Here is a 115,343-nt window from a genome sequence, read left to right on the forward strand (position 1 = left end):
TTTTGAATACATCGAGGTTGACTACAACCGTAACCGCCGTCATAGCGCCAATGGCAACATCAGCCCGGCAGCGTTTGAGGCCAGACAAGCCGCTTAATTTCGTGTCCGTTATTGCTGGGCAAGATCACTTAACCTACTAGAATCCGTCTTCATAAAAAAAGCCGGTAGTCACAGTCCAAAGCTGTTGCCAGCTTCTTCGCCGTTTCCTTTCCGATGGAACGCTTGCCGTTTTCCATCTCGCTCAGGTGCCTTCGCGGAATCCCTGTCTTCTCTGCGAGCTGGACCTGGGTCAATTCTTCCTTCAAGCGTGACCCGCGCAAAATCATGGAGGGAAGGCCCTGGTCCGGCCGCACGTCGCCCAGCACTTCCCGCCAAGGGCGACTTTCGTACTCCTCAATGCCTTCAAGCTTCTGCGCGTATTTCATGATCAGCTCCGCGTTAGACCGATGTACCTGAAAGGTAACGGTTACCATGTCCTCAATAGGGTGCTTTTTCATGCGTTCCAACATAAATAACCTCCACCGTTACCGCCCCCTTGTTCTCGACCCAAACTGCCACATAGGTTGGTTTCCCCTTCTTCAAGTGGCAATGATGACGGTCACCGGCCAGCTTTGAATAATTGGGCCAATTACCTCGAACCGGGCCAAGCAACTCTATCTCCATAAGAAGCCGTGCCAAGATGTCTACCACCCTGTTCGGCAATTTTAGAAGCTGCTTTTGGGCCCGTTTATCAATGGCTACTTTCCAGACCATAATGTACCTATTTTTAGTACACAGTCAAGAGGCGGAAGCACCAATGAGGAATTTTAAGGGTTCGAACTGATGTAGCACGATGGTGGAGCTTGGAAAGCCTGGCAGAGGTAGTCAGATTCCTGTCGCCAAAATTGCCTGCGTCTGCCTCCTCCTTGCCTGGAGATGGTATAAAAAGGAGTGATACAGATGATGGGATCGTCAGTTGAGGTTGATTCTAACGCTGGTGAGCCCGATGAGGTCTGATCCGGTGATATTGATGCTCGTCCCTTTGATGGTAACGAAACCTGAGCTATCCATGGTGATCGAGGACGCTCCACAAACAATCTCGACGCTGGCTCCAGCCTCAATCTTCAGGCTTTTGCCGACCACCACCGACGTGTCGTTGCCTATCGTCTCCACCTTGTCGTTTTTTACCAATATATTCCAGTCCCTTTCACTCCGCAGATAGAGCTCCTCACTCCCCTTCCTGTCATCAAAGCGTAGCTCATGGAAGTTGTCCTGGTCACCTTTGGGGTAGCTGCGTGTTTTGATGGTGCTGACAGAGTACTTGTTCTGCGGGTCGTAGAGAGGCAAGTTCTCGGCATTGTACAGGCTGCCGACGATGATCGGCCTGTCCGGATCGCCGTCGATGAAGGCCACCAGCACTTCGTCTCCCACCCTCGGAATGAACTGCATTCCCCATCCCGCGCCGCCCCACCCCTGCGCGTAGCGAAGCCAGCAGGAACTCCTCTCGTTCATTTCCCCCTGTCGGTCCCAGTGAAACTGCACCTTCACTCTGCCGAGGTCGTCGTGATAGATCTCCTCACCGGCAGGACCGGTTACCATCGCCGTCTGCATCCCCGCGATGACCGGCTTCGGAGTGATCCGTGACGGCTTGAAATGGGCATCCTCAGGTATGGCAATGAAGCCGTTCCAGTATTGCGCACAGCCTCCGACCGAGCCCTTCAGCGCTTGAGGCTGATCTCCGACGTGCTCCATGGCCGCGACTACGTATTTTCCGACGAGCTCTCCGGAAAATGATTCGAGGTCGAATCGGTGCCCGGCGGAGAGACGGGGGCAGTTGCTCTCGCCCTTTGCTCGTTTCTCTAGCGCGGCATGTTCTCCCAGGCGTGCCTTAGCCAACCTTTCCTCGCGCTTGTCGCTGACAAAGGCACCGATGTACTCGTACATTTCTGCTCTCGTTTCCCGGCGTGAGCATTTTACCGCCCCCGGACGATAGCTCGGATGCTCATAGCTGAAACTGCGCGTCGTTACGCAATCGGTCGCCAGCCGACAAGAGAGGTTGAACGCCGATACCGTCTCGGCGTCTTGCGCCATGCCATGTGAGCTCTTGATTTGAAGGACGGGTTCGCCGTGGATGTCGGGGCAAAAGAAACTGTCGTCGCAAATGGTCAGGACGTGTTTGTCCTCGTGGTGCTCGAAGAAATAGAGCAGTCCTTCCTCCTCCATCAGGCGCGAGATGAAATTCAGGTCGGTTTCGTTGTACTGCACGCAGTAGCTGCAATTCAGTTCACTGTCTACCAGGGCGAAACTGAACATGTCTGACGTGATGCAGCTTTCCTCAAGTATTGTCTTGATTATCGACTGCACGGTGGTGTTCTGGAAGATGCGGCAATCCTGCTCCAGCGACAGTCGCCAGATAGCCGGTAGCAACCGAATCCGATAAACGCAGCCATCGGGTGCCTGCTCCACCAATTTCAACTTCGAGACCATTCCGTGGAAATATCGATTGCCGCCATCGGCAGTGAGGTCTTTAGTGCGCACGGTCAGGACCGCCCCCATACCGGCGACTTTCTCGAAAGGGATGGCAGTCTCGCAAACGACCGTTACGTTGATCTGAAAAGGGGAGGAAATAGCTTCGATGGCCTCAAAGCTTGTCACGCGGAAGTCGAAGGGGGTGCCGTGGATTTTAAAGAAAAACACCGGCTTGTCAGCCGCGTCTGCAAACTCCATAAAGCCTCCTGTCGGTTCTGACAACTATGACCAGCGTTTGTGGTAGTGATACAGCCCTAGGCCGGCGGGCTCCTCCTTCCAGGTGCGGTGGGTGACCCGGTCGTCCCCCTGGAAGAAATCCTTGACGCGCTGAAGGATGCCGTGGCCCTGGCTTTGCGGGCGCGCTTTGCTTTGCGAAACACGGTGGGAGACCGCGTGCTGGCTTGGAGAGTTTCCGGGCTTGTGCGGTTTGCGGCCCGCATTCAGGGCGGTCTTCGTCCCTTTTGCCCTTTTTGCCGACAGGGATTTTCTCCTCGCGTCCATTTCGCCTTGGTAGGCGGCAATCTGCTTGGCGTGAATGCTGCGGGCCTCAGCCTCGGCCTTCAGCTCCTCCGCGGTTGGCGTCTCGTTGTCATAACGACCGAATTCCGCAGCTTCATGTTTGCGGCGGTTGTCGAGGCCGATGTCTCTTTTTGCATTCGAGCCGTACAGGATTTGATACTGGACTTCGGCTCGGTTTCCTACCCTTACGGCATTGACGAGGCCCGGGCCGATTAGACCGGGCGCGTTGAAATCAAGGGACAGGAGGGCAACCATCTCTTTGGTATTTTGTAGATCTCTGTATAGCTTAACTCCCAGCTTCGTTCGTAGGTCCGCGTCGTACTGGGGTAACACTTTCCAGAAAAGTTGTTTTGCCTGCTCTTTATCTATTGTTAAATCAAAGGGATCTTTTAGGCTGCTGCCGTTTAAGGCGTTTTTTATGGTGCCGTCATTTAGCATTTTGCAGAGGTTAGATAGCCTTTCTTTATCCTTTGTGGACAGAGTCGCCACAACCTCAGTCAAATCGGCTTCCAGACCCGAACGAATCCTATAGCTTTTGCCAACTCTTTCAAGCAGGGCGTACCCGACACCAATGGTCGGAACATTTTGGCTACAAACGTACACTCTATACCTTATATCCTCTCGGACTTTAATAAATTGAAAAAGTTCTTCCCTGAAAAGTGCCCTTTTTCTTGGATTCATTTTGCACCTACTCTACTTTAAAAAAATTTGTTGAAAGTATTAAATCCTTTTCGGTTGTTCCATTATAATAGCTGGCATGTAGTGATTCCTTGTCAGACAACTCCAACTTTATCATAACCAAGTCATAACCACCTGAGTATACAGAACATTTTTTATTACTTGCAGAAGTAAATACGTATTGGCCATCTTTGGCAGATGTCAATATAAACCTTGGCTTACAGGTTCCTACCAATAAAAAATTTGACATTACTGTCAAACTATACCTTCCACCTACATCTGGACTTAAGTTCTCCCAGATCCCTTTAATCTCGGCAAGACTAGTAGCGGGATGAGGTTTTGATAAAGCACCGATACGTTCCTGATAAGTGGATGCCATACACCTCACGTCACTGCAGGCGTTTCTCTTTCCTCTCACCCATGCTCTCTGCTCTTTTTTCAGGGCCTCCCGGTCAGGTGCGGCAATGAGGGCCTGGGCGTAGGCTAAGGCCAGGTCGTCGTCGAGCTTGGAAAGGGTGGCATTTGAGCAGATCATCTTCTCGGCCTTGCTTTTCGCGGATTTGCAATCAAAACTTGCTGCGAGCGCTGGACAGGAAAAAATCTCCGTTACCATGATGAGAACGAGAAGACGGGCCATGCCGATAGCCGTTACCTCGATGGTTCGGCGTGCGTGTTTTTCATGCATGTTGCCACTCCTCCTGTCTCTTGGCCGTTTGCCGTTTGCAACGGATACCGGGCCGCTGTCACTTCACTTGCGTTCTTACAACAAAATTAATAGCTACCAATACTACTGCCTGCAAAGGTGAAGTCAACAAGGGCATTCCACCTTGAGTGACAGAGAAACAGCGGGCAGGCCTGCCCCACTAGATGGGGGTTATTGGAGGGGTCAGAAAGGGCTTGAAAGGGATCGCTGCGTGAAGGGGGATGGAGACGGGCAAAAAAAAGGGGGGGATCGAAATCCCCCCCGAGGGTGACCTTCTGTATGAAGGGCTGTTAGTTGTACGCGCTCTCGGAGTGCTGGGGCGGTGAGGGGGACGTTGGTTAGTTGGTTGAGTTTCTAATGCGTACGCAGAGTAACTCAACGAAGTAACCAGCGTCCCCCTCTTCCCCTTGCAATACCAAGTCCCGAACACTTCCCTCTTTACGATTAGTTCAATTGCGTTTTAGGCTACCATTTCTTTTTTTGGTGAGCCAATACCATCCAAATAAAAAAAATGTCGTTACCACCAAGTTTCCGTATGAATAGAGCAAGCATCGTGTAAAAATTGCCACTGACCTCGAAGGTAAATCCTGTCTAAAGTTGATAATCCTGGTAGAACTGTCGTAATCAAGTGAATACCTTATTAGGACATCAATCGACTGTCCCTCCTTGAAAAGGGCATGAAGATCATCCTCATTTAACACCGTGTGGGGTGGATAATAGAGGCCACACTTGACGATTCGAGCAGGTTGGTTGTTCCGAACCTTACCAACCACTTCCCACATATCTGATTGTTTTGGTGCATTGTTCTTATGGTAATACATTCTTTCAACACGAAATTTGTCAGGGGCATACTCACTTGCATGTGACAATACCCTTAACCATGGAACAACCTGATTCATAGTCATTACAAAGGAATAAACAAATTGCATCCCAATGAGCATGAACATTATAGCTGCAACGATACCTTTGGTTTTACGGTTCATGATGACTACCTTTGATTCCTCGCCAACGACTGTGTGTGAGCGGTGGAGCGGCAGAGCTTACTCAAACTCCACCCACTTTGTACCGACCCGCGAAGACCGTCTCCACCCGGCCTGGTTGGCATCATTTCATTCAAATTCGGCGTCGGATTCACCAATGGAATCTCAGCCCAAACATCTTATCAATGATTAAGATTGTTCCCATAATCCAGGTAAACAGGGCAACCGTGATAGCAAAGTAATCTATTGGGTAAAAGACCTTGCTCTTGCTTTTACTGCTTAGGAATGATGCAAGTAACAATATGGTTGGTATAAAACACGTTAAAACTTTGTCCAATACATGGACTGGTAGCCCAAATATTTGACATTTGATAAACTCATAACCAAAAGCAATAACAATAACTACACTTACAATTCTTTTATATTTAAGGTTGTGTGTGTTCATGCGATTTAATGCCAAACTAGACCTTTTAAAGACATGCTCAGAATCAAGAAAAAGACATTGGGGCCAGCCATTGATATATTGACATCTCGGCGCGTGGCGAGAAAAGTTATCCTATTATCAATGCCTGGCCCTACTGATCTTGTGGCCCTACTGATCTTGCCCATTTCTGGTCCTTGGTAATCCTCGACAACGGCGCGGCGTGGGCGGAGCGCTTCGCTCCTTCTAACATTTGTTAACTCTTTCCGATCACGGAGACTTGGACCACGCGTGGACTTGGTCTTCGAATGTACGAGGTGTCAATACTGAAACCTCTGTTTCTCAAGTGATGCCCTGTTAGGTGGAAAGGACTATATAGGAAATTCATTATTGATGTCAAAGTTAAAGTTAATGAAGTCTATATGCGGGGAGGGAAAAAGGGACAGAGGGGAGGGCGGGGCAAACGCCCCATAATTAATACGGATGGGACGTCTAAACTGGTTGGAATTCAGGTGATGCGGTTACTCGACGTCGACGTTGCGGAGGCCTTCGGGGCGCCAGGCGGGGGAGATGATCTTGGCGGTGTTGCGCTGGCCTAAGAGGGTGCCGAAGGTGACGGAGCTTTCGCCGAAGCGGTCGTTGACGGCGTCCATGGCGCCTGCCAGGAGAGCCTTTCTGCGGTCTTCCCCGAAGAGGGGCAACTGCTCGGCCTGCTGGTCGAGATTGCTGATCCTCACGCCCAGAAGGCGGACCGGCTGGGTGAGTTCGAGGGTATCCAGCAGGGTTACGGCACCCCGGTAGATCTCTTCGGAGTTGTTGGTGTGGCTGGAGCGGCTGGCCTGGCGGGAGAAGGTGGTGAAGTCGGCGTAGCGGATGGTGAGGGTGATGGTCTTGCCGGCGACCTGGTAACGCCGGGCCCGCCGCCCAACCATCTCGGAGAGCTGCAGAAGGTACCGCAAAATTTCGTCGCGGTCGGTGATGTCCCGGTCGAGGGTGGTGCTGTGGCCGACGGTCTTCACCTCTTCGGCTTCTTCTTCGGGTACCACCGGGGAATGGTCGATCCCCAGCCCCATCTGGTGGAGCTTCTCTCCCACGACTCCGAACTTCCTCTTCAGGATCTCAACCGGAAATCTCCCGAGCTCGCCGCAGGTGCGGACGCCGAGCTTGGTGAGCTGCTGCTGGAGTTTCGGCCCGATGCCGCAGATGTCTTTCACCGGGACCCGCTCGAGGATACGGGATATTTCATTGGGGGGGATGACGGTGAGGCCGTCGGGCTTCTGCATGTCGGAGGCGAGCTTGGCCAGGAGCTTGTTGGGGGCGATGCCGACGGAGCAGGTGAGGCCGAATCCCTCCCTGATCTGCTCCTTGATGAGGTGGGCGATGCGCTCGGGGGAACCGAAGAGGGACAGGGAGCCGGTGACGTCGAGGAAGGCTTCGTCAATGGAGAAAACCTCGACCATCGGGGTGTACTCCCGCATGATCTTGATGATCTCGGTGGAGGTGTAGGTGTACTTCCGGTTGTTGCCGACTACGAAGATCAGCTCCGGGCACTTCTGGCGCGCTTCCCACGCGTTCATCCCGGTCTTCACGCCGAAAGCGCGGGCCTCGTAGGAGCAGGTGGTGATGACGGTGCGCTTGGCGGCCCCGGTCACGGCGATCGGCTTTCCTCTCAGCTCCGGGTTCGATTGCTGCTCCACGGAGGCGAAGAAGGCGTTCATGTCGATGTGGAGTATGATGCGCTGGGAGTCCACGCTCCGCTCCTTGGACGATGAAAATTGGCCGGCGGGGGAACCGCCCTAGATTCAAATCCCCCCTGTCCCCCCTTTGACAAGGGGGGGACCTTGGTGGGGGTGCTTCGCTGAACCTTGCGTCAGGGGAGGTTGGCCGACGTAGGCTGAAATCCCCCCTGTCTCCCCTTTGACAAGGGGGGGACCTTGGTGGGGCGGCTTCCTGAACCTTTGCGTCAGCCTGGGCCTGTGCTAGCCGGCGGCGACGCACTCCAGGGTCCAGTTCTGGTCGTGGGGGTCGTACATCAGCTCGAAGAGGTTCGCACCGTCGCTCACCGCGAAGTGGAGCCTCACGCCGGATCCGTCGGTGCTCCTCCAGACGTAGGAGAGCTCGGTCACCGCGTGCTTGTTACGGCGCCACTCGAACCAGACCGGCTTGACCCCGGCTCCCGGCGCGAAAATGGCCGCCACTCGCACCCTTTCGGCGATGCGCTGCATAAGCTACTCCATCTGCCGGTAGATGCCAACTACTTTCCCGACGATGGAGACCTCCCCCTCTCCCTCGTTGATGATGATCGGGTCGTAGTTGGGGTTCTCAGGCTGCAGCCTGATCCGGTGCGGTTCGCGGTAGAAACGCTTGAGGGTCGCTTCCCCGGCCACCATGGCCACCACGATGTCGCGGTTGCCGGCGGTCGGCTGGGGGCGCACCAGGGCCAGGTCCCCTTCCTGAATGCAGGCGTTGATCATCGAGTCCCCCTTTACCCTCAGGAAGAAGGTCCCCCCGGTCTGCATCTGGGAACGGTCGATGGCGAAGTGCCCCTCGATCTCCTCGATGGCGGGATGGAGCGCCCCCGCCCGCACCACCCCGACGATCGGGAGGCTCACCGCCTGGGCCTGGTTGGCCAGGGTGATCCCCCGCGTGCTCCCTTCCTGCCTGCGCAGGTACCCCTTCTTCTCCAGGGCCTCCAGGTGCTTCATCACCCCCAGGGTGCCGCTTACCCCCAGTTCCTTCCCGATCTCCCTCAGGCTCGGCGGATAGCCGTATTGGTTGATGTGGCCGGTGACGATGTCCAGTACCTGCTGTTGCCGTGCCGTAAGCTCTTCCATACCCCCTCCTGGTTATCTTATGACAACCATATCAGATGGTAACCAAAGGTTGTCAAGGGGGAATCTGCGCCGGAAGAGGGCACGGAAAGGTTATAGCCGGCGAAGTTGAGGATTCATTGTCATGTATTATATTTAATGGGTCTAATGTGTCTCCCGGCACCAGCTCATCCATATTCGACCGAGGTCAGCCCATGATCATTCCGCAATGGCTCACCATTCCCCGACTCCGGCGGCCGGTTGTTCCGGTCTCCCTTTTCCTGGCCTGCACGCTGGTGCTCCTTTCCGCCGGGCCACTCAGCGCCCAGCCGCCGGAAGAGCTCTCCGAGTACCACACCCCGCTGGCCGGGGAGGCGCGCGAGGTTCCCTTCATGGGGCACTGGGTTGCCATTCCTTCCCAGGACCGCCGCCGTCTCACCTGTCTCACCCTGGGTGGGACGGTGCTGGAGCCGCGGCAGGGAAGCCTCGGCGGACTGCCGATCGGTGCCCTTTTCCTCCGCCGGGCCGACGATACCTTCCGCACCCGCGACGTCATCAGCATCTTCGAGAACGAGCTGGAGTACGACCGCCGCTTCGGGACCTTGGAGCTGGTCACCCACTTCCAGAACTACACCCTCCCCGGCGACATCACCGAGATCGCTAACAACCGGGAGATGAAGGCTACCGCGGCCACCTACGGGTGGGCCGTCGGGGCGGCGGGGCCGGGGATCAGGATCCCGGTGGCGCCGGGCGGCATCGACAACAACCTGAAGTTCCAGCTCCTGGGCCGGATCGGCTATTTCTACGCCGAGCGAAGCCACGGAACTGGCCCCGACGTGGTTATCCCTCCCGACACCCTCCTCTACGGCGCGCGCCTGCGTGCCCGTTACGACGGGCTGACCAGGAACCTCCTCGAACTTCCCCACCGGGGGGTGGCGCTCGGCCTGGACGCCGACTACCTCCATCGCGACCGCTGGAGATCCCTGGAACCGGCCGGCGGGGAGCCTCACCACGATTTCCAGCAGTTGCGTGGATACCTGGTGGCGGCCGGCGGCCTGCCGGGGCTTTCCGAGAAAAACCGCCTGCTGGTGAACCTCAACGCAGGCGCCACCAGTTCCCGCGACGGCGACCGCTTCAATGCCTTCCTGGTCGAGGGGGGGCCGCTCCCCAGCGAGGAGGACGACCTGGTCCGCTCCCACTACGGCGGGATCATCTACGACCAGGTGCGGGCCACTGACTACGCCTCCGGCTCGCTCTCCTACCGCCGCGAGCTCGCCTTTTTCCTCTACCTGAGCCTGACCGGCTCCTACATCTGGGGGCAGCGCGCCACCGTTGAGGGCGCGGACGTCGTCACCTTCCGCCCGCAGACCGGCAAGGCCGCCACCATCAGCCTCGATTCCGCCTTCTTCTGGAACTCCGAAGTGTACTTGGCTTACGGCTGGGAGTCGGGCTTCATACGGGACGGAAGGTCCGGACACGGAGTGACGCTGCTCTGGAACAAGTCCTGGTAGCCGATGCCTCTCACTGGATGTAGTACACTTATCACTGGAACAGAGAGATAAAGGGGGTTACTATGCCAAGCCCGGCCCTGATAGAAGTCTTCTTCGATTACATCTGACCGTGGTGCTACTTCAGTACGGTCCGTACTGATCGACTCAGAGAGGAGCACGGCGTCCGGTTCAAGTGGACGGTCTTTCCGCTCCATCCCGATACCCCGGAGGAGGGGATGGAGCTCTCGGAGCTTTTTGCCGGCCGGGAGACCGATCTCGCTGCCATGCAGGAGCGCCTTGGCTCGGTTGCCCAAGAGGCAGGTCTTCCCTTGACCCCGCGTTCGCGCACCTACAACAGCCGTCACGCGCAGGAACTCGGGAAGTACGCCGAGCGGGTAGGATTACTGGAGCCTTACCAGAAGAGCGTGTACCGGGCCTACTTCGTGGAGGGGAGAAACATCGCGCTTTGGGATGAGCTCCTCCCGGTGGCGGCGCGGGCGGGCCTCGACCCGGAAGAGTGCCGCCGCATCCTGGAGGAGGGGCTCTGCGCCAAGGAGGTAGGGGACGACTGGCGGCGGGCCTCCGCCCTCGGTATCGGCGGCGTCCCCGCCTTTCTCTGTGGCGGCCGGCTCCTGGTGGGATTCCGTCCGTACCGGGATCTCGAGGCGCTGGTTTTGGGGCAGGATCAGAATTCTACCATGTAGTCGGCATTGTCCGGCCCGACCTGCTGCGGCAGGAGGTCCGGGAAGAGGGGAAGGATTACGGTGGAGGTGAAGTGGCCGCCATCCTGGTCGAGTTTGACCGGGATACCGGCTTTGATGGCATGCCAGATCCCGGTCAGCACCACCATCCTGGTACCGGGGTGGCGCTTGAGGTAGCGGGCGACGTTGAGTGCCATGCCGCTGTTGCGAAGCGCCTGGGCCTCGCAGAAGTAGGTGAAGGTGCTGGTGACCGCCCGGTGGGGGCCGATCGAGAGGAAGGTTTTTTTGAGAAAGGCGGTGTGGGGTGTGTTGAGGTCGCAACTGGCTCCTTCCGGCAGCCCCTTCCGCTCCTCGGCGGTGAGGGATGAGAAGCCGCGCTGGGCGACCTTCCGGACCAGCGGGGCGGGGATGTTGAGAGCTACCATGGGGATCCGCTTTTCCCGTGCGTACATGAAAATGCCGCGGTACAGTGTCCAATCCATCGGCCAGCCGGCGGTGAAGATCGTCCGGAAGGCGGCCTCGTCGATCTTTCCTTCCACCCAGTCGTCCAGGGCCTGCTGCCCCTCGGTCGAGACCATCTCGAGACCGATGGCGAGCGGGACATCGCGCTCCCACAGGGACCGGACCAGGTTCAGCTGCATCTGGTGATGACCGCGGTTATCGTGGGTCTCTCCGAAGAGGACCAGGTCGGAGCCGGCGGCGGCGTCGAGGAGGTCGCGGTAGGATACGAACATCCCGTCGCGCATCCGCACGATGTTTTCGTCCGCCTGCCCCGGGGTGGGGGCAAATTGAATCGACAGCAGCATCAGGAGCACCAGGATTGCCTTCCCCGTCACGGTCCACCTCCTTCCCGCGGTAGTCGGCGTCGACAAGGTAAAGGGTACAACCCAAAGGCCGCGGCCACAAGGAGGCGGCGGTGCCCGGCGCTGAAGACGGTGGGGAAGGGGAGGACCGGAGGGAGGCTCTTCCTAATCGGGGTGAGGGGAAATGAAGCACTCTCCCGTGAAGTAACAGTTTTAGAACTTAGCGGCTTGGTATCCGATGAAGGAGGACGATTCATGAGGGGCAAGGTATTCTCGGGCGGACGTGGCGGATGGATGATGGCGGTCCTTGGTGCGGTGTTACTCTGGTGCCTCCCGGCGGCCGCTGCGGTTGACGGCAATCAGCCGGTGCGGTGGCAGGAGGTGGGGGTGACGCTGAAACCGGAGGCGCATCTGCTGGCCGGCCGCACTACCATCGGCTTTGCCCCGGGAACCAGAAGCGCGACTTTGCGGCTGGCGAGGTCTGCCCGCATCGATGCGGTCGAGGTGGGAGGGAAGAAATCCCCCTACGAGTTCGCCAACGGCCTCCTCTCCGTCCCGCTTCCTGCGGGTAGCGGCGAGGTCACCGTCGGTATCTCCTACCACGCCACCTTCAACGACCGTGCCTCCACGAGCCCCGCCGCGGCCGAAGACCCCAGTTACGGGGTGAACGGCACCATCTCTCGGGAGGGGACCTTCCTGGGGGACGGCTCCTTCTGGTACCCGATACCCTCCGATGTCCCGGCCCGCCGCACCACCAGGATCGAGGCGCCGGCCGGGGTGGAAGGGCTCACCTACGGTAAAAGGATTTCCCGCGGGACGGTGGGGGAGGTGACCAGGAGCGAGTGGAAGGAGGCCAACCCGGTGGGGAGCCTCTCGCTGGTGGCTGGGTACTACAAGATAGAGGAACGGCGGGTGGACGGCATCGACCTCTACAGCTATCTCTATCCGGACAACGCCTCGCTTTCGTCCCGCTACCTGGACGCCGCCGCCCGCTACATCAAGTTCTACAGCGGTCTCTTCGGTCCGTTCCCGTTCGAGAAGTTCGCCGTGGTGGAGAATTTCTTCCCCACCGGCTACGGTTTCCCCTCCTTCACCCTGCTGGGCGGCTCGGTTATCCGGCTCCCCTTCATCATCGACACGAGCTTTCCCCACGAGATCGCCCATTCCTGGTGGGGAAACGGGGTAGGGGGCGATCCCTCCCAGGGTAACTGGTGCGAGGGGCTGGTCACCTACCTGGCCGATTACCTTCTCAAGGAGCGCAGATCGGCCGCCGAGGGGAGGGAGTACCGCCGTCAGCTCCTCATCGACTACGCCTCGCTGGTCTCCCCGGCCACCGATTTCCCCCTGACCTCCTTTGTAAGCCGCAGCGATCCCCAGTCGCGCGCGATCGGGTACGGCAAGGGGGCCATGCTCTTTCACATGATCCGGACCCGGATCGGCGACCGCGCCTTCTTCGACGGGCTTCGCCGGGTCGCGCGGGAGCGGATGTACCGTAGCGCCACCTGGAACGACCTGTTGTCCGCCTTCTCAGCGGCCTCCGGCGAGAACCTGGCGCCCTTCGCGAGCGAGTTCCTCACCCGTCCGGGGGGCCCCCGCCTCTCGCTCGCCCAGGTCGCCAAGAAGCGGGAAGGTAGCGGCTGGGTGGTCTCCGGCGTGATCCGCCAGGAGGAGCCGCTCTACCAGCTCCCGGTCCCGCTCCGGCTGGAGAGCGCCCAGGGGCCGCTCCGCCAGAGGATCACGCTGAAAGGGGAGGAGACCCCCTTCACTATCTACAGTGCCACCGCACCGGGCCGCCTGCTCCTCGACCCCGAGGCGGAGATCTTCAGGATCATGAGGAAAGGGGAGCTCCCTGCCACCGTCAACAGCGTCAAGGGTGCCTCATCGCTCGTCGGGGTGATCACCGGCGACTGCAAGGCGGGGAGGGAGCCCTTCATGAACCTGCTCGCCTCCCTCTCCCAGCGGGGCGCTTTGCTCGTCGGCGAGGACCGCCTCGACGCTTCCGACACCACCCACGACCTGATCTTCTGCGGCCTTCCCGCCGACCGTTCGCTCCTTCCGCCGCTGCCCGACGGGATCACGGCGACCGGCGAGGCGATCACCCTCGACGGGGAGCGTTTTGCGGGACCCGATGCGCTGCTGGTCGCCGTCATGCCCCGCCCGCAGGCGCCGGGACGGGTGGCCGCCCTCTACCTCCCGCTCTCCGCCCGCGCCGCCCTCGAGTACGGCGCCAAGATCACCCATTACGGCAAGTACGGCTACCTGGTCTTCGCCGGGGGGAGCAACCGGGCCAAGGGAACCCCCTCAAGCAGCGACCCTTCCGTGACCGTGGAGCTTGGAAAGTGAGATTTCCCGTGTACTCTTTCTCTTTGTAATGAATTTACAAGGAGCGGGTCTCTATGAATCAGGCCGTAAAACGCGTCGTCATCATCGGCGGGGGCTTTGCCGGGCTCAACGCCGCCAAGGCGCTCGGTAACAAGCACGGGGTCCAGGTGACCCTTCTCGATAGCCGCAACCATCACCTTTTCCAGCCTCTTCTGTACCAGGTGGCCCTGGCGGGGCTCAACCCTGGCGACATCGCCGCGCCGATCCGCAGCATTCTGGCGCCTTTCCAGAACATCACCGTCCTTTTGGCCGAGGCGACCGGCTTCGATCTCGCCGGCAAAAGGGTCCTCGTCAAGGAGCTCGATCCGGTCCCCTTTGATTACCTGATCGTCGCCAGCGGCTCGAACCACGTCTACTTCGGGCACGAGGAGTGGGAGCAGTCCGCGCCGGGGTTGAAGAGCATCGAGCAGGCCCGCGAGATCCGGCGCCGGACGCTTTTGGCCTACGAACAGGCGGAGATGACCGAAGATCCGGTGGAGCGGCAGCGTCTGCTCACCTTCGTCATCGTGGGCGGGGGGCCGACCGGTGTCGAGCTCGCCGGGGCCATCGCCGAGATGAGCCGTTTCACCCTGGCCAAGGACTTCCGCCGCATCGATCCCCGGCAGAGCCGGGTGGTGCTGATCGAGGGGGGGCCCCGCCTGCTCCCCGCCTTCTCCCACGACCTCTCCGCCAACGCCACCAATCAGCTCGAGAAGCTGGGGGTCAGGGTGCAGACGGAGTGCGTGGTGACCGGCCTGGACCGCCACGGCGTGGTGGCCTGCGGGGAGCGGATCCCGGCCGGGACGGTCATCTGGGCGGCCGGGGTCAAGGCCTCCCCGCTGGGGGCGCTCCTCGGCGTGCCGCTGGACCGGCAGGGGAGGGTCCTGATCGAGGAGGACCTGAGCGTCGAGGGGCACGACTACCTCTTCGTTTTGGGGGACCTCGCCCACTTCACCGGCCGGGACGGCAATCCTCTTCCGGGACTTGCGCCGGTGGCCCTCCAGCAGGGGAAGAAGGCCGCCCGCAACATCCTCCGGGACCTGGCCGGACAGCCGCGCAAGCCGTACCGCTACATCGACAAGGGGATGCTCGCCACCATCGGGAAGAACAAGGCGGTGGGGCAGTTCCGCAGCATCCATTTCACCGGCTTCATCGCCTGGCTCGCCTGGCTCTTCGTCCATATCTACTACCTGACCGGATTCGCCAACCGCCTCCAGGTGGTCTTCCACTGGGGATGGTCCTACATGACCTTCAAGCGCGGCGCCCGCCTGATCCTGGGCCAGGACTGGCGCATGTTCCTGCTGAGAGGGGGCGAGAAGCGGGAAGAGGCGCCGAAGTAAGCGAGGGGGAACTTCCGGCCGGGAAGGGACGCCGAAGTAAGCCTGGGGGGGCCTTCCCGCCGCCGGAGCCCCCCGCTTAACCCGTCGTACCTCTCCCTCCCGCCCACTGTCACAGACGGCCGCTTCCTTGACAGTGGGGTCGTCTGTAGTACCTTTATACTGTTCTTCCCCGACGCCCGCCGCGCCTGTCAAGTTCCTGCCGATGTTCCGAACGCCCTGTGCCGCCCGCTCATTCACACGTCCCATCACCTGTCACTCTCTCAAGGAGGAGTCGTGAAGTTATTCGTCCTTTGCACCTTCGTCCTTTGGCTGGTGGTCAGCCTCCTGGCCCTGTTCCACAAGAAGGGAGAATAGTTCCCTTCCCGCCTCTGCCACCGGTGGCGGCTCCTTTACCGTTGCCGCCGCGGCCCGCTCTGGTTCCACCTCGACGTTCCCCTCTCTCAGCCTTTCCTTCAGTGATTCCCCCCGTGGCCCATCCCCGTGCGCCGCTTTTTTTTTGCCTGCATAAAAAATGTGAAAAAATAAATTAAAATGTCTTAAGTCAGAGACGGCGGTGCCGATACCTAGTAAATGACACCGGCGGGACCCGTTGGCTAGTGGCCACTTCCCACCGGCGACCGCCGCCAAGCGTTTCGGTAAGAAAACCACCGGCAGAAGGCCGGGCCGCCTAGAAAAGGAGGATTCGCCATGAGTGTGAATGACATTTCCTTGACCGCCGGGATGAGGACCAACCTGCTCTACCTGCAGCAGACCAGCTCCCTGCTGAACCGCACCCAACAGAGGCTCTCGTCCGGCAAGAAGGTCAACAGCGCCCTCGACAACCCGACCAACTACTTCGCCGCGCAAAACGCCAACCAGCGGGCCAGCGACCTCTCCGACCGTAAAGATGGCCTCTCCGAAGCGGTGCAGACGGTTAACGCCGCGAGCGCAGGCATCTCCGCCATCACCGGCCTCATCGCGGCTGCCAAAGGTGTCGCCCAATCCGCCCTCTCCACCAGCGATACCAACGTCCAGTCCAAACTGGCCGCCCAGTACAACACCATCCGCACCCAGATCGACAACCTCTCCTCCGACTCCGGGTATCGCGGCCTCAACCTGCTGAGCTCGATCAACACGCTGACCGTCATCTTCAACGAGGGGGGCTCCTCCAAGCTCGACGTCATCGGCTTCCTCGCCAACTCCCAGGGGTTGAGCCTCGCCACCGCCAGCAATAACTGGCAGACCTCCTCGGACATCACCACCGACACCGCCCTGATGGATACCGCCATCTCGGTCTTGAGGACCAACACCCAGACCCTGGCCGCCAACCTGAACATCATCACCACCCGCCAAAGCTTCACCGACGCCATGACCAACACCCTGTTGACCGGCGCCGACAACCTCACCCTCGCCGACATGAACGAGGAGGGGGCCAACATGCTGATGCTGCAGACCCGGCAGTCGCTGGGCACCACCTCCCTCAGCATGTCCTCCCAGGCGGCCCAGGCCGTCCTGAGACTGTTCTAGCATCCGGGGCGGGATGGGGCCTCCATCCCGCCCTTTCCCTGGCTGGCGGCGACTCATTCTTCGAGGTCGGACGATATGAAGATGCGCCTTGCTCTCATGCTTTTGATCGACGCCCTGCTGGCGGTGGGGGCTCTGCTCTCCGCGATGGTTCTCTGTTTCGGCGGATCCGAGATCTGCCGGTACTGGAACCCGCGGCTCTTCGCCTGCACCACGGTGGTCTTCGTGGCGGCCGAGCTCTTCTCCTCCTACCTGATGGACGTCTACACGGTCGACCGTCGTTGCAAGAAGTGGGAGATCTTCATCAACTCCCTGCAGGCCGGGGTGACCGCGCTGCTCATTCTCTTCGTGATCGATTACCTCGCCCACTCGCTGGTGCTGATCGACATCGACCTGGCGCTGTGCGTATTCATCTTCTTCCTCTACCAGTTTCTGTGGCATGCCTTCTCCGCCTTCGCGGTCGGCTCCTCCCACCTCTCCCCGCGGGTGCTCATCCTGGGGACCGGCCCCCTCGCCAGGCAGCTCGGGAAGATGATCGAGGAGGGGGATACCCACTACACCCTGGCCGGGTACCTTCCCTGCGCCGAACAGGTGGAACGCGATGCCGAGCCGGTCCCGCCGGAGCTGCTTACGGCCGCCGGCGGCGGCCTTTTGAGCACCGCCCTCGAGGCGAAGGTAGGGGTGATCGTGGTCGCCATCTCCGAGCGGCGCGGCGTTCTTCCCCTGCAGGAGATGCTGCAGTGCAAGCTGGAGGGGATGCGGGTCATGGACGCCCCGGCGTTTTACGAGACGGTGACCGAGAAACTCCTCCTCGAGGAGATCACCCCGGGGTGGATCATCTTCTCGGCCGGCTTCCACAGGACGCGGCTCTTCCTCTTCCTCAAGCGGGTGAGCGACATGCTCCTTTCCCTGTCGGTGCTCGCGGTCATCGCCCCGCTCTTCCCGCTGGTGGCGCTGGCCATCAAGCTCGACTCCCCGGGGCCGGTCTTCTTCCGGCAGGTGCGGGTGGGAAGCGGCGAGAAGCTCTTCACCCTCTACAAGTTCCGCTCGATGCGGACCGACGCCGAGCGGGACGGGGCGGTCTGGGCCTCCGAGCACGACGACCGGGTGACCAGGGTGGGGCGGATCCTCAGGAAGTACCGGATCGACGAATTCCCCCAGCTCTTCAACGTCCTCAGGGGGGACATGAGCTTCATCGGCCCCCGCCCCGAGCGTCCCGAGTTCGTGCAGACCCTGAAGAGCCAGATCTACTACTACTCTAAGCGCCACATCCTCAAGCCGGGGCTGACCGGCTGGGCCCAGGTCCGCTACCCGTACGGGGCCACCGTGGAGGACGCCCTGGAGAAGCTCCGCTACGACCTTTATTACATCAAGAATCACTCTTTCCTTTTGGACTCCCAGATCATCTTCGAGACGGTCAAGGTGGTGGTTTTCGGGGTGGGGAGCCGGTAGGAGAGTCAGCCGTAGGAGGGGTTGCCATTGTTTGGGTATCGCTTGAAGCAACCGGTGGTAACCGTCACTGTCACAGCAGTTTTCCCGTAACTTGGGATACCGGTGAAATGAGGCTCCCGCCTTGAGAAATCTCAATAGTGTGATAATTTTTATTATAAATAATTAATTTAAAATAAGAGCAGAGGAACTCTCCCTCCCCGATACCGTCCGCTTTTGCCGGGAAAGGAGACGTTCCATTCAGAGCCCGAGGTGAACCATGAGCGTGAGAGTGATGCTAGTGGCCTTTCTGTTCCTGTTGCTGCCCGCCGTCCTGCCGGCCAGTGACTACCAGGTGGGGGAGGGGGACACACTGGAGATCTCGGTGTGGGGGATGAAGGACCTGAACTTCCCGGTCAAGGTGAGGCCGGACGGCAAGATCACCGTGCCGGGGCTTGGTGAGGTGATGGCGAGCGGGAAGAGCCCGAGCCAGCTGCAGGGCCTTCTCACCGAGAAGCTCAAGTCGCTTGTGAAAAATCCCATCGTTACGGTCACCGTGAAGGACATTACCAACAGCAAGGTCTACGTCTTCGGCTCCGGGGTCAAGGCCGCCGTCTACGACCTCTCCCGCCGCACCACGCTTTTGCAGCTTCTCTGCACGCTCCCCGAGGTGAAGCTCGCCGACCTCAAGAGCTCGTACCTTCTGCGCAACGGCAAGAAGGTGAAGGCGGATCTCTACCGGCTCTTCGTGGACGGCGACATCGAGCAGGACGTCCTTTTGCAGTCCGGGGACTCCCTCTTCATGCCGGTACTCCAGGAGCACAGTATCTACGTGGTGGGGGCGGTCAACACACCGAAGGCGCTCGAGTACCGGCCGGGGATGAAGGTGATGGAGGCCATCCTCGAGTCGGGTGGCTTCAGCAAGTTCGCCGACCAGAATGACGTGGTGGTCCGCAGGAAGGGTGGCGAGTTCCCGGTGAAGGCCAAGAAGATCTTCAACGACGGCGACCTCGGGCAGAACATCGATCTCAAGCCCGGGGACTACGTCATCGTCAAGGAATCCTTTTTCTGATACCCGCCCGGTTCCGGCCCGGCTAAAACCTCGAGCGACGCTTTGGAGGAGCCATGCAATCCTCCCAGATTGACTACCAACAGCACCTTAACCTGATCCGCCGCCACAAGGAACTCTTCGTGGCGTTGGCTCTCTTCATCATGACCGCCTTCTTCGCCCTCAGCTACCTCCTCCCGAGGAAGTACGAGTCGAGCAGCACGGTCTTCATCGAGAAAAACGTCATCAGCGAGCTGGTGAAGGGGCTGACCGTCATCCCCGCCCTCGAGGACACCATTAGCACGCTCACCTACGCCATCACGAGCCGCGCGCTGCTTTCCCGGGTGATCGACACGCTGGGGCTCGCCCAGGGGAGACGGGTGGACCGCGACGCCCTGATCAGGCGGCTGCAGGCCAACACCAAGGTCAAGGTGAAGGACAAGAACCTCTTCACCATCTCCTTCACCGACTCCGACCCGAGGCTCGCCCGCGACTACGTCAACACCCTGGTCCGCCTCTACATCGAGGAGAACGTCTCCTCGAAACGGGGAGAATCCTACGAGGCGACGACCTTTCTCTCCGACCAGATAAAGACCTTCCGGGAGCGGCTCGACAAGGCGGAGACGGCGGTCAACGCCTACAAGCGGGAGAAGGGTGAGGTGATCACCCTGGACGAAGGGAAACTCTTCCAGGAGATCGCCCTCGCCCGCGAGAAGGTCTACGACCTGGAGCTCAAGCGCCGCCAGCTGGAGGGGATGCGCCAGATCACCCGCAAGGCCGAGGACCCGCTGCAGGCGAGGCTCATCCTGCTGCAAAAGAGGCTCGACGAGCTGCTGGTCCAGTACACCGAGAGCTACCCCGAGGTGATCCAGGTGAGAAGCGAGCTGCAGACGGTGAAGGAGCAGCTCAAGGGGAAACGGACCCGGATGGTGGTGCCGCTCGACTCGGCCGAGCTCGGCAAGATCAACGCCGACATCGCCGCCATCAGGATCGGCGAGGAAGGGCTCAGGCGCTACATCGCCACCAACAGCGCGCTCTTGAAGGAGATCCCGACCGCCAAGGCGGGGCTCGAGAAGCTGGAGATGGAGGTGCAGAACCAGAAGAAGATCTACGACCAGCTCTTCGCCCGCCAGGGGCAGTCCGAGGTCTCCCGGGAGATGGAGGTCCAGGACAAGTCCACCACCTTCCGGGTGGTCGATCCCGCCATCCGGCCCATCAAGCCGGTGAGCCCCAACCGCCTGAAGATCATGCTGCTCGGGATCATCGGCGCGATCGGCGGGAGCTTTGCGCTCCTCTTCCTGAGGGAGCAGCTGGACGGTTCGGTGAAGGACGTCGAGTTCCTGAAGGAGCTCGGCTCGCCGGTTTTGGCCATCATCCCGCGCATGACCGACCCCGCCCTGGTCGATCGCCAGCGCCGCCGCTCCCGCGGCTTCTTCACCGTGGCCGGCTGTTACCTGCTGCTGCTCCTTCTCTTCCCGGCGCTCGAATTAATGGAGCTCCCCTACATGGACCGCCTGATCGATCACCTCACCGCGCCGCCGCCCGCCATGCGGGGCGCCATGCTCCGCCGATGACGCTTGTACCAGGAGGTCTGCCATGAGCAGGATCGAGATCGCGATGGAAAAGGCCGCGCGGCTTAGGGAAGGGAAGGGGGCAGCGCCCGAGGCGGTCATCCCCGGTCCCCCCCCCGAAGGCCCGGCGGAGCCTGGCATCCAGGCGGGAAAACTTACCCCCGGAAACCCTTTACTGGTGAACCTGCACGCTCCCTTCTCGGACACCGCGGAGGAGTACCGGAAGCTGAAGCTCGCGCTGGTGGAGATCTCCGCCACCGATAAGGCATTCCACAACATGGTGCTGGTCACGAGCTCGGTCCCCAGCGAAGGGAAGAGCCTCACCGCGGTCAACCTCGCCATGAGCCTCGCCCAGGAGCTCGACCACGGCGTGCTGCTGGTGGATGCCGACCTGAGAAAGCCCGCGCTGCACCGTTACCTGGAGATCGAGCAGGGGGTGGGGCTTTCGGACCTGCTGGTGGAGAAGGCCCAGCTGGGCGAGGCGGTGATCGATACCGGGATCGGCAAGCTCTCGGTGATCAGGGCCGGGAGCCATATCGACAACCCCGCCGAGCTCTTCTCGTCGGCCAAGATGAAGGCCCTGGTGGAGCAGCTCCGGAGGACCTTCCCGGACCGGTTCCTGATCTTCGACACCCCGCCGGTGCTCCCCTTCGCCGAGACCAGGTCGCTGTCGCGGCTGGTGGACGGGGTGCTCTTCGTGGTGATGGAGCGGCTCGTCTCCCAGGCCAACGTGCGCGAGGCGATGGAGGCCCTCAAGGGGGCCCACATCCTCGGGACGGTCTACAACGCAGCACTCCAGGCAAGCCACGACGAGCGGTACTCGCGCTACCACGGCTACTACAAGCGGGCCGGGCACGGGAAGGCCGCCACCGGGGCGTCCAGCTAATGTACACGGAATTCTTCCAACTCAAAAAGAAGCCGTTCGAGCTTTTGCCGGACCCGGAGTTCATCTACCTGAGCCGCCCGCACCGCCGGGCGCTCACCTACCTCGACTACGGGGTGCGACAGCGGGCCGGGTTCATCCTCCTCACCGGGGACGTCGGGTCGGGGAAGACCACCCTGATCCGGGAGTTGATCGGGAAGAACTACCAGCGGGTGGTGCTCGGCAAGCTCTTCAACACCCGGGTCAGCACCGAGCAGCTCCTCGCCATGATCAACGACGACTTCGGCCTCCCCGTGGCGGGCAAGGACAAGGTGGCCCTCATGCGCGACCTCAACGACTTCCTCCTCGAGCAGTTCGCCGCCGGGAGGCAGCCGATCCTGATCATCGACGAGGCCCAAAACCTCGGCGAGGAGCAGCTCGAGGAGGTCCGGCTCCTCTCCAACCTGGAGAATGCCCAGGCGAAGCTCTTGCAGATCGTCCTGGTCGGGCAGCCCGAGCTCAGGACGACCCTGGCGCTCCCCTCCCTGCTGCAGCTGCGGCAGCGGATCAGCATCAACTGCCATCTGCGCCCCCTCAACCGGGAGGAGCTCGCCGAGTACGTGGTACACCGGCTGACGGTGGCGGGGAACCCGGAGGCGATCGAGTTCCCCGAGCCTTCCCTGGACACCATCTTCCGCTACACCCGCGGGATCCCCCGGCTCATCAACATCTTCTGCGATTTCGTCATGCTGGCGGCCTTCGCCGAGGAGAGCCGGGTGGCCGGTCCCGAGATCCTCAAGGACGTGGTGGAGGACCTCGATTTCGAGAACCACTTCTGGAGCGTCAGCGAGCGGGGGGCCGATGAGCCGCTCGAACTGACCCCGCTGGAGCCGCTTCCGCTTGTGGGTGAGCAGCAACTGGCCGATCTCTCCCGGCGCCTGGAGACGATCGAGCGGGAAAACGGCGAGCAGCTGAACGTGCTTAGGGAGCTCTGCGACACCCTCTCCACCATGAAGGACGAGATGGACAGCCAGGTGGCGGGCTACCAGGCCACCGCGCGGGACCTCCGTTCGCGGATGGAGTCGGTCTCCGCCGAGCTCCGTTACCTGGAGCTTTGCCGCAGCGAGGTGCACGTCCCCGCGGGGGGGCTCGCGCGCCGGCTGATCGACGGCCTGACCGGCAGTAACGGGAAGAAGTGATGAAAGCCGTGGCGCGGTACATGCTGCCGGCCGTGTTCCTTCTCCTGTCGCGGACGGCGCTTTGGGGGGGCGAGCTCAGGTTCGTCCCCTCGCTGGGGGTGACCGAGGACATGACCGACAACGCCAACGAGTCCGCCACCAACAAGAAGAGCGAGTTTCTCACCGTGATCAGGCCGGGGGTGGGGATCAACTACCTCGCCCCCAATTCGACCCTCGACCTCGCCTACCGCCTCGATTACCGCAACTACCTGAACGGCACGAGCCGCGACGAGTTCACCCACACCATGGCGGTGGCCGGAACCATCGGGGTGATCGGCCAGTTCCTCAAGGTCGACGTGAGCGACACCTTCAGCCGGGTCTCCATCGACGTCGCCCGCGACACCACGGCCGAGAGCAGCAGCTACGCCCAGACCGACGAGAACATCGTCACCGTCTCCCCCTACCTCGACTGGCGCTTCGGCGAGAAGAGCGAGCTGAAGACCGGCGCCCGCTACAGCGACCTCCGCTACTGGAGCGCGGACGGCATCGACCGCCGGGAGGCGGGGGGCTTCGCCGAATACACCCGGCAGCTTACCCCCCCCCTCGGGCTCACCCTCCGTTACGACTACAACCGGACCAGGACCGAGAAGCTCGCCTTCCACGACTGGACCACGGGCGCCACCTGGTTCACGCCGGTGACCTACTACAACAACGACGTGTCGGCGGGGCTCAAGTACGAGTACAGCGACCGCTCCTTCCTCTACGGAACCGCCGGCTACAGCTGGCAGCACTTCTCCTACCGCCCGGGCATGCAGCATTACTTCTGGGATGCCGGCATCACCAAGCAGTCCGACAGCACCCTGGTGGCGCTGGAGAGCAAGTCCCGCTACGCCGAGGACCCGATCTCGGTCTCCATGCGGCAGATCACCCACAGTTTCCGCGTGGAGCGCCTGCTGGCCCGGGGAACGGCGGGGGGCTCGGTCTCCTACAGCAAGTACGAGGCGGCCGACACCGCGGGGTTCGGCACCGACGGGATCAGCATCTCGGCGGTGGGGGTACCCCCCGAGCAGCCGGGGTCGCTGGACCGCGAGGGGGTGACCATCCAGCTGACCGGGACCCGCGAGCTCTCCCCCCGGCTCACCTCGTCGCTCACGGTGACCGGGGACCGGATCAGCCGGCGGCTCGCGGCGGACTACCCGTACCACCTGTACGCCATCGCCACCCTGAACTACCTCCTGGGACCCCGGAGCACGGCCGACCTCTCCTACACCTACGCGGCCTACCGCAATCATCCCGGCTCCGGCGAGGGAGGGGTGGACGTGAACCGGGTGGTCGTTCAGTTCAAGCGGTTCTTCTGAGGCGGGCGGACCGCCACCCCTGACTCGGGCGGGGAAAGGAGCAGAGGATGAAGATTCTCATCACCGGCAACATGGGATACGTGGGGCCCAACGCGGTGCGGCAGCTGAGAAGCAGCTATCCCGGGGCCCACCTGGTCGGGGTCGACGCCGGCTTCTTCTCCGGCTGCCTCACCCCCCAGGACTTCCTCCCCGAGACGAGGCTCGACCAGCAGATCTTCGCCGACGTCCGCTGGCTCGCCCGGGAGGCGCTGGAGGGGGTGGATGCCGTCGTCCACCTGGCCGCCATCTCCAACGACCCGATCGGCAACCTCTACGAAAAGGTCACCATGGAGATCAACCACGAGGCCTCGGTCCGGCTCGCCTCCCTGGCTAAACAGGCCGGGGCCAAAGCCTTCGTCTTCGCCTCGAGCTGCAGCGTCTACGGCTCGGCCCAGGAGGCGGACCGCAACGAGGATTCCCCGCTCAACCCGTTGACCGCCTACGCCCGCTCCAAGGTGCAGACCGAGTACGACCTGAGGGCCCTGGCCGGGGAAGGGTTCACGGTCACCTGCCTGCGGTTCGCCACCGCCTGCGGGATCAGCGAACGGCTCCGGCTCGACCTGGTCCTCAACGATTTCGTGGCCGGTGCGGTGTCCGCAGGCGAGATCGGCATCCTGAGCGACGGGACCCCCTGGCGGCCGCTCATCGACGTGAAGGACATGGCCCGCGCACTCGACTGGGCGGTCGGGCGCGATCCCGCCTGCGGAGGGGAGTATCTCGTCGTCAACGCCGGGGGGGGGCACGGAAACTACCAGGTGAAGGAGATCGCCGAGGCGGTGGCCCGCATGGTCCCCGGTGTACGGGTCAACCTCAACCGCAACGCCCCCCCCGACCGGCGCTCCTACCGGGTCAACTTCGACCGCTTCGCGAAGCTTGCCCCCGACCACCGGCCGCTGCACACCCTGGACGACTCCATCGCCGGGCTCAGGAAGGGGCTGGAGACGCTCAATTTCCGGGACCGCGATTTCCGTTCCTCCTTCTTCATCAGGCTCGTGCAGCTGAGCCATCTGCGGGAGAAGGGGCTTTTGACCGAGGACCTGCGCTGGAGCCACCGCCCCATGGGGCAGAAGTGACCCGGCCATCAAGGAGAGGATTATGAACGAGCAGGCCACCTGCCGCTTCTGCGGCGCCCCCCTCACCGTCACCTTCGTCGACCTCGGGATGTCCCCCCTTTGCGAGAGCTACGTCCCCGCAGAGAAGATCAACAGCATGGAGCCGTTCTATCCGCTCCACGTCTACGTCTGCGGAAGCTGTTTCCTGGTCCAGCTCGAGCAGTACGTCGACTCCAGCGAAATCTTCACCGAGTACGCCTACTTCTCCTCCTATTCCAACGACTGGCTCAAGCACTCGGAGCGCTACGTCGCCATGGCGGTGGAGCGTTTCGGGCTGGGCCGCTCTTCCCAGGTCATCGAGCTCGCCAGTAACGACGGCTACCTCCTCCAGTATTTCGTCAAGCGCGGCATCCCGGTGCTCGGCATCGAGCCGGCGGTCAACGTCGCCCAGGTGGCGGTCGCCAAGGGGGTGCCGACCCGGGTGGAGTTCTTCGGGGTGAAGTCGGCGCGCCGGCTGGTGACCCAGGGGGCGACGGCCGACCTGGTGATCGGCAACAACGTGCTCGCCCAGGTCCCCGACGTGAACGACTTCGTGGAGGGGATCAAGCTCATCCTCAAGCCGGAGGGGACCGTCACCATAGAGTTCCCGCACCTGGCGAAGCTCATGGAGCAGAACCAGTTCGACACCATCTACCACGAGCACTTCTCCTACTTCTCGCTCCTCTCCGCCGAGGCGATCTTCGCCTCCCACGGGCTCACCATCTACGACGTGGAGGAGCTCCCCACCCACGGCGGGTCGCTCAGGATCTTCGCCCGCCACCGCGAGAGCGGGCGGCTGCTGGTGACCGGACGGGTGAAGGATCTCAGGCGCCGTGAGGATCTCTTGAGTCTTGGCCGCCTCGACGGCTATGAGGCCTTCGGAGAGCAGGTCAAGGAGACCAAGCGCAAGCTCCTCGAGTTCCTCATCGGCGCCAAGCGGCAGGGGAAGCGGATCGCCGGTTACGGCGCCCCCGGCAAGGGGAACACCCTGTTGAACTACTGCGGCATCCGGACCGACTTCATCGACTTCACCGTGGACCGAAACCCCTACAAGCAGGGCAAGTTCCTTCCCGGCACCCACATCCCGATCCTCCACCCGGACCGGATTCGGGAGGCCAAGCCGGACTACCTCTTCATCCTCCCGTGGAACTTCAAGGAGGAGATCATCGAGCAGGAGTCCTACATCAGACAGTGGGGGGGGAGCTTCCTTATCCCCATCCCGGAAGTGAGGGTGGTGCCGTGAAATTTCGTCCGGCCGGGATAGCGGGGGCCTTCCTCGTGGAGATCGAGCGTCAGGAGGACGAGCGGGGATTCTTCGCCAGGAGCTGGTGTGCCCGCGAGTTCGAGGAGCAGGGGCTCAATCCCCGGATGGTCCAGTGCAACATCTCCTTCAACGCCGCCCGCGGCACCCTCCGCGGCATGCACTACCAGATCGCCCCCTTCGAGGAGGTCAAGCTGGTGCGCTGCACGATGGGGTCGATCTACGACGTAATCGTCGATTTGAGGGAAGATTCCCCGACCTACCGGCGGCACTTCGGGGTGGAGCTCAACCCGCGCCGCCGGAACATGCTCTACGTTCCCGAGGGGGCCGCCCACGGCTTCCTCACCCTGGAGGACAACAGCGAGGTCTTCTACCAGATGTCCCAGTTCTACACCCCCGGCTCGGCCCGCGGCATCCGCTGGGACGATCCCCTCTTCGGGATCGAATGGCCGGGTGAGGTCCGGGTGGTCTGCGAAAGGGACCGGCGCTATCCGGGCTACGCCAGGAGCGCCCCATGAGCCGGCGCTACCTCGACATAGCGGTCGACCGCGGGGAGGCGGGGGAGTGGATGCACACCCTGGTGAAGGAGCTCTACCCGATCTGCCGCAGCATCACCGGCGACGGCTTTCGGCGTTCCCTGCAGATACTCGGGGAGCGGATCCCGCTTTCGGTGCGGGAGGTCGCTTCCGGGACCCCGGTCTTCGACTGGACGGTCCCCAGGGAGTGGAACGTCCGCGAGGCCTGGGTGAAGGACCCCGCCGGGCGGACGGTGGTGGACTTCCGCGACTCGAACCTCCACCTGGTGAGCTACAGCGTCCCGGTCCGCGGAAAGTTCTCCCTCCCGGCGCTCAGGGAGCATCTCCACACCCTTCCCGAGCATCCCGGCTGGATACCGTATCGGACCTCCTACTACCGGGAGGGGTGGGGGTTCTGCCTGCCGCACCGGACCCTCGAGTCGCTTACCGAGGGGGAGTACGAGGTGCTGATCGACTCCTCCCTGGAGAAGGGGGCGCTCACCTACGGCGAGCTGCTTTTGCCGGGCGAGCTGGAGGAGGAGGTACTCGTCTCCGCCCATCTCTGCCACCCGTCGCTGGCCAACGACAACCTCTCCGGGGTGAGCCTCGCCGCCAGGCTGGCCCGGGATGCGATGGAGAGCCGGTGCCGCTTCAGCTACCGGTTTCTCTTCATCCCGGGGACCATCGGCGCCATCGCCTGGCTGAGCCTCAACGAGGAGCGGGTGGCCAAGATCAGGCACGGGGTGGTGCTGAGCGGGGTGGGGGACGGCGGGAAGTTTTCTTACAAGCGGAGCCGGCGCGGCAATGCGGAGATCGACCGGGCCGCCTGCCACGCCTTGGCCGCCACCGGGGACCCCTTCGGCATCCTCGATTTCCATCCCTACGGCTACGACGAGCGGCAGTACTGCTCCCCCGCCTTCAACCTCCCGGTGGGACGGATCTCCCGGACGCCGTTCGGGGAGTACCCGCAGTACCACACCTCGGCCGACGACCTCTCCTTCGTGACCGCGGGGCAACTGGCGGACAGCCTGGAGAAGACGCTCGCCATCCTCAAGGTGGTGGAGAACAACGGCCGTTTCGTGAACCTCGCTCCCAAGGGGGAACCGCAGCTCGGCAGGCGGGGGATCTACTCGTCGCCCGAGCAAAACGAGGCCCTTCTCTGGGTGCTGAACCTCTCCGACGGCTGCCATACCCTGCTCGATATCGCCGAAAAGGCGCGGCTTCCCTTCGATCGGGTGAGCGGCGCGGCGGCCCTCCTGGCCGAGCACGGATTGCTCAGGGAAGAGAAGGAGCCGACATGCCCCAGCGACTCTGCGGCCAGACTGTCCTGGTAACCGGCGCCAGCGGTTTCATTGGCTCCCACCTCTGCCGCAGGCTCTGCGGGATGGGGGCGGCGGTGCATGCCGTTTCCCGTACCGGGGCAGGGGAGGCCGAGGGATGCGTCCGCTGGTGGCAGGGGGATCTGGCCGATCCGGGGACCGTACAGAAGCTCATGGCGGCGGTCCGGCCGGAGGTGATCTTCCATCTGGCCGGGTACCCGGTCGGGCGCCGGGAGGTCGAGCAGGTCTTCCCCTCCTTCCAGAGCAACCTCGCCAGCACGGTCAACGTCCTGGTCGCGGCCGCGCAGGTGGATTGCCGGCGGATACTGCTGGCGGGCTCACTCGAGGAGCCCAAGGGGGGCGGCGCCCCGGGCTCCCCCTACACGGCGGCCAAAGCGGCCTCCAGCGCTTACGGCCGGATGTTTCATCTCCTCTACGGCCTGCCGGTGGTCATCCCCCGCATCGGGATGGTCTACGGCCCCGGGCAGGAGGATTGCCGCAAACTGGTCCCCTACGTGATCCTCAACGCGCTGCGGGGAAAGTCCCCCCGTCTCACGAGCGGCACGAGAGAGGTGGACTGGATCTACATCGAGGACGTGGTGGATGCCCTGGCCGCCGCGGCCGGGGCCGAGGGGATCGACGGGGAGAGCTTCGACGTCGCCAGCGGGGAGACCGTGGCCATCAGGGGCGTGGTGGAGAGGATCATCACGCTGGCCCGCCCGGGCCTGGCCGCTGAATTCGGGGCCGTCGCCGACCGGCCGCTGGAGGCCCCGCACTGGGCCGACGCCGGCCGCACCGCTTCTTTGATCGGCTGGAGGGCCACCACCCCGCTCGAGGAGGGGCTTAGGCGGACGGTGGAGTGGTACGCGGGGGAGTATCCGCCGCCGAAGCGGGCGGGGAGGGTAGGGGGGTATTGACAGGCCTGGCCGCCGGTTGGGGGTAGGCCGAGGAGGAAGCCATGAAAGTCGTGCTCTTCTGCGGGGGCCTGGGGAGCCGGTTGAGGGACCATTCGGGGGATCTCCCCAAGCCGATGGTGAAGATCGGCTACCGTCCCATCCTCTGGCACCTGATGAAGTACTACGCCCACTTCGGCCACAAGGACTTCATCCTCTGCCTGGGCTACCGCGCCGACGCCATCAAGGAGTATTTCCTCAACTACAACGAGTACGTCTCCAACGACTTCACCATCCGTAACGGAGGTAAAGAGGTCTGCCTGGAGCAAAGCGACATCGCCGACTGGAACATCACCTGCGTCGACACCGGGCTCAAATCCAACATCGGCCAGCGCTTCAAGGCGGTGGAAAAGTACCTGGCCGGGGAGGAGTACTTCCTCGCCAACTACGCCGACGGTCTGTGCGATCTCCATCTCCCCGACCTGGTCGAGACCTTCAAGAAGAGCGGGAAGGTCGGCTGCTTTCTCTGCGTCAAACCGTCGCAGAGTTTCTCGGTGGTCTCCATCGGGGAAGGGCGGCGGGTGGAGAAGATCGAATACGTGCAGGACTCCGAGATGTACATAAACGGCGGGTTCTTCATCTTTCACCGCGACATCTTCCAGTACATAAACGACGGCGAGGAACTGGTGGTCGAGCCGTTCCAGCGCCTGATCGAGGAGCGGATGCTGATGGGGTACAAGTACGACCGGTTCTGGCACTGCATGGACACCTACAAGGAACAGCAGGAACTGAACGAGATGTACGAAAAGGGGGATGCTCCCTGGGAGATCTGGAATCCCCGTCACCACAAAGGAAGGCGCTGACATGCTCTCCTTGCGACTGAACCTGATCGAGGACCGTCCGCTGAGACTCCTCTTCCTGGGCGCCCACAGCGACGACATCGAGATCGGCTGCGGCGGGACGGTGCTGAAGCTTTTGGCCGGGAACCGCCACGCCGAGGTCCGCTGGGTGGTGCTCGGCTCCAGCGGCGAACGGGATGCCGAGGCCCTGGCGAGCGCCGAGGATTTCCTGCGGGGGGCGGGCAAGAGGACCGTGGTGGTCGAGCACTTCCGGGACGGCTTCTTTCCCTACCACGGGGGGGAGATCAAGGATTACTTCGAGCGGATGAAGGGGCGCTTCGCCCCCGACCTCATCTTCACCCATTACCGCAACGACCTCCACCAGGACCACCGGCTCGTTTCCGAGCTGACCTGGAACACCTTCCGGGACCACCTGGTCCTGGAGTACGAGATCCTCAAGTACGACGGCGACCTCGGCAACCCGAACCTCTTCGTAGCGCTCGACCGCGAGACGGCCGCCGAAAAGGTCTCCCTGCTCACCCGGCACTTCCGCTCCCAGTCGCGGCACCAGTGGTTTACCGAGGACTCCTTTCAGGGGTTGATGAGGATCCGGGGGGTGCAGAGTGCGGCGGGGGGCGGGTACGCCGAAGCCTTCTACTGCCGCAAGTGCGCCCTCGACTCCGGAGGACGGCCATGAACGACCTGAAGCAGAAAACCTTGCGGGGGGGGATCGCCAAGCTCCTCGGGCAGGTGGCCGACTTCCTGATCCGGATCGCCACCACCGCGGTGCTCGCGCGGCTGCTCGACCCGAAGGATTTCGGCCTGGTCGCCATGGTGACCGTGGTGACCGGGGTCTACGCCCGCTTCACCACCGCGGGGCTTTCCTCGGCCACCGTCCAGCACGACGAGGTCACCGAGGGACAGCTCTCCACCCTGTTCTGGGTCAACATGGCGGCCGGGATGGCGCTGGCCATCCTCTGCGTGGTCACCGCGCCGGCCCTGGCATCCTTTTACCGGGAACCCCGTCTCTACTGGATCACCGTCGCGCTGGCGGCGGGATTTTTGGCCAACGCGGCCGGGGTCCAGCACTCGGCACTCCTGCAGCGCGAGATGCGCTTCACCGCCCTGACCGTCTGCGAAACGGTGGCCCAGGCGGTAGCCCTGACCGCCGGCGTTGTCTGCGCCTGGCTGGGGGTGGGGTACTGGGCGCTGGTGGCCATGGCGGTGGTGGGGCCCGCCGTCGCTTCGGCCGGCAAATGGATCGCCACCGGGTGGGTGCCGGGGAGACCGCGGCGCGGCAGCGGGGTCCGCCCCATGCTCCGCTTCGGCGGCACCCTCACCGTCAACGGGCTGGTCTGCTACCTGGGGTACAACCTGGAGAAGGTTCTTTTGGGGCGCTTCTGGGGGGCGGCCAGCCTCGGGGTCTACGGGCGGGCCTTCAACCTGATCAACATCCCGACCGACAGCCTGAACAGTTCGGTGGGGGGGGTGGCCTTCGCGGCCCTGTCGCGGGTGCAGGGGGAGCCGGAGCGGCTCAGACGCTACTTCCTGAAGGGGTACACCCTGGTGATGTCGATGACCCTCCCGATCACCATCTGCTGCGCGCTCTTCGCCGAGGAGATCGTCCTCGTGCTCCTGGGGCCCAAGTGGCACGAGGCGGCGGTCATCTTCCGGCTGCTGGCCCCCACCGTGCTGGTGTACGGGATGATCAACCCGATGGCCTGGCTTCTTCTCTCGTCCGGGTTGCAGGCGCGGAGCCTGAAGATCGCCCTGGTCATCGCCCCCCTGATGATCACCGCCGACCTGCTCGGGCTTTCCTGGGGGCCGCGCGGGGTGGCCCTGGCGACCTCGGCCGCCATGACGCTCTGGCTCGTCCCCCACATCCTCTGGTGCATCCACGGCACCGTGATCTCGGTTGCCGACCTTTCCCACGCCATCGCCATGCCGCTTGTGTCCGGGATCGCCTCGGCGGGGGTGACCTTCGGGGTGAAGTACTGGGCGGGCGGCCTGCTGGCCCCGGTGCCGCGGCTATTGGCCGGCGGCGTGGTGATGCTCCTCTCCTACCTGGGGATGCTCCTGTTCGTCCTCGGGCAAAAGGAGCTCTACCTCGATCTGTACCGCGGGATACGGGGAGCCAGCGGCAAGGTGGCCCCCGATGCCGGCTGAGGAGCAGGAGTTCCCCATGGTAAGCGCCCTCGATAAAGCGATGCCGCTGGTTTCGGTCCTCACCCCCGTCTACAACGGTGAGCCCTACCTCTCCGAGTGCATCGAAAGCGTGCTGGCGCAGGATTACCGCAACTGGGAGTACGTGATCGTCAATAACCGCAGTACCGACACGTCTCTTGAGACCGCGCAGAGCTTCGCACGCCGCGATCCCCGCATCCGGGTAATCGACAACGAGCGGTTCGTCGACGTCATCCAGAACCACAACCGTGCCTTCGAGGCCGCTTCCCGGGAGAGCGTTTACTGCAAGGTGGTTTCCGCCGACGACTGGCTCTACCCGGAGTGTATCTCCCGGATGGTCGAGGTGGCCGAGCGGCACCCGCAGGCCGCCATAGTCGGCTCCTACGCCATCGCGGGTGACAAGGTGAATTACCTGGGGCTGCCGCTTAAGCGGGAATACTTCCCTGGCCGCGAGGTGGGGAGGCTGCGCCTTTTGGGAGCGGGGATCCTCGGCTGCCCGACCTCCGTTCTCTACCGGAGCTCGGTGGTGAGGAGCCAGCGTCCGTTTTTCGCGGTGGAGACCCCCAATGCCGACATCGACACCTGTTTCCGGGTGCTGACCCAGGCCGACTTCGGTTTCGTCCACCAGATCCTCTCCTTCATCAGGACGCATGACCGGTCGGTGAGCTCCAAGCTGATGAAGCTCGACTCCTTCCTGGTCGACAAGATCGAGTTCCTGGTCCGCTACGGCCCGTACTACCTCTCCAAGGAGGAGTGCGAGGTCCGGCTGGAGGCCATCATGGAGGAGTACTACCAGCATCTGGCCGACAGCACCATCTCGTGCTGGGATCCCGCCTTCAACCGCTACCACCGTTCCCGGATGGTGGCGATGGGGCTCGAGATCAGCAGCCGGAAGCTGGCCATGGCCATCGCGGCCAAGATCGTCAACGGCATCTTCAACCCGAAGCTGCTCGGTGAGAAGATCGTCCGCCGCTTCATCGCCAACAAACCACGCTGATTCCATTGGTAAGGCACCACCTAACCGGGGCGGCCATCTGCGGCGGGCCGGACCTCCCACTCGTTTTGTTTCCCGCGCCGGGAAAGTGGTCGGAGAGCGCCATGAGGTTGAGGGCAGGGGACTTGGTGGAAGTGAGGAGCAAGGAGGAGATCCTGGGGACCCTCGACGCCGGAGGTTGCCTGGAGGGGCTTCCTTTCATGCCACAGATGTTCCGGTACTGCGGCGAGCGGTTCCGGGTCTACAAGCGCGCGCACAAAACCTGCAACACGGTGACCGAAACCGGTGGGCGGCGGATGGCCAACGCGGTACACCTCGAGCTGCGCTGCGATGGCGAGGAGTACGGCGGCTGCCAGGCGGCTTGCCTCATCTTCTGGAAGGAGGCTTGGCTGAGGGCGCCGGACCCGCCGGACAGGACGGACAGGACGGACAGGACGGACAGGACGGACAGGACGGACAGGACGGACAGGACGGACAGGACGGACGGCCCGGACGGCCCGGACAGGTCAAGGCTGGCGGAGCAGGCGGTGCAGCGGGGGACGCGCTACCCGCAGGGGGACGGCGAGGCCCGCTACCGCTGCCAGGCCACCGAGCTCCCCAACTACACTACCTTCCTCTGGTGGTGGGACCCCCGGCAGTACCTCGAGGACTTCATCTCCGGCAACGCCTCGCTCAAAAGCATGGCCGGGGGCTTCGCCTACGCCGGGTTCTTCCTCGCCTGCCGCTTCGTGAAGCCGCTCAGTCCGCTTCTCCACCGGCTCTACGACCGCTACCAGCTGGCGGTGGGGGGGATCCCCTTTCCCCGTTACCGGGGAACCATCCCGGTGGGGGAACCGACCCCGGCCAGCGATCTCAACCTCCAGCCGGGGGAGCTGGTCCGGGTCAAGCCGTACCCGGAGATCCTCGCCACCCTCGACACTTCCAACCGTAACCGCGGCCTGTACTTCGACGCCGAGCTGGTCCCCTACTGCGGCGGGACCTACCGGGTCCGCACCCGGCTCACCACCTTCCTCGACGAGCGGACCGGCGCCGTCAGGACCCTCAAGACCCCGGCGGTCATCCTCGAGGGGGTCTGGTGCCGCTCCCGCTACAGCGATTGCCGCCTTTTTTGCCCGCGCAGCATCTACTCGTGGTGGCGGGAGGTCTGGCTCGAACGGCTCCCCGAGGGGACCGCAACGCCCGCTTCGGAGTTGCCGCAGGGAGGGGAATCTCCATGAAGGACCTCAAGGAACGCGCCATCAGGGGAGGGGTCGCCCGCCTGCTGAACCAGGGGATCTGCTTCGTCCTCAAGCTCTGCTCCATCTCGGTGATGGCGCGCCTGCTCGATCCGGGCGATTTCGGACTGGTCGCCATGGCCACCGTGGTCACCGGGATCTACGGGATCTTCACCACCGCGGGGCTCTCCTCGGCCACCGTCCAGCGCGAGAGCGTGACGCCGGAACAGGTCTCCACCCTCTTCTGGATCAACATCATGGTCGGCGTCTTCCTCTGCCTCCTCTCGCTCGTGACCGCCCCCGTCCTGGCCGGCTTCTATAACGAACCGCGCATACTCAAGGTGATGGCGGCACTCGGCACCGGCTTCCTCTTCAACGCGGCGGGAGTGCAGCATTCCGCCCTGCTGCAGCGGGAGATGAGATTCTACGCCCTGGCCGTCATTGAGGCCTTTTCGCTCGCCTGCAGCATCACCGTCGGCATCGGCATGGCCTGGTCCGGTTACGGCTACTGGGCCATCGTGGGGGCCACGCTCGCCAATCCGGCGGTCAGCACCCTCTGCAAGTGGAGGGCGACCGGCTGGATCCCGGGATGGCCCCGGCGAAACAGCGGCATCCGCTCGATGGTCTGCTTCGGGGGGACCCTCACCCTGAGCGGTTTCGTGAACTACCTCACCGCCAACGTCGAAAAGGTGCTCTTAGGCCGCTTCTGGGGGGCCGACGTCCTCGGCCTCTACACCCGCGCCTACTACCTCATCAACGTTCCGACCGACAACCTCAATTCCACCGTCTCGGGGGTCGCCTTCTCCGCCTTGGCCCGCCTGCAAAACGACCAGGAGCTGCTCAGGAACTACTTCCTCAAGGGATACCGGATCGTCCTCACCATGACCTTCCCGATCGCCGTTCTCTGCGCGGTCTTCGCGGAAGATCTCATCCTCGTCTTCCTGGGCCCCAAGTGGGGAGGGGCGGTCTCCATCTTCCGGCTGATGACCCCCGGCGTGCTGGTCGTCGGGATGCTCTCCCCCTGGGGATGGCTGCTGCAGTCGATAGGGAGGCAGCAACGGGTGCTGAAGATCGGGCTGGTGACCGGGCCGGTGGTGATCGCCGCCTACCTCGCGGGGCTTTCCCATGGACCGGGTGCGGTGGCGCTGGCCCAGTCGGTGGCCATGCTCCTTTTGCTCGTCCCGACCCTGGCCTGGTCGATCCACGGCACCATCTTCACCGCCGCCGATATCCTCCACGAGGTGCTCCCGCCGCTGGTTTCCGGCGGGGCCGCCGCGGTGGCGGGGATCGTCTGCCGGCTCCTTTTCGACTCGCTCCTTCCCCAGGTTCCCCGGCTGCTCCTGGGGGGGGGGCTCATGTTCGGGGTCTACCTCTGGGTGCTCCTCTTCGGTATGGGGCTCAAGAACTTCTACTTCGATCTCCTGACGTCGATGAGGGGCTCGCTCGGCAAGGCGGGAGTGGGCGGCTGACAAAAACCTTGGCACCGGGGGTGCTACTCATGAGCACGCTCTTCTGGCTCGCAGCCTGTTTCATCCTCTACACCTACGGCGGCTATCCGCTGCTGGTGGCCCTGCAGGCGCGCCTTTTCCCCCGGCCGGTAGACCGGCGGGAGCATCTCCCCACCGTCACCGTGATCGTGGCCGCTTCCAACGAGGAGGCGACCATCGCCGGGAGGCTGGAGAACCTCCTCGCCCAGGATTATCCCCCCGACCGCTACCGTATTGTCGTGGTCTCCGACGGCAGCACCGACCGCACCGAAGAGATCGCCCGCCGCTACACCGGCCGTTCGGTAGAGCTCGTTTCCGTCAAGGAGCGGGTAGGGAAGGCCGCCGCCCTCAACCTCGGCCTCGCCCAGGCCGCCAGCGAGGTGGTGGTCTTCGCCGACGCCCGCCAGCGCTTTATCCCGGACACCGTGCGGCAGCTGACCGCCAATTTCGCCGACCCGGAGGTGGGGTGCGTGAGCGGCGAGCTGGTGCTGGTCGATCGCGGCGAATCGCAGGTGGAGATGGCCCTCTACTGGCGCTTCGAGAAGCTGATCCGCCGCTGGGAGAGCATGAGCGGGTCGGTGGTGGGCGCCACCGGCGCCATCTACGCCATCCGGCGCGACCTCTACCGGCCGCTTCCCCCGGGGACCCTGCTGGACGACGTCCTCGTCCCCTTGAATGTCGCCGCGGCCGGTTACCGGGTGATCTTCGATCCGCACCCCAAGGCCTTCGACCAGCTTTCCCTCGCCATCGAGCAGGAGTGGGTGCGCAAGGTGCGGACCCTGGCCGGGAGCCTCCAGCTGCTCGGCTTTTATCCACCCCTCTGCACCCCGTGGGGCTCCCCGCTTTGGTGGCGCTTTCTCTCCCACAAGGTCTTCCGCGTCCTGATCCCCTTTGCCCTGGTGGCGATGCTCGCCGGGAGCTGGCTTGCCAAGGGGACCTTCTATCACGCCGCCTTCTGGTTCCAGTTCCTCGGCTACCTCTTGGCGCTGGGCGGCTACCTGGTCCCCCCCCTGCGTGCCCTGCGGCCGGTGAGGCTCGCCCTCTTCTTCATGACGCTCAATCTCGCGGCGGTGGCCGCCTGCTGGATCTGGGCCTCCGGGCGGTGTGAAACCTCCTGGCGTCCCGCCTACGACAAGGAGGAGCCCTGACCCATGGACGACGCGACCGCCATCACCTTCCTCTACCAGCCGAGCATGGCGCTCGAGTACCTGCTGCTGGTGCTGCTGCTGGCATCCTTGGTCAAGCCGCGGCTTTTAACCGTGCTGGCCACCTTCATTGTCCTTTTGCGTCCCAACGAGAGGATGGAGCTCTCCATCCCCTTCGTCCAGATCCTGGTCCCGCTCCTTTTGGTCTCCGTCCTCATGAACTACTCGCGCTTCGCCGGGCACGCCCGCTTCAAGCCGGTGGCGGCCCCCCTGATCCTCTTCCTCCTCCTCATCGCCCTGGAGACCCTGCTCTTCCATCCGGAGGACCTGGGAGCCATCCTCCTCTTCCTCTCGGTGGGAGCCCTCCTCATGTGCGCGGTGATCCTCTTCATGGGGGACGACGACGGGGTCCAGGCTCTCGGCTACACGGTGGCCGCCGCGGCCTTCCTGATCTGCCTGGAGCCGGTCTACTACCACTACACGGAGCCGGCGGGAAGCGAGCTCTGGACTCTTTTCCACCTCCCGAGGAGCGGCCGCCTGCAGGCGTGGGGGATGTGGCAAAACTCCAACGAGACCGCTTACATCGCCTGCCTCGGGGTAGCCAACGTGCTGCTGGTGACCGCCAAGTTCGGCCGCCGGTGGCACTACCTGGCCGCCGCCGGGCTGATCCCCTTCTTCACCCTGGTGGTCTACCTCACCGCCTCGCGCGCCGGGCTCGCTTCGCTCATCCTGATCTTTCTCCCTTCCCTCGTGCTGATGCGCGGGGGGGCCGCCAAGGGGGTGGTCGTCGTCGCCATCCTCTGCGGCCTGACCGTCGCCCATTCCCTCACTCCCGAGCGGACCGACGCAGAGGGGTCGGCCGAGGAGCGGGGAGAGCTGAGGGAGAAGGGGAAGGAGGTGTTCAAGGAGTACCCGTTCAGGGGGGTGGGTTTCCAGCGGGCGCGGGACGTGGTGGGAAGGCCGCTGCACAACAGCTACCTGCAGGCCTTCGCCGAAACCGGGCTCATGGGGGGCTGCCTCTTCCTCGCCTTCCTCTACCGGCTGGGGAAGGCGGCCCTGGAGGCGGCCCGGCCGGGCAGGGGGGAGGCCGGCAGGAGGCACCTGGTCTTTCTCTTCGGCTTCTACTGCAGCACCCTTTTCTATCTCTTCTGGGGAAACCAGCTGTTGTCCGAGCTCTTTTTTCTCGTGATGGCGCTGGTGGTCAACTCGATCGGCAACGCGGCGGTCCTGGGGGATGAGAAATTCCCCGGGCAACAGACCAGTAAGGTGGCGGTGAACAGATGCTGACTCCCGAGATCTCAGTAATCATCCCTCTCTACAACAAGGAGAGGTACGTGCAGAGGGCGGTCAACTCCGTGCTGGAGCAGAGCCTTGCCCCCCTCGAGGTGGTGGTGGTCGACGACGGCTCCACCGACGGCAGCGCTGAAGCGGTGGCCGCCCTGGGCCCGGACCAGCGGCTGCGGCTGGTCTCCCAGCGCAACCAGGGGGTCTCCGCCGCCCGCAACCGGGGGGTGGCCGAGGCCCGCGGCCGCTTCGTCGCCTTTCTCGACGCCGACGACCAGTGGCAGCCGGAATTCCTGGAGACTCTCCAGTGGTTGAGGGAGCTTTTCCCGGAGGGGTGCTTCTTTGCCACCGGCTTCGAGGTGATCTACAGCGACGGCAGCCGCCGGGCGCGGTGATGGTCGAGAAGGAGCTGCTGACCCGGGTCGGGATGTTCCCGGTGGGGCAGCGGCGGGGAGAGGATCTCGATACCTGGGTGCGGCTTTTATGCGAGGTCCCGCTCGTCTACTGCAGCAAGCCGGGAGCGGTTGTCTGGGATGCCCTCCCCGCGAGCGCCTGCGTGGCCTGCAACGACATCTACGTCGACGGCAACCACGTACTGGAGATACTCGAGACGATGGCGGCAGGGGAGGGATGCCCCGCCGACGAGCGCGAGATTATCCACGACTACCTGGCCTGGTACCTGGCGGGGCCGGTGGAGCGGCTCCTCGCCGCCCGGCAGGGGGCCTGGGCCAGGCGCTACATCGTTCCGGCCCTGCGTTCCCGGCGGTTCCGGCTGCGCTTTCTCGGGATGTATCTGAAGTCGCTGCTCGTAAAGTGGGCGCCGTGAAGAGGAGCAGTGAAGAGGATGCGGTGAAGAGGATGCGGTGAAGAGGATGCGGTGAAAAGGATGCGGTGAAAAGGATGCCGGGGCGGGAGCTCCCGCCGGGAGTTGTGGGGGGCGCAGGGGTAACGGGAGTCGGCCATGGACGACACAGCGAGTGGAAAGCGGTTAAAGCTCTGCCACGTGGTGGCGACCCTGGAGACCGGCGGCATGGAGAACGGGGTGGTCAACCTCTGCAACCGGCACGACCGCACCCTCTTTCAGCCGATGGTCTGCTGCCTGAAGCAGCCGGGTGCCATGGTCCGCCGCCTGGCTCCCGACGTGAAGGTCTTCTGCCTGAATATCCCCGAGGGGAAGGCGCCGCTCGCTCCCCTGGCGGTGGCCCGCCTCTTTCGCCGGGAGCGGCCGGACATCGCCCACACCCACGGGTGGGGAGGGGGGGCCTGGGCCGGCGTGGTCGGCGCCCGGCTGGCCGGCTGCCGGCTGGTGATCAACGGCGAGCACGGCACCCTCTTCACCGGCTGGCGGCAGGTCCTGTTGCAGAAGGTGGTGGCGCTTCTTTGCGACCGGACCTTCTCGGTCTCGCAGGCCCTCACCGGAAAACTCGCCTCCGCGCTCACCCTCAATCCCCACCGGGTGACCGTCATCACCAACGGCGTCGACCTCGACCGTTTCCATCCCCGTCCCCGGGAGCTCGAGGGGGGGAGCGATCCCCTGGTGCTCTGCTCGGTCGGCACCCTGAAAGAACACAAGAACCAGATCCTGACCCTCAAGGCGGTACGGGAGCTGGTCCGCTCGGTCCCCGGGGTCGAGGTGCAGTTTCTGCTGGTGGGGGACGGGCCGGACCGGGAGATGCTGGGGGACTACGTGGAGCGGGAGGGGCTCTCCAGCCAGGTCCGCTTTCTCGGCAGGAGGGAGGACATCCCCGAAATCCTGGGACGCTGCGACGTCCTGGTCTCCAGCAGCCGCTCCGAGGCCTTCTCCAACGTGGTGCTGGAAGCGATGGCGAGCGGGGCCGCGGTGGTCTCCACCCGGTCGAACGGCACCGAGCAGATCGTGGAGGAGGGGGAGACGGGGTTCGTCATCGAGGTGGACGACCTCCCGGCCCTGGCCGCCAGGCTCCGTTTCCTGGCCGGGAACCGCGAGGCAACCCGGCGGCTGGGCGAGAACGGCCGTGCCCTGGTGGCCCGCAAGTACAGCATCGAACGGATGGTCGGCGACTACGAGCGGGAGTACCTGAGGCTTTACTTAGGCAGCACCGGGACGGCCGCCGCGGCCGGGACAAGGGGGGAGTGATGGGCCTCTTCGACATGCTGAGCACGGGGGTCATAACCCCTCTCTATTTCAGGCTCCGCCACCCTGCCATGTCCAAGCGGCTGGACGAGCTGGAGGCCTCACAGTACCTCCCCCCCGACAAGTTGCGCCTGATCCAGTTCGCGACCCTCAAGAGGCTGCTGATCCACTGCGACGACATGGTCCCCTTCTACCGGGAGCGGTTTCGCCAGTGCCGCTTCGATCCCCGGCAGTTCCGGGAGCTGGAGGAGTTGCGGACCATCCCCTGGCTCACCAAGCAGGAGGTGCAAAAGGAGAGGCACCGGATGGTGGCTTCCAACATGGCCCAGGCCGACCTGGTGGCCGACGCCTCGGGGGGATCGACGGGAGAGCCGACCTCCTTTTTCAAGGACCGGAGGCGGAACGAGCTCCGCCGGGCCGACCGCTACCGCCACGACATGTGGTGCGGGTGGCGCCCGGGCGAGCTCTACGTGACCCTCTGGGGGGGGCAGCGGGAGTTCGACCTCCAGCCTTCCCTGAGAAGCCGCCTCTCGGACCGCTTCCTCCACCGGACCTTCGGGTTCAACGCCTTCGACATCTCCGAGGAGAAGGTGCTCGCCTGCCTCGAGGAGCTCCGGACGCTCCGCCCGGCCATGATCGTCGCCTATGCAAACGTCGCCTACCTCTTCGCGACGGTCATCTCCCGCCACGGCCTCGACCTCGCCGGGCTCGGCCTCAAGGGGGTGATCTCGTCGGCGGAGACCCTCACCCCGGAGAAGAAGGGGGCAATCGAGGAGGCCTTTTGCTGCCCGGTCCTCAACCGCTACGGCTCGCGGGAAGTCGGGCTGGTGGCGAGCGAGTGCGGGGCCCGGGAGGGGCTGCACGTCAATGCCGAAAACGTGCTGGTGGAGCTGCTCAGGGCGGACGGCAGGGAGGCGGAACCGGGGGAGCCGGGGGAACTGATGGTGACCGATCTCTGGAACTACGGAATGCCGTTCATCCGCTACCGGATGGGAGACGTCGGGGTGAGGGAGGATCACCCCTGCTCATGCGGCCGCGGGCTGCCGCTCTTACGCGAAGTGACCGGGCGGGTCAGCGACTTCATCGTCGACTGCCGCGGGGGGCTCGTCCATGGCGAGTTCTTCACCCACCTTTTCTACGGGCTCCCCGGCGTGGATCAGTTCCAGCTGGTGCAGGAAACGAGAAGGCTGGTGGTACTGAACATCCGGCCCTCCGCAGGCTTCCAGGATTCCCTCCTTGCCCCCGTCATCGGCAAGATCAGGCTCTGTCTCGGCCCCCAGGTCCGGGTGGAGACCCGCCTGGTGCACGGCTCCCTCGTAGAGCAGTCGGGAAAGTTCCGCTTCACCGTCTCGAAGCTTTGCGGCGACCGCTACCGCTCCTTCGGGCCTCTGGAAGAGGAGCCGTGATGACGGCCGCATTCCCCACCCCCCACCGGCGCCCCACCGCCCCCACCTTGGAAAGGACCATCTAAATGTGCGGCATATTCGGCATCACCTACCGTGAACACGAGAGGCCGGTCCGGGAAGAGAGCGTGGTGGCGGCCACCGATCTCATGACCCATAGCTGCAGGAGGCGCTCGGGAACCTCGAGCTGGAGGGGGAGGTGCGGAGATGGGTGAACCCGGGACAGGTGCACGAGCTGTTGCACTCCTGCGACGTGGACGGCACCAGCAGGGTGATCATGACCCTGCTGGTGCTCAAGGCCTGGAAGGAACGCTACCTGGGGCGGTCATGAGAAAAGCGCTCATCGTATCCTACAATTTCCCCCCGGTGGGGGGCGCCGGGGTGCAGCGGCCGGTGAAGTTCGTCAAGTACCTGAGGGAGTTCGGGTGGGAGCCGGTGGTCCTCTCGGTCGCCAACCCTTCGGTCCCGGTGCTCGACCTCTCCCTTTTGCGGGACATCCCGGATGGGGTGCGGGTCTACCGGGCAGCGACCCTGGAGCCGGGGTACGCCTTGAAGAGCCGGATCGTGCAGGGGGAGGGGGGGGTGGCGGCCAGGGCGGCCCGCCTGGCGAAACGGTGGGTGGCGGCCCTGCTTTTGCCCGACCTGCAGGTCCTCTGGTGGCCCGCCCTTTGCCTTAAGCTTTGGGAGATTCTGCGCACCGAGCGCCCGGAGGTGCTGCTGGTCTCGGCCCCCCCCTTCTCCTCTTTCGTGCCGGTGGCGGCCCTGGGGTACCTGGCCCGGGTGCCGGTGATCCTCGATTACCGGGACGAGTGGTGCTTCACCCGGCAAAACTGGGAGAACAGCGTGAAGAGCCGCTGGGCGGTGAAACTCGACCGTCTGCTGGAGGGATGGGTCCTGTCCCGCTGCCGCGCCTTCGTCACCGCCAACGAAAGCTACCGGGAGGCGATCGCCTCGAGCTACCCCGCGATCGGGCCGCAGAAGGGGCGGACCATCACCAATGGTTTCGACGAGGATGACCTGGCGGCGGTGGCCCCCTCCACGGTCCCGCAGCGAGGGGGGATCAGGATCGTGTACGCCGGTACCGTCTGGCGGGCCACCTCGCTGGCGACCTTTTTGAAGGGGCTGGAGATCCGGCAGTTGAAGGGGGCCGGCGCCTCCGGTCCCCCGCTCTCGCTCGACATCTTCGGGAGGGTTGTGGAGGAGGAGAGCCGCTGCCTCGCCGAGAGCCCCTGCCGCGGCATGATCTCGGTGCTGGGGTACCGCGAGCACGGGGAGCTGATCGGCGAGCTCATGGACGCCGACGTACTGCTCCTCACCCTGGCCGATCTCCCGGGGGCCGAGCGGATCATCACCGGGAAGGCTTTCGAGTACATGGCGACCGGCAGGCACATCCTTGCCGTGGTGCCGGAAGGGGAGACCGGGCGGCTGCTGCGGGAAAATTACCGTAACCTCACCCTGGTCACCACCGGGAGCGCGGCGGAGGTGGCGGATGCCCTGGAGCGGATCGCCTCCTCGCTGGAGGAGCTGCGCAAGCGGGGGAGCGAGGACGTATCCCGCTTCTCCCGCAGGAAACTGACGGCCGCCCTCGCCGAGCTTTTCGACGAGGTGGCGGCAGGGGAGGGGCCATGACCGTGACGATGGGAAATCCGGAACCCCGGTGGATCAAGAAGCCGCTCTTGGCGGCCTTTTTTTTGCTGCTCTCCCTGCTGTTAGCCGGGGAAACAGCCGCCTCGCCCCGCACCTATTTCGTGGATCCGGCCGCGCCTGACGATGGGGGAAACGGCAGCACCCAAAGGCCCAAGAAGTTCATCACCTCCGGCGTGGAGCTCCTCTCCTCAGGCGATACGCTGGTCTTGAAGGACGGGATCTATCGCGGGGGACGAAACTGCGTCGGTGACCAGGGGACCCCGAGGCTCTATCCGCCCTCCGGGAACGCCGGGAAGTACACCACCATCAGGGCCGAGCACGTGGGGGGAGCCATCGTCGACGGCGGGTATGCCCAGCCCCCCTTCGCCTCGGCGGATAGGAACGGCTCCGGGATCCACTACCTCCACCTGGACGGGATCCACTTCCGCCACGGCCGGGGGGGCGTCTTCAGCCTCAAGGGCTCCCACAACAAGGTGACCAACTGCGGTTTCGAGGACGGGATGCCGGCCGGCGCCAGCGATGAGACCCCGATCGCCTTCATCGCGGGGGGCTCCTCGTATTCGCTCGTGGAAGACTGCTGGGTCTGGGGGAAGGGGCGCTACGGCTTCTACACCTCCTCGCCCAACGGCGGGACCCACCACATCGTCTTCAGGAGGGTGGTGGTCCGGCTGGACGGCTCTCCCCCCTGGGTCACCGCGGGGCTTCGCTTCTACAACGCCCACGATAACGTCATGCAGAACTGCGTGGTGCTGGACTCGCTGGTCAACCGGGAGGCAGCCGAACCGACCGCCTTCGCGCAGGGGGGCGGGAGCTCGCGGGGGGACGCCGACAACAGCTGGCTGGGGGTAATCGCCCTCAACAACCCGCAGATGTGGGGGTACAACGCCAACGACGTCCTGAAGACCGAGACGGTGGCCGACAGCATCTTCTGGGGGAATCACGACGGCGTCTTCATGACCATCCAGAAGGTGAAGAATGCCGCCTCCTCGGTGAAGCTCTCCCGGCTCACCATCGGCGCCAACAGCGGGTACGCCCTTCGCCACAACGCCGAGTATCCGTACCGGGCGGAGCTCTCCGATTCGCTGGTGGTGGCGGGGGAGGGGGGGACGGCCTTCCGGGAGCCGAGCTCGGTTGCCAATACCGTGGTGCAGCTCTCGGCCGGCGCCCGGCTGGGGAGCGCACCCCCGGGGGCCCGGGAGTGGGAGGGGGCACTTTCGGAGGCGGGGCTTCGCTACCTGCCGCGGGTGGAGCCGGGCTCCCGGTTCGCGAAGGAGGGGGTGGGGGCCAGCGTGCTCTACCGGATCGGGAGGGAGGGGACCCTGTATGGCGAGCCGGGATGGGACGAGGTGACGGCGATCCCGCTGTGGCCCTTCGTCAACGAGCGGCTCTGGGCCCGCAAGATGCGGGAGTACGCCGGGAACGGTCCGATCGGCAAGCGGGGATTCGCTCTCTTGCCCGGGGAGACCCCGCTTTCCGACTACGTCTGGGGGTACCTCGGGGAGCCCGCGCCCCCCTTCGGCCTGGAGGGGACCGCGGGGGCGGGGGAGGTCCGGCTGCAGTGGCTTGCCAAGGAAGAGGCCGCCGGTTACCGGATACGGGTGGGGAGGGCACCCGGGCAGTACCAGCTGCCGGTGCGGAGCGTGAAGGGGGGGACGGGCGGCACGGTGCGGGCGGCGGTGGGGGGGCTCACCCCCGGAACCGGCTACTACTTCGCGGTGAGCGCCGTCGACCACCGCGGCCGCGAGAGCGGAACGGCGTACCCCATAGGTCCCCTGCGGCCTATGGGACCTATCCCCTAGGACCTCCGGGTCTCATAGGGCCAATGGGACCTATGCGCCGAAAAGGTGACGGCCGTCACACCCATATCGTTGGTAATGCGGTAAGGTCCTCTGCAACGTAACCGAATCGAAGGGATTCAGGGAAGGTACACGCAAAGAGACAGGAAAAGCCACGCTACTGCCGAAATAATCGGTACCAGATAGACGATAATACTAAACCATCCGCGAGGATGGGACGGAAAGCCCATAGGGTCTCACCGAGACAGCCGGGTCGCCGAAATATCAACCACGATACCAGGCGACCCGGCTCTTTTTTTGCCCCGACCGTATCCCGCCTTTTTTCCAGCCAGCCGTACTCAGTTTTTTCAAGGCTTCAACCATTCACCGCCCAAGCCTTGCCACGCAACGAGGCCAGCCGGCCAGCTCTCTGCCTGTTCGTCGACGCAGGAAAGGGATCAGCCCGGCAAATCCACCTTCGTTGCCAAATCGAAAGGAGATTTATGTTAAAGACGAGCATCAGGTCACTTCTAAAGGTTCTCCTCGTACTCGCCGCATTGTCACCGGTTTCATCGTTCGCAGCAACCTACTACGTGGACGGCGCCGCCTCCACCGACTCCGGCAACGGCTCCGCCACCAGCCCGAAGAAGTACATCACCTCGGGGATCCTGCTCATGTCCTCCGGCGACACCCTCATCATCCGTGACGGGGTCTACACCGGCTCGAAGAACATGATCGGCGACTTCAGCTCCCCCCAGGCCTACCTCCCCTCCGGGAGCGCCGGCAACTTCACCACCATCAAGGCGGACCACGTCGGCCAGGCCATCATCGACGGCCAGTTCAACACCGTCCCCTACAGCCAGGGGCAGGGGCCGACCGTGGAGAACTACCTCCACATCGACGGCATCCACTTCCGCCACGGCGACGCCAGCGTCTTCTCGATCGCCGGTTCCCACAACTGGGTCTCCAACTGCGGCTTCGAGGACGGCCAGGCCTACACCGACAACAGCGAGACCCCGATCGCCTACATCGCGGGGGACTCGACCTACAACCTGATCGAGGACTGCTGGATCTGGGGTAAGGGGCGCTACGGCTTCTACACCTCCGACCCGCACTCCTCCGGGAGCTACAACAACATCTTCAGAAGGCTCGTGGTGCGGCTCGACGCTTCCCCGACCAACTGGATGTCGGCGGGTCTCAGGTTCTACAGCGCCCACTCCGACGCCATGCAGAACTGCATCGTGATCGACTCGCTGGTCGGCTCCAACTCCGGCGACGGCGGCATCTGCGGCGAGTGCTGGTCCTATGCGCAGGGGGGCGGGAGCTCCGACGGCGAGTGGGGGCACATCTTCAACGGCAACATCGCCCTCAACAATCCGCAGCGCCCGGCCTTCACCAACGAGGCGGGCAACTCCAACAGCCCCGAGAGCTGGAGCAACAGCGTCTGGTGGGACACCCAGTACGGAATGCTGGTCTACAGCGGCCTCGCCACGGTCAACACCTGGAACTTCTCCAACATGCTGATGGGGGGGAATGCGAGCTCCCAGACGTTCGGCGACGCCCTCCACTACGGCGGCAGCCGCAACGAGGTGGTGAACCTTTCCAACAGCATCATCGCCAACAGCTCCGGTGCCGCCTACGGCCCTGCCGGTGTCTACCTGAGCCGCAAGATCTCCAACACCGACGTCTACAACGACGCCAGCACCGCCTGCAACAGCGCCGACGGCTGCACCAGCTCCGGCCAGACCACCAACAACCCGTTTACCTCGGTGGTGAAGTACCTCCCCCGCACGGAGAGCGGCACCCAGGGGCCGAACATCATGTACCAGATCGGCGGCACCGGGACCTTCTACGGCGACACCGGGTGGAACAGCACCTCGACGACCCAGCTCTGGCCGTACCCCAACGAGCCGGTGTGGGCCGCCAAGATGAAGGCGTACAACATCAACACCGTCTCCGGTAACCGCGGCTTCGCCGCCCTGTCCGGCTCCACCGCCACCCCGCTCACCGACTACATCTGGGGCTACTTGGGGAACCCGAAACCGAACATCTACGGCGCCGCCACCACCGGCGACACCACCGCCCCGTCGGTCTCCTTCACTTCCCCCTCGAACGGCGGCTCGGTGACCGGCGTGGTGCAGCTCACCGCCTCGGCTTCCGACAACGTCGGGGTGACCAAGGTCGAGTTCTACGTGAACGGCGCCCTGCAAGCGACCGACACCTCCACCCCCTACGTCTACAACTGGGACACCTCGGCGCTTTCCGCCGGGAGCTACACCCTGACCGCCAAGGCCTATGACGCGGCCAACAACGCCGGCCAGTCCTCCATCAGCGTCAATGTCGTGAAGGACACCACCGCGCCCTCCGCCACCATCAGCGCGCCCGCCAGCGGTGCCACGGTGAGCGGCACCGCCACCATCACCGCCTCGGCCACCGACAACATCGGGGTGACCAAGATCGAGATCTACGAAAACGGCGTCCTGAAAACCGCCGGGAGCGTCTCGCCGCTCACCTACAGCTGGAACACCACCGCCGAGGCCAACGGTACCGCAACCCTGACCGCCAAGGCCTACGACGCGGCCGGCAACGCCGGGACCTCGTCCAGTGTCTCGGTCACCATCAACAACGGCTCCACCGCCACCGCCGACACCACCGCGCCGTCCGTCTCCATCACCTCGCCCGCCTCGGGCTCCACGGTGAGCGGGACCGCCTCGGTGACCGCTTCGGCAAGCGACAACGTCGGGGTCACCAAGGTCGAGTTCTACCTCGACGGGGCGCTGAAGTCGACCTCCACCGCGGCCCCCTACAGCTACAGCTGGGGGAGCACCGCGACCCCCAACGGAAGCCATACCCTGAGCGCCAAGGCGTACGACGCGGCAGGGAACGCCGGCTCCTCCTCCGGCGTCACCGTGAACGTCAGCAACGGCACCTCGACCGGCACCACCGGCACCACCGGCACCACCGCGCCGATCGCCTTCGTCCAGTCCGCCTACTCCTGCCCGCAGTCGGCGACCTCGACGGTGACGGTGACCCTGCCGAAAACCCAGACCGCCGGCGACCTCAACATCATCGTGGTGGGGAGAAACGACAGCACCACCGGGGTCAACTCGGTCACCGACACTCTCGGTAACACCTATACCATGGCCGATGCCATGACCGGCACCGGGGTGCGGCAGTCGATCTACTACGCACCCAACATCAAGGGTGGCACCAACCAGGTGAAGATCAGCTTCAACGCCTCGGCGAGTTACCCGGATATCAGGGTCCTCGAGTACTCCGGCGTGAAGGCGATGGACAAGGTGGTGAGTAACACCGGCAGCGGCACCACCTGCAGCAGCGGCTCGGCGGCCACCACCGCCGCCAATGAGCTCCTCTTCGCCGCCAACACGGTCTCCACCGGGACCAGCGCGGCCGGGAGCGGCTACACCTCGCGGGTCATCACCAGCCCGGATAGCGACATCGCCCAGGACCGCACGGTGACCGCGACCGGCACCTACAGCGCCAGCGCTCCGCTCACCTCCTCCGGCAACTGGGTCATGCAGATGGTCACCTTCAAGTAAGGGACGCGGCCGTCCCGGTGTCGGAAGTAACCACCGGGTGACAACATTCCGACAGTTGGCCCGGACTTTCCGGGCAGGGGCACGAGGGAAATTTTCTCGTGCCCCTTTTTTTATTGTAGTCATTACGGGATGTTATCCGTAGACTGGTGCCAATGGGTATTTTCTAACGTCGCCGGTCCGGTTTTTGCTAACGTATCTCCTAAATATAAATCGAGGCCACTCAACCGACCGCTGGTTTCCAATGCCTGAAGTCCAAGCCGTCATTTGGCAGGGGGAGGACCTTTCATGCTTGTTCAGGTTCACTGGACCAATAATCGTTACGACTACGTCAAGGATTTCATGCTCGACAGCCTGATCGAGGCGGGCGTAGTTTCGCGTTTTTTAAGGAGTTCCGGATGGGTAGTGGTGGGGGTGGATCCGGTCCGGACGGCGGGCGACCCTTCCAGGTACAAGGGGTTGGAGCGCAGGTCGTTGAACAAGCCGCGCTTTACGGAGTACGAATGAGCGGTGTCGGTAACCTTTACATCGCGTTTTCATGATGTCGGACTCATTTACAGCCGGCCTGACCGTTACCAGAACTGCCAGCTGCCGGTGGTGACCACGTACAGGGCCAGCGCCAGGTTGGTGGTGGCGTGGGCCAGCACGCAAAGCGCCAGGCTGCGGGTACGGTAGAGCAGCGCGTTGTAGACCGCCCCGGCCACCATCCCGGCCACCACCTGGTGGTGCTCCAGTCCGAAGAGCACCACCGTCCCCAGAAACGACTGCCAGTTGAAGCGGCCGGCCGGAACCGACTCGAAGTCCGGGTCGACCAGGAAACGGATCAGGAACGACCTCCAGAAGATCTCCTCCATGAGCGGCACCACCAGCACGGCACCCGCCGCCCGCGACAGGATCAGCACGAACCTCACCACCCCGTCGGGGAGCGCAGCCGGATCGAAGGCGCCCGCCGAGCCCATCCCGACCCTCCCATCCAGAAGCACCCACGCCACGAAGAGCGCCAGGCCGATACCCACCACAGCCGCCGTTCTCCCCAACCGCCGCAGCTCATCCAGACGAAGCTCGTGATACTCGGGAAGAAACCAGAGGAGCAGGGCGCCGGCCGGGATGGCCCGTAGCGGGTAGAGGTAGTATCCCCCTCCAGCCGGGAACCCGCTCCCTCCCCAGTGCGAAGCGAACCGCACCCCCTCCTCGACCGCGATGCCCGCCATGAAGAGGGCGAAAGGGAGCACGCGCGTCGTCATGGCGCGGCGGGAAACGGCAGTGGTTGCGGGTTCGCTCATCGAGGACTCCCGTAGGATGAGATTTTTTGCCATCCGGAACGGCCAAGACGCCGGGCCGCCTCGCGAAGGCGAGGCGGTGTCGGCGTCTTTTACAGGGGGGGGGAAGCGGCGGCGGCCGGACGCGAAAGGGGCGGCATCGTCCGGTGCCGCCCCTTTCGGGTAAGTTGACCTAGGCCTAGCTAGGCGTTTTTACGACGCTTGCAGTAGATGGCGACCCCGAGGAAGCCGGCACCCAAGAGGACCAGGGAGCCCGGTTCGGGTACCGGTGCCGGGACGTCGAAGTTCAGGACCGGGGTGAGGGTGCCGCAGGGGGGGAGGTAGTTGCCGACCACCACCACCGGATTGCTGAGGTCCTGCCCCACGTAGATCTTCGAGGCGGTGGCGGTGTCGCCCGCGGTGCCGCTGAAGAGGTCCCCGCCGAGGCTCAGGCTGATCAGGTCGCCGGGAACCCCGCCGACGGTGAAGTCGATCCCGTCCCAGCCTGTTCCCTCGACCGCCTTGAAGGTGATGTAGTCGCTGCCGTTGAAGGGCATGGAGTAGGCGACGTCACCGGCCGGCATCCCGAAGAAGGTGTAGGTCTCGAAGTCGACGGTGTTGGAGCTGGCCGGCAGCGAGAGCCTCAAGGTACCGAAGAAGTTCTCGTTACCCGTGCTCCCGCCGGTCCACCGGAGCGACCAGCTGCGGCGGTCGGGGTCGTTGCTCCAGAGGTAGTATCCGGCCTCGCTGGCGGTCGGGTTGTTGCCGACACCGAAGTTGGCGTAGGTGTCACCGCTATAGACAGGTGTCGCCATTGCGGCGGGTGCCATTGCGGCAATGAAGATCGCCGCACAGATCAGAGTTAAGAGCTTCTTCATGTCCTCCTCCTTTTTTCTCATTCGATGGAATCGCCGCTTGTCGCACTCTCCTGGTGCAACTGGAGTGCCAGTTTGTAAGTTGCCAATAATAAACGTATTCCTATCTGACGGGGGAGACGATTCTGTAAAGGATGCCGACAGATCGGGTGCCGGGAGGGGTGAGACGGCGCGGAAGGTGGGGGCGGCGGGGTGGCGGCCCCCCTTTTCCGCCCTACGAGCAGCTTCCCGGCGGGACGAAGAAGGCTAAGTGAGGGAATACACTCGGTGAATGAGGAGCGATAACTAATTGATTAGAAAAAATTTTTTAAAATAGCTTCGATTGGGCGGTGCCGGGGGGTACACCAGATTTTTTCTGAGTTCCGCTCTACGCCAGCTATATCGCCGACTTATAAGGTCTTTGGCCGGTGAAAACATTAAATCTGTAAAATTTTTCTTGACGGTGTCGACTTTTCTGTTAAACATTTCGACAACGACTTTTAATGGTTATGGATTCACCAACGTGCTCATTGGGGGATCCTGGAGGGGAGTTATGAGACTGCCCGTCATAGCGCTTTGGGTGCTTTTGACCTGCGCCGCCTGCAGCAGCAACACCAAGGAGAGCCTCTACACCGAGGGGGTCAAGCAGCTTAACGCCTCCAATCCCTCCGGCGCGGTGGTCTACTTCAAAAGCGCGCTGGAGAAAGACGGCAACTTCAACGACGCCCGCTATCAACTGGCCCGGGCCTACCTCGCCCTCGGCAAGTACGAACAGGCCGAGAAGGAGTTCTCCAAGGTCCTCACCCAGAACCCTTCCCGCGAGGAGGCGATCCTCGAGCTCGCCCGCGTGCTGAACCTGGAAGGGAAGGGGAGCGAGGGGGCCAAGCTTGCCGAGGGGTACCTGGCCAAGCACCCGGACCATCCCGAGGCGCTGGAGATCCTCGGGACCTCCTACCTGGTCTTGAGCCGCTATCAGGAGGCCGAAGGTTTCCTCTCTCGCGCCATCGCGGCCGGGCAGGGGAGCGCCCGGATCGCTCTCGCCTCGCTGAAGCTCGCCACCGGCCAGCCGGCCCGGGCCAAGGCCCTGCTGGAAGAGGTGGTGCAGGCGGAACCGAGGAACCTCAAGGCGCTTTACCTCCTCGCCTCGGTGGAAAGCGGCAGCGGAAGCCTCGACCGCGCGGCCGCCGTCTACACCCGCATCCTCGGGGTGGAGCCCGCCGAAACCACCGCCCGCTACAAGCTCGGGCTGATCCAGATCGAGAAGGGTGACCTCGCCCGGGCCGAGGCCTCCGCCGACCAGATGATCGCCAAGTATCCCCGCCGCGGCGACGGCCACCGCCTCAAAGGGCTGGTGAACTACCAGCGCCACCGCTACGACGACGCCATCACCTCGCTGCAGGCCTCCCTCAAGTACGGCCCCACCCTCGAGGCCTACCATTTCCTCGGTCTTTGTTTCTACAACCAGGGGCAGTTCGAGATGGCCCTGAGCCAGTTCCGCAAGATCCTCGACGCGGTTCCCGAATCCCGCCAGGCCCGCCTGATCACCGCCCAGATACTTATCCGGCAGAAACGCCTCGACGACGCGGTGGTGGAAGTCCAGCGGGTACTGCGGCGCGACAACAAGGATGCCCTGGCCCACGAACTCTTGGGGACCGCCTACATGACGCAGGGTCACTTCGAGGACGGGCTCGCCGAGCTCAACCGCGCCACCGCCCTCGACGCCAAGATGGCCTCCGCCCACCTGAAGAAGGGGTTCTACTACTTCAGCCGCGGCAAGGAGAGCCTCGGGGAGAGCGAACTCGCGAGCGCGGTGAGCGCCACCCCCGACCGTCTCGGGAATAGGCTCCTGTTGGCCTCCCACTACCAGCGCCGGGGGAAAAGCGCCAAGGCGCTCGCGGTCCTCAGGGAAGGGCTGACCGGCGGCCGGGAGGACGCTGCCATCGACAACGCCATGGCCGCTCTCCAGTTCGCGACCGGCAACAAGCAGGGCGGGCTGAACGCGCTCGATGCCGCCAAGAAGGCCGATCCCTCCTTCAGCGCCACCTACCACAACCTGGCGGCCTACTACGCCGCCTCCGGCGACTATCCCCGCGCCATTGCCGAATTGGGTTCCCTGCTCCTGCGCAGCCCCTCCGACGTGCGGGGGATGCTGGCCCTGGCCGCCCTCTACGACCTGGCCGGCCGCGAGGCCGAGGCGGCCGCCCAGTACCGGCTGGCCGCCCAGACCGGCAAGACCGAGGCCCTGCTCGCCGAGGTCGGCTACCTGCGGAAGAAGGGGAAACGCGACGAGGCCCTGAAGGTGCTCGACGAGGTCATCCGCACCGATCCCAAGGGACCGGCCCTGGAGGCCAAGGGGAGACTTTTGACCGAAGCCCTCCGCTACAAGGAGGCGCTCAAGGTCTTCGACCAGCTGGAAGGGGTGAACCGGGACGCGGGAGTTTCGCTGAAGATCGCCACCTACCTCGCCATGGGGGAGGGGGGTAAGGCGGTCGAGGAGGCCCGCGGGGTTGTCGACCACGAGCCCGGTTCCGCCCGCGGCTACCTCCTGCTCGCCTCCGTCTACCGTCACCAGAAGGACCTTGCCTCCGCCCTGCGGGAGGCGATGAACGGGGTGCGGGCCGAGCCGAGGAGTGTCGAGGCCAAGCTCGTCCAGGGGGGGCTCCACGAGGCCCGCGGGGAGTTCGACAAGGCGCTCGCCTGTTACCAGGGCGCCCTGAGCCTCGCACCCGACCACATCGCCGCGCAGTTCGCCCGGGCGGCCCTGCTCGACCGCACCGGCCGGAAGAAGGAGGCGGCGGGGCTCTACCGGAGCACCCTGCAGAGCGACGCGAGCTTCGTCCCCGCCCTCAACAATCTCGCCTGCCTCCTGGCCGACGGCTACGGGAGCCCGCAGGAGGCGTTACGGCTGGCGGTAGCTGCCTACCGCCTCGACCCGGGTAATCCGCAGGTGATGGACACCACCGGTTATGCACTGTTGAAAAACGGGCGCCGTGCCGATGCGGTGAGGCTGCTGGAGCGGGCGGCCTCTCTCTCCACCGAGCAGTCGGTGCAGTACCACCTGGCGCTGGCCTATCAGGCCAACGGTGACCGCGCCAGGGCCCAGCAGGCGGTAAAAAAGGCCCTCTCGCTCGGCGCGGGGCCGGATGTCAACGCAGTTCGCATGCTCCTTGCCGAGCTCAGGTAAGGGCAGAGGGAATCACCATGGTTTGGCGCCTTATCATGTTGCCAATGTTGGACGCGCTGGTTGCGGTCTTCTCCCTCTTTTCCGCCTACGCCATCAGACTGGGAAGCGACGCCTTCCAGGGACCGCTGGAAGGGCAGACCCTCAGGGTCGCCGCCATTTTCGTCATCGTCTCGCTCTTCTCCTCCTACCTCATGGAGGTCTACTCGCTGGAGGGGAAGGCCAGCAAACGGGAGCTCCTGGTCACCTGCCTGCAGGCGGGGGGAGCCGGTTTCTTCTTCCTTTCCGTGGTCTACTACCTGGACCCCGACGTCATGCTGGGAAGGGGGGTGCTCTTTCTCTCCATCGGCTTCTTCGTGCTGCTCCAGTTCGTGTGCCACGCGCTGACCGGGCGGGTCGGGTACGAGGATCCCTTCGTCCAGCGGGTGCTGGTCTTGGGGACCGGGGAGCTGGCGAGGGGGATCGGGGAGCTGGTCGGCACCCGGGCCATGAGCTTCGCCCTGGCCGGTTTTCTCCCCTGCGCCGAGAACGAGGGCTCCATCCCGCCGGCGGTCTCCCCCGTGGTCCAGATGGAGGGGGACCTCCTGGCGACCATGCACAAGCACCGCGCACGCATCCTCGTGGTGGCGCTTTCCGAGCGGCGGGGGGCGCTTCCGTTGCAGGGGATGATGCAGTGCAAGCTAAACGGTATCGAGGTGCTCGACGCCCCGGCCTTCTACGAGCTTGCCCAAGGGAAGCTGATGCTCGAACAGATCACCCCGAGCTGGATCATCTTCTCGCACGGGTTCCGCCGCACCGCGCTGGTGAACGCCTACAAGCGCTGCATCGACATAGCGCTCTCGCTCACCGGGCTTCTTCTGACCGCCCCCCTGCTCCCCCTGATCGCCCTGGTGATCAAGCTCGACACCCCGGGGCCGGTGCTCTTCCGGCAGGTCCGGGTGGGGGCCGGGGAGAAGCCGTTCACCCTGTACAAGTTCCGCACCATGGGGACCGACGCCGAGAAGAACGGGGCGGTCTGGGCCTCCAAGAACGACACCCGGGTCACCAAGGTGGGGCGCTTTTTACGGAACTCGCGGATCGACGAGATCCCGCAGCTTTTCAACGTGTTGAAGGGGGAGATGAGCTTCATCGGCCCCCGTCCCGAGCGCCCGGAGTTCGTGGAGACGCTCAAGAAGGACATCTACTACTATTCGAAGCGTCACACCATCAAGCCGGGGCTGACCGGCTGGGCCCAGGTGCGCTATCCCTACGGGGCCACCACCGAGGACGCCGTGGAGAAGCTGCGCTACGACCTGTACTACATCAAGAACCTTTCGCTGTTTCTCGACGGGCTGATCATCTTCGAGACGGTGAAAGTCGTGCTGTTCGGGCGGGGGGGACGATGAGGAGGGTGAAAACGATGAGATGGGGATTGATGGTGAGCCTTTTGCTGCTCTGCCTGACGGCCTTGCCGGCCGCCGCGTCGGATTACGTGATCGGGGAGGGGGACAGCCTGGAGATCGCGGTGTGGGGGGTGAAGGAGCTGAACTTCCCGGTCAAGGTGCGTCCCGACGGGAAGATCACCGTGCCGGGGCTTGGGGAGGTGGTGGCGAGCGGCTCCACGCCGAGTAAGCTCCAGGCCTACCTGGCCGAGCGGCTGCGGGAGCTCGTCAAGAACCCCATCGTCACGGTGACCGTCAAGGAGATCACCAACTCCAAGGTCTACGTCTTCGGCTCCGGGGTGAAGCCCGCCGTCTACAGCCTGGCCCAGCGGACCTCGGTGCTGCAGCTGCTCTGCACGCTCCCCGACGTCAAGGTGGCCGACCTCAAGAGGGCCTACCTGTTGAGAAGCGGCAAGAAGGTCAAGATCGACCTTTACCGCCTCTTCATCGAGGGGGACATCGACCAGGACCGCCTCCTGGAGTCCAACGACTCGCTGTTCATGCCGCTATTGACCGACCGGAGCGTCTACGTGCTGGGGGCGGTCAACACCCCCAAGGCGATCGAGTTCCGTGAAGGGATGAAGGTCATGGAGGCGATCCTCGAGTCGGGAGGCTTCACCCGCTTCGCCGATCAAAACGACGTGACGGTCCACCGCAAGGACGGCGGGAACCAGGTCGCCATCGAGGTGAAGGCCAAGACGCTCTCCAAGGACGGCGACCTCACCCAGAACATCGACCTGAAGCCGGGCGACTACGTGGTGGTCAAGGAGAGCTTCTTCTAGCCGGTCCGAAGGGGCGGGGCGGAGATAGCGGTCCCGGCGAGAGCCGGCCCCGTGGAAAGGAGCCGGGCGTGCCGGTGCCGCGAGACGGCCTGCTCCCCGACAGGGAAATACGGAAAGTGAGAGGTGGGTATGGATTCTTCGCAGATCGATCTGAAGAGATGTATCAACCTGGTCAAGCGCAAAAAGGAGCTTTTCCTGGTGCTGACCCTCTTCCTCATGACGGCCGCCTTCGCGGTGAGCTATCTGTTGCCGAGGAAGTACGAGTCGACCAGCACGGTCTTCATCGAGAAGAACGTCATCAGCGAGCTGGTCAAGGGGCTGACCGTCACCCCCTCCATGGAGGACACCATCAACGTCCTCTCCTACGCCATCACCAGCCGCTCGCTGCTCGCCAAGGTGGTCGACCGGATGGACCTGAGCGTCGGCAAGAGCGACAAGGAGACCGAGGGGCTCATCAAGAAGCTGCAGGCGAACACCAGGGTGAAGGTCAAGGACCGTAACCTCTTCATCATCTCCTTCACCGACTCCAACCCCAGGCTCGCCCGCGATTACGTCAACACGCTGGTGCGGCTCTACATCGAGGAGAACATCTCCTCGAAAAGGGGGGAGTCCTACGACGCCACCAAGTTCCTCTCCGAGCAGATCGCCACCTTCAACGAGAAGCTGGAAAAGGCCGAGGGCGAGGTCAATACCTACAAGCGGGAGAAGGGGGGGATGATCGCCATCGACGAAGGGAAGCTCTTCGAGGAGATCAACCAGGCCCAGCAAAAGCTCTACGACCTGCAGTTGAGGCGCCGCCAGCTGGAGGGGATGCGCCAGGTGACCCGCCAGAGCGCCGACCCTCTCCATATGCAGCTCATCCAGCTCCAGAAAAGGCTCGAGGAGCTCCGGATCCACTACACCGACAGCTATCCCGAGGTGATCACCGTCAAGGGGGACATCGACACCCTCAAGGAGCAGATGCGCGGCCGTAAGCCCAACGAGATGCGTCCCCTCGATCCCCAGGAGCTCGCCAAGATCGAGTCCGAGATCAGCGCCCTGAAGATCACCGAGCAGGGGCTGCAGCGCTACATCGCCACCAACCGGCAGGTGCTGCAGACGATCCCCACCGCCAAGGCCGGACTCGAAAAGCTCGAGCTCGAGCAGAAGAGCCAGAAGACCCTCTACGACCAGCTGGTGGCCCGCCACGGGCAGTCCGAGGTCTCCAAGCAGATGGAGGTCCAGGACAAGTCCACCACCTTCCGGGTGGTCGACCCCGCCGTCCTCCCCAACAAGCCGTCGAGCCCCAACCGGCTGAAGATCATGCTGATGGGGTTCGTGGGCTCGCTCTCGGCCAGTTTCGCGCTCCTTCTCCTCCTCGACCGTCTCGACGGCTCGATGAAGGATGTGGCGGGCGCCAAGAAGGTGGGGCTCCCGCTTTTGGCGGTCATCCCGCTCATGGAGGAGCCGGCCGTGGTGACGCGCCGTCGCCGTGGCTTCCTGCGGGTCGCCACCCTGGCCACCGCCTACTTCCTGTTGCTGCTCTGTTTCCCGGCCATGGAGTTTCTCGAACTTCCCTACATGGACCGGGTTCTCGACCGCCTCCCCGCCATGATGCCCCGGGAGGCGGGGAAACCGGCCGTACACTGAGCCCGTCCATTCCGGCCCGGGTGGGGCGTTCCGCCCGGAGCCAGGATTCAAGTGAGGTCCTATGAGCAGAATCGACATCGCAATGGAAAAGGCTGCCTTTTTGAGGCAGGGTCTGCAACCCGAGCCCGCGGCCCCCGCGCCGCACGAGGAGCGCCGCCCGGCACCTCCGCCGCAGGCGCCCCCGCTCTTCCCGGTCCCCGACCGCAGGCTGGCACCCCGGAACCCCTTCCTGGTGGCCCTGAAAGATCCGCAATCCCCGGTGGCCGAGGAGTACCGGAAGCTCAAGTCGACCCTGGTGAAGATGACCAAGGGGGAGCAGTTCAGGAACACCCTGGCGGTCACGAGCTCGCTCCCCAACGAGGGAAAGAGCCTCACGGCGCTCAACCTGGCCATCAGCCTGGCCCAGGAGATCGACCACACCGTCCTTTTGATCGACGCCGACCTGCGCCGCCCCTCGGTACACCGCTACCTCGAGATCGAAAACGGTCCGGGGCTGGGGGACGTGCTTTTGGGCGAGGCGGAGATCGGCGATACCATCGTCCCGACCGGGATCGGCAAGCTCTCCATCATGAGAGCGGGTAAAAAGGCCGACAACCCGGGCGAGCTCTTCTCGTCCCAGCGGATGAAGGAGGTGGTGGCCGAGATGAAGCACCGCTACGGCGAGCGCTACCTGATCTTCGACACCCCGCCGGTGCTCCCCTTTGCCGAGACCCGTTCGCTCGCCCGCCTGATGGACGGCATCCTCTTCGTCGTCATGGAGAGACTCGCGGCCGAGTCGAGCATCAAAGAGGCGCTCGCCTCGTTGAAGGGGTGCCCGGTGATGGGGGTGGTCTACAACGCGGCAGCCATGTGGTCGCTCGACGAGCCGTACTCCTACTACCGGAAGTACAAGCCCGCCCCCGCTGCGCGCGTGAAGAAGTAGAGCCGAGACCGGCCGGGAGATCCCATGTACGAGTCTTTTTTCAATCTGAAGAAGAAGCCGTTCGAGCTGGTGCCCGACCCGGATTTCATCTATCTGAGCCGCTCCCACAAGAAGGCGCTCACCTATCTCGATTACGGGATCAGGGAGCGGGCCGGTTTCATCCTGTTGACCGGCGAGGTGGGGGCCGGCAAGACCACCATCATCCGCGACCTTTTGAACAAGAAGTATGACCGGCTGGTGACCGCCAAGGTCTTCAACACCCGGGCCGATTCCATCCAGCTTTTGGCCATGATCAACGACGACTTCGGGCTTCCGACCGCCGGCAAGGACCGCATCGCCCTGCTCCGGGATCTGAACGACTTTCTCCTTGAGCAGTACGCGGCCGGCAAGCAGCCCTTCCTCATCATCGACGAGGCGCAGAACCTGGGGGCCGATCTCCTCGAGGAGATCCGCATGCTCTCCAACCTGGAAAGCGCCCACAGTAAGCTCTTGCAGATCATGCTGGTCGGGCAGCCGGAGCTGCGCGAGACCCTTTCCGGGCCGGGGCTCATGCAGCTCAGGCAGCGGATCAGCATCAACTGCCACCTGCGTGCCCTCACCCCGGAGGAGACCGCGGAGTACGTGGTGCACCGGATGGAGGTGGCCGGTAACGCCGAGGCGCTCCACTTCCACAAGGGGGTCATCGAGATCATCCACTACTACAGCCGGGGGATCCCGCGCCTGATCAACATCATCTGCGACTTCATCATGCTCTCCGCCTTCGCCGAGGAGGTGCGGGAGGCCTCGGTGGAGATGGTGCGGGAGATCATCGGCGACCTCGACTTCGAAAACCACTACTGGAACGGGATAATTACCACCCCCATCCCGGCCGCGGCGGCACCGGCGGGAGCTCCGCCGGCTACCGGCCCTGCCGGTGCTGCGGGAAGCGGTGCCGGGACCCTTCCCCCCGGTGCAGGCGGCAGCGACCTTGCTTCCCGCCTTGCCTCCGTGGAGGCCGAAGTGTCGCGGGTTCCGAGCGTCCTCAACGAGCTCAACGAACTGATGGGGCGGCTGAGGGCCGAGTCCATCATCCGTACCCCCCAGCCGCCGGGGGAGCGCAAGGAAGCCGCATTGCCGGTCCCGCTGAAAGGAGGGGGAGAGGTGCACGCGAAGGTGGAGAAGGCCGTTTCCCGCGAAGCGGCGACGGTTACCCCGGCCCCGGCCACCGGCGGCCTGATGCGGCGTCTGTTCGGGGGCGCCGGCTCTCCATGGAAGTGAACGGGCGGACGCGGCATAGCGGGACCGCGGGTCTCGCCCTGCTCCTTTTCTGGGGAGCCCTGGCAGCCGCCGGGCCGGCTGCGGCCGGCGAGCTGGAGTTCAGGCCGTCGCTCACGGTTGGCGAGGAGTACAACGACAACATCTTCGAGACCGCCGATGGCCGCCAGACCGAGTACACCACCCGCGTCCGCCCCGGTGCCCTGGTGCGGTACCACGCCCCCTGGCTGGTCTGGGATTCGTCCTACACCTTCGACTACCGGCACTACGCGAGGAAGACCCATGGCGACGAGCAGTACCACTACGTGGACCTCAAGGGGAACCTCCAGCTGCTGGAGAACTTCTTCTTCGTCGATGTGGCCGACTCGCTCAAAAGGACCACGGTGGACGTGTCGCGGGACGTGGCCCAGGAGAGCCTCCTCTCTCCCCAGACCACCCAGAACGTGGCCTCGGTTTCCCCCTACCTCCTCTGGAGGCCGACCCAGCACGGGACGCTGAAGACCGGCTACCGGTTCGCGGACACCCGCTACTGGGAAGGGGTAGGGAACTGGCAGCGCGAGCACGGCGCGGTGGCCGGATGGGAGGAGCAGGTGAGCGAGAACACCACGCTCAATCTCGATTACAGCTACTCCCGGAGCAAGACCGATCTCGGGAGCTACCAGACCCACAACGCCATGGGTGGCTTCCGGTACGCCTACGCGGCCAACTGCTTCGTCTTCGGACGGGTGGGGAACTCCTGGCAGCGCTTCGATGGGGGGATCAAGGCGAGTAACCTCCTCTGGGGAGGGGGGATCACCCACGACTTCGGAAAGGTGTTCGTGACCCTGGACACCATGGTGCAAAAGGCGGACGACCCGCTCTCCATCTCGACCAGGCAGGTGACCTACTCCGGGCGGATCGAGCGGCGCTTCCAGCGGGGGAGCATGGGGATCGGCGGCGGATACTCCGAGTACTACATCACCCAGACCGATTCGCTGGAGAAGCGGCGGGTGAACGGGACCTGGAACGCCAGCTACGAGGTGGCCAAGAGCCTCTCCATCTCGGCCGGGGCGGGGCTCGACCACTTCTACCAGGGGACGAGCGGCGACAGCTACCCGTACCGGATAACCGGCAGCGGCGGCTTCACCTGGGGGTTCTTCAATCCCGAGACGTCGCTCTCCGCCACCTACAGCTTCCAAAGCGACCGGACGAGCCTCCAGCACTTCTCCTCCGAGCGGCGCACCAACCGGGTGCTGATGGAGATCCGGGCGGTGTTCTAACGGCGGTTGCAGGGGCGGGGCCACCGGCGGCTAAAATCCCCCCTGTCCCCCCTTCGCAAAGGGGGGGACCCGGGGCCGGCGGCGGTGGATGGGGCAACGGGGCGGGCGCGGGGCTCCCCCCCCTTCAAGGGGATGGGCGGGGTGAGGATGGGGGTAGCAGGCATACGATAAAACTGCCGGAGTAAGGGCCGGCCTGAGACGAGGGATACATGAAAGAGATGATCGACGAACTGGTGAAGTCCCGGGAGCTGCTCCTCATCATCACCTGGAAGGACATCAAGATCCGCTACAAGCAGTCCATCATGGGGTTCATGTGGGCCGTTTTGATGCCGATGCTGATCGTGGCCGCCGGGGTGGTGGTCAAGGTCGCCATCTCCTTCGTCTCAGGAAAACCGCTGCAACTCGCCGACGTCGCCTCCATCTCGGTGAAGGCGCTCCCCTGGTCCTTCTTCATCTCGGCCATCCGCTTCGCCACCAACAGCCTGACCGGCAACTCCAACCTGATCACCAAGATCTACTTCCCCCGCGAAGTCTTCCCGCTGGCCGCCGTGCTCGCCAACCTGCTCGACTTCGCGGTCGCCTCGGCCGCTCTCACCGTGGTGCTGGCCTTCTCCGGCATCGGGGTGAGCCTGCAGCTTCTCTGGCTCCCCTTCCTCGTGCTCATGCTCCTGATGTTCACCGCGGGCACGAGCCTCTTTCTCGCCTGCTCGAACCTCTTCTTCCGGGACGTGAAGTACCTGGTCGAGGTCTTTCTCACCTTCGCCATCTTCTTCACCCCGGTCTTCTACGACGTCTCCACCTTCGGAAAATGGGCGCCCATCCTGCTCATCAACCCGGTGGGGGTTTTCCTGGAGGCGATCAACGCGGTGGTGGTGCTGCACCATGGCCCCGATCTCGCCTGGCTCGGCTACGCCTGCGGCTGCAGCGTGGTGAGCTTTTTCGTTGGCTGGACCATATTCCACCGGCTCGAGTTCCTCTTCGCCGAGAAGATCTAGCCGGTTCCGCTACGAGGTTTTAGACATGTCAGATATCGCTCTCGAATTCGACGGAGTCTGGAAGAAGTTCAAACAGGGGGAAGGGCACGATTCCCTCAGGGACCTGATCCCCGCCCTCTGCAAGAAGGCGCTCGGGGGAAACCGCGACGAGCTGGACAAGAAGGAGTTCTGGGCGCTGCACGACGTCTCCTTCCAGGTCAAGCGGGGCGAGGCGCTCGGGATCATCGGCCCCAACGGCTCCGGCAAGAGCACGTCGCTGAAGATCCTGAGCGGCATCCTGCGCCCCAACAAGGGGAAGATGCAGGTGAACGGCCGGATGAGCGCTCTGATCGAAGTGGGCGCCGGCTTCCACCCGGACCTGACCGGCCGCGAGAACATCTACTTGAACGGTGCCATCCTCGGGATGAAGCGCGACGAGATCAGCCGCCGCCTGGAGGAGATCATCGACTTCTCCGGGATCTCCCAGTTCATCGACACCCCGGTCAAGCGCTACTCCTCGGGGATGTACGCCAGGCTCGGGTTCGCCATCGCCGCCCACGTCGATCCGGAGATCCTCCTGGTGGACGAGGTCTTGAGCGTCGGCGACTACACCTTCCAGGCCAAGTGCATCAAGAAGATGGAGGAGATCCTCGCCAACGGGACCACGGTGATCTTCATCTCCCACAACATGGAGGCGGTCGCCTCGCTCTGCAACAAGGGGCTCCTCCTCGTCCATGGCAAGGTCCGCTCGGAGGGGGACCCGGCCCTGGTGATCAACGACTACTACATGGTGGGAGGGGCCTGGTCGCCCCAGTCGGTAACGAGCGGCAAGCTGGAGATCACCAGCAAGAGGATCACCTCCGCCGAGGGGGACGCGACCAGCATCGAGCAGGGGGACGAGGTGCTGGTGGAACTGGGAGTGGTCGCCCGCGAGGACTGCGAGGTGGCTCCCGGGCTCTTCCTGACCAGCGGCGGCAAGGTCGTCTTCGATACCACCTACGGCGCGATGCACGGCGAGGTGCTCCGGCTGGCCAAGGGGGAGCGGGTGGATATCGGCTGGCGGTTCGCGGCCAACCTCCCGAAGGGGGTCTTCTCGCTGGGGCTCCACCTGGAGGAGAGCGTCAACCACTTCCACTACTACAACGCCTCCGAGCTGGTCTTCAACGTCCGGCAGTCCAAGAAGTACGTGGGGGACTTCTTTCTCGACCACGCTCTCGACGTCCACCCGCACTTCGCGTGATGGAGCGGATCTGCCTCATCACCGAGACCGGCGGCTACGGCGGCTCCGAGATCCATACCTCCACCCTGGTCCGCTTCCTCAACGCGCGGGGGATCGCCGTGGAGCTCATCTCCTGCCGTAACGACGTCTACGACGATCTCCTCCCCGCGGACGGGATGGCCACCCTGACCAAGACTTCGCTCTCCACCGGGTGCTGCGAGGCGGACGAACTGAGGAGATGGCGGGGACTTCTGGAGGGGGTGGGGTGCCGGACGGTGCTCCTCGTGAAGGGGTGGTGGAAGATGGGGAGCCTCCCTTTCCTGAGGGAGCTACGGCAGAGCTTCGAACGGGTGGTCTTCGTCGAGCACGCCCTTCCCGAGCCGATGCCTCCCCGCTCTTCCCGGCGGTTTCTCGGGGTGATTCCCGGCCTTGGGCTCTGGTGGTACCGGATGCGGCGGCAGCGCGGGCTCCGTTACCGGTACCCCGACCTGGTGGTGGCGGTGAGCGGTGCGGTGGCCGGGCAGCTCACCGGCAACGGGTACTGTCCCCCGGAAAAGGTGCGGGTGGTCACCAACGGGATCGACTGCCGGCGCTACCGGCACGACGCGGTTCAGCGGAAGCTCCTCAGGGAGCGCTACGGGGTAGGGGAGGGGCAGACCCTCTTCGGGATGGTGACCCGCTTCGACGAGATGAAGGGGGTCGACCTGGCCATCGAGGCCTTCCACCGGGTCTCACGCGAGACCGACGCCCTGCTTCTCCTGGTCGGCTCGGGGAAGCTCGAAGAAAGCCTGAAGGAAATGGTGCGGGAGCTCGGCCTTTCCGGACGGGTGATCTTCGCGGGGCAGCAGCGGGAGGTCTGGCCCTTCTACAGCGCCTTCGACATTTTTGTCATGCCGAGCATCAACGAGGCGATCGGGTTGTCCCTTCTGGAAGCGATGGCGGCCGAGTGTCTCCCGGTGGTCAGCTCGGCGGGAGAGATGCCGTCGGTGGTGGAGGGGATCGGGCAGGTGGTGGAGGTGGAGGCGCTCAGGGAGGAGCTGCCGGCCGCCATGATCGAGGCCTCCCGCCTGGATGCGGCGGTAAAGGAGGAACGGCGGCGGCTCGCCAAGGAGCGGGTCTTCGAGCGCTACAACATGGAGCACTCCTACGCCGCCTTCGCCTCGCTGATCGCCTCGCTCTGACCATCCTCACCCCAACCGCTCCCGGGTCCCCCCCCTTAGAAAAAGGGGGGACGGGGGGGATTTATGGCTCACCGCAGTGAAAATCCCCCTAAATCCCCCTTTTTCAGAGGGGGACTTTGAAGCCTCCCGGAAAGGTGAGGATGGGGGAATTGAGATGACGTATTTGAAGAGGAGGGGAACATGGATATCAGCGTGATCATCTGCACCTATAACCGGTGCGACAGCCTCAGGGTCACCCTCTGCTCGCTCTTCGCCCTCCACCTAAGCGACGGCATCTCCGCCGAAGTCATCGTCATCGACAACAACTCCAAGGACGACACCAAAAAAGTGGCCGACGAGTTCGCCGTCGATTCCCCCCTCCCGTTCCGCTACTTCCTCGAGTCCCGCCAGGGGCTCTCCTTCGCCCGTAACCGCGGGATCGAGGAGGCGAGAGGCGAGGTGCTGGCCTTCATCGACGACGACGTCATCGTGGACCGCAACTGGCTCAAAGCCCTCTGCGCCGCCTACCGCGACCGTTCCGTCGCCTGCGTGGGAGGAAAGATCCACCCCCGCTGGGAGATCCCCTGCCCGAGCTGGCTAAAGCGCGAGCTCCACAACTACCTGGCCCTGCTCGACCTCGGCCAGGAGCGGATCCGCATGACCGAGCCGGGGCTTTGGGGGGCCAATCTCTCTTTCCGCGCTGATGTCTTCAAGAAGTACGGGCTCTTCGCCACCGGCCTGGGGCGCACCGCCGGGAAGCTCTACGGGATGGAGGAGGTCAACCTGGTGAAGAGGCTGATCGACGCGGGGGAAGGGGTTTACTACGTCCCCGAGGTCTTTTTAAGGCACTGCATCGGCGCGAACCGGATGCAGAAGGCCTACTTCCGCAAGTGGGAGTTCGACGCGGGCGAACTGGAAGGGCTTTTGCTCGGCGACTACCCGCACCGTAACCTCTTCGGCGTCCCGCTTTTCGAGGTGAAAGAGACGTTCAGGATATTCAAGCGCTGGCTGGCCGCCAAGCTCTCCCGGAGCGAACAGAGCTTCTACGAGGAGCTCTCCCTGGTGAAGAAGGCCGGTTTCATGAGCGGCAGGTTGAAGGTCTACCGCTCACCCAAGACCGAAGGAGGGATGGCGTAAGCCATCGACGGGATTCCCATGAAGACGCTGATCATGACCGCCCATTACCCGCTTCCGGAGTGCACCGGCTCCGACATGCGGACCATGAACTTCGCCCGCTACTTCAAGCGGCACGGGGTGGTCGACATCCTCTGCAAAAAGAGCGATCGCTGCCCGGCGAGCCCTGGGGGGAGCGGCTTCTTCCGGCGCGGGTTCTACATCGACTTCACGGGAAACGAGCGGAGAAGCTTCGCGGGCCGGGTGGCCGACAAGCTCGTCCATCTCAAATCCTGGGCCACCGCCCACTACACCGCCGACAGCGAGCGGGAGATCCGCAGCATCGTGGAGGAAGGGGAGTACGACGTGGTGCTCTGCCGCTACCTCACCCAGGCGTATCCCCTCCTGCGGCTCTCCCGGCGGCTGCGCGGCACCGTCATCCTGGACGTGGACGACATCGTGCTCGATAGCGTCTACGACGCGGAGACCAGCCACCTGACCGGGCTGGCGAGGATCGGCGTCTGGTTCGACCGCTTCACCATGGCCCGCTTCTACGCCCGCTGCATGCACTTTGGCCGGACCCTCTTCTGTTCGGAGGGGGACCGCTCCAAGCTCGCCCGCGGGCGCTCGGCTGCCCACGCCCACGTGGTCCCCAACGTCTGCCCCGAGCCCGCCGTGCCGAACGATTACCGGCAGGACGGCTTCGACCGGCTGGACCGGCTCCTTTTCGTCGGCTCCTTGAGCTACGCACCCAACGCCCAGGGGGCCGCCTGGTTCATCGAGGAGATCCTCCCGGTGCTGACCGGCGAGTTCCCTCACCTTGCCCTGGTGGTGGCCGGCCGCAACCCGCAGCGGGAGCTCATCGAGCTGATCGAGCGGACCCCGCAAGCCGAGCTGCACGCCGATGTCCCCGACCTGACCCCGCTCTATGAAAGCTGCGGGGCGGCGGTGGTCCCGCTCCGGGCGGGAGGGGGGACCCGGATCAAGATCCTGGAGGCCGGCTTTATGAAAAGACCGGTCTTTTCAACCGCCGTCGGCGCCTACGGCCTCGGTCTCACCGAAGGGGAGGATGTCATGCATTTCGAAGATGCAGCCGGTTTCCTCAAGCAGTACCAACACGTGGCGAGCGACCGCAAGCTCTACGGACGGCTCGCGGAGGGGCTTTCCGCCAAGGCCGAGGAGTACGGCGTGGAGAGCTTTTGCCGGAGCATGGACCGGATACTGGCCGGGATCAGCGGGGTGGGGGCCGGCGACTCGTTCCCGGTCCACTGCCACCGGGTCCCGGAAGTGGGAGGTAAACTGCCGTGAATGAACTGGTCTCGGTCATCATTCCCCTCTACAACCGGGAGAAGTATATCGAACACGCGCTGAGGTCGATTGCCGGCCAGAGCTGGCGGGACCTCGAGGTGATCGTGGTAGACGACGGCTCGACCGACTCCTCGGCCGCGCAGGCGAAGCTCCACCTGGAGCGCTACGGGCTGACCGGGAAGGTGATCACCATCTCCAACTCCGGTCCCGATGCCGCCCGCGACATCGGCGTCCGCCATGCCTGCGGGAACTACCTCGCCTTTCTCGACAGCGACGACATCTACCTCCCCACCTTCATCGGCGAGGCGGTGGAGGCGATGCGGACCCAGGAGACGGAATGGGCCTTCAGCGACTTCTACGTCACCGATTCCCAGCTCAAGGTCCTCTTCCGGAAATCGGAGCGTCTCAAGAGGCTCCGCCTGGTGGCCCGCACTACCAGCACCCTCTACGTCTCGCTCATGAGGGAGCGCCTGTTCAGCTACCTGCTCGAGGAGCAGCCCATCCCGGTCAGCGGCCTCGTCATGCGCCGCTCGCTCTACGACCGGGTCGGCGGCTTCCACCGTTTCATCAAGGAGCGGATCCTTTCCCTGGAGTGGGAATTCATGCTCCGCGCCGCGCGCACCTCGCCCATCGCCTACCTCGAGCGCCCCCTGGTGATGATCCGCAAGCACGACGGGAACATCAGCGGACAGGTGGCGAGGCAGGATGCGGGGGAGGTGGCGGTTCTCAAGACCGTGCTCGACCAGTACCGGCTCGACCCGGGCGAGCGGAGGCTGGTGCAGGCCGAGATCGGCAAGAGGAGCTGGCACGTCGGCTACCACTATTTCCTGCAGAGGAAGAACCGGCTCTCCCGTTCCTGGTTCATCGACTCGTTCCGGCACAAGGTGAGCGCCAAGGCCCTGCTCTTCGCCATGGCCACCACGCTCCCCGCGAGCTTCAACCAGCCGTTGCGCAATCTGAAGAAGACCCTCTCTCTTTCATGAGGGGTACTTTACCGGCGAGGTGAATGATGAACGCCCTGTGGATTGCCGAATACTATCCCCCCAGCACCGGGGGGGTGCAGATCTATCTCCGGAACACGGTGCGGCACATGTCCCGCATCCACTCGGTGGTCTTCACCAAGGAACTGGCCGGCCATCCGCTGGAGGATCAGCAGGCGGCGGCCGATGAGTCGCTGCTTCTCCGCGTTCCCCACTGGCCGGAGAAGGACGACGTCCACATCGCGTACCGCCAGCCGGGAAAGCTCTTCCGCCTCTACCGCGACATCCGGCGGGTGCTCCGTGAAGAGACCATCTCGCTGGTGGTGGTCGGCAAGGTTTCCTTTCCGCTGCTCTTCGTGGCCACCCTCCTGAAGCTCACCACCCGGGTCCCGGTCGCCTTCCTCTTCCACGGCGAGGAGATCCCCGCCATCGCGCTCCGCTCCAACCCCATCCGGCGGGTGCTTTTCAAAATGGCCGATTTCTACATCTGCAACTCTAACTACACCCGCGAAGCCCTGAGCGCCTTCTGCCGCCACTCCCGCCCCTCCTTCATCTCCTGCCCGGGGGTGGAGGAGCGCTTCTTCGAACCGGCCGACACCGCGCCGCTCGCCAAGCGGTTCGGAACCGAGGGGAGGCGGGTCATCTACACGGTCGGAAGGCTCGACCCCCGCAAGGGGCACGACCGGGTGATCGAGGCGCTCCCGGCCCTGATCGACCGGATCCCGAACCTCCTCTACCTGGTGGGGGGGACGGGGCGCAACCTGGAGCCACTCAAGCGGCGGGTGAAGGAGCTCGGGCTGGAAGGGTACGTCCGCTTCTGCGGCTTCATCCCCGACGAGGAGATCGTCGCCTTCCACCAGTTGGGGGAGGTCTTCGTGATGCCCAACCGGACCCTGGCCGACGGCGACACCGAAGGGTTCGGGATCGTCTTTCTGGAGGCGGGTGCCTGCGGCAGGCCGGTGATCGGCGGGAACTGCGGAGGGGTACCGGACGCGGTCAGCGACTGCGAGACCGGCTTCCTGGTCGATCCCTACCGCAGCGGAGAGCTGACCGAACGGATCCTCTACCTCCTCGAGCATCGCGCCGAGGCGGTTGGGATGGGGGAGGCGGGGCGCCGCCGGGCCTGGCAGGAGTTTCGCTGGCCCCACCTGGCCGGCCGGCTGGAGGGAGTCTTGCTGGAGGCGGCGGGACGCTAGGAGGATGCGCATGGATACCATCGGCATGCTTTTGATGATCCTCTTCTGGGGCGCCATGCTCCTGGTCGTCTACACCTACGCGGGGTATCCCATCCTGCTGCGGGTGTTAAGCCGCCTTTTCCCGCGCCCGGTGAAGGAGGGGGAGCTCGCCCCGGTGCTGTCGGTGGTGATCGCCGCCTGCAACGAGGAGAAGAACATCGCCGCGAGGCTCGACAACCTCCTCGCCCAGGAGTACCCGGCCGACCGCTTCCTGGTCGTGGTGGTATCCGACGGCTCCACCGACCGGACCAACGAGATCGTCTCCTCCTACGCTCCGCGTGTGCTCCTCCTTCCGCTTACCGAGCGGGTGGGTAAGGCGGCGGCCTTAAACTTCGGGGTGGCCGCGGCCACCGGTGAGCTGGTGGTCTTCGCCGATGCCCGCCAAAGCTTCGCCCCCGACGCCCTGGCCCGGCTTGCCGAGAGTTTTTCCGACCCGGCGGTCGGCTGCGCGAGCGGCGAGCTGATGCTGATCGATCCCCAAAGCGGGGCGGCGGTGGCCGAGATGGGGCTCTACTGGCGCTACGAGAAGGCGATCCGGAAGATGGAGAGCGCCAGCGGGTCGGTGGTGGGAGCCACCGGCGCCATCTACGCCATCCGCCGGGAGCTCTACCGCCCGCTTCCCCAGGGGACCATCCTCGACGACGTTTTCACCCCCATGTCGGTGTCGCTTCAGGGGTACCGGGTGGTCTTCGCCGCGGGGGCCCGCGCCTACGACCGGCTGTCGGAGAACCTCGACCAGGAGTGGGCCAGAAAGGTGCGCACCCTGGCGGGGAACCTGCAACTGTTGGAGCTCTCGCCGTCGCTGGCCGTACCGGGGAAGTCCCCGCTTTGGTGGCGCTTCCTCTCCCATAAGATCTTCCGGCTGCTCGTCCCGTTCGCGCTTTTGGCCATGCTGGGCATCTCGCTTCTCCTCGCCGCGAGGGGAGGGCTCTACCTGGCCCTGTTCGCCGCCCAGCTCCTCTTTTATCTCGCCGCGGTGGCCGGTTACCTGGTCCCCGCCGCCCGAGGGATGCGGCTCGTCAAGCTGGCAACCTTCTTCTCGGTGATGAACTGCGCGGCGCTGATGGGGTGCTGGGTCTGGGCCTCGGGACGCTGCTCCACCGCCTGGCGCCCCGCCTACGCCAAGTGAAGATGAGGTAACCATGAAAGGTATCCCGATATTCATGTACCACGCCCTCGAGGACGCCGGGCACCCGGCCGGTTCCCTCGATCCCGGCGAACAGCGCTACGTGCTGGAAGTGGAGCGCTTCGCCGCCCAGCTCGCCTTCCTGAAAAGCGAGGGGTTCCAAAGCTTTCTCGCCTCCGATCTCGAGAGCCTCACCCGCGTTCCCGAGCGTGCGGTGGTGCTCACCTTCGACGACGGCCACGCCTCGAACCTGACGCTGACCCTCCCGCTCTTGGAGAAGTACGGCTTCCGGGCCGAATTTTTCGTCACCACCGACTGGATCGGGGCGCCGCGCTTCCTGTCGCGGGACGGGATCAGGAGCCTCCAGGCGGCCGGGATGGGGATCGGCTCCCACGGGGCGAGCCACGCCTTCCTCTCCCAGCTAAAGCCCGCCGACCTGGAGCGGGAGCTGCGCGATTCCCGCGAGATCCTTGGGGACATCACCGGCGCCTCCATCGCCTCGCTCTCGGCACCCGGTGGCCGGATCGGTCCCGAAGTGGCCGCTGCCGCGGTTTCCCTCGGCTACCGCACCCTCTTCACCTCGCTCCCCGGCCTCTGGTCCACCGGGGGCTCCCTGCACGAGCTGCCGCGGCTCGCCCTGCGGAACAACCTCGACCAGGCGACCTTCGAGCGGCTGGCGCTCGCCGAGGAGGGGGCGCTCAGGCAGGTAAGCAGGAAGGAAGGGCTTTTGGCTAGCGCCCGCAAGCTTCTGGGGGAGCGGGGATACCGGCTGGTGAGAAGCGTCCTTCTGGGAGGGTGCCTCCATGGCTGACACACCGCTCTTCATCGTGCCGTACCTCTACCAGTCCAACGTCCTTTTGGAGCTGGTCCTTTTGGGGGCGATCGTGGTGGCGCTCTTCCGGCCGCGCCTGCTGGTCTCCCTCACCGCCGCCATGGTGCTGATCCGCCCCAACGAGCGGATGGAGCTCTCCATCCCGCTCATGGAGGTGCTCCCCCCGGCCCTGCTCCTTCTTTTGATCATGCACGCGGGGAAGGTGAGGGAGCTCGCCTCCCGGGCCGAGATCAAATACCTTCACCTTTTCGTGGGGCTCACCCTGGCCGAGACGGTGATCCTCCATCCCGCCACCACCAAGGACGTTCTCCTCTACCTCGCGGTCGGCTTCCTCCTCTATCTCGCCATCCTCCTCTTCATGGCCGACGACGACGGCATCCGCCTGCTGAGCCGCACCGTGCTCGTCTGCGCACTTTTGATCTGCCTGGAGCCGGTCTACTACCACTTCGCCCTGGAGCCTTCCGAAATCAACTGGCAGATCTTCCATCTTCCCAAGAGCGGACGGCTCCAGGCCTGGGGGATGTGGGCGAACCCCAACGAGACCGCCTTCGTCGCCTGCCTGGGGGCGGCCAACGCCTCGCTGCTCGCCTCCAAGTACCCCAATCCGCTGCACCGGCTGGCCGCCCTGGGGACGCTCCCCTTCTTCGCCCTGGTAGTCTTTCTCACCGCCTCCCGGGCCGGGCTTGCCTCGCTCCTTCTCATCTACCTCCCGGTGGCGATTCTCTCCCGCCGGTCCATGGTCCGTTTCGGGGCGGTGGCCGTCGTGCTGCTGGCGCTCGTCACCGCGCATCTCTTCACCCCGGAGCGTACCGACGAGCAGGCTTCCACCGACGACCGCAGCGACCTCCGCTACCGGGGCGAGCAGGTGGTCAAGGCGTTCCCGCTCGCCGGGGTCGGCTTCCTGCAGGCGCGCAACGAGGTCGGCAGCAAGCCGCTCCATAACAGCTACCTGCAGGCCTTCGCCGAGACCGGCCTCCCGGGCGGCTTCCTGCTGACCGCCTTCCTCGGGGGGCTTTTGAAACGGCTCTACGGGGCGGTCCGCACCGGCCGCGAAAAGGACAGCCATCACCACCTGGTCTACGTCCTCGGCTTCTTCGTGAGCAGCCTCTTCTACCTCTTCTGGGGGAACCAGCTCCTCACCATCATGTTCTTTTTGCTGGTGGCCCAGACGGTGATCGCCCTGCGCAACGCCGAGGCCCCGGCGGCGGTGGCGGTCGAGGAGGAGGATCCCTGGCCCGCCTTCGACGGGGACCAGGTGGTGGTCCGCCCCGCCGAGCCATCCGAGGGGGAGGTGTCATCTCGATGAGGGATCTCCATCTCGGCAACTGGCTGGGAGGTTACGGCCGCTGGCTCCTCGACGGAAGGGAACGCCGCCCGGCGGAGGGGACCACCCACGTGATCTTCCTCTTCGTGGACCACTTCGAGCCGGCCGGCAAGGAGCCGCGCCTGGCCCGCTGGCTGGAGCTCTACCCGAAGCTTGCCGGCTCCCACCGCGACGCCGACGGCTGCCCTCCCAGGCACAGCTGGTTCTACCCGCTGGACCTCTTCCGGGACGGCGAGCTTGCCGCCATGCGGCGGCTGGTGGATGCCGGGCTGGGGGAGGTGGAGTTCCACTGGCACCACTGCCACGACAGCGAGGCGACCTTCCGCGAGAAGCTTTGGGACGGGCTGGCCGGTTTCCAGCGCCACGGCTACCTCTTGCCGCGCGGCAACGGGAAGGCGGGGTGCTTCGGCTTCATCCACGGCAACTGGTCGCTCAACAACTCCCGCGGGGCCGAATTCTGCGGGGTGGACGGGGAGATCGCCATCCTCAAGGAGGCGGGGTGCTACGGCGACTTCACCTTCCCGGCCCTCCACTCCGCGAGCCAGCCCGCCGAGGTCAACGCCATCTACTACGCCGGGATGCAGCCGGGGTGGGAGGGATACGCCCGGGGGCGCCGCTCGGCAGTCGGGAGGCCGGAGGGGGAGGACGAGTTCCTGATCTTCACCGGCCCCCTGCTGGTCAACTGGCGGGACTGGCGCTTCGGCTGGCACCCGATGATCGAGAACGGGGAGATCGGGAAAAGCCGCTCCCACGGCGATCCCACCCGCATCGATGCCTGGGTGCGGGGAGGGATGCGGGTCGCCGGGCGGCCGGAGTGGCTCTTCGTGAAGGTCTTTTGCCACGGCGGCCAGGACTGGGAGTCCGTGCTCTCTCCCGAGACCGGCCGGATGTTCGACTACCTGGAAAGCCGCTACAACGACGGGGTGAATTTCCGCCTGCACTACGTCACCGCCCGCGAGGCGTTCAACCTGGTGCGGGCGGCCGAGGCGGGGTGCGCAGGTGATCCGGACCGCTACCGGGACTTCGCGATTCCCCCCGGTGAGATGAGGCCTGCCGGTTCGGCGGCCGTTGCGATGGCCGGCGCCGCGGCGCCGTGAGGAGGGATCCATGACGGGCAAGCGACTGAAGGTGTGCCACGTGGTCTCCCGGCTGGAGGTGGGAGGGATGGAGAACGGGGTGGTCAACCTCTGCAACGGACACGACCGCTCCCGGATCGAGCCGATGATCTGCTGCCTGAAGGGGACCGGTCCCATGGAGGGGCGCCTGGCTGGCGACGTGCGGGTGGAGTGCCTGGGATTTCCCGAGGGGCGGGACCTGACCCGCGTCCTCACCGTGGCCGGTTTCTTCAGACGGATGCGCCCGGACGTGGTCCACACCCACGGCTGGGGAGGAGGCGCTTGGGACGGGGTGGTCGGGGCCCGGCTGGCGGGCTGCCCGGTGATCATCAACGGCGAGCATGGGCTGATCTTCTCCCGCCCTCACCAGGTGCTGGCCCAGCGGATGCTGGCCCGGCTCGCCACCAGTTTCTTCTCGGTGTCCCAGGGGCTGAAGGAACGGGTGGTCCGCACCCTCGGGATCTCCGCCGAGCACATCCGGGTCATCACCAACGGGGTCGACCTCGACCGTTTCGCCCCGGGGATGGGGGGGAAGGGGTTCGGCTCGGCCGGCAAGCGGGTGATCTGCTCGGTCGGGACCCTCAAGAAGGAGAAGAACCAGCTGATGCTTTTGAAGGCGGTCAGCGAACTGGTCCGCTCCGGCTTCAGGACGGAATTCGAGCTCTGGCTGGTGGGGGACGGCCCGGACCGGGGCGAGCTGGAGGCCTTCGTGGAAAAGGAGAAACTCTCCGGCCGCGTCCGCTTCCTTGGCCGCCGCGAGGACATTCCCGCCCTTCTGGCGGAGAGCTCGGTGCTGGTCTCCACCAGCAAGGCGGAGCACGAGGGGCTCTCCAACGTGATCCTGGAGGCGATGGCGAGCGCGCTTCCGGTGATCGCCACCCGCTCGGTGGGGACCGGCGAGGTGGTGGTGGAGGGGAAGACCGGCTACCTGGTCCCCGAGGACGATGTCTTTGCCCTTTGCAACCGGTTGAAGGCGCTGCTGCAGGATGCGTCTCTCTCCCGGCGGATGGGGGACGCGGGGCGGGCCCTGGTGACCGAGCGGTATTCCATCGCCGCCATGATCGCGAGTTACGAGGAAGAGTACCAACGGCTGTACCGCCGGGTGACCGGATACGAGATCGGCTGGCCGGCGTGGAGGGGAGGGAAAGAAGATGAGGTACATGAAACAGCTTGATGCCATTCGTACTTTCGGTGTCTTCAGCGTCTTTTATGTTCATTTCGTCAGTACGCACCTGCCGAAGCCAACCATCTTCGGCCATGACATCTACCTCGGCTCCACCGCCCTCGATGCCTTCTTCGTCATGAGCGGCTACCTGATAACCGGGCTGCTGCTCAAGGGGAGGAAGGATTACGAGGCCGGCATCGTCTCCCGCGGGACGGCCTTCAAAGAGTTCTATGTGCGGCGGAGCCTCCGGATCTTCCCGATCTTCTACCTGACCCTGGCGATCGGCTACCTGCTGGATATTCCGCCGGTCAGGGACTCCATCGGGTGGCACGCGAGCTACCTCTCCAACCTCTACCTCTCCGATCACGGTTGGGAGCTCGGTTCGGTGACTCATTTCTGGTCGCTGGCGGTGGAGGAGCAGTTCTACCTGCTTTGGCCGCTGGTGATCCTGCTGACCCCCAAGCGGTGGCTTCCCGCGGTGCTGGTGGCGGCCATGGGGGTGGCCCCGTTGTATCGCCTGTACTGCATGGAGAGCGGCACCAACGAGATCCTCCCCTTCGTGCATGCTTTGGGGAACATCGACCTGCTGGCCATGGGGGGAGTGCTCGCCTACCTGAAGATGTACCGGAAGTCCCGTCCCGAGGCGATCGCCAAGGTGATGAGCTTCTGCCTGTGGGTGGGGGGATCCCTCTTCTTACTGGACGCGGTGCTGATGACCTTCGAGATGGCCGGGCGTTTCGCCATCTTCAGCCGCACGCTGGAAGGGATGTGCTTTTGCTGGGCGTTCAACAAGGCCACCGACGGGTTCACCGGACGCCTGGGGGCCTTCCTGGAGTGGAAGCCGTTCCTGTTCCTCGGCAAGATCAGCTACGGCCTCTATCTCTACCACAACTTCGTCCCGTACGTCGCGAAGCCCTACCTCCTGGAACCGTTGCACCTGGAGTTCCTGGTTTCCAACCTGATCGGGAAGTTCGTCACCTACTCCACCATCACCGTTGCGGTGGCGGTCGCCTCCTGGTACCTGGTCGAGATCCCCATCGGGCGTTTCCGGGATTCGCTGCGCTTCGGAGAGCGAAGGGAGCGAAGGGAACGGGTGCCGGCGGGGGCGGTGCCGGAGGCCAAGTGACCGGCTGTTATGCAATTTTCGGGAGGGAGCATGTCCCTGTATGACCGGATAAACAAGAAGATCCTCTTCCCCGCCTACCTCGGGATCACCCGCAACGTGGATCTCGGGCGGCTCGCGGAGCTCAAGAAGAGCCAGTACCTCCCGCCGGAGGAGATCCGCGCGATCCAGTTCGCGAGCATGAAAAGGCTCCTCGCCCACTGCTACCGCAACGTCCCCTTCTACCGCGAGCGCTTCGACGAGGCGGGCTTCCACCCGGACGACTTCCGCGGGGAGGACGATCTGCAACGGATACCGACCCTCGCCAAGAAGGATCTCCAGCAGGAGCGGGAGCGGCTGATCGCCGTCAACATCCCCCGTAGCGAGCTGATCGCCGACGCCTCGGGGGGATCGACCGGGAAGCCGACGAGCTTCTTCAAGGACCGGCAGCGCAACCGGCTGCGGAGCGCCGACAAGATGCGCCACGACATGTGGTGCGGATGGGAACCGGGGGAGAGCTACGCGACCCTGTGGGGAGCCCAGCGGGAGTTCGACCTTCAGCCCCCCCTGAAAGCGCGCCTGGTCGAGCGCTACCTCTACCGCGCTTTCGGCTTCAACGCCTTCGACATCTCCGAGGAGAAGGTCCTCCGCTGCCTGGAGAGCCTCGAAAAGGTCCGCCCCTCCATGGTGGTCGCCTACGCGAACGTGGCCTACCTCTTCGCCCGCATCGTGAAAAACCGCGGCCTCGACCTCGCCCCCCTCAAGATCAAAGGGCTCGTCTCCTCGGCCGAGACCCTCACCCCGGAGAAACGCGCCGCCATCGAGGAGGCCTTCGCCACCAAGGTCTTCAACCGCTACGGCTCCCGCGAGGTCGGGCTGGTGGCGAGCGAGTGCCGGGCCGGGGAGGGGATGCACGTCAACGCGGAGAACGTGGTGGTGGAGATCCTCAAGGACGGCCGCCCGGCGAAACCGGGGGAGTCCGGCGAGATCGTGGTGACCGACCTCTGGAACTACGGGATGCCCTTCGTCCGCTACCGGATGGGGGACGTCGGGGTGGCCGCCGGCCGGCTCTGCTCCTGTGGCCGCGGGCTTCCCTTGATCGACGGTGTCACCGGGCGCACGAGCGACTTTTTAATCGACGAGCGGGGGGCACTCGTCCACGGCGAGTATTTCACCCACCTCTTCTACGGGCTCCCCGGCATCGAGCAGTTCCAGCTGATCCAGGAGAGCCGCGACCTGGTCACCCTGAACGTCCGTCCCGGCCCGGGCTATCTCCCCGCCGTGCTCGACCCGGTGCTCGAGAAGATCCGCCTCTGCCTGGGAGGGTCGGTCCGGGTGCAGGTCAACCAGGTGCAAAAGTCGCTCGTGGAGGCCTCCGGCAAGTTCCGCTTCACCATCTCCCGGCTCTCGAACGATCATTTCGGCGCCGCCACTTCCCTTTCCACGGAGCGTCCATGAAAGTTGCCTCCATCTGCCACATGTTTCCCAACCGGGTACAGCCGCACGTCGGGGTCTTCGTCAAGGAGCGCCTGAAGCACGTGGCGGAGAAGACCGATCTCACCATGATCGCCCCGGTCCCCTCCTTCCCTTTCATGGAACGGCTCGAGAAGTACCGCGGGCTTAAGGGGCTGGAGGAGGCCGAGATGCTCGAAGGTCTCCTGGTCCACCATCCGCGCTACTTCGTGATTCCCCGCTACCTGAAGTGGATGGACGCCCGCTTCTACGGCTATTCGATGGCCTCCTACATCGAGCGTCTCACCCGCAGCCACGACTTCGACATCTTCGACTTCCACTGGGTCTACCCGGACGGGATCGGCGGGCTGGCGTGGGCCAGGCGGCTCGGGAAGAAGACGGTGGTGACCGTGCGGGGGAACGAGGCGATCTACTTCTTCGACGACTGCCCCATGCGCCGGATCGTGCAGAAGCACCTCAAGGAGTTCGATCACGTTATCTCGGTTTCCAACGACCTGAAGAACAAGGTGGTGGACGAGTACGGGGTGGATCCCTCCCGGGTGACGGTGATCTCCAACGGCATCGACTGCGGCAAGTTCCATCCGCTGGACCGGGAGGGTGCCCGCCGCGCCTGCGGGGTGGGGAGCGGCGAGCATGCCGTCTTGACCGTCTCCCGGCTTTCCGGCGAAAAGGGGCTCGACCATCTTCTCAAGGCCATTGCCCGCCTGGACGATGCGAGCCTCACCCTCACCATCGCAGGCGACGGTCCGCTGCGCCCCATGCTGACCGCCCTTGCCGAGCGGCTCGGCATCGCCGGCCGGGTCCGTTTTCTCGGGAACCTCGACCACGCGGGGCTTTGCAGCTGGTACAACGCGGCCGACATCTTCTGCCTCCCCTCGCTTTGGGAGGGGTGCCCGAACGTGGTGATCGAGGCGCTCGCCTGCGGGACGCCGGTGGTGGCGAGCCGGGTAGGGGGGATCCCCGACCTGGTGCCGGAGCCGGAGTGCGGGGTGCTGGTGACCCCGGGGGACGAGGTCGCGCTGGCGGCCGGGCTCGAGGAGGCCTTGAGAACACGGTGGAACCGGAGCGCCATCTCCCGGCATGGCTCTTCCAACTCATGGAGCGAGGTGGCCGACCGGGTCATCGGCGTCTTCGAAAGGGTGGTGAGCTGATGTGCGGGATATTCGGAATCGTTCATGCCGACCGTGACCGGCCGGTGGAGGAGAGGCAGGTCGCCGTCTGCACCGACCTCATGAGGCACCGCGGCCCCGACGACGCCGGCTACTGGACCGAACCGGGGGTGGGGCTCGGCCACCGGCGGCTCTCCATCATCGACCTCTCGCCCCTTGGCCACCAGCCGATGTTCAACGAGGACCAGTCGATCGCGCTCGTCTACAACGGGGAGATCTACAACTACCGCGAGCTCTACCAGGAGCTCGTGGAGCTCGGGCACCGCTTCAGGAGCAAGTCCGACACCGAGGTGATCATCCACGCCTACGAGCAGTGGGGGACCGGCTGTCTCGGGCGCTTCAACGGGATGTTCGCCTTCGCCCTCTGGGACCGCCCCCGGCGGCTTCTGTGGGGGGCGCGGGACCGGCTGGGGATCAAGCCGTTCTACTACTACCATGACGGCGAGAGCCTGGTCTTCGCCTCCGAGGTGAAGCCGATCCTCGCCACCGGGAAGGTCCGTTCCGAACTTAACGAGCGGGTGCTGGACGCCTACTTCAGCCTCGGCTACGTTCCCGGCCCGGAGACCATGTTCCGGGGGATCCGCAAGCTCACCCCCGGCCACTTCCTGACCTACCGGGACGGCAGGCTTGAGGAGACCGAGTACTGGGATTTCGCCCAGGTGGAGCCCTTGTCGCTACCGGAGGGGGAGTACCAGGGGCGGATCGAGGAGCTCTTCAGGGACAGCGTGTCGCTGAGGCTGAGAAGCGACGTCCCGCTCGGGGTCTTCCTGAGCGGCGGGCTCGATTCGAGCGCGGTGGTGGCCACCATGAGCGAGCTGTTGGCCGGCCCGGTCAACACCTTCACGGTCGGCTACGACCAGACCAAGAGTTTCTCCGAGGAGCCGTACGCCGCCCAGGTCGCCGAGCGCTTCGGCACCAAGCACCACGTCTTCCGGCTGGAGCCGGACGATTTCCTGGGAAGCCTCCGGACACTCGTCGAGTTCGCCGAGGAGCCGATCGTGGAGCCCGCCGCCATCGCCCTCTACCGGATCTCGCAGATGGCGCGGGAGAAGGCCACCGTGCTTCTCTCCGGGGAGGGGAGCGACGAGATCCTGGCCGGCTACTACCTCTACGACCTGATGCTGAAGATCGAGCGGCTGCAGCGGGTGGTCCCCCCGGTCCTCCTCAAGGGGGCCCGCTGGGCGGCGCGGCTGGACGGCCGTCTCAAGCCCGCCAAGTACGGCGATTGGCTGAACCTCGGGCTTGAGGAGCGCTACCACGGCACCTCCAGCTATCTCACCGGGAGCATGAAGGAGCGCCTCTACGCCCCCGGCTTCCAATCCCGCCGGGGCGGCTACCTCGAGGAGACCTTCGCCCGCCACTTCGCCAAGGTGGCCCATCTGCCCGATCCCCTCTCCCGGATGCTCTACGTGGACGCCAAGACCTGGCTCGCCGACGACCTTCTCGTCAAGGCGGACAAGATGACCATGGCGGCCTCCATCGAGCTCAGGGTCCCCTTCCTCGATTACCGGATGGTGGAGCTCGCCACCTCCTTCCCCTCCCGGCTGAAGCTTGCGGGGGGGTGCGGGAAGAAGGTCCTCAAGTCGATGATGCGGCCAAAGCTCCCCGCGGAGATCGTGGACCGCAAGAAGATGGGGTTCCCGGTCCCGGTCGGCCAGTGGTTCGGCAACGAACTCGCGGGGGCGCTCGCCTCCATGCGGATTCCCGAGGAGATGAGCCCGTGGCTCGATCCTGCCCGGGTGGAGTCCGCACTCGCGGGGCGGGAGGGGACCGACGGTGCCCGGCTGGTGATGTCGCTTTTGGTCTTCAAGGCCTGGAAGGAGAAGTACCTATCATGAGAAAAGCGCTGATCGTCTCCTACAATTTCCCCCCGGTCGGCGGCGCCGGCGTCCAGCGTCCGGTAAAGTTCGTCAAGTACCTGCGGGAGACCGGCTGGGAGCCGATGGTCCTCTCGGTGGAGAATCCCTCGGTCCCGGTCCTCGACCATTCCCTTTTGGCCGACATCCCCGAAGGGGTCAAGGTCTTCCGGGCCCGCACCCTCGAACCTTCCTACGCCGCCAAGAGCCGGGTCTCGCAAGCCTCCGGCGGCGTAAAAAAACTCCTCGCCCGGCTGGCCAAGAAGGTAGTGGGGCAGTTCCTGCTCCCCGACCTGCAGGTCCTCTGGTGGCCGGGGCTCACCCGGGAGCTGATCCGCATCCTCTGGCGGGAGAAGCCGGAGCTCGTCTTCGTCTCGGCTCCCCCCTTCTCCTCCTTCATCCCGGTGGTGCTGGTGGCGAGGCTCTTCGGGATCCCGTCGGTGCTCGATTACCGCGACGAGTGGTCCTTTTCGCGGCAGACCTGGGAGAACAGCGTGAAGGGGGGACTGGCCACCACGGTGGACCGGTTCCTGGAGTGGCTGGCGGTCTCCTGCTGCCGCAAGCTGGTGGCGGCCAACACGAGCTACGTCGACGCCATCGAGCAAAGTTTCCCCAAGGCGGCCATGGGGAAGGGGGCGGTGATCACCAACGGCTACGACGAGGAGGACCTGGCTGATCTCGTCCCCACGGTGCGGGAGGACGGGCGGATCAGGATTACCTACGCGGGGACCGTCTGGAAGGCCACCTCGCTTGCCACCTTCCTCTGCGGCCTGGAGATGTTCCTGGAGGGGGACCCGAGCGGCAGGCTTGCGGACCGGCTCTCGGTGGAGATCTTCGGCCGGGTGGTCGACGACGAGATGGCCTCCGTGGAAAGGTTGGCAGAGCGCTATCCGGGGGTGATCACCCTGCACGGCTACGCAGAGCACCGCACCATCATGAGCGAATTGGCCGCCTCCGACCTCCTCCTACTCACCCTGAGTAACCTCCCCGGGGCCGAGAAGATCATCACCGGCAAGGCCTTCGAGTACATGGCGGCCGGCCGCCACATCCTGGCCATCGTCCCCCCGGGGGAGACCGCCGAGCTTTTGCGGGGCAACTACCGGAACCTCACCCTCATCGAGTCCGGCCGAAGCGAAGAGGTGCTCCAGGCGCTACGTGATCTCACCGAGTCGGCCGGAAAGCTCAGGGAGGCGGAACCGGAAGACGTATCGCGTTTCACCAGGAGGAACCTGACCGCGGAACTGGCCAAGGTGTTCGACGAAGTAGCCGGGAGGCATCCGTTGCTGATGCTTCCCCGCCGGGAAGGGTGCCGCCAAACGGAGTAGGGGAGAAATTGCAATGGCCATGGCATGGGGATGGAGACGGGGAAGCAAAGGCGAGGCGCGGTGGCACCGCAAGAGGCAGGGGGAGGCCCGGTGGCGTACCAGGGGGCAGGGGGAGACGTTGGCGGTCACCTGGCTGGTGGGATTCTTCGTCCTTTTGCTCGCCGCCTGCGGTGGGCTCGGCAAGTCCAGCGCCGACCTGGGAGGTGGCACCACCACCCAGAGCAGCCCCCCTCCTTCGACCCCCTTCGCCACCTTCTACGTCGATCCCCAGGCGGCCGACGATTCCGGCAACGGCTCCGCGGAGCGTCCCAAGAAGTACCTGAGCTCCGGGCTCTCCCTCCTCTCTCCGGGCGACACCCTCATCCTCCGGGACGGGGTCTACACCGGCGACGCCAACATGATCTCCGAGTATGCAGGCGTCTTCGTCCTCCCCCCGAGCGGTACCCCCGGCAATTTCACCACCATCAAGGCGGAGCACGTGGGGCAGGCGATCGTCGACGCCCAGTACCGCTACCTGGCGGTCTCCAACATGAACACCGCCGGGCGCAGGCGTGACTGGGTCCACTTCGACGGCATCCATTTCCGTAACGGCGGCAACGGCCTTTTCATCTGGTACGGCGACCACGCCTGGATCTCCAACTGCGGCTTCCAGGACGGCATGCCGGGGAGCGCCGACTGGGAGGTCCCCATCGCCGCCCTGGCCGGGGGCTCCTCCTACGGGCTGGTGGAGGACTGCTGGGTCTGGGGAAAGGGGCGCTACGGCTTTTACACCAAGCCCGAGGATTACCGCGGAAACCCCGTAGGGACCAACCACGTGATCTTCCGCCGCATCGTGGTCCGGCTCGACAACACCCCGCGGGCCTACATGACGGCGGGGTTGAGGTTCTACGGCTCCGACACCAACGTCATGCAGAACAACATCGTCATCGACGGCAACTGGAATCCCGCCTCGGGAGAGTTCCATGGGCTGGCCACCGGCGGGGGGAGCTCCGCCTCCGACCGCGACGACGCCTTCTACGGCAACATCGTGCTCAACAATCCCCTGATCGACTGCTACTGGTCCGAGAAGGGGACCGGGACCCACACCTTCAGCAACAACGTCTGCTGGGACAACAACATCGGTCCGGCCATGTCGCAGGACTTCGTCCCCCCCTTCGCGGTCGCCACGAGCTTCAACACGGTGGGGATGAACCGCTACCTCGACGTCCGCCAGAACTACGGCTTCAGCCTGAGCCACACCCACGACCTCTTCTTCACGAGAAGCGGCGCCACCACCTTCTATGACGGCAACGGCACCGAGACCTTCGCCTCCCCGGTCTGGGTCTTCCTCTCCAGCGGAGCGGCCCGCGGGCGGGGCGGGAGCTACACGGCGCAGGCGGCCGGCGCCAACCTCTCCGGCCAGGGGCTCAAGTACCTCCCCCGCGTGGAAAACGGCTCCCCGCTGGCCGCGGCGGGGGTGGGGGCCACCATCGTGTACCAGCTGGGAGGGACCGGCTCCTTCTACGGCGACCCCAACTGGAACGCCACCACGGCCGTCCCGCTCTGGCCGTTTGCCAACGAGCGGCTTTGGGGGGCGAAGATGGCCTCCTACACCGCGAGCGGCCCGGGAGGGAACCGGGGATTCGCGGCGCTCGCGGCGGCTTCGGCCACCCCGCTCACCGATTACATCTGGGGGTATCTCGGCAATCCCAAGCCCGACATCTACGCCGGCCGGTGATTTGAATCACACTTTTCCGCCTTTGGAGCCCGGTCGCCCGGCCGGGCTTACCCTCCCGCCTCCCTTTGCTGTTCAAACGGTGATCATTGTTCAGTTTCCGAACTTTGGCCGTATCTCTCCGAAATAATCCTCTCCTTTCAATCGCTTACCGAATGGGCTCCGCGCGTCTCCCCCCCCGTGTGCACCCGCTGCGCAAGATTCCACCCCCCGCCTCTTTTTTTGTTCATTGCCAATTTTCAATGATACCGGTGCCTTGCCTGCCCCGAGGATGTCCGGACCCGGGCGGCACGTCCTTTGCCAGTGGATAAAGTGTGCAAGCGGGAACGAGAGAAACAGAGGCACTGACAACCTGGTTCCCGGTGATTTGAAACACTGTGCGCAATGACAAAAGGGACCAAGATACGAACCATGGAAGCAAACGTCTCCGGCAGCACTGGCAGCAACGAGTAGACCCCCCAGCCTCCTACTGAATCCACCAAAAACCAGACCGGGTTTTACCGCCCATCGCAGCATTGAATGCGAACACTCTTTTTGCGCGCTCCGAACGGGATAGAGAAGTTCCCGACAAACAAAGAGTTTTTAAAAACGCACCCAGACAAAGGTCTCTACCAAACACAGAAGGGCGGGCAACGAGATGCGCCGCCCAGGCACTCAACGGAGGATAGAAATGCGTAAGACCATCGCGAAAGGCATCATGAAAACCATGCTGACCCTTGCCCTGCTGGTCCCCACCTCGGCTCTGGCCGCCACCTACTACGTCGACCCCAACGCCGCCAGCGACTCGGGGAACGGCTCGGCCACCAGCCCCAAGAAGTACGTCAGCTCCGGCATCTCCCTCATGGGTTCCGGCGACACCCTGATCCTCAAGGACGGCGTCTACACCGGCGACGCCAACATGATCTCCGAATACTCCAGCATCTTCGTCCTCCCCCCGAGCGGCTCCGCAGGCAACTTCACCACCATCAAGGCCGAGCACGTAGGCCAGGCGATCATCGACTCCCAGTACAAGTACCTGGCGGTCTCCAATATCAACACCGCGAGCAGAAAGCGCGACTACGTCCACTTCGACGGCATCCACTTCCGTAACGGCGGCAACGGCCTCTTCATCTGGTACGGCGACCATGCCTGGATCTCCAACTGCGGCTTCCAGGATGGCATGCCCGCCAACGTGACCTGGGAAGTCCCCATCGCGGCCATCGCCGGCGGCTCCTCCTACGGTCTCGTGGAAGACTGCTGGGTCTGGGGTTACGGCCGTTACGGCTTCTACACCAAACCCGAAGACTACAACGGCAACCCGGTCGGCACCAACCACATGATCTTCCGCCGCATCGTGGTCCGCATGGACAACACCCCGGCCCAGTACATGACCGCCGGCCTCCGCTTCTACGGCTCCGACACCAACGTCATGCAGAACAACATCATCATCGACGGCAATTGGAACTCCTCCTCCGGCGAATTCCACGGCATGGCGACCGGCGGCGGCAGCTCGGCCAGCGATAAAAACGACTCCTTCATCAGCAACATCGTGCTCAACAACCCGCTGATCGACTGCTACTGGTCCGAGAAGGGGACCGGCACCCACACCGTCACCAACAACGTCTGCTGGGACAACGACATGGGTCTCCACATGTCCCAGGATTTCTCCAGCCCCTTCACGGTCAACTCCAGCTACAACACCATCGGCGCCAACAGCTACCTCGACGTCCGCCAGAACTACGGCTTCGCCCTCAACCACACCCACGATCTCTTCTACACCGTGAACGGCGCCGACACCTTCTTCGACGGTAACGGCACCGAGACCTGGAGCTCGCCGGTCTCCGTCTACCTTGCCTCCGGCGCCGCCGCCGGCCGTGCCGGTAGCTACAGCACCTTCTCCGCCGGTGCCAACCTCTACACCCAGGGGCTCAAGTACCTCCCCCGCATCGAAAGCGGTTCCACCCTGGCCTCGGCCGGCGTAGGCGCCACCATCATGTACCAACTGGGCGGCACCGGCGTCTTCTACGGCGACGCCAACTGGAACTCGGTCTCCTCGACCCCGCTCTGGCCGTACGCCAACGAGCAGATGTGGGCCGCCAAGCTGGCTTCCTACAACGCCACCGGCCCTGGCGGCAACCGTGGCTTCGCAGCCCTGGCCACCTCCTCCGCCACCCCGCTGACCGACTACATCTGGGGCTACCTCGGCAACGCCAAACCCGACATCTACGGCACCGGCGCCCCCGTTGCCGACACCACCGCTCCTACCGCTTCCATCAGCTCCCCGGCCGCCGGCGCCACCGTCTCCGGTACCGTCTCGATCGGCGCTTCCGCCTCCGACAACGTTGGCGTGACCAAAGTGGAACTCTACGTGGACGGCGCTCTTGCCGCCAGCGACACCGCCTCCCCGTACAGCTTCAGCTGGGCCAGTTCCGCGGTTGCCAACGGCTCCCACACCCTGCTCGTGAAAGCGTACGACGCCGCCGGTAACGTCGGCCAGGGCTCCATCTCCGTCAACGTGCAGAACATCAGCGACACCACCGCTCCGGTGGTCTCCATCTCCTCCCCGGCTACCGGCTCCACCGTATCCGGCTCCGCGACCGTGGCCGCCTCCGCCTCCGACAACGTCGGCGTGACCAAGGTCGAGTTCTACCTTAACGGCGCCCTGGCCGCCGCGGTGAACACCGCCCCGTACAGCTTCAACTGGAGCACCACCTCCTACGCCAACGGCAGCTTCACCGTGAGCGCCAAGGCCTACGACGCCGCCGGCAACGTCGGCTCCACCTCGGGTGTGACCGTGACCGTGGCCAACGTGGTGGCCGATACCACCGCTCCGGCGATCGGGTACTTCGTGATGCCCTCCACCGCCAGCTCGCTGACCGTCCCCGTGACCTCCTTCAGTGCGACCGACAACGTGGCCGTCACCGGCTACCTGATCACCGAAAGCTCGACCAAGCCTTCCGCTTCCGCCTCCGGCTGGAGCGCTGCCGCCCCGGCGAGCTTCACCTTCTCCGCCGCCGGTACCCGTAACGCCTACGGCTGGGCCAAGGACGCCGCCGGTAACGTCTCCGCCTCCAAGGTAGACTCCGTGATGATCACCCTGCCGGTGGCCAACGCCACGACCTCCATCGCCGTCGACAAGACCGTGTACCGCGATTCTTCCAGCACCAGCCGCTCCATCGCATCCCCGACCCTGACCACCTCCGGCTCCGGCCGTCTGCTGGTCGCCTTCATCACCGGTTCGGCTCCTTCCTCCGGCTCCAACAGCTACGTGAGCTCCGTGACCAACAGCGGCACCTCCCTCAAGTGGACCAAAGCGGTGGCCACCGCCGTGCAGCGCGGCACCTCCGAGATCTGGTACGCCTGGGCCTCCTCCAAGTTCTCCGGGACCGTGACCGCCAACCTCAACCAGTCCGTCTCCTCGCGCTCCATCACCGTGATGGCCTTCACCGGGACCGCTACCGGCTCGGCCGCCATCGGCGCAGTCAGCGGCGGGAACTCCGCCTCCGGCGCCCCCAACGCCTCGCTGACCACCACCAAGGCCAACTCGCTGGTGGTCGGTACCGGCAACGACTGGAGCGGCGCGGTCGCCAGGACGGTCGGTTCCGGCCAGAAGATGGTGCATCAGTTCCTCTCCCCGACCTCCGACACCTACTGGGTGCAGATGGGTAGCGCGGTAGCCTCCACCGGGACCGGTACCGCCATCAACGACACCGCTCCGGCCGCCGACATGTACAACCTGAGCATCGTCGAGATCCGTACTCCCTAAACCTCCAGCCGGCAGCATCGCCCACCCCCAACGGGGCGCAGGAATCATCCTGCGCCCCGTTTCTTTTGTCCGGCCGGTCTTTTCTCCCTTCGGAGACAGCCAGCCGCTAAAAGCGGTAGGACATCGACAGGTAGAGGTTGCGGCCGTTTTCCGGTACCTTGATCCCGCTCTGGAAGGGATCGCGCGCGTAGGAGAGGTGGCTGTAATACTGCCTGTCGAAGAGGTTCTGCACCCCGGCCACCAGCGACCAGCCGCCGTAGGCGATCCCCCCTTTGAGGTCGGTGGTCGCCCAGCCGGCGGTCACCGTCTCCTGCAGGCCGCTGTCGACCCTGTCCTGCTCTCTGGCCAGATTCTCCGCCGCCTCGAAAAACCAGACGCCGTTGTCGTAGCGGGCCGAGATCGTTCCCGCGAGAGGCGGGATTTCCGAAAGCGGCCGGTCTCCGCTCAGGTTCTCCCCCTCGACAAACGACATCGATCCTCTCAGGAAGAGGTCGCCGAACAGCACGAGCTCGCTGCTCAGCTCGGCGCCCCACATGCTGGCGTGGACGTTACGGTAGCTCTTTTCAAAGGTCCCCGGAACCTGCTCCAGGTTGATGTAGTCCTGCAGATCGCTGTAGAACATGGAGAGGTTGACGTAGAACGTATCGGTGTGGAATCTGGCACCCACATCGGCCTGATGGTTGACGGTCGCCTGCAGATCCTTGCTTCCGTGCCAGTAGGTCGCGGTTGCCGAGGGGGTCGCCACCGGCACGTCGAGGTACAGTTCCTGCTGATCGGGCGTCCGGTTGCCCCGGGCGGCCCCGGTGAAGAGGGTCACCCAGCTGGCGGGGCGGTAGGTGAGCTGGAGGTTGGCGCTGACACCGTCGAACCGGCGGCTGTCGCCCGCCTGGGCGAGGGGGTTGCTCTTATCGGTCTCGATCCAGGTGAGATCTTCGCGCAGGCCGCCGCTCAGGGTGACCTGCGGAGCAAGCGGCAGGCGGTACTCGCCGAACATCCCGAGGTTGTCGACCGAAACATCGGGGATCATGGCCGTGTCACGGTAGGCAAAGTAGCCGGCCCGGCGGTTCACGGCGTTCCAGTTGCGGTTGTAGTAGTCGATTCCCGTTTTCAGGGTTCCCCCGCCCAAGGCGAGCGTAGCGCCGAGCTTCCCTCCGTACACCTGCGTGGTGGCGTCGGTCTGCATGGAGTAGGGGCGCGGCGTGGTGAGGGAGCTTGCCCGCAGGCGGTCGTCCATCAGGTGCCGGACGTCGTCCCAGTACCCCTGCACCCGCAACTCGCGCACGACTTGCGAGATATCGGCGATGCGGTAGGTCCAGTTCAGCCGGTTGGTCCGGTCGTAATCGGCATCCATCTTCAGGTACGGGTAGAGCACGTGATCGGCGTCCTGGTGGCTGAAACCTATCTAGCTGCGGGAATGGGCGGTGAGATTAACGCCGAAGCGAGCCCAGCCGGTGTTGATCTCGTAGGCCTTGGAGTCGATCTCGCTGCTGCGGTAACGGTTCATGCTGGTTGCCGGATAGATCTCGGTGAGGCGCTTGCCGTCCCCCGACTCCGGCACATCGGAATACTTGAAGGCGTAACCGGCCAGGAGGTCGTACCGTTCGCCGCCGTGGGAAGCGGTAGCCGAGGTATTGACGTTGTTCCAGCTGCCGTACCCGAAATTCCCCTCCCCATGCCATCCCTTGCCCGGCTTCTTGGTCTCGATCTCGACAGTGCCGGCCAGACCGCCGGGATTGGAGAGATCGTAAGGTCCCTTCACGATCCGGACTTCCTCCGCTTCGGCCAGGTCGAGGTGGAAGGAGGGAGGATCCATCCGGGAAGGGCAGGCACCGTGCAACCGGACGCCGTCCACCAGGACGTTGATGTTGTCCTTCTGAAAGCCGCGCAAAACGACGTCGTTGGCAATGGCTCCCTTCCTGACATAACTCATCCCTTCCGCCTGCTTGAGGGCCTCGCCCACATCGCGCGCCGGGCTTTCGCGCAGTTCGCGGACGGTGACCTTTTCCTCGTTGACCGCCTCCCGGTTCTCCTGTACGACAATCTCGTCCAAAAGTTGGGACTCCGCTTGCACGTTACCCGCGAGCAGCAGCACGGCCGCCGCGGAAACCATCGGTATGTTCACTTTTCTCATCTAGGTATCTCCGTAAGTAGTAGGTAGTGCATTTCAAGGGTTAACGGGAAATCCGGAAGGTGACCGGCAGCACGATCTGCGCACGTACCGGCGGCTTGGGAAAGGGGGCCGCGTTCCGGACCGCCTCCAGGGCGCTTTTGTCCAGCACCGGAAAGCCCGACGTCTCCAGCACCGCGATGGCCACCACGGCGCCCTCTTCAGTGACCATAAAGGCAACCACCGTCCGCCCGCTCCAGTTCATGCGGCGGGCAACCGGCGGGTAGACCACACCGTTGGCCACCAGGTCCCTGATGTAGCCGAAATGTTGTTTAAGATAGCGCTGACGCGCCTGTTCGGGTGCGGGTAAGCTCTCCACCTGCATTGCCCTCGGCTTCGCCGGTAGGTGGTCCCCGGCGGGGTTGGGCAAAGCAGGCAACAGCGCAAGTGCCGGCCGGGCCGAAGCCCCCTTTGCCGCCCCCGGTAGCGCCGCCTCAACAGGGGAGGGCGGCACCGGGGCCGGAGAGGACGGGACCGGCAGCGGCACGGCGGCCCGCGGCGCGTCCGCTACCTTGCCTTCCTTTACTGTTTGCGAAGGAGGAGGGAGCGGACGCTTCACTGCCAGCGGCACACCTTTGGCCGCGGCCAAAGGGCGCCCGGCTGCGAGATGGACCGGGGCCGCACTCTCCATCAACAGCACCGTTTCGATGGGCGGGCGAGGATGAAGCGGCACCGGGCCTGGCAGCGTGGCGGCTGCGAGCACGTGCAACAGGAGAGACAGACCGACCCATACGGTTATCTGCGAGGTGCGCATAAACCTCCCTGGGCCAGGGCGCACGAGTGCGCCTTCCGGAACGAGCGGCCGCCATAGGCGCGGCGGATCGTTCCCGACGAGTGTCACCGGATATGGTCGTGCTGAAGTTTAGGACTGTTTGGGGGGCGGGTCGGGGGGTTGAAGCCGGCGCGATACCAAGGCCGGGGGCGGGATGGGGCGCCGCAGTGCAATGACGGGAACGGCGGACGGACAGCTATGACGGGAAATCAGGACGGTATCGGTGTCGGAGCCGCCAAGGGCATCGTCATCGTCGTCGTCGCAGGGGCAACCGCAGGAGAGGACGACGACTTTCTCTTCAGGGACTTTCTCCCGGCAGCAGGCGGGTTTGTCTTGGCCGCGACCGTGAAGGCGTGCCTCCAGCTGCCTTTTCCGGCTGCAGCAACAGGTCCCCGCCGATCTGCTCTCCGGCGAGCAGCCGCAAACGTCGCAATCCCCGGAGCAGGCAGCCGCCACCGGACGCAGAGGTGCGTTCTCCTTTGCGAAGGAAGCGATCGGCGACACCATCATCAGCAGGTGAATGACAATCAACAACCAGGATATGGTACTGTGAGTGCGGCCGTTGGGCATAGGGACGGATCGTTTGGACATGGACAAAGGACAAAACCGCAGCCAGTAAACGCTTAAGAGAATGAAATTCTAATAGACAGTCCGGGTTACGTCAAACATTTCAACCCTCTAACACACCGTCGTCAGTGCCGATGTCACGTAGGGGTCCGGCTTATTCATCCGGGCCCGGCGGGGCCAAGGCATCGAGTGAACCGGGGCGGCCGGGGCTTTGTTAAAGGTGTTTCGCGCAACCTTTGACAAGAGGTAGAGACCTTTATATATTCACCCCTGCTTTTCCAGGTTGCCAACATCGGAATGTCCTATGCCATACGTGACTGTACAGAGAGACGGGCAGGCTGAGATCATAGTCAAGAAGTCCCGGTTCATAGTGAATGCCGCCCCGGTTAGGTCCGAACTCGAGGCCATGGGCTTTGTCGAGCGGATAAGGGCCGAGCACCGGGACGCCAACCACAACTGCTTCGCCTTCAAAGCCGGAGGGAGCCAGAGGATGTCGGACGACGGCGAGCCAAGCGGCACGGCCGGGCGCCCCATCCTGGACGTGCTCGAGAAGCAGGGACTCTCCGATACCGTCATCGTGGTCACCCGGTACTTCGGCGGGATTCTGCTGGGGGCGGCGGGGCTGGTACGCGCCTACAGCCAGAGCGCCGCGGCAGGGGTGGAGGCGGCGGGCGTCGCCACCGCCGTGGCCGCCGTCGATCTCCGCGTCACGCTGGAGTACCCCCTGGTCGGCAAGGTGCAGTACCTCCTCACCCGGGCCGGTGCCCTTACCCTCGACAGTCACTTCGGCGAGAAGGTGTCCATCGCCTGCCGGGTCCTTGCCGGTGCGGCCGAAGCGCTGGAAAACGAACTGGCCGAGGCCTCCGCCGGACGGATCGATGTGAAGCGCGTGGCGGAGGTCCTGGTGGGAAACGACCTGCAGCCGATCCACGGCGATGCAGTCGGGGGCGGTCATGAGGGGCTTGGGCGATGAAGCAGAAACGGCAAACGGGATTGCGCCTGATCCGGGGAGGACGGCACGGCATCCGGCTGGGTCTTCTGGAGGTGATGGTATCGCCGCCGGAGCTCCCTCCTTTTACCCCTGAGGCCACCGTGGTGGAGGAGGATACCTGGCTCGTCCTCAGTGCCGAACCGGCCGTGAAACCGGTCGCCGAGAGCGTGGTGCGGATCATGACCGAGCTGATCGATGCGAGGGCTGTCCCGCCGGGGAGCGTGCTGGTGAAAAAGGGGGATCCCGTCCAGGTTCAGGCGGTGGTCTACGATCTCGGCGAGGAGCCGTTGTGCCGTCCCGAATGGGTGAGCCTGGCACTGAAGGGAATCTTCGCCGTTGCCGAGGAGCGGCCGTGGACCGCCATGGCCATGCCCCCTCTCGGGGTGCGTTTCGGGCGTCTTCCCCTTTCCCGTTTCGTGGAACTGTTGGCGGAGGCAGTACGGGATACGCCCCTTTCCACGCTGCGAAGGATTTGGCTGACCGTGGAAGAAGACGATTGCCCGGCAGCAAGGCGCGAGCTATTGGCCCTGGCGGGGCCCGGTGACGAGGAAGAGAGATAAGCCCGACGAAAAATTATTGACGGGAAGGATCGACGAAAAGAACGGAGGGAGAAGAGATATGAAAGCAAAAGTACTGATGGTCAGCGCTTTGGTGGTGCTCATGGCCGGTTGCAGTTCATCGAGCCAGCCGCACGCGCCGGAAACGTCGCAGGGGAGGCCGGAAACTAAAACATTGGAAGGTGCATCGGCTGTAGGCTATGACGGAAAGGCTATCCGCAACAGCGTAGACAACACTCTCAACAAAAACGATCAGCACAATGAGGATCTGGATAAGGAAGTCAAATCAGGCGCAGACGGACAGCCGAAACAATAACGGTCTGACGGCAACGGTACCGGTCCCCCATTACCGGCCGGAATTAGTGTCGCAGTGCGGTCGACCATTCCATCGAGTCGAAATCGGATGCCAGAGGAGCGTACCTTCTGGCCGCCAAAGGGGGGCTGTTACGCAGCCTGTGACAGTGGCTGCACTTGACGCACTTTGAGCGCTAGTTCCTTTTCCGCTGTCTTCAGGTCATAGCTGATCTGTAGATTCATCCAGTAGGTAGGCGACTGATTGAGGGCTTTCCCGAAGAGCAGCGCCAACTCTGCGGTGACAGGACGGGTGCCTTTGACAACATAGGAGACTCGCATGGGTGAAACCCCAATTGCTTTAGCAAACGCGCTTTGCGAGATATGAAGTTCGTCAAGAATTTCTTTCAGGAACACGCCAGGATGGATAGGCGGAAGGCCGTTTGCACTCACCATAAATTTTCCTCTTTCAGTGATAGTCGGTGATTTCGACTTCTGATGCTTCGCCGTTCGTAAAGAAGAAACAAATGCGCCACTGATCGTTGATCCTGATACTCCACTGGCCTGCCCGTTTGCCGGAAAGGGCTTCCAGGCGGTTCGACGGTGGCATCTGCAAATCGGTGACCTCACGGGCGCTATCCAGTTGCGTTAGCCGCATGATCGCACGAGGAACGATGTCCGGAGGCAGTTTTTTAGACCTCCCCGTCGCAAACAGTTTCTCGGTTTCCTTATTCGCAAAGGACACGACCATGCGCGAAGTGTAAACAGTTTGTTTATCACCGTCAAGGCCAGAGACGAGAATCGGCTCCCGCCAACCGGGGTGTAGGGAAAAACGAAAGGAGTCAATGAATGAAACGAGTGCTGATTGCGGGGATGATGGTTTTGGGGCTTTTGAGCGGCTGTAGCGGCGACAAGAGCAAGGAACTCTTCGACACGGCGCAGTTCGAGGAGAAGCAGCATAACAGCGAACATGCGCTGCAACTGTACCAGGAGATCGTCTCCAAGTACCCGGACAGCCCCCTCGCCAAGCAGGCGAAGGAGAGGATAACCGCCCTGGGCAAGAAGTGACGCCAGGTCTTTGCGGGGGCGGGAGCGAAGCCGGAGAGGGGGACAGGCACCTGGCGGACGGTCCCCGGTGCGGTAGCCGAAAGGGGCATTGCGTGAATGTTTTGAAGGTTGTGCTGTTCTTGTTGCTCTCCGCCTGCGCGCTCCCGGCCGGGGCGGAGAGCAGGCCTCTCCGGGGGAGGGTCGCCATCGACATCGGCCACTCTCCTGCCAAAGGGGGCGCGATCAGCGCGCGCGGCACCAGCGAGTACCTCTTCAACCGTGCAGTCGCCCTCGCCCTGGAGCGCGAGCTCGAAAAGATGCAGCTGCGGCCGGTGGGGATCCTGGACCTGGACCGGGAGGTTCCCCTGCGCGACCGGGTGGCGGCGGCCGAACTGCGCAGGGCCGACATCCTCGTCTTCATCCACCACGACTCGGCCCAGGAGCAGTTTCTCAAACCGTGGAGCTATGCCGGCCAAAACCTCAGGTACTGCGACCGCTTCTCGGGCTTCTCCCTCTTCGTCTCCGGCAAAATCCCCCGTGCCGGGGAGAGCCTCTCCCTCGCGGGAGCCATCGGCGACCGGCTCCTCCAGGCGGGATTTCATCCGACCCTGCACCACGCCCAGGACGTCCCCGGGGAAAGGCGCACCCTGCTGGATCCGGCACGGGGCATCTACCGGTACGACCAGCTCGCCATCCTCAAGTCCAAAACCATGGTCACCGTCCTCGTGGAGTGCGGGGTAATCGTGAGCCCGGACGAGGAGGCAATGCTTGAACAGCCGGAGGTCCAGCAAAAGATCGCCCGGGCCATCGCTTCCGGCATCCTCACTTTTCTGGGGGGGCGGTAGCACTTTCCGGCCTCCTCCCTGTGATATGAATCACACTTTCCCGCCTTTGGGCACGGTCCTGCGGCCGTTCCCCCCATCCTCTTACCCCCTCCGCTGTTCATATTCCGAGCATTGTTCAATTCCTGAATCCTTCCCGTATCTCATCGAAATATATCTGCCCTTTCAATTGTTTAGCGGTGGGGGAGGGTAGGCGCCTGCCGGCATGTGCATCCCCTGCGCACGATTTTCACCGTCCCTCTCTTCCTTTGTTCACCTCTTTTTGTCAATGATACCGGGCGTTTATCAGTACGGTCGCCTTTTGGCGCAAGCGGCACGTACCTTGCCAATAGGTAAGGTGTGCAGCGTGAACGATGAAACGACTGATAAAGCAACCCGGTTTCCTGTGATTTGAAACACAGTGAGAAGTGACAAAAACGACGATTATGCAAACCATAGATGTGAACGTCCCCGTAGCACTGGCAGTAAAAAGCAGAACCCCAGCCCTCAACTGAATCAACAAACAACGAGGAAGTGTTTGAAGGCCAATCGCAGCATCAAATGCGAACACTCTATTTGCGTGCATTGAACCGGCAATAAGAACTTTCGAAGAAACAGAGACTTTCGGCTCTCTCAAACCTAAACGTGGGCATCGAAAAGACGACCCACCCCCGCAACGAACGGAGGAAACAATGTATAAGACCATCGCCAAAGGCATCATGAAGACCATGTTGACCCTTGCCCTGCTGGTCCCCGCGACCTCGGCCCTGGCCGCCACCTACTACGTCGATCCGAACGCCGCCAGCGACTCCGGCAACGGCTCGGCCACCAGCCCCAAGAAGTATGTCAGCTCCGGCATCTCCCTCATGGCTTCCGGCGACACCCTGATCCTCAAGGACGGCCTCTACACCGGCGACGCCAACATGATCTCCGAATACTCCAGCATCTTCGTGCTCCCCCCCAGCGGCTCCGCAGGCAACTTCACCACCATCAAGGCCGAGCACGTAGGCCAGGCGATCATCGACTCCCAGTACAAGTACCTGGCGGTCTCCAACATCAACACCGCGAGCAGAAAGCGCGACTACATCCACTTCGACGGCATCCACTTCCGTAACGGCGGCAACGGCCTCTTCATCTGGTACGGCGACCATGCCTGGATCTCCAACTGCGGCTTCCAGGACGGCATGCCTGCCAACGTGACCTGGGAAGTCCCCATCGCGGCCATCGCCGGCGGCTCCTCCTACGGCCTCGTGGAAGACTGCTGGGTCTGGGGTTACGGCCGTTACGGCTTCTACACCAAGCCCGAAGACTACAACGGCAACCCGGTCGGCACCAACCACATGATCTTCCGCCGCATCGTGGTCCGCATGGACAACACCCCGGCCCAGTACATGACCGCCGGCCTCCGTTTCTACGGCTCCGACACCAACGTGATGCAGAATAACATCATCATCGACGGCAACTGGAACTCCTCCTCCGGCGAATTCCACGGCATGGCGACCGGCGGCGGCAGCTCGGCCAGCGACAACAACGACTCCTTCTTCAGCAACATCGTGCTCAATAACCCGCTGATCGACTGCTACTGGTCCGAGAAGGGGACCGGCACCCACACCGTCACCAACAACGTCTGCTGGGACAACAACATGGGTCTCCACATGTCCCAGGATTTCGAGAGCCCCTTCACGGTCAACTCCAGCTACAACACTATCGGCGCCAACAGCTACCTTGACGTCCGCCAGAACTACGGCTTCGCCCTCAACCACACCCACGATCTCTTCTACACCGTGAACGGCGCCGACACCTTCTTCGACGGTAACGGCACCGAGACCTGGAGCTCGCCGGTCTCCGTCTACCTCGCCTCCGGCGCCGCCGCCGGCCGGGCCGGTAGCTACAGCACCTTCTCCGCCGGTGCCAACCTTTACACCCAGGGGCTCAAGTACCTCCCCCGCATCGAAAGCGGTTCCACCCTGGCCTCGGCCGGCGTAGGCGCCACCATCATGTACCAGCTGGGCGGCACCGGCGTCTTCTACGGCGATGCCAACTGGAACTCGGTCTCCTCGACCCCGCTCTGGCCGTACGCCAACGAGCAGATGTGGGCCGCCAAGCTGGCTTCCTACAACGCCACCGGCCCTGGCGGCAACCGCGGCTTCGCAGCCCTGGCCACCTCCTCCGCCACCCCGCTGACCGACTACATCTGGGGCTACCTCGGTAACGCCAAACCCGACATCTACGGCACCGGCTCCACCGTTGCCGCCGCCGACACCACCGCTCCTACCGCTTCCATCAGCTCCCCGGCCACCGGCGCCACCGTCTCCGGTACCGTTTCCATCAGCGCTTCCGCCTCCGACAACGTGGGCGTGACCAAAGTAGAACTCTACGTGGACGGCGCTCTCGCCGCCACCGACACCGCTTCCCCGTACAGCTTCAGCTGGGCTAGCTCCGCGGTTGCCAACGGCTCCCACACCCTGCTCGTGAAAGCCTACGACGCCGCCGGTAACGTCGGCCAGGGCTCCATCTCCGTCAACGTTCAGAATGTCAGCGACACCACCGCTCCGGCGGTCTCCATCTCCTCCCCGGCTACCGGCTCCACCGTATCCGGCTCCGTGACCGTGGCCGCCTCCGCCTCCGACAACGTCGGCGTGACCAAGGTCGAGTTCTACCTGAACGGCGCCCTGGCCGCCGCGGTGAATACCGCCCCGTACAGCTTCAACTGGAGCACCACCTCCTACGCCAACGGCAGCTTCACCGTGAGCGCCAAGGCCTACGACGCCGCCGGTAACGTCGGCTCCACCTCCGGTGTGACCGTGACCGTGGCCAACGTGGTGGCCGATACCACCGCTCCGGTGATCGGGTACTTCGTGATGCCCTCTACCGCCAGCTCGCTGACCGTCCCCGTGACCTCCTTCAGTGCGACCGACAACGTGGCCGTCACCGGCTACCTGATCACCGAAAGCTCGACCAAGCCTTCCGCTTCCGCCTCCGGCTGGAGCGCCGCGGCACCGACCAGCTTCACCTTCTCCGCCGCCGGTACCCGCAACGCCTACGCCTGGGCCAAGGACGCCGCCGGTAACGTCTCCGCCTCCAAGGTCGACTCCGTGGTGATCACCCTGCCGGTGGCCAACGCCACGACCTCCATCGCCGTCGACAAGACCGTGTACCGCGATTCCTCCAGCGCCGGTTCCTCCATCACCTCGCCGACCCTGACCACCTCCGGCTCCGGCCGTCTCCTGGTCGCCCTCGTCACCGGTTCGGCTCCTTCCTCCGGCTCCAACAGCTACGTGACCTCCGTCACCAGCAGCGGCACCGTCCTTTCCTGGACCAAAGCGGTAGCCACCGCCGTGCAGCGCGGCACCTCCGAGATCTGGTACGCCTGGGCACCCTCCACCTTCTCCGGGACCGTGAAAGCCAACCTCAACCAGTCCGTCTCCTCGCGCTCCATCACCGTGATGTCCTTCACCGGGACCGCTACCGGCTCGGCGGCCATCGGCGCAGTCAGCGGCGGGAACTCTGCTTCCGGCGCCCCCAAAGCTTCCCTGACCACCACCAAGGCTAACTCCCTGGTGCTTGGGACCGGCAACGACTGGAGCGGCGCGGTGGCCAGGACCCTGGGCTCCGGCCAGAGCATGGTTCACCAGTTCCTCTCCCCGACCTCCGACACCTACTGGGTGCAGATGGGGAGCGCGGTAGCCTCCACCGGTACCAGCACCGCCATCAACGACACCGCCCCCTCCGCGGACATGTACAACCTGAGCATCGTGGAGATCCGCACTCCCTAACCGAAGCCAGCCACCAGCACGGCCCACCCCCAACGGGGCGCAGGAAAACATCCTGCGCCCCGTTCTTTTTTTTGGAGGAATTTAAGAAACTGTAAACTTTGGCGACGTAACTGTTAGCGTTGCCGACACCTTTTTTAGAATATGCCCCATGAGAAGTCTCTTATCTCCTGTGATTCCGGCGGGTTTCGCGGCCTGAGAGCGGGCTTGCTTCTTGCTCACTTCTGGCATGCCTTTGATAAACGCCGATTCAGTGAACCGACGATGAGTCGAACGAGGAGGAGGAAGCTTATGGGCGTCGCGGTGCGGTATCTTTTATCGATCCTGGTTTTGCTTCTGTTGATGTGCAATGGCGCCTTGGCCAAGGTCTTGGTGATTGCGCCGCACCCTGACGACGAGGCACTCATGTGCTCCGGGGTGATCAGCAGCTCTCTGGCCGATGGCACCCAGGTCAAGCTGGTGCTGATGACCAACGGCGACCTCAACGGTATAACGACCGGCAACGCCCGCCAGGACGAGACGGTCGCTGCCATGGCCGGGAAGCTGGGGATGAAGGAGAGCGACATCATCTTCCTCGGTTACCCGGACGGCGGGATGGCCCCGGGGGCCGTCTACGGCACCTACGGTCTGCAGCCGATGTACCAGAAGTACACCGCCACCACCAGTACCTACGCCGCCCCCTCCGGGGCGAGCGCCACCTACGGTCACCGCGGTCTCGGCGGCAGCGACTATCACCTCTACGAATTCGGCTCGCACGCGAACTACAACAAGCCCAATGCGGTAACCGACCTGGCAGCCATCATCGCCGACTTCAAGCCCGATCACATCTTCGTCACCAGCCCCTACGACCAGCATCCGGACCACTCCTACAGCTACTACTTCCTGAAGGATGCCCTGACCTCGGTGGCCGCCTCGCTCCCCTCCTACGCTCCGGCCATCCATACCACCATCATCCACGGTGGCACCATCACCGCCTGGCCCGCCGCCGCCAACGCAGCCACCGTTTTCAACGCCCCTGTCATCCTGAGCTCAACGCCGCTCAACTGGAGTGTCCGCGAGAGTATCGGCGTACCCTTCGCCCTCCAGAACATCGCGCTGGCCGATAACCTTAAGTACCAGACCATCCAGTCGTATCCGTCCCAGCTGACCGACCCCTCGTCGGCGTCCTTCCTCTCCAATTTCACCCACCGCGACGAGTTCTTCTTCCCCGAGTACGCAGCCGGGGCGGCCCCGCCGGTAGCGAGCGCGGGAGCGGACCAGGTGGTGGCCGAAAATGCCACCGTCATCCTGGACGGTACCGGGAGCCTGGCCAATAGCGGAACCCTCAGCTATTCCTGGAAGCAGGTGCAGGGTAAAAGTGTCACCCTCTCCGGTGCCACCAGCGCCAACCCGACCTTCACGGCCCCCTCGGGGCTGAGTTTCGCCGAACCGCTGGTCTTTCAGCTGACCGTCACCGACGCAGGCGGCACGAGCTATCCCGACACGGTGGTCGTCACCGTACTCTCGACGAGCCGCTACGGAAACGTCGCCCCGGCCTCCACGGTGACGGTTTCCTCCCAGAACGCCACGACCGGACAGACCGGTGCGAAGGCCGTCGACGGTGTGATCGACGGTTGCCCCAACAACTGCAGCGCCGAGTGGGTCACCAACAACGAGCTGGGCGGGGCCTACATCACCCTGACCTGGCCGCAGGCGCAGCTGATCGACAAGATCGTCCTCTACGACCGCCCGCAGGCGACCGAACAGATCCAGTCGGCCACCTTGAGCTTCAACGACGGGAGCACCATCCCGGTCGGGGCTCTCAATAACGACGGCTCCTCCAATACCTTCAACTTCCCGTTGAAGAAGATTTTGTCGGTGACCCTGACCGTGAAACAGGCGACCGGGACGGCTACCGGGCTGGCTGAATTCCAAGTCTTCGGTCAGTCCGCCCCGACCCTGGCCGTGGTCTCGGGCGCCGCCTCCACCGGTTCGGTAGGGTACGCCTACGCGAGGACGCTGGCAGCCACCGGCGGGCAGACTCCGTACAGCTGGTCGCTCACCTCGGGGAGCCTCCCCGCCGGGCTGACCCTCAACGCCAGCACCGGGATCATCCAGGGGACCCCGACCGCGGCCGGAAACTCCAACTTCACCCTCCAGGTCACCGACGCCGCCGGAGCCACCGCCCAGCGCGCCATGACCATCACCGTGAGCGCCTCCCTCAAGGTCGCCACCGCCAGCCTCCCGTCGGGGAACCTGCACGTCGCCTACGACCAGACGCTAACCGCTTCCGGCGGCCAAGCCCCCTACACCTGGTCGGTCGTCTCCGGCTCGCTCCCCTCCGGCCTCTCCCTTATCCCGGGTACCGGCCACATCACCGGGACGCCGATGGCGCTCGGCTCCTCCAGCTTCATCGTCCAAGTGGTGGACGCCAACGGCTACCTGGCCACCGCGTCGCTTGGGCAGACCATCGGGAGCTCGCTTTTGACCGTCACCACCAACGGTCCGCTCCCCTCGGGGAACGCCGGGACCGCCTACAGCCAGACCCTCGCGGTCGCCAATGGCCTCGCCCCCTACAGCTGGTCGCTCGCCTCGGGGACGCTCCCCGCCGGTATCATCCTGAGCTCCGCCGGGGTTGTTTCCGGTACCCCGACCGCCGCCATCAACACCATCGTCACCGTCCAGGTGCAGGATTCCTGGGGTGACGTCGCCACCAAGAACCTCTCCCTGAGCGTCACCGACGCGGCCCATACCATCACCGTCGATTCGACGGTCTTCACCGACGCCTCGACGGCGGGGGCCACGATAACCTCGCCGAGCATCACCACCAAGGCCTCCGGCGAGCTCCTGCTTGCCTTCGTAGACGCGAGCGGCCCCTCCACCGGCGCCAACACCACGGTTTCCTCGGTCACCAACACCGGCACCGCGCTCACCTGGAACCTGGCGATCCGGAGCAACACCCAGCCAGGCGTATCCGAGATCTGGTGGGCCTACGCCCCCACGGCCATCACCGGAACGGTCACCGCGACCTTGAGCCTCAGCGTCTCCTCCCGGTCCATCACCGTGGTCTCCCTGCTCGGCACCGCCGCCAACGCCGACGCCATCGGCGCGGTGGTAAGCGCGGGAGCCAAGACCGGCGCACCTTACGCCTCGCTGGTGACCACCCGCGACAACTCGCTGGTGCTCGGGACCGGTAACGACTGGTCCGGCGCGGTGGCCCGCTCCGCCGTCCTTGGCCAGAGCATCATGCACCAGTTCCTCTCCCCGACCGCCGACACCTACTGGGTGCAGCGGATGAGCGCAGTCACCCCGGCCAGCGGCACCACGGTCGGCATCAGCGACAGCTACCCGACGGCGGACATGTTCAACCTCGCCGCGGTGGAGGTGCGGACCCAGCTCCCGGCCTCCCTCGCGATGGCCCCCGTGACGCTCCCCTTCGGCACGGTCGGGGCCGGCTACAGCCAGCCGTTCTCCGCTTCGGGCGGTGTCCTCCCGTACAGCTGGTCGGTCGCCTCGGGGGCTCTGCCGGCCGGCCTCACCCTCAATAGCGCCAGCGGCATCCTCTCCGGCACCCCGACCGCAGACGGCAGCTCCACCTTTACCGTGCAGGTGAAGGACGCCGTCGGCGCCACCGTGACCTCGGCATCGTTCGGGATGATCGTCTACACCCCGGTGGCGGTGGCCGCCGCCACCTTGCCGACCGGCACCGTGAGCCTCAACTACCGCCAGGCCCTTTCGGTTTCCGGCGGGCTCGCCCCCTACAGCTGGTCGGTTTCCGCCGGGAGCCTCCCAGGCGGTCTCGCCCTCGATCCGTCGGCAGGCACCATCTCGGGAACCCCCGCCGCCGCGGGCTCCTTCAGCTTCACCGTGCAGGCCAAAGACGCCAACGGCACCACCGGCTCCCAGGCCATGTCGATCACCATCTACGCCTTGGTCGATCGCAACGTCGCCCCGGTGGCCACCGCCACCGCCTCCTCGCAGAACAGCAGCTACGGGCAGCTGGCCTCTAAAGCCATCGACGGCGTGATCGACGGCTACCCCGGCGACTACACCAAGGAATGGGCCACCGTCGGCCAAGTTGCCGGCGCCTGGATCAACCTCGCCTGGCCCGCCTACTACCAGGTGGACAAGGTCGTTCTTTACGATCGTCCCAACCTCTCCGACCAGATTCTTTCTGCCACTCTTACCTTCAGCGACGGCTCGACGGTGAGCGTGGGGCCGCTCGCCAACGACGGCTCGGCAACCGCCGTCACCTTCTCCCCGAAGGTCACCAACTCGGTGAAGATGACCGTGGTGACCGGTACCGGCTCCAACGTCGGCCTGGCCGAGATGGAGGTCTGGGGGTACCAGGTGGCATCGGCGGTGGGGGTAACCACCTCCTCGCTCCCCGACGGCACGGTCGGCGTCGCCTACAGCCAGCCCCTCGCCGCCAGCGGCGGCAGCTCTCCCTATACCTGGGCGCTTACCTCCGGTAGCTTCCCGGCCGGGCTCGCTCTTGACTCCACCGGGGTCGTCTCCGGTACCCCGACCGCCGCGGCAAGCGGCAACGTCACTATCCAGGCCACCGACAGCACCGGCAACTCGGCATCCAAGGCCTTCCCGCTGACGGTCTATGCACCGCTCGCCGTGACGACCAGTTCGCTGCCGGTCGCCACGGTGGGGACCGCCTACAGCCAGTCCCTCGCCGCCAGCGGCGGATCTTCCTCCTACAGCTGGTCGGTGACCTCCGGGACGCTGCCGGCCGGCCTCAACCTTGCCCAGGCCACCGGGGTCATCTCCGGGACCCCGACCGCGGCGGGGAGTAGCCCCATCACCGTGCAGGTAGCCGACGGCCGCGGCATAACCGCCCAGGCCCAGCTGACTGTCACCGTCTTCCAGCCGCTCGCGGTGACCACCTCGTCGCTCCCCATCGCCACGGTGGGAAGCGCTTACAGCCAGCCGCTCTCCGCCACCGGCGGGACCGCTCCCTACCGCTGGTCGATCACCTCCGGGACGCTGCCGGCCGGGCTCTCGCTCACCTCCGGCGCCATCATCGGTACCCCGACCGCCACCGCGAGCGCCACCTTGACCGTCCAGGTTACCGATGCCGCCAACGGCACGGCTACCAAATCGCTCACCCTTGCCGTCTACCAGCCGCTGGCCGTGGCAAGCGCGACGCTGGGTAACGGGACGGTGGGGACTCCCTACAGCCAGACCCTCGCAGCCACCGGCGGGGCCACCCCCTACAGCTGGTCGATCACTGCCGGGACCCTTCCGGCCGGGCTCACCCTGAACGGCTCCACCGGCGCCGTCACCGGTACCCCGACCGCCACGGCGAGCGGCCCGCTCACGTTCCAGGCCACCGACGCCAACGGCACCACCGCGTCGAAGCAGCTCAACCTCGCGGTTTACGCGCCGCTCACCCTCGACACCATTGCGCTCCCCACCGGGACCACGGGAACCTCCTACAGCCAGACGCTCGCCGCCTCGGGCGGAGCCACCCCGTACAGCTGGTCGGTCGCTTCCGGCACGCTCCCCGCCGGGCTCGTCCTGAACGGAGCCACCGGTACCATCACCGGTACCCCGGCCGCCACCGCCAGCGTCTCCTTGACCTTCAAGGTCACCGACGGCAACGGCAGCTCTGCGACCAAGTCCCTGACCCTGACGGTCTACGGCCAGCTGACCGTGACCACCTCCGCCCTCGCCATCGGCACGGTGGGAGCCCCCTACAGCCAGACCCTGGCGGCAGGCGGCGGGTCGGCCCCGTACGCCTGGGTCATCACCTCCGGCACGCTCCCCGCCGGGCTCACCCTCAACGCCACCACCGGTGCCATCACCGGGACCCCGGCCGCCGACGGTTCGGCAGCCATCGCCGTCCAGGTCACCGATTCGCTCGGCATCGCGGTCACCAAGGCCCTGACCCTGGCGGTCTTCCAGCCGCTATCGGTTACCACCACCTCCCTCGCTACCGTGACCGTGGGCGGGATCTATAACCAGGGGCTCCTGGCCACCGGCGGGGCGGCTCCCTACAGCTGGTCGATCGCTTCGGGAACGCTCCCTGCCGGGCTCGCCCTCAACGCGGCAACCGGTGCGATCACCGGCTCCCCGACGGCGGCAGGTAGCGCCACCCTGGGCTTCCTGGTGACCGACCTCAATGGCACCACGGCCTCCAAGTCCCTCACCCTGGCCGTCTATGGGCCGCTCGCGGTGAGTACCGGCACTCTCGCCACCGGCACGGTGGGGATTGCCTACAGCCAGACCCTCATGGCCACCGGCGGGGCGGCTCCCTACAGCTGGGTGATCGCCTCCGGCACGCTCCCGGCGGGGCTCTCCCTTAACGCCACTACCGGCGCCATCACCGGGATCCCGGTCGCCGACGGCTCGGCTGCCATCACCGTCCAGGTAACCGATGCGCTCGGGACCGCGGTGAGCAAGGCCCTGACCCTGGCCGTCTATCAGCCGCTGGCGGTTACCTCCGCTGGTTTCGCCACCGGCACGGTGGGGACCGCCTACAGCGAGACGCTGGCGGCCACCGGCGGGCTCGCCCCGTACAGCTGGTCGATCGCCTCGGGGACCCTCCCGGCCGGGCTTACCCTCAACGGTTCCACGGGCGCCATTAGCGGTACCCCGACCGCAGCGGCGAGCGCCACGCTCACCTTCAAGGTCACCGACGCCAACAACGCCACCGCCACCAAGCCGCTCACCCTGACCGTCTTCGCGCCGCTCACCGTGGCCACCACGTCGCTTGCCAACGGCATCGCCGGCTTCGCCTACAACCAGGGCGTCTCCGCCACCGGCGGGGCCACTCCGTACAGCTGGACGGTCGCCTCCGGCTCGCTTCCGGCCGGGCTCTCCCTTAACGCCTCCACCGGCGCCATCACCGGCACCTCGACCGCCACCGGGACGAGCAGCTTCACCGTCCAGGTCGCCGACTCCCTGGGCGGCACCGCCACCAAGGCGCTCACCATCGGCATCTACCAGCCGCTGTCGGTCGCCACCACCACGCTTGCCACCGGCACCGCGGGGACCGCCTACAGCCAGACCCTGGCGGCCACCGGCGGCCTCGCTCCCTACAGCTGGTCGGTCGCCTCCGGGACCCTTCCCGCCGGGCTCACCCTGGCGGGCGCCACCGGCGTCATCAGCGGCACCCCGGCCGCGGCGGCCAGCGCATCGCTCACCCTGCAGGTGACCGACGGCAACGGCACCACCGCCAACAGGGTGCTGACCCTCACCGTCTACGGCCAGCTGGCGGTCTCCACCACCACGCTTTCCTCCGGTATCGTCAACACGGCCTACAGCCAGAGCGTTTCGGCTACCGGCGGACTCGCGCCCTACAGCTGGTCCGTCACCTCGGGTTCGCTCCCGGCAGGGCTCTCCCTCAACGCGTCGACCGGCGTCATCTCCGGCACCCCGACCACGGCGGGGACGTCCAGCTTTACCGTGCAGGCCGCCGATTCCCTCGGAGGGAACGCCTCGGCCGCGCTACAGCTAACCATCGCCTCGACCGCCACCATCGCCATCGACACCACCGTCTACACCGACGCCGCCACCGCGGGCAGTACCGTCGCTTCCCCCTCCTTCACCACCAAGGGAGCCGGCGAGCTGCTGCTGGCCTTCGTCAGCGCCAGTTCTCCCGACACCGGCACCAATACCTCCGTTTCCTCGATCTCGGGCGGTTCGCTTACCTGGACCCGCGCCGCGCTTGCCAACGGACAGCGGGGAACCGCCGAGGTCTGGTACGCCTACGCCACCACCGCCTTGACCGGCACGGTCACCGCCACCTTGAACCAGAGCGTATCTTCCCGCTCCATCACGGTGGTCGCCCTGACCGGAACCGCTTCGGGGGCGAGCGCCATCGGTGCGGTCGCTACCGGCGGCGCTTCCGCCAGCGCCCCGTCGGTCTCCCTCACCACCACCAGGGCGAACTCCTGGGTCTTCGGGGTCGGCAACGACTGGACGAGCTACACTTCCCGTACCGTCGGTTCCAACCAGACCATGGTGCATCAGTTCCTCTCCAATGGGACCTGGGACGCCTACTGGGTGCAGCGCCAGACGAGCGCCATCGCCTCGTCCGGGACGGCGGTCACCATCAACGACACCGCCCCCACCGGTAACATGTGGAACCTCGCGGCAGTCGAGATCCGCACGCCTTAGCGAGAGTTCCCCAGCAGTCAACGTAAAAGGGGCCGGCTGATCAGCCGGCCCCGCTTATTTTGTGATGGACGATCTGCGGCGGGACCCTTTGGAGCGGCGCTGCTTGGAACCGACGGCCGCTGGCGGGCCGGGTGAGGGGAGGGGATAGTCAATACTCGACGGTGATGGGATGAAAGGGACGCTTGTCCCTCGTGGTGAAGAACGTTTTGCTGAGGACCACCGTCTTGTTGTCGATGATGGCGATCAGGTTTTCCTTCACGAGGTTTCTCAGGACGCGGCTCATGGTCTCCCGGGTGACCGAGGCGAAGTTAGCCATCTGCTGGTGGGTGAGTTTCACATCGATGATGACGCCGCGCTGGTCCTTGACCCCGTAGAGCTCGGCGAGCCGTTCCAGAAGCGACATCACCCGGTCCTGGGCGTTCTCCGCATTGAAGCTCACGATCTTGATCATTTCCCAGGAGTCGCGAAGCCTGCGGCAGAGGAGATCGATGATCTTGCGCTGGAAACGCGCGTTACTCAGGAGGTAGGCCTCGAAATCCTCCTTGGCGAGAAAACCGATCACGGCGTCCTCGTGGGCGATGACTGTGGCGGGGTTGGTCTTGCCGTCCAACAGCGACATCTCGCCGAAGAACTCGTTTCTGCGGTGGATGGAGATGATCTGCTCCCTTCCTTCTTCGTTGTGCTTAACCACCCGCACCTTCCCTGAATAGATGAGGTACATGCACTTGCTGGTGTCCTCCTCCAGGAGCACCACCTGGTCCTTCGCGTACTCCTTCTTCACGAACAGCTTCTCGACGTTTTCGATCTCCTCGTTTCGGAGGTCTGCGAAGAAGGGGATGTTCTTGATCGACTTGCAGCCGATTTGATGCCGTTCCAATGGCTCGGTCATTGGGGTCTCCCTGGTTCCGGTCATCATCGGCCGGCGTCGGATATTTTTACAACGGTCGGTACGGACAGGTGGGGATGGCGGCGCCGACCTCCCGGCCGGGCCGGCCGGAACTCGGGGCGCAATGGCCCGGTAGATAATGAGCAACAAGGATGCCAAATGCTAATTAATTTAAATTACTGGCAAGTGGGCGCTATCAGTAGAAAAAATTTTTTTCATCAGTGTAAGGACATCCGACAAAATGCCGCTATACTTTACACGACCCCCGCACCCTCATGGGTAAGTGCCAGTAGCAGCGTTAATTAGATGGCAGTGGATGACGGGTTGGTGTAATAAATATCATTAACCACCACTTTTAAGCGAATAAGCTTTCGAGCCGGCCGGTAAAATTTGTCCGGCCGTGCATTTCTAACTTGACAGGAAAAGATGGTAAAGGTTTAATTTAAACCTGCTCAGGTATGGTCTAATTAGAGTGAGGGCCGCGGCGTGACGTTTGATGAAACTTTCAGGCAGAATCGACTCGCCTTTCTCTTCACGCTGCTGCTTTTGATGGCCGTCTACGCCAAGGTGGTGCCGGACATGGCCCGCCAGTGGTACGAAGACGCCAACTACTCGCACGGCTTTCTTGTCCCGCTGGTGGCGGGATTCTTCGTCTGGGAACGCCGCCGGCTTTTGGCCACCACCGTGGTGGAGCCGTGGTGGCCGGGACTGATCCTTTTGATCTTTGCCATGCTGCAACTGGTGGTGGGCCGGCTGGGTATGGAACTCTTCACCATGAGGAGCTCTCTGGTGGTGGCCCTGGGGGGAATCACGCTCTTTTTCTTCGGCAGGCGGCTTTTCAGGCTGATGCTGTTGCCGCTAGCCTACCTGCTGTTCATGGTCCCCCTCCCGTACCTTGTTTACGATGCGATCGCCTTCCCTCTCAAGCTCTTTGTCACCAGGGTATCCATCGCTTTCCTCCAGATGGCCGGCGTGGTCGTGCTGCGGGAGGGGAACGTGATCCAGCTGCCGCTCACCACCCTTGAGGTGGCCGACGCCTGCAGCGGTATCCGCTCGCTCATCTCGCTGCTGGCCCTGGCCGTCGCCTGCGCCTGTTTTTTGAAGCTCCCCGCCGGGAGGCGGGTGGCGCTGGTGGTGGCCGCGGTCCCCATCGCCATTTTCGCCAACGCCCTGCGGGTGATCGGCACCGGCCTTTTGGCCCAGTACTGGGGAGCGCGGGCGGCGGAAGGCTTTTTTCATGAATTTGCCGGCCTGGTGGTTTTCATGGCGGCGGCCTTCCTCCTGGTCGCCCTGGGAGCGCTCCTCTCGCGGAAGAAGGAGGGCCCATGCTGAAGAAATGGCACTTCGCCGCGGTGTACGTCCTTCTTCTGGCGGCCGGCGGCTACCTCCAGTTTCACGGTACCGGGCACGTTCCCATCAAGAAGCCGCTCGATCTCTTTCCCTCCACGGTGAGCCACTGGCGGATGGCGGGGGAATCGCACCTCTCCGAAGGGGTGCGGGCGGTACTTAAAGCCTCGGATGTGCTGATGCGGCAGTACGTGAACGAGCGGGGAGAGAGGGTCGAGCTCTACATCGGCTATCACGACGGGGGGAACGGGAGCGGCGAGATCCACTCCCCCAAGCACTGCCTGCCGGGGAGCGGGTGGCTGACCCTCTCCACTGCGCGGACGGAACTGGCCACGGCCGGCGAGAAGCTCAACCTGGTGCGTGCGGTCTACCAGAAGGGGGACGACCGCGAGCTGTTTCTCTACTGGTACCAGGTGGGCGGGGCGACCATCTCGGAGGAGTATTCCCTCAAGGCCGCTGAGATCGCCAACTCGCTGCTGCATAACCGCCGCGACGCTTCCTTCATCCGGATCTCGGTCCCCTTTCCGGCCGACGGTGGCGAGTCGAGGGCCGGGGAGATCGCCAAGGAGTTCGTCGGGGACTTCCTCCCGCAGATACGGGGATTTCTTCCGGGTTAGCCTATCGTCCAAAGCCGCAGGAGCAGGCGGCCAGCCGCTTTTCAACCGGTCTCAAATCTCTTGCCCCGCGGGGCCATACCGGAGGTTTTCATGGATTCCAATCGCGTCATCTCGGTCATTGGACTTGGTTACGTCGGCCTGCCGGTCGCGGTGGCTTTCGGCAAGAAGCATAAGACCATCGGCTTCGATATCAACCGGAGCAGGATATCGGAGCTCCGCGACGGCTTCGACCGCACCGGCGAGGTTTCCACCGAGGAACTGCGGGCGGCCGACATCCTCTACACCGATTCCACCGAGGTGCTCAGGAAGGCCGATTTCCACATCGTGGCGGTCCCGACCCCGATCGACAAGGCCAACCAGCCGGATCTCTCGCTCATGTACCGCGCGAGCGAATCGGTGGGGGCGGCCTTGAAGCCGGGCGACATCGTAGTGTACGAATCGACCGTCTACCCCGGGGTCACCGAGGAGGAGTGTCTCCCGATCCTGGAGCTCGTCTCGGGGCTCAAAGGCGGGGTCGACTTCACCGTCGGCTACAGCCCGGAGCGCATCAATCCTGGCGACAAGGAGCACACCTTCACCAAGATCAAGAAGGTGGTCTCCGGACAGGACCCCCGCACCCTCGACGTGGTTGCCGAGGTCTACGGCTCGGTGGTCACCGCTGGGGTGCACCGCGCCCCCACCATCAAGGTGGCCGAGGCTGCCAAAGTCATCGAGAACACCCAGCGCGACCTCAACATCGCCCTCATGAACGAGCTGGCGGTGATCTTCGACCGCCTCGGGATCGAGACCAAGGAAGTCCTGGCGGCCGCCGCCAGCAAATGGAACTTCCTGAAGTTCACCCCCGGCCTGGTCGGCGGCCACTGCATCGGGGTCGATCCCTACTACCTGACCCATAAGGCCGAGAAGTCCGGGTACATCCCGCAGGTGATCCTAGCCGGCCGCCGCATCAACGACGGCATGGGGAAATTCATCGCCCAGCGGGCGGTGAAAGAGGTGATCAAGGCGGGGCATCCGGTCTTGGGCGCCTGCATCACCGTGCTCGGGCTCACCTTCAAGGAGGACTGCCCCGATCTGAGGAACTCCAAGGTTGCCGATATCGTCCACGAACTCGAGGATTACGGCATGGAGGTGCAGGTGACCGATCCGTTGGCCGACCCGGCCGAGGCGGTCCACGAGTACGGGGTGAAGCTCGTTCCCCGCCAGGCGCTCAAGCCCGCGGTGGCGGTGGTTGCCGCGGTTGCCCACCGCGAGTTCCGGGAGTTCCGCCCCGCCGACCTCAAGGCGCTCATGGGCGGCAATCCGGTGCTCATCGATGTGAAAGGGGTGTACGACCGGCCTCAGCTCGCCGAGGCCGGCATCAGATGCTGGTCCCTCTAGCTCCCCCGAGGCGCGCCGGTTACGGCGCGCCGCCCTGCGGAGGAAGAGTATGACGATTTCGCTGATCGCAGTAGCCATGCTGTCGTTGTCCGTGCTGAGGCTCGTCTTGCAGCCGCAGCGGCGCGGCTCGCGCTGGCTGCTCGTTGCCACCCTGGCGGCGGCCGCCCTCCTGGAGCTGGGGGATCTCTGCGCCGTCACCGGGACGGACAGCGGAGGCTCCTGCCGCCACTCGGTCCTCTTCATCGAGGCGGTGACCCCGGCGCTTTGGCTCCTTTTGAGCCTGAGTTACGGCCGCGAGGGCGGGGTCAAGGGGGTCGGCAGGGGCGGCTGGCTGCTTTTCGCGGTCTCGGGCCTCTTGCTGCTGGTGCCGGTGGTTCTCACCCCGCAGGAGCTTTTTTACGCCCCCGACTTTCCGGCGGAACGGATCCTCTTCCTGACCGACCGGGGATACCTGTTCTACGTGGCGATCCTGGTGTTTTTGGTGGCCGCCCTGATGAACTTTGAGTCGACCCTGCTGCACGCCTCCCCGGATGCGCTCTGGCGGGTCAAGCTCGACATCGTGGCGCTCGGCTCGATGCTGGCGGTGCTGGTCTTTTACTACAGTAACGCCCTGCTCCAGCGGACGCTCAACATGGAACTCGTGCCGCTGCGCGCCTTGCTGTTCATGCTGGGGGCGGGGCTCGTGCTCTACTCGCGTGCGGAGAGGCGCGGAGCGGTGAAGATCCGCGTTTCCCAGCGGATCCTCCTCAGGTCGGCAGCCCTGGCCGCGGTGGTCGGCTACCTGGTCCTGCTCGGTGCCCTGGGCGAGGGGCTTCGCTACTTCGGGGACCAGTTCCCGCGGGTCTTGACCATGGCGCTCGGCTTCATCTCCGGGATGCTGCTGCTTCTGGTGCTCCTTTCCAACCGGCTCAAGCGGGAAGTGAAGGTCTTTTTCCACAAGAACTTCTACCAGAGCAAGTACGACTACCGGACCCAGTGGCTCGCCATCACCGAGCGGCTGGCCACCGCCGGCTCCGGCGAAAATCTCCTCAAGCGGATACTCTCCGCTTACTGCGAGATCTTCGGGGTCCGGGGCGCGGCCATCTACCTCCACCAGGAAGAGTGCGGCTGGTTCTGCGCCACCGGGATCCTCGATCTGGAGGGTGCCGAGGAGTCCCTGGCCGATAACAATCCGCTCCTCGCCTACCTGCGGGGTAAGCGGTGGGTCTTCTACAGCGGCGACGACAACCCCGAGATCCTGGCCGCCAACCGGAGCTTCATCGACAGGCACCGGATCTCCTTCGTGATCCCGCTCTTCGAGGGGGAGGCCCTGATCGGGTTCATCGCGCTGGGCGAACGGATGGTCCCCGACGAGCGCTACCGCTACGAGGATTTCGACCTGATGAAGGCCATCGGCCGGCAGGTCTCCATCTCGATCCAGCAGCAGCGGCTCTCCGAGCAACTCACCCAGGCACGGGCCATGGAAGCCGCCGGCAGCCTTGCCACTTTCGTGATCCACGATCTCAAGAACCTGACCTCCACGGTCTCGCTCATCGTCGACAACGCCGGCGATCACATCGACAACCCCGACTTCCAGCGCGACATGCTGGAAAGCCTGGGAAGGACCTCCCAGAAGATGCAGGACCTGATCGGGAGACTCAGTAACCTCGAAGAGATGGAGTACTACCGCCTGCGCCCGGTGGACCTGCTGGCCTTGGTGGAGCGGAGCGCGAGCCTTTTGCAGGCCCCCATCGCGATCCGGGGCGACCGCCATACCGCCATGGCCGACGAGGAGGAGCTCCAGAAGGTTCTCTTGAATCTCTTTTTGAACGGAATCGAGGCCTCCGAGAGGGGGGCTCAAATCACCGCCGAGGTGGGGCACGACGGCGCCCCGTACATCAAGGTAATCGACCGAGGCTGCGGCATGTCGCCGCGCTTTATCAGGAGTGAGCTCTTCACCCCGTTCCGCAGCACCAAGTTGAAGGGGCTCGGGATCGGGATGTACCAGTGCCGCCAGATCGTGGCGGCCCACGGAGGACGGCTTGAGGTTTCCAGCGTGGAGGGGGTCGGAACCGAATTCACCGTCTGGCTTCCGCCGCTGGAGCTTGATGCCGCTGGTGTCATGGTCCATGCCGCGTGATGAAGGAGGGAGTCGTGCAGAAGATCTTGATCGTAGATGACAACGAGGATATCAGGCGCCAGCTCAAGTGGGGGCTGGGAAGCGAATACAAGGTGGTGGTGGCCGCCGATGCCCGCGAGGCGTCGGCCATGTTCCGTGCCGAGCGCCCCGGCGTGGTGCTCCTCGACCTCGGCCTCCCGCCAAGCCCTGACACCTCCGAGGAGGGGTTCCGCTGCCTGGAGGAGATCATGGAGGTCAATCCGGCCGCCAAGGTGATCATGCTGACCGGCAACAACGACCGGGAGAACGCCCTGAAGGCGCTCCGGATGGGCGCCTCCGACTTCTATTACAAGCCGCCGGTCCTGGCCGACCTCAAGGTGATGGTGGCCCGCGCCTTCCACCTGGCAGGGCTCGCGCACGATTCCGCCGGGGACGGCAGTGCGGCCGATGCGGGCGAGCATTGGGGGATGGTCGGGAGTTGTCCGGAGATGCAGGCCGTCTTCACGACCATCAACAAGGTCGCCTCCTCCAACGCGCCGGTGCTGATAACCGGGGAGAGCGGAACCGGCAAAGAGCTGGTGGCCGGGGCGATCCACCAGGCGAGCCTGCGCCGCAAGGGGCCGATGGTCGCCATCAACTGCGGGGCCATTCCCGAAAACCTCCTGGAGAGCGAGCTCTTCGGGCACGAGCGGGGAGCGTTCACCGGCGCCCACATCACCGTCCAGGGGAAACTGCAGTATGCCCACCGGGGCACCCTGTTCCTGGACGAGATCGGCGAGCTTCCGGTCAGCCTCCAGGTGAAGCTCCTTCGCTTCTTGCAGGAGGGGACCATCCAGAGGGTAGGGGGGAGGGAGAACATCACCATCGACGCCCGGACCACCTGCGCCACCAACGTCGACATCGACAGGGCCATCGCCGAGGGGCGTTTCCGGGAGGATCTCTACTACCGGATCGGGGTCATCAACATCAAGCTTCCCCCCCTGAGGGAGCGGGGCGACGACGTGCTGCTGCTGGCCGAAAACTTCCTGAAGTTCTACGCCAAGGAGAACAAGAAGAAGGTTTCCCGTTTCTCCGCGACCGCGGGCGCTTTCATGAAGCGCTACCACTGGCCGGGGAACGTCCGCGAGCTAAGAAACCGCGTGCAGCGCGCGGTGATCATGTGCGAGGGGGGCGCCGTCTCCCCCTCGGACCTCGGTTGCGACAACGACACCTCCGTGGCCCTGGAGTCCCACCCGGAGCGGCTCTCCCTGCGGGAGGCCCGGGAACGGATTGAGCGTGAGATGATCATCTCGGCCATGGAGCGCCAGTCGGGGAACATCCTCAAGGCCGCCGAAGAGCTCGGGGTGAGCCGTCCAACCCTCTACGACATGATGAAGAAGCTCTCCATCAACCACGCCCATCAGTAGGGCTTCCCCTCGTCCCTCATCTGAGCTGCTATCGGGTAAGGATTTAGGACATTACCCTCAACCTTTTAGGCGAGAGGGTGGCCGAAGGCCGGGTGAGGGAAGGGTAAAGGGGCTAGGGGGCGCATTGGAAGCGAGCGGAGTAGGTGGGCTCCTTCCTCCCTCCCGGTGGTAGAATAATGAGAGGCGTGATGCCTCCGGACAGGGGACTCACCGCCTGCCGGGTTTCATCCGGGCAAGGAGGTGGCATGGGCGGTTACTCCGAGCTGCTGGTCGTCTTCGTGGTGCAACTCTTCATCATCGTAGACCCCCTGGCGGGCATCCCGATCTTCCTCGCCATCACCCCCAACAAGAGCCGGGCCGAGCGCCGTACCACCGCATGGCGGAGTTGCCTCATCGCCTTCGTGGTCATCGTCTTCTTCCTGGTCGCCGGTCCCTACATCCTCAGCTATTTCGGCATCAAGACCTCCGCGGTCCGTCTCTGCGGCGGCATCCTCCTCTTCCTGATCTCCCTGGAGCTTTTGCACGGCCGCGCGACCGGAACCGGTACCAGCAGCCGCGAGGAGCGCCTGGCCGAGGAAAAGGAAGACGTATCGGTTACCCCCCTTGCCATCCCGCTTTTGGCCGGTCCCGGTGCCATCGCCACCACCCTCATCTTCGCCGCCCGGGCTGGGGACCCCGTTTCCATCCTGGTGCTGACAGCCGGGGCCGCCGTCGTCTTCGCCATCACCTTCGTCTTTTTCTTCTGGGCCGACGAACTGGCCCGCGCCGTTGGTGCCCTCGGAATGCGGATCGTCACCAGGATCGCCGGTCTCCTCCTCGCCTTCATCGCCGCCCAGTACGTCATCGACGGTGCCCGCGCCGTCTTCACCGGCGAGCTCCCCCTCCGCTGAATCTATTGCCACCGCGAGCTCGCGGCAGGTCTAGGGGCCGCCGCCGGTTCTCCGGAGAATTCCGCCGGAAACAGGTTCCCCCCTTGTCAAAGGGGGGACAGGGGGG

Annotated in this window: 91 protein-coding genes, 1 pseudogene and 1 riboswitch; of the genes and pseudogenes, 73 read left to right on the forward strand and 19 right to left on the reverse strand. The window is 64.3% G+C overall.

What is annotated here, in order from left to right:
• Positions 1-149 precede the first annotated feature (149 nt).
• The 9 genes from L4X63_RS17135 to lexA form a co-directional block, all read right to left on the reverse strand.
• Positions 150-509: a helix-turn-helix domain-containing protein gene (locus L4X63_RS17135; RefSeq protein WP_250679876.1), complete on the reverse strand. Its 360-nt coding sequence runs from the start codon at positions 507-509 to the stop codon at positions 150-152.
• A complete protein-coding gene (locus L4X63_RS17140; protein WP_250679877.1) occupies positions 478-753 on the reverse strand; it encodes a type II toxin-antitoxin system RelE family toxin in 276 nt (91 codons plus the stop codon). Before L4X63_RS17140 ends, L4X63_RS17135 begins: the two co-directional genes overlap by 32 nt.
• Positions 754-951: 198 nt before the next feature.
• Complete coding sequence (locus L4X63_RS17145) at positions 952-2,706, reverse strand: type VI secretion system Vgr family protein (protein ID WP_250679878.1); 1,755 nt, start codon at positions 2,704-2,706, stop codon at positions 952-954.
• 24 nt (positions 2,707-2,730) lie between these two features.
• Positions 2,731-3,708, reverse strand: a complete 978-nt coding sequence (locus L4X63_RS17150) for a lysozyme family protein (RefSeq protein ID WP_250679879.1) — start codon at positions 3,706-3,708, stop codon at positions 2,731-2,733.
• Positions 3,709-3,715: 7 nt separating this feature from the next.
• Positions 3,716-4,390: a lysozyme inhibitor LprI family protein gene (locus tag L4X63_RS17155; protein WP_250679880.1), complete on the reverse strand. Its 675-nt coding sequence runs from the start codon at positions 4,388-4,390 to the stop codon at positions 3,716-3,718.
• 467 nt (positions 4,391-4,857) lie between these two features.
• On the reverse strand, positions 4,858-5,391 hold the full coding sequence (locus L4X63_RS17160; protein WP_250679881.1) for a hypothetical protein: 534 nt from the start codon (positions 5,389-5,391) through the stop codon (positions 4,858-4,860).
• A 939-nt stretch (positions 5,392-6,330) separates the two neighbouring features.
• Entirely contained in the window at positions 6,331-7,560 is a 1,230-nt protein-coding gene (gene dinB, locus L4X63_RS17165; protein WP_250679882.1) for a DNA polymerase IV, read from the reverse strand.
• A 228-nt stretch (positions 7,561-7,788) separates the two neighbouring features.
• On the reverse strand, positions 7,789-8,034 hold the full coding sequence (locus tag L4X63_RS17170) for a hypothetical protein (protein WP_250679883.1): 246 nt from the start codon (positions 8,032-8,034) through the stop codon (positions 7,789-7,791).
• Between the two features lie 3 nt (positions 8,035-8,037).
• Positions 8,038-8,643 (reverse strand): transcriptional repressor LexA, encoded by a 606-nt coding sequence (gene lexA / locus L4X63_RS17175; protein ID WP_250679884.1) that lies wholly within the window; start codon positions 8,641-8,643, stop codon positions 8,038-8,040.
• 191 nt (positions 8,644-8,834) lie between these two features.
• On the opposite strand from lexA, the gene L4X63_RS17180 reads away from it, so the two are divergent.
• A complete protein-coding gene (locus L4X63_RS17180) occupies positions 8,835-10,130 on the forward strand; it encodes a porin (protein ID WP_250679885.1) in 1,296 nt (431 codons plus the stop codon).
• Between the two features lie 119 nt (positions 10,131-10,249).
• Positions 10,250-10,813: pseudogene (locus tag L4X63_RS17185) on the forward strand (DsbA family oxidoreductase); the annotation flags it as partial.
• On the opposite strand, the gene L4X63_RS17190 reads toward L4X63_RS17185, so the two are convergent.
• Positions 10,795-11,646 carry a ChaN family lipoprotein gene (locus tag L4X63_RS17190; RefSeq protein ID WP_250679886.1) on the reverse strand — a complete coding sequence of 284 codons (852 nt, stop codon included), beginning with the start codon at positions 11,644-11,646 and terminating at the stop codon, positions 10,795-10,797. The pseudogene L4X63_RS17185 and the gene L4X63_RS17190 overlap by 19 nt on opposite strands.
• A gap of 222 nt (positions 11,647-11,868) precedes the next feature.
• Here L4X63_RS17190 and L4X63_RS17195 point away from each other — a divergent pair, with 222 nt between their 5' ends.
• The 32 genes from L4X63_RS17195 to L4X63_RS17345 all read left to right on the forward strand — a co-directional run bounded on the left by L4X63_RS17195 (position 11,869) and on the right by L4X63_RS17345 (position 49,529).
• Positions 11,869-13,956 (forward strand): M1 family metallopeptidase, encoded by a 2,088-nt coding sequence (locus L4X63_RS17195; RefSeq protein ID WP_250679887.1) that lies wholly within the window; start codon positions 11,869-11,871, stop codon positions 13,954-13,956.
• A gap of 53 nt (positions 13,957-14,009) precedes the next feature.
• Positions 14,010-15,314, forward strand: coding sequence for an NAD(P)/FAD-dependent oxidoreductase (locus L4X63_RS17200; protein ID WP_250679888.1), 1,305 nt, complete (start codon positions 14,010-14,012; stop codon positions 15,312-15,314).
• A 687-nt stretch (positions 15,315-16,001) separates the two neighbouring features.
• On the forward strand, positions 16,002-16,820 hold the full coding sequence (locus tag L4X63_RS17205; protein ID WP_250679889.1) for a flagellin N-terminal helical domain-containing protein: 819 nt from the start codon (positions 16,002-16,004) through the stop codon (positions 16,818-16,820).
• Between the two features lie 75 nt (positions 16,821-16,895).
• Positions 16,896-18,269 carry a TIGR03013 family XrtA/PEP-CTERM system glycosyltransferase gene (locus tag L4X63_RS17210; RefSeq protein WP_250679890.1) on the forward strand — a complete coding sequence of 458 codons (1,374 nt, stop codon included), beginning with the start codon at positions 16,896-16,898 and terminating at the stop codon, positions 18,267-18,269.
• A 256-nt stretch (positions 18,270-18,525) separates the two neighbouring features.
• Positions 18,526-19,317 (forward strand): polysaccharide biosynthesis/export family protein, encoded by a 792-nt coding sequence (locus L4X63_RS17215; RefSeq protein ID WP_250679891.1) that lies wholly within the window; start codon positions 18,526-18,528, stop codon positions 19,315-19,317.
• Positions 19,318-19,370: 53 nt separating this feature from the next.
• Positions 19,371-20,867, forward strand: a complete 1,497-nt coding sequence (locus L4X63_RS17220) for an XrtA system polysaccharide chain length determinant (RefSeq protein ID WP_250679892.1) — start codon at positions 19,371-19,373, stop codon at positions 20,865-20,867.
• A gap of 22 nt (positions 20,868-20,889) precedes the next feature.
• Positions 20,890-21,750, forward strand: a complete 861-nt coding sequence (locus L4X63_RS17225) for an XrtA-associated tyrosine autokinase (RefSeq protein ID WP_250679893.1) — start codon at positions 20,890-20,892, stop codon at positions 21,748-21,750.
• The gene (locus tag L4X63_RS17230; protein WP_250679894.1) at positions 21,750-22,925 is read left to right on the forward strand and encodes an XrtA/PEP-CTERM system-associated ATPase; all 1,176 of its coding nucleotides are present in this window, start codon (positions 21,750-21,752) and stop codon (positions 22,923-22,925) included. Before L4X63_RS17225 ends, L4X63_RS17230 begins: the two co-directional genes overlap by 1 nt.
• A complete protein-coding gene (locus tag L4X63_RS17235) occupies positions 22,925-24,262 on the forward strand; it encodes a TIGR03016 family PEP-CTERM system-associated outer membrane protein (protein WP_250679895.1) in 1,338 nt (445 codons plus the stop codon). The genes L4X63_RS17230 and L4X63_RS17235 overlap by 1 nt, the downstream gene beginning before the upstream one ends.
• Before the next feature lie 47 nt (positions 24,263-24,309).
• Positions 24,310-25,374 carry an NAD-dependent epimerase/dehydratase family protein gene (locus L4X63_RS17240; RefSeq protein WP_250679896.1) on the forward strand — a complete coding sequence of 355 codons (1,065 nt, stop codon included), beginning with the start codon at positions 24,310-24,312 and terminating at the stop codon, positions 25,372-25,374.
• Between the two features lie 22 nt (positions 25,375-25,396).
• Complete coding sequence (locus L4X63_RS17245; RefSeq protein ID WP_250679897.1) at positions 25,397-26,635, forward strand: class I SAM-dependent methyltransferase; 1,239 nt, start codon at positions 25,397-25,399, stop codon at positions 26,633-26,635.
• Positions 26,632-27,171 (forward strand): dTDP-4-dehydrorhamnose 3,5-epimerase, encoded by a 540-nt coding sequence (gene rfbC, locus L4X63_RS17250; RefSeq protein WP_250679898.1) that lies wholly within the window; start codon positions 26,632-26,634, stop codon positions 27,169-27,171. The genes L4X63_RS17245 and rfbC overlap by 4 nt, the downstream gene beginning before the upstream one ends.
• Positions 27,168-28,502 (forward strand): DUF4910 domain-containing protein, encoded by a 1,335-nt coding sequence (locus L4X63_RS17255; RefSeq protein WP_250679899.1) that lies wholly within the window; start codon positions 27,168-27,170, stop codon positions 28,500-28,502. Before rfbC ends, L4X63_RS17255 begins: the two co-directional genes overlap by 4 nt.
• Entirely contained in the window at positions 28,466-29,404 is a 939-nt protein-coding gene (locus L4X63_RS17260) for an NAD-dependent epimerase/dehydratase family protein (RefSeq protein ID WP_250679900.1), read from the forward strand. The genes L4X63_RS17255 and L4X63_RS17260 overlap by 37 nt, the downstream gene beginning before the upstream one ends.
• A gap of 41 nt (positions 29,405-29,445) precedes the next feature.
• Positions 29,446-30,243, forward strand: coding sequence for a sugar phosphate nucleotidyltransferase (locus L4X63_RS17265; protein ID WP_250679901.1), 798 nt, complete (start codon positions 29,446-29,448; stop codon positions 30,241-30,243).
• Between the two features lies 1 nt (position 30,244).
• Positions 30,245-30,916 carry a PIG-L deacetylase family protein gene (locus L4X63_RS17270; RefSeq protein WP_250679902.1) on the forward strand — a complete coding sequence of 224 codons (672 nt, stop codon included), beginning with the start codon at positions 30,245-30,247 and terminating at the stop codon, positions 30,914-30,916.
• A complete protein-coding gene (locus tag L4X63_RS17275) occupies positions 30,913-32,385 on the forward strand; it encodes a lipopolysaccharide biosynthesis protein (RefSeq protein ID WP_250679903.1) in 1,473 nt (490 codons plus the stop codon). Before L4X63_RS17270 ends, L4X63_RS17275 begins: the two co-directional genes overlap by 4 nt.
• A complete protein-coding gene (locus L4X63_RS17280; protein ID WP_250679904.1) occupies positions 32,375-33,400 on the forward strand; it encodes a glycosyltransferase family 2 protein in 1,026 nt (341 codons plus the stop codon). The genes L4X63_RS17275 and L4X63_RS17280 overlap by 11 nt, the downstream gene beginning before the upstream one ends.
• Before the next feature lie 101 nt (positions 33,401-33,501).
• The gene (locus L4X63_RS17285) at positions 33,502-34,614 is read left to right on the forward strand and encodes a hypothetical protein (RefSeq protein ID WP_250679905.1); all 1,113 of its coding nucleotides are present in this window, start codon (positions 33,502-33,504) and stop codon (positions 34,612-34,614) included.
• Complete coding sequence (locus tag L4X63_RS17290; RefSeq protein WP_250679906.1) at positions 34,611-36,080, forward strand: lipopolysaccharide biosynthesis protein; 1,470 nt, start codon at positions 34,611-34,613, stop codon at positions 36,078-36,080. Before L4X63_RS17285 ends, L4X63_RS17290 begins: the two co-directional genes overlap by 4 nt.
• A gap of 29 nt (positions 36,081-36,109) precedes the next feature.
• Positions 36,110-37,246, forward strand: a complete 1,137-nt coding sequence (locus L4X63_RS17295) for a glycosyltransferase family 2 protein (RefSeq protein ID WP_250679907.1) — start codon at positions 36,110-36,112, stop codon at positions 37,244-37,246.
• 3 nt (positions 37,247-37,249) lie between these two features.
• Positions 37,250-38,530: an O-antigen ligase family protein gene (locus L4X63_RS17300; RefSeq protein ID WP_250679908.1), complete on the forward strand. Its 1,281-nt coding sequence runs from the start codon at positions 37,250-37,252 to the stop codon at positions 38,528-38,530.
• Entirely contained in the window at positions 38,524-38,922 is a 399-nt protein-coding gene (locus L4X63_RS17305; protein WP_250679909.1) for a glycosyltransferase family 2 protein, read from the forward strand. Before L4X63_RS17300 ends, L4X63_RS17305 begins: the two co-directional genes overlap by 7 nt.
• Complete coding sequence (locus L4X63_RS17310) at positions 38,922-39,353, forward strand: hypothetical protein (protein WP_250679910.1); 432 nt, start codon at positions 38,922-38,924, stop codon at positions 39,351-39,353. The genes L4X63_RS17305 and L4X63_RS17310 overlap by 1 nt, the downstream gene beginning before the upstream one ends.
• A 135-nt stretch (positions 39,354-39,488) precedes the next feature.
• Positions 39,489-40,643, forward strand: a complete 1,155-nt coding sequence (locus L4X63_RS17315; RefSeq protein ID WP_250679911.1) for a glycosyltransferase — start codon at positions 39,489-39,491, stop codon at positions 40,641-40,643.
• Positions 40,643-42,046, forward strand: a complete 1,404-nt coding sequence (locus tag L4X63_RS17320) for a phenylacetate--CoA ligase family protein (RefSeq protein WP_250679912.1) — start codon at positions 40,643-40,645, stop codon at positions 42,044-42,046. Before L4X63_RS17315 ends, L4X63_RS17320 begins: the two co-directional genes overlap by 1 nt.
• A gap of 65 nt (positions 42,047-42,111) precedes the next feature.
• Positions 42,112-42,258, forward strand: a complete 147-nt coding sequence (locus L4X63_RS17325; RefSeq protein WP_250679913.1) for a hypothetical protein — start codon at positions 42,112-42,114, stop codon at positions 42,256-42,258.
• Positions 42,243-42,374 carry a hypothetical protein gene (locus L4X63_RS23730; RefSeq protein ID WP_284694690.1) on the forward strand — a complete coding sequence of 44 codons (132 nt, stop codon included), beginning with the start codon at positions 42,243-42,245 and terminating at the stop codon, positions 42,372-42,374. The genes L4X63_RS17325 and L4X63_RS23730 overlap by 16 nt, the downstream gene beginning before the upstream one ends.
• Positions 42,371-43,672: a glycosyltransferase gene (locus L4X63_RS17330; protein WP_250679914.1), complete on the forward strand. Its 1,302-nt coding sequence runs from the start codon at positions 42,371-42,373 to the stop codon at positions 43,670-43,672. The genes L4X63_RS23730 and L4X63_RS17330 overlap by 4 nt, the downstream gene beginning before the upstream one ends.
• On the forward strand, positions 43,669-45,489 hold the full coding sequence (locus L4X63_RS17335) for a right-handed parallel beta-helix repeat-containing protein (protein WP_250679915.1): 1,821 nt from the start codon (positions 43,669-43,671) through the stop codon (positions 45,487-45,489). The genes L4X63_RS17330 and L4X63_RS17335 overlap by 4 nt, the downstream gene beginning before the upstream one ends.
• A 181-nt stretch (positions 45,490-45,670) precedes the next feature.
• A riboswitch (cyclic di-GMP riboswitch) is annotated at positions 45,671-45,747 on the forward strand.
• 221 nt (positions 45,748-45,968) lie between these two features.
• The gene (locus L4X63_RS17340) at positions 45,969-49,025 is read left to right on the forward strand and encodes an Ig-like domain-containing protein (protein ID WP_250679916.1); all 3,057 of its coding nucleotides are present in this window, start codon (positions 45,969-45,971) and stop codon (positions 49,023-49,025) included.
• 285 nt (positions 49,026-49,310) lie between these two features.
• A complete protein-coding gene (locus tag L4X63_RS17345) occupies positions 49,311-49,529 on the forward strand; it encodes a GSU3473 family protein (RefSeq protein ID WP_250679917.1) in 219 nt (72 codons plus the stop codon).
• A gap of 65 nt (positions 49,530-49,594) precedes the next feature.
• Here the strand turns inward: L4X63_RS17345 and L4X63_RS17350 are convergent, their stop codons facing one another.
• Positions 49,595-50,305, reverse strand: a complete 711-nt coding sequence (locus tag L4X63_RS17350; RefSeq protein WP_250679918.1) for a CAAX prenyl protease-related protein — start codon at positions 50,303-50,305, stop codon at positions 49,595-49,597.
• Positions 50,306-50,484: 179 nt separating this feature from the next.
• On the reverse strand, positions 50,485-51,159 hold the full coding sequence (locus tag L4X63_RS17355; RefSeq protein WP_250679919.1) for a PEP-CTERM sorting domain-containing protein: 675 nt from the start codon (positions 51,157-51,159) through the stop codon (positions 50,485-50,487).
• A gap of 529 nt (positions 51,160-51,688) precedes the next feature.
• Between L4X63_RS17355 and prsT the strand changes: the two genes are divergently transcribed.
• The 26 genes from prsT to L4X63_RS17490 all read left to right on the forward strand — a co-directional run bounded on the left by prsT (position 51,689) and on the right by L4X63_RS17490 (position 87,518).
• Positions 51,689-54,319 (forward strand): XrtA/PEP-CTERM system TPR-repeat protein PrsT, encoded by a 2,631-nt coding sequence (gene prsT, locus L4X63_RS17360; protein WP_250679920.1) that lies wholly within the window; start codon positions 51,689-51,691, stop codon positions 54,317-54,319.
• A 35-nt stretch (positions 54,320-54,354) separates the two neighbouring features.
• Positions 54,355-55,701, forward strand: a complete 1,347-nt coding sequence (locus L4X63_RS17365) for a TIGR03013 family XrtA/PEP-CTERM system glycosyltransferase (RefSeq protein WP_250679921.1) — start codon at positions 54,355-54,357, stop codon at positions 55,699-55,701.
• Positions 55,702-55,715: 14 nt separating this feature from the next.
• Positions 55,716-56,519 carry a polysaccharide biosynthesis/export family protein gene (locus L4X63_RS17370; protein ID WP_250679922.1) on the forward strand — a complete coding sequence of 268 codons (804 nt, stop codon included), beginning with the start codon at positions 55,716-55,718 and terminating at the stop codon, positions 56,517-56,519.
• Between the two features lie 129 nt (positions 56,520-56,648).
• Positions 56,649-58,148, forward strand: coding sequence for an XrtA system polysaccharide chain length determinant (locus L4X63_RS17375; protein ID WP_250679923.1), 1,500 nt, complete (start codon positions 56,649-56,651; stop codon positions 58,146-58,148).
• A 61-nt stretch (positions 58,149-58,209) separates the two neighbouring features.
• Positions 58,210-59,070, forward strand: coding sequence for an XrtA-associated tyrosine autokinase (locus L4X63_RS17380; protein WP_250679924.1), 861 nt, complete (start codon positions 58,210-58,212; stop codon positions 59,068-59,070).
• Positions 59,071-59,094: 24 nt separating this feature from the next.
• On the forward strand, positions 59,095-60,327 hold the full coding sequence (locus L4X63_RS17385; RefSeq protein WP_250679925.1) for an XrtA/PEP-CTERM system-associated ATPase: 1,233 nt from the start codon (positions 59,095-59,097) through the stop codon (positions 60,325-60,327).
• Positions 60,318-61,583 (forward strand): TIGR03016 family PEP-CTERM system-associated outer membrane protein, encoded by a 1,266-nt coding sequence (locus L4X63_RS17390; protein ID WP_250679926.1) that lies wholly within the window; start codon positions 60,318-60,320, stop codon positions 61,581-61,583. The genes L4X63_RS17385 and L4X63_RS17390 overlap by 10 nt, the downstream gene beginning before the upstream one ends.
• 209 nt (positions 61,584-61,792) lie before the next feature.
• Positions 61,793-62,578, forward strand: a complete 786-nt coding sequence (locus tag L4X63_RS17395; protein ID WP_250679927.1) for an ABC transporter permease — start codon at positions 61,793-61,795, stop codon at positions 62,576-62,578.
• Between the two features lie 25 nt (positions 62,579-62,603).
• Complete coding sequence (locus L4X63_RS17400; protein WP_250679928.1) at positions 62,604-63,797, forward strand: ABC transporter ATP-binding protein; 1,194 nt, start codon at positions 62,604-62,606, stop codon at positions 63,795-63,797.
• The gene (locus L4X63_RS17405; protein ID WP_250679929.1) at positions 63,797-64,957 is read left to right on the forward strand and encodes a glycosyltransferase family 4 protein; all 1,161 of its coding nucleotides are present in this window, start codon (positions 63,797-63,799) and stop codon (positions 64,955-64,957) included. The genes L4X63_RS17400 and L4X63_RS17405 overlap by 1 nt, the downstream gene beginning before the upstream one ends.
• A gap of 180 nt (positions 64,958-65,137) precedes the next feature.
• Entirely contained in the window at positions 65,138-66,073 is a 936-nt protein-coding gene (locus L4X63_RS17410) for a glycosyltransferase (RefSeq protein WP_250679930.1), read from the forward strand.
• Positions 66,074-66,091: 18 nt separating this feature from the next.
• A complete protein-coding gene (locus L4X63_RS17415; protein WP_250679931.1) occupies positions 66,092-67,357 on the forward strand; it encodes a glycosyltransferase in 1,266 nt (421 codons plus the stop codon).
• Positions 67,354-68,340 carry a glycosyltransferase family 2 protein gene (locus L4X63_RS17420; protein ID WP_250679932.1) on the forward strand — a complete coding sequence of 329 codons (987 nt, stop codon included), beginning with the start codon at positions 67,354-67,356 and terminating at the stop codon, positions 68,338-68,340. The genes L4X63_RS17415 and L4X63_RS17420 overlap by 4 nt, the downstream gene beginning before the upstream one ends.
• A 23-nt stretch (positions 68,341-68,363) precedes the next feature.
• On the forward strand, positions 68,364-69,533 hold the full coding sequence (locus L4X63_RS17425) for a glycosyltransferase family 4 protein (protein WP_284694691.1): 1,170 nt from the start codon (positions 68,364-68,366) through the stop codon (positions 69,531-69,533).
• Between the two features lie 10 nt (positions 69,534-69,543).
• Positions 69,544-70,701 (forward strand): glycosyltransferase family 2 protein, encoded by a 1,158-nt coding sequence (locus L4X63_RS17435; RefSeq protein WP_250679933.1) that lies wholly within the window; start codon positions 69,544-69,546, stop codon positions 70,699-70,701.
• Positions 70,702-70,714: 13 nt separating this feature from the next.
• Positions 70,715-71,509, forward strand: a complete 795-nt coding sequence (locus tag L4X63_RS17440; protein ID WP_250679934.1) for a polysaccharide deacetylase family protein — start codon at positions 70,715-70,717, stop codon at positions 71,507-71,509.
• Positions 71,502-72,836 (forward strand): O-antigen ligase family protein, encoded by a 1,335-nt coding sequence (locus L4X63_RS17445; RefSeq protein WP_250679935.1) that lies wholly within the window; start codon positions 71,502-71,504, stop codon positions 72,834-72,836. The genes L4X63_RS17440 and L4X63_RS17445 overlap by 8 nt, the downstream gene beginning before the upstream one ends.
• Positions 72,833-73,951 (forward strand): hypothetical protein, encoded by a 1,119-nt coding sequence (locus L4X63_RS17450; RefSeq protein WP_250679936.1) that lies wholly within the window; start codon positions 72,833-72,835, stop codon positions 73,949-73,951. Before L4X63_RS17445 ends, L4X63_RS17450 begins: the two co-directional genes overlap by 4 nt.
• Before the next feature lie 10 nt (positions 73,952-73,961).
• A complete protein-coding gene (locus tag L4X63_RS17455; protein ID WP_250679937.1) occupies positions 73,962-75,143 on the forward strand; it encodes a glycosyltransferase in 1,182 nt (393 codons plus the stop codon).
• A complete protein-coding gene (locus L4X63_RS17460; protein WP_250679938.1) occupies positions 75,130-76,260 on the forward strand; it encodes an acyltransferase family protein in 1,131 nt (376 codons plus the stop codon). Before L4X63_RS17455 ends, L4X63_RS17460 begins: the two co-directional genes overlap by 14 nt.
• A gap of 30 nt (positions 76,261-76,290) precedes the next feature.
• Positions 76,291-77,694: a phenylacetate--CoA ligase family protein gene (locus tag L4X63_RS17465; protein WP_250679939.1), complete on the forward strand. Its 1,404-nt coding sequence runs from the start codon at positions 76,291-76,293 to the stop codon at positions 77,692-77,694.
• Positions 77,691-78,860, forward strand: coding sequence for a glycosyltransferase (locus L4X63_RS17470; RefSeq protein WP_250679940.1), 1,170 nt, complete (start codon positions 77,691-77,693; stop codon positions 78,858-78,860). The genes L4X63_RS17465 and L4X63_RS17470 overlap by 4 nt, the downstream gene beginning before the upstream one ends.
• A complete protein-coding gene (gene asnB, locus L4X63_RS17475; protein ID WP_250679941.1) occupies positions 78,860-80,716 on the forward strand; it encodes an asparagine synthase (glutamine-hydrolyzing) in 1,857 nt (618 codons plus the stop codon). The genes L4X63_RS17470 and asnB overlap by 1 nt, the downstream gene beginning before the upstream one ends.
• Positions 80,713-82,059 carry a glycosyltransferase family protein gene (locus L4X63_RS17480; protein WP_250679942.1) on the forward strand — a complete coding sequence of 449 codons (1,347 nt, stop codon included), beginning with the start codon at positions 80,713-80,715 and terminating at the stop codon, positions 82,057-82,059. The genes asnB and L4X63_RS17480 overlap by 4 nt, the downstream gene beginning before the upstream one ends.
• 13 nt (positions 82,060-82,072) lie before the next feature.
• Positions 82,073-83,776 (forward strand): right-handed parallel beta-helix repeat-containing protein, encoded by a 1,704-nt coding sequence (locus L4X63_RS17485; RefSeq protein ID WP_250679943.1) that lies wholly within the window; start codon positions 82,073-82,075, stop codon positions 83,774-83,776.
• Positions 83,777-84,443: 667 nt separating this feature from the next.
• The gene (locus L4X63_RS17490) at positions 84,444-87,518 is read left to right on the forward strand and encodes an Ig-like domain-containing protein (RefSeq protein WP_250679944.1); all 3,075 of its coding nucleotides are present in this window, start codon (positions 84,444-84,446) and stop codon (positions 87,516-87,518) included.
• 106 nt (positions 87,519-87,624) lie between these two features.
• On the opposite strand, the gene L4X63_RS17495 is transcribed toward L4X63_RS17490, so the two are convergent.
• The 4 genes from L4X63_RS17495 to L4X63_RS17510 form a co-directional block, all read right to left on the reverse strand.
• Positions 87,625-88,890 (reverse strand): TonB-dependent receptor, encoded by a 1,266-nt coding sequence (locus tag L4X63_RS17495; RefSeq protein WP_250679945.1) that lies wholly within the window; start codon positions 88,888-88,890, stop codon positions 87,625-87,627.
• A gap of 30 nt (positions 88,891-88,920) precedes the next feature.
• The gene (locus tag L4X63_RS17500; RefSeq protein WP_250679946.1) at positions 88,921-89,649 is read right to left on the reverse strand and encodes a TonB-dependent receptor plug domain-containing protein; all 729 of its coding nucleotides are present in this window, start codon (positions 89,647-89,649) and stop codon (positions 88,921-88,923) included.
• A 40-nt stretch (positions 89,650-89,689) separates the two neighbouring features.
• A complete protein-coding gene (locus L4X63_RS17505) occupies positions 89,690-90,388 on the reverse strand; it encodes an energy transducer TonB (RefSeq protein ID WP_250680123.1) in 699 nt (232 codons plus the stop codon).
• Positions 90,389-90,547: 159 nt separating this feature from the next.
• A complete protein-coding gene (locus L4X63_RS17510; RefSeq protein WP_250679947.1) occupies positions 90,548-90,988 on the reverse strand; it encodes a hypothetical protein in 441 nt (146 codons plus the stop codon).
• A gap of 349 nt (positions 90,989-91,337) precedes the next feature.
• Between L4X63_RS17510 and L4X63_RS17515 the strand changes: the two genes are divergently transcribed.
• Genes L4X63_RS17515 through L4X63_RS17525 form a run of 3 tightly spaced genes read left to right on the forward strand, consistent with a single transcriptional unit; the run spans position 91,338 to position 92,888 of the window.
• The gene (locus L4X63_RS17515; RefSeq protein WP_250679948.1) at positions 91,338-91,997 is read left to right on the forward strand and encodes an IMPACT family protein; all 660 of its coding nucleotides are present in this window, start codon (positions 91,338-91,340) and stop codon (positions 91,995-91,997) included.
• The gene (locus L4X63_RS17520; protein WP_250679949.1) at positions 91,994-92,575 is read left to right on the forward strand and encodes a macro domain-containing protein; all 582 of its coding nucleotides are present in this window, start codon (positions 91,994-91,996) and stop codon (positions 92,573-92,575) included. Before L4X63_RS17515 ends, L4X63_RS17520 begins: the two co-directional genes overlap by 4 nt.
• 58 nt (positions 92,576-92,633) lie before the next feature.
• The gene (locus L4X63_RS17525; protein WP_250679950.1) at positions 92,634-92,888 is read left to right on the forward strand and encodes a hypothetical protein; all 255 of its coding nucleotides are present in this window, start codon (positions 92,634-92,636) and stop codon (positions 92,886-92,888) included.
• Positions 92,889-93,016: 128 nt separating this feature from the next.
• Here the strand turns inward: L4X63_RS17525 and L4X63_RS17530 are convergent, their stop codons facing one another.
• Positions 93,017-93,319 (reverse strand): HigA family addiction module antitoxin, encoded by a 303-nt coding sequence (locus L4X63_RS17530; RefSeq protein WP_250679951.1) that lies wholly within the window; start codon positions 93,317-93,319, stop codon positions 93,017-93,019.
• Between the two features lie 13 nt (positions 93,320-93,332).
• On the reverse strand, positions 93,333-93,614 hold the full coding sequence (locus L4X63_RS17535) for a type II toxin-antitoxin system RelE/ParE family toxin (RefSeq protein WP_250679952.1): 282 nt from the start codon (positions 93,612-93,614) through the stop codon (positions 93,333-93,335).
• A 98-nt stretch (positions 93,615-93,712) separates the two neighbouring features.
• On the opposite strand from L4X63_RS17535, the gene L4X63_RS17540 reads away from it, so the two are divergent.
• From L4X63_RS17540 to L4X63_RS17555, 4 genes are all read left to right on the forward strand, one after another.
• The gene (locus L4X63_RS17540; RefSeq protein WP_250679953.1) at positions 93,713-93,931 is read left to right on the forward strand and encodes an outer membrane protein assembly factor BamD; all 219 of its coding nucleotides are present in this window, start codon (positions 93,713-93,715) and stop codon (positions 93,929-93,931) included.
• 92 nt (positions 93,932-94,023) lie between these two features.
• Positions 94,024-94,755: an N-acetylmuramoyl-L-alanine amidase family protein gene (locus tag L4X63_RS17545; RefSeq protein ID WP_250679954.1), complete on the forward strand. Its 732-nt coding sequence runs from the start codon at positions 94,024-94,026 to the stop codon at positions 94,753-94,755.
• 668 nt (positions 94,756-95,423) lie between these two features.
• Complete coding sequence (locus tag L4X63_RS23735; RefSeq protein WP_284694694.1) at positions 95,424-98,507, forward strand: Ig-like domain-containing protein; 3,084 nt, start codon at positions 95,424-95,426, stop codon at positions 98,505-98,507.
• Between the two features lie 288 nt (positions 98,508-98,795).
• Positions 98,796-106,616 carry a putative Ig domain-containing protein gene (locus tag L4X63_RS17555; protein WP_250679955.1) on the forward strand — a complete coding sequence of 2,607 codons (7,821 nt, stop codon included), beginning with the start codon at positions 98,796-98,798 and terminating at the stop codon, positions 106,614-106,616.
• 148 nt (positions 106,617-106,764) lie between these two features.
• Here L4X63_RS17555 and L4X63_RS17560 read toward each other — a convergent pair whose 3' ends face one another.
• Positions 106,765-107,505 carry a Crp/Fnr family transcriptional regulator gene (locus L4X63_RS17560; protein ID WP_250679956.1) on the reverse strand — a complete coding sequence of 247 codons (741 nt, stop codon included), beginning with the start codon at positions 107,503-107,505 and terminating at the stop codon, positions 106,765-106,767.
• A 483-nt stretch (positions 107,506-107,988) separates the two neighbouring features.
• Here L4X63_RS17560 and xrtA point away from each other — a divergent pair, with 483 nt between their 5' ends.
• The 6 genes from xrtA (at position 107,989) to L4X63_RS17590 (ending at position 115,237) form a co-directional block, all read left to right on the forward strand.
• Positions 107,989-108,834, forward strand: a complete 846-nt coding sequence (gene xrtA / locus L4X63_RS17565; protein WP_250679957.1) for an exosortase A — start codon at positions 107,989-107,991, stop codon at positions 108,832-108,834.
• Entirely contained in the window at positions 108,828-109,466 is a 639-nt protein-coding gene (locus tag L4X63_RS17570) for an exosortase C-terminal domain/associated protein EpsI (protein ID WP_250679958.1), read from the forward strand. The genes xrtA and L4X63_RS17570 overlap by 7 nt, the downstream gene beginning before the upstream one ends.
• A 90-nt stretch (positions 109,467-109,556) precedes the next feature.
• The gene (locus tag L4X63_RS17575) at positions 109,557-110,843 is read left to right on the forward strand and encodes a nucleotide sugar dehydrogenase (RefSeq protein WP_250679959.1); all 1,287 of its coding nucleotides are present in this window, start codon (positions 109,557-109,559) and stop codon (positions 110,841-110,843) included.
• 49 nt (positions 110,844-110,892) lie between these two features.
• Positions 110,893-112,962, forward strand: coding sequence for an XrtA/PEP-CTERM system histidine kinase PrsK (prsK, locus tag L4X63_RS17580; RefSeq protein ID WP_250679960.1), 2,070 nt, complete (start codon positions 110,893-110,895; stop codon positions 112,960-112,962).
• 14 nt (positions 112,963-112,976) lie between these two features.
• On the forward strand, positions 112,977-114,347 hold the full coding sequence (prsR, locus tag L4X63_RS17585) for a PEP-CTERM-box response regulator transcription factor (protein WP_250679961.1): 1,371 nt from the start codon (positions 112,977-112,979) through the stop codon (positions 114,345-114,347).
• 245 nt (positions 114,348-114,592) lie between these two features.
• Entirely contained in the window at positions 114,593-115,237 is a 645-nt protein-coding gene (locus L4X63_RS17590) for a MarC family protein (protein ID WP_250679962.1), read from the forward strand.
• Positions 115,238-115,343 lie beyond the last annotated feature (106 nt).

It is taken from the genome of Geomonas sp. Red32, from assembly GCF_023652955.1.
In the GTDB taxonomy this organism is placed as follows: Bacteria; Desulfobacterota; Desulfuromonadia; order Geobacterales; family Geobacteraceae; genus Geomonas.

What these genes read in the sequence shown, in the direction of transcription:
- L4X63_RS17150 (WP_250679879.1), bottom strand. Translation starts at nt 3,708, where the DNA reads ATGAATCCAAGAAAAAGGGCACTTTTCAGGGAAGAACTTTTTCAATTT.
- L4X63_RS17410 (WP_250679930.1), top strand. Translation starts at nt 65,138, where the DNA reads ATGGATATCAGCGTGATCATCTGCACCTATAACCGGTGCGACAGCCTC.
- L4X63_RS17260 (WP_250679900.1), top strand. Translation starts at nt 28,466, where the DNA reads ATGCCCCAGCGACTCTGCGGCCAGACTGTCCTGGTAACCGGCGCCAGC.
- L4X63_RS17350 (WP_250679918.1), bottom strand. Translation starts at nt 50,305, where the DNA reads ATGAGCGAACCCGCAACCACTGCCGTTTCCCGCCGCGCCATGACGACG.
- prsT (WP_250679920.1), top strand. Translation starts at nt 51,689, where the DNA reads ATGAGACTGCCCGTCATAGCGCTTTGGGTGCTTTTGACCTGCGCCGCC.
- L4X63_RS17295 (WP_250679907.1), top strand. Translation starts at nt 36,110, where the DNA reads ATGAGCACGCTCTTCTGGCTCGCAGCCTGTTTCATCCTCTACACCTAC.
- L4X63_RS17195 (WP_250679887.1), top strand. Translation starts at nt 11,869, where the DNA reads ATGAGGGGCAAGGTATTCTCGGGCGGACGTGGCGGATGGATGATGGCG.
- L4X63_RS17330 (WP_250679914.1), top strand. Translation starts at nt 42,371, where the DNA reads ATGAGAAAAGCGCTCATCGTATCCTACAATTTCCCCCCGGTGGGGGGC.
- L4X63_RS17155 (WP_250679880.1), bottom strand. Translation starts at nt 4,390, where the DNA reads ATGCATGAAAAACACGCACGCCGAACCATCGAGGTAACGGCTATCGGC.
- L4X63_RS17530 (WP_250679951.1), bottom strand. Translation starts at nt 93,319, where the DNA reads ATGGTGAGTGCAAACGGCCTTCCGCCTATCCATCCTGGCGTGTTCCTG.
- L4X63_RS17215 (WP_250679891.1), top strand. Translation starts at nt 18,526, where the DNA reads ATGAGCGTGAGAGTGATGCTAGTGGCCTTTCTGTTCCTGTTGCTGCCC.
- L4X63_RS17375 (WP_250679923.1), top strand. Translation starts at nt 56,649, where the DNA reads ATGGATTCTTCGCAGATCGATCTGAAGAGATGTATCAACCTGGTCAAG.
- L4X63_RS17180 (WP_250679885.1), top strand. Translation starts at nt 8,835, where the DNA reads ATGATCATTCCGCAATGGCTCACCATTCCCCGACTCCGGCGGCCGGTT.
- L4X63_RS17235 (WP_250679895.1), top strand. Translation starts at nt 22,925, where the DNA reads ATGAAAGCCGTGGCGCGGTACATGCTGCCGGCCGTGTTCCTTCTCCTG.
- L4X63_RS17560 (WP_250679956.1), bottom strand. Translation starts at nt 107,505, where the DNA reads ATGACCGAGCCATTGGAACGGCATCAAATCGGCTGCAAGTCGATCAAG.
- lexA (WP_250679884.1), bottom strand. Translation starts at nt 8,643, where the DNA reads ATGGAAGAGCTTACGGCACGGCAACAGCAGGTACTGGACATCGTCACC.
- L4X63_RS17460 (WP_250679938.1), top strand. Translation starts at nt 75,130, where the DNA reads ATGAAACAGCTTGATGCCATTCGTACTTTCGGTGTCTTCAGCGTCTTT.
- L4X63_RS17570 (WP_250679958.1), top strand. Translation starts at nt 108,828, where the DNA reads ATGCTGAAGAAATGGCACTTCGCCGCGGTGTACGTCCTTCTTCTGGCG.
- L4X63_RS17145 (WP_250679878.1), bottom strand. Translation starts at nt 2,706, where the DNA reads ATGGAGTTTGCAGACGCGGCTGACAAGCCGGTGTTTTTCTTTAAAATC.
- L4X63_RS17590 (WP_250679962.1), top strand. Translation starts at nt 114,593, where the DNA reads ATGGGCGGTTACTCCGAGCTGCTGGTCGTCTTCGTGGTGCAACTCTTC.
- L4X63_RS17240 (WP_250679896.1), top strand. Translation starts at nt 24,310, where the DNA reads ATGAAGATTCTCATCACCGGCAACATGGGATACGTGGGGCCCAACGCG.
- L4X63_RS17445 (WP_250679935.1), top strand. Translation starts at nt 71,502, where the DNA reads ATGGCTGACACACCGCTCTTCATCGTGCCGTACCTCTACCAGTCCAAC.
- L4X63_RS17535 (WP_250679952.1), bottom strand. Translation starts at nt 93,614, where the DNA reads ATGGTCGTGTCCTTTGCGAATAAGGAAACCGAGAAACTGTTTGCGACG.
- L4X63_RS17440 (WP_250679934.1), top strand. Translation starts at nt 70,715, where the DNA reads ATGAAAGGTATCCCGATATTCATGTACCACGCCCTCGAGGACGCCGGG.
- L4X63_RS17355 (WP_250679919.1), bottom strand. Translation starts at nt 51,159, where the DNA reads ATGAAGAAGCTCTTAACTCTGATCTGTGCGGCGATCTTCATTGCCGCA.
- L4X63_RS17435 (WP_250679933.1), top strand. Translation starts at nt 69,544, where the DNA reads ATGGATACCATCGGCATGCTTTTGATGATCCTCTTCTGGGGCGCCATG.
- L4X63_RS17245 (WP_250679897.1), top strand. Translation starts at nt 25,397, where the DNA reads ATGAACGAGCAGGCCACCTGCCGCTTCTGCGGCGCCCCCCTCACCGTC.
- L4X63_RS17395 (WP_250679927.1), top strand. Translation starts at nt 61,793, where the DNA reads ATGAAAGAGATGATCGACGAACTGGTGAAGTCCCGGGAGCTGCTCCTC.
- L4X63_RS17455 (WP_250679937.1), top strand. Translation starts at nt 73,962, where the DNA reads ATGACGGGCAAGCGACTGAAGGTGTGCCACGTGGTCTCCCGGCTGGAG.
- L4X63_RS17135 (WP_250679876.1), bottom strand. Translation starts at nt 509, where the DNA reads ATGTTGGAACGCATGAAAAAGCACCCTATTGAGGACATGGTAACCGTT.
- L4X63_RS17380 (WP_250679924.1), top strand. Translation starts at nt 58,210, where the DNA reads ATGAGCAGAATCGACATCGCAATGGAAAAGGCTGCCTTTTTGAGGCAG.
- L4X63_RS17485 (WP_250679943.1), top strand. Translation starts at nt 82,073, where the DNA reads ATGGCCATGGCATGGGGATGGAGACGGGGAAGCAAAGGCGAGGCGCGG.
- L4X63_RS17385 (WP_250679925.1), top strand. Translation starts at nt 59,095, where the DNA reads ATGTACGAGTCTTTTTTCAATCTGAAGAAGAAGCCGTTCGAGCTGGTG.
- L4X63_RS17160 (WP_250679881.1), bottom strand. Translation starts at nt 5,391, where the DNA reads ATGAACCGTAAAACCAAAGGTATCGTTGCAGCTATAATGTTCATGCTC.
- prsK (WP_250679960.1), top strand. Translation starts at nt 110,893, where the DNA reads ATGACGATTTCGCTGATCGCAGTAGCCATGCTGTCGTTGTCCGTGCTG.
- asnB (WP_250679941.1), top strand. Translation starts at nt 78,860, where the DNA reads ATGTGCGGGATATTCGGAATCGTTCATGCCGACCGTGACCGGCCGGTG.
- L4X63_RS17140 (WP_250679877.1), bottom strand. Translation starts at nt 753, where the DNA reads ATGGTCTGGAAAGTAGCCATTGATAAACGGGCCCAAAAGCAGCTTCTA.
- L4X63_RS17220 (WP_250679892.1), top strand. Translation starts at nt 19,371, where the DNA reads ATGCAATCCTCCCAGATTGACTACCAACAGCACCTTAACCTGATCCGC.
- L4X63_RS17365 (WP_250679921.1), top strand. Translation starts at nt 54,355, where the DNA reads ATGTTGCCAATGTTGGACGCGCTGGTTGCGGTCTTCTCCCTCTTTTCC.
- L4X63_RS17200 (WP_250679888.1), top strand. Translation starts at nt 14,010, where the DNA reads ATGAATCAGGCCGTAAAACGCGTCGTCATCATCGGCGGGGGCTTTGCC.
- L4X63_RS17470 (WP_250679940.1), top strand. Translation starts at nt 77,691, where the DNA reads ATGAAAGTTGCCTCCATCTGCCACATGTTTCCCAACCGGGTACAGCCG.
- L4X63_RS17320 (WP_250679912.1), top strand. Translation starts at nt 40,643, where the DNA reads ATGGGCCTCTTCGACATGCTGAGCACGGGGGTCATAACCCCTCTCTAT.
- L4X63_RS17265 (WP_250679901.1), top strand. Translation starts at nt 29,446, where the DNA reads ATGAAAGTCGTGCTCTTCTGCGGGGGCCTGGGGAGCCGGTTGAGGGAC.
- L4X63_RS17540 (WP_250679953.1), top strand. Translation starts at nt 93,713, where the DNA reads ATGAAACGAGTGCTGATTGCGGGGATGATGGTTTTGGGGCTTTTGAGC.
- L4X63_RS17225 (WP_250679893.1), top strand. Translation starts at nt 20,890, where the DNA reads ATGAGCAGGATCGAGATCGCGATGGAAAAGGCCGCGCGGCTTAGGGAA.
- L4X63_RS17255 (WP_250679899.1), top strand. Translation starts at nt 27,168, where the DNA reads ATGAGCCGGCGCTACCTCGACATAGCGGTCGACCGCGGGGAGGCGGGG.
- L4X63_RS17285 (WP_250679905.1), top strand. Translation starts at nt 33,502, where the DNA reads ATGAGGTTGAGGGCAGGGGACTTGGTGGAAGTGAGGAGCAAGGAGGAG.
- L4X63_RS17480 (WP_250679942.1), top strand. Translation starts at nt 80,713, where the DNA reads ATGAGAAAAGCGCTGATCGTCTCCTACAATTTCCCCCCGGTCGGCGGC.
- L4X63_RS17520 (WP_250679949.1), top strand. Translation starts at nt 91,994, where the DNA reads ATGAAGCAGAAACGGCAAACGGGATTGCGCCTGATCCGGGGAGGACGG.
- L4X63_RS17400 (WP_250679928.1), top strand. Translation starts at nt 62,604, where the DNA reads ATGTCAGATATCGCTCTCGAATTCGACGGAGTCTGGAAGAAGTTCAAA.
- L4X63_RS17205 (WP_250679889.1), top strand. Translation starts at nt 16,002, where the DNA reads ATGAGTGTGAATGACATTTCCTTGACCGCCGGGATGAGGACCAACCTG.
- L4X63_RS17490 (WP_250679944.1), top strand. Translation starts at nt 84,444, where the DNA reads ATGCGTAAGACCATCGCGAAAGGCATCATGAAAACCATGCTGACCCTT.
- L4X63_RS17170 (WP_250679883.1), bottom strand. Translation starts at nt 8,034, where the DNA reads ATGCAGCGCATCGCCGAAAGGGTGCGAGTGGCGGCCATTTTCGCGCCG.
- L4X63_RS17210 (WP_250679890.1), top strand. Translation starts at nt 16,896, where the DNA reads ATGAAGATGCGCCTTGCTCTCATGCTTTTGATCGACGCCCTGCTGGCG.
- L4X63_RS17525 (WP_250679950.1), top strand. Translation starts at nt 92,634, where the DNA reads ATGAAAGCAAAAGTACTGATGGTCAGCGCTTTGGTGGTGCTCATGGCC.
- L4X63_RS17390 (WP_250679926.1), top strand. Translation starts at nt 60,318, where the DNA reads ATGGAAGTGAACGGGCGGACGCGGCATAGCGGGACCGCGGGTCTCGCC.
- L4X63_RS17575 (WP_250679959.1), top strand. Translation starts at nt 109,557, where the DNA reads ATGGATTCCAATCGCGTCATCTCGGTCATTGGACTTGGTTACGTCGGC.
- L4X63_RS17300 (WP_250679908.1), top strand. Translation starts at nt 37,250, where the DNA reads ATGGACGACGCGACCGCCATCACCTTCCTCTACCAGCCGAGCATGGCG.
- L4X63_RS17270 (WP_250679902.1), top strand. Translation starts at nt 30,245, where the DNA reads ATGCTCTCCTTGCGACTGAACCTGATCGAGGACCGTCCGCTGAGACTC.
- L4X63_RS17555 (WP_250679955.1), top strand. Translation starts at nt 98,796, where the DNA reads ATGGGCGTCGCGGTGCGGTATCTTTTATCGATCCTGGTTTTGCTTCTG.
- L4X63_RS17310 (WP_250679910.1), top strand. Translation starts at nt 38,922, where the DNA reads ATGGTCGAGAAGGAGCTGCTGACCCGGGTCGGGATGTTCCCGGTGGGG.
- L4X63_RS17450 (WP_250679936.1), top strand. Translation starts at nt 72,833, where the DNA reads ATGAGGGATCTCCATCTCGGCAACTGGCTGGGAGGTTACGGCCGCTGG.
- L4X63_RS17340 (WP_250679916.1), top strand. Translation starts at nt 45,969, where the DNA reads ATGTTAAAGACGAGCATCAGGTCACTTCTAAAGGTTCTCCTCGTACTC.
- L4X63_RS17415 (WP_250679931.1), top strand. Translation starts at nt 66,092, where the DNA reads ATGAAGACGCTGATCATGACCGCCCATTACCCGCTTCCGGAGTGCACC.
- L4X63_RS17425 (WP_284694691.1), top strand. Translation starts at nt 68,364, where the DNA reads ATGATGAACGCCCTGTGGATTGCCGAATACTATCCCCCCAGCACCGGG.
- L4X63_RS17280 (WP_250679904.1), top strand. Translation starts at nt 32,375, where the DNA reads ATGCCGGCTGAGGAGCAGGAGTTCCCCATGGTAAGCGCCCTCGATAAA.
- L4X63_RS17315 (WP_250679911.1), top strand. Translation starts at nt 39,489, where the DNA reads ATGGACGACACAGCGAGTGGAAAGCGGTTAAAGCTCTGCCACGTGGTG.
- L4X63_RS17290 (WP_250679906.1), top strand. Translation starts at nt 34,611, where the DNA reads ATGAAGGACCTCAAGGAACGCGCCATCAGGGGAGGGGTCGCCCGCCTG.
- L4X63_RS17405 (WP_250679929.1), top strand. Translation starts at nt 63,797, where the DNA reads ATGGAGCGGATCTGCCTCATCACCGAGACCGGCGGCTACGGCGGCTCC.
- L4X63_RS17345 (WP_250679917.1), top strand. Translation starts at nt 49,311, where the DNA reads ATGCTTGTTCAGGTTCACTGGACCAATAATCGTTACGACTACGTCAAG.
- L4X63_RS23735 (WP_284694694.1), top strand. Translation starts at nt 95,424, where the DNA reads ATGTATAAGACCATCGCCAAAGGCATCATGAAGACCATGTTGACCCTT.
- L4X63_RS17230 (WP_250679894.1), top strand. Translation starts at nt 21,750, where the DNA reads ATGTACACGGAATTCTTCCAACTCAAAAAGAAGCCGTTCGAGCTTTTG.
- L4X63_RS17305 (WP_250679909.1), top strand. Translation starts at nt 38,524, where the DNA reads ATGCTGACTCCCGAGATCTCAGTAATCATCCCTCTCTACAACAAGGAG.
- L4X63_RS17370 (WP_250679922.1), top strand. Translation starts at nt 55,716, where the DNA reads ATGAGATGGGGATTGATGGTGAGCCTTTTGCTGCTCTGCCTGACGGCC.
- L4X63_RS17465 (WP_250679939.1), top strand. Translation starts at nt 76,291, where the DNA reads ATGTCCCTGTATGACCGGATAAACAAGAAGATCCTCTTCCCCGCCTAC.
- L4X63_RS17325 (WP_250679913.1), top strand. Translation starts at nt 42,112, where the DNA reads ATGTGCGGCATATTCGGCATCACCTACCGTGAACACGAGAGGCCGGTC.
- L4X63_RS17500 (WP_250679946.1), bottom strand. Translation starts at nt 89,649, where the DNA reads ATGAGAAAAGTGAACATACCGATGGTTTCCGCGGCGGCCGTGCTGCTG.
- L4X63_RS17275 (WP_250679903.1), top strand. Translation starts at nt 30,913, where the DNA reads ATGAACGACCTGAAGCAGAAAACCTTGCGGGGGGGGATCGCCAAGCTC.
- L4X63_RS17335 (WP_250679915.1), top strand. Translation starts at nt 43,669, where the DNA reads ATGACCGTGACGATGGGAAATCCGGAACCCCGGTGGATCAAGAAGCCG.